We start from the raw sequence: 106266 nt of genomic DNA, 5'->3' as shown, positions 1-106266 counted from the left end.
GCACGAGCTCCACGGCGATGCCGCTGGACTCCTCGCCCTCGACGGAGGGCGCCGGCCCGGCCGGACGCAGGAAGCCCGTCTCGATGGCCCCGGGCCGCACGCGCTTGCCCGTCTCGTCGGTGATCCAGGTGCGGCTGAAGTAGTGCAGGAACGGGCGCGTGTCGTGAGCGAACGCGACCTCCTGCTCGAAGCCGAAGGACTCGATGGTGGGGTACTCACCCTTGCCGCTGCCCTGCCACGTCCCGACGAGCCACGTGAGGGGTCGCACGTCGGGGTGGAGGTCCGCTGCGATCTCGAAAGGCATGTCTCTCATGCTATCCGCCGCTGGGTGAGGCCCCGTACTACGCTCGCCCCGTGAGAGCCGTCGTGCAGCGGGTGAGCGAGGCCTCGGTCGTGGCCGACGGCACCGAGACCGGCCGCATCGGGCCCGGCCTGGTGGTCCTGCTCGGCGTGACGCACGACGACGACGCGGCTCTCGCACGGCGCACGGCCGACAAGGTGGCGGGCCTGCGCATCCTGCGCGACGAGCAGTCGGTGGTCGAGGCGAGCGGCTCGGTGCTGGTCGTCAGCCAGTTCACCCTCTACGGCGACGTCCGCAAGGGCCGACGCCCCACGTGGACCGCGGCGGCTCCGGGACCCGTGGCAGAGCCCTTGTACGACGCGTTCTGCGCCGCGCTGCGGGCCCACGGGCTCGACGTGGAGACGGGGGTCTTCGGCGCAGACATGCAGGTCAGCCTGGTCAACGACGGTCCCACGACCCTGCTCGTCGACCTCTGAGACCTGCGTCTCGACGCGCCCTCCCAGGCCTGGTTCTGACCATTCTTTCAGGATTCCCCCGTATTCTGGGGAGTCCTGCCTGCCGCCATCCGCGACGGGCTCGACGAATCGGAGCACGATGGCGCGACGCATGAGGCGCGGCTACCAGGGACCTGGTCAGCGCCGGGCCGGTGGCGTGCCCTTCCATCGTCGGCACCGCAAGATCGTCCTGGCGATCGTCGGGACCCTCGTCGTGGTGCTCGGCACCGCCACGGGCTACGCGTTCTACCTGAACCACCAGCTGGGCGGGATCGACAAGGTCGGCGGCATCACGACGCTCCCCGACCGCCCCGACCCCGACGAGGGCAAGGCGCTCAACATCCTGCTCCTGGGCTCGGACAAGGGCAAGAAGATCAAGGGCGAGAGCCAGGACACCACGATCGAGCAGGACGCCGCGGCAGCTGTCTGGCCCGACGGCAAGTACCGCAGCGACACCCTCATGATCGTGCACATCTCGGCCGACCGGAAGAACGTCTACCTGTCCTCCATCCCACGCGACACGTACACGATGCTGTACAACGCCGAGGGCAAGCCCGAGCACATGGAGAAGATCAACGCGGCCTTCTCGTACTACGGCCCCAAGGGGACCATCAGCACCGTCGAGCACATGACGGACGTGCGGATCAGCCACCTCGCCATCATCGACTGGGAGGGCTTCAAGGATCTCTCCACCGCCGTGGGGGGCGTGCCCGTCTTCATCCCGCGCGCGTTCTACGACCCCAAGCAGGAGATCCAGTGGAAGGCCGGCGAGCAGACGCTCAAGGGCAAGGAGGCGCTCGCCTACGTGCGCACCCGCTACGGCCTCCTGCGTGGCGACTTCGACCGCATCGCCCGTCAGCAGAACTTCATCCGCGCCATGATGAAGAAGATGCTCTCCAAGGGCGTCACGTCCAACCCGGTCCGCCTCACCAAGACGCTGGGGGCGGTCACCAAGCACCTGACGATCGATGCCGAGTGGGAGACCGCCGACCTCCGTGCGCTCGCCCTGTCGCTGCGCGGCACCACCACCGAGGACGTCACGTTCCTCACTGCGCCGGTGGCCGACACCCGCACCGTGCCGGTCTACGGCAGCGTCGTCGACCTCGACCCGCTCAAGTCCAAGCGCATGTGGCTCGGGCTCCGCGAGGACCGCATGGACGAGTACATGAAGCTCTACCCCGACGACGCCCTAGCCGGCGACAAGGAAGTCAGCTGACCGCTCGGACCTGAGGTCCGGCTCAGCCGCAGGCCGACCGGGTGCTGACGTCGTTGGCGGCGGGCTGGATGCCCGGGGTCGTGCTGAGCACGGCACGACCCGGTGCGCCGGGCGCGGTCGTCATCCGCACCGAGACGGCGACGTCCTCGCCCGGCTTCAGCCGCACCGGCACGACCGCGACCTGCCGCCCGTCGAGCGTGCCGCCCGAGACGGTCTGCCGCTTGCCGTCGATGCTGATCTCGTCGATGGACCCGCCGCGGGGCGCGAAGATCCGCACGTTGACACCCTGCACCCCGCGCGGGAAGAACGTCCCGCGGCCCGTGACGCTCACGGGCAGCCGGCTCGCGTTGGCCGGGGCGCTCGACGCGAGCGAGGTGCGCAGGTCGAGCACCTGGCGGTCGCCGTCGAGGCAGCGGATCGAGCGCAGCGCCGAGCCGGACTCGAGGTAGTACTGCATCTTGGCGCCCGTCGAGTCGTTGAGGTAGACCCCGACAGCGGGGTTCTTCCGTCCCCCGGGGAGCACGCCGGACAGACCCGTCCGCCGCACGGCCCCCTCGATGGAGTCGTCCTTGGACCAGACGAGCACCCGGTTCTCGCGGGCCGAGCGCACGAGCGCCTCGACGACGCGCTGGGCGTCGGCGTCGCCGCCCACCATCGCGTCGAAGATGCTGCGGGCCGCGTCGGCGAAGACCCGGTCCTGCTGCGCCAGGTCGTCGGCGTAGCGGAGGTACACGCCGTGCAGCAGCTCGTCGACGGCCGAGGAGGCGGTGAGCTGGGTGCCGTCGTCGAGCAGGACCGGACCGACGCCGTCGAGCAGGTAGCCGAGCGTCACCGGGTCCACCGAGATGACGCCGTCGAAGGTCGTGTCGAACGCCTTGTCGGCGAAGGCCCGCACGATCTGCGCCGCCCGCGGGAAGTCCGGCGTGAAGTTGGCGTCGCGGAAGTCGGTGGCCATCGCCGTGGAGAACACCGACTGCTCGTCGGCCGTGAGCTTCACGACCGGCTTGTCGGCGATCCCGATGGTGGCCGTGCCGCCCTGCTTGCCCATGGAGAGCTTGCCCTGCTTGGCCGTGATGACCGAGAGCGACCCGGGCAGTCCGCCCGTGGAGCGGACCTCGGCGTTGTTCTGGACCACGAGGAGGTAGCGCTTGGTGCCCTCACCGCCCAGCATCTCGGGCAGGAGGTCGGCCGCGTCGTGGGCGGCGGACGCCGCGAAGGCACCCGTGGCCACGTCGGAGCGCAGACGCGTGATGGGCTCGCGCAGCCGTCCCACGAGCGACCCCGTGTCGATGGAGCCGAGCTGCCGGTCGGCCTCGGCGAGCACCTCGTCGGCCCGGTCGAGAGCGGGCCTCAGCGTCCGCAGCGCCTCGAGGTCGATGCGCCCGTCGCGGGGCGTGAAGGTCTGGATGCCGATCTTCTGGGACACGTCGACCACCGGGGGGACAGCTTCCTCGGCGATGAGGTCGAGCTGGGCAGCCACCGTCCTCATGGCTCCGATGTCGTCGCCCACCACCGGGACGTGCGAGCCGAGCGCCCACAGCGGGCCCGAGGTGTGGCGGTGCGCGTCTGCGGTGGAGTCGCGCAGCTGCGCCGCGGTGCTTCGAGCGTCGTCGGTGCTTCCTTGGGCGAGCTGGAGCAGGAGCGTGGTGCTCTGCTCACGCGCCCGGTCGAGCGCGACGGCAGCGCGCGCGGCCTGCCACACGAAGAAGACGAGGAGGAGCAGGAGGAGCGTCACCAGGGTGGTGGTGACGGCCTGGCGCGGTGAGACGTCGTCGAGCCCGACGCGCCGGAGCACGCGACGGACCTGCCGCCCGGGGCGGCGGCTGGCCATGACGGCGAGCCCGGATCAGCCGCGGCGGCGACGGGTGGCGATCACGCCGCCACCGAGCACGAGGACGACGCCGGCGATGAGCAGCCAGAACGGCAGGCCACCCGTGTTGGGCAGGATGCCGTTGCCGTTGTCCTGGGAGCCGTTGTCGGCGCCGTCGTCGGCAGCGCGGGGCAGCAGGATGACCGTGGCGGAGGCCGAGCGGACGGCACCCGGGAGCGGGCCCACGAAGGCGGCCGGAGTGACGGTGGCGTCGCCCGTGACGGTGGCGGAGGCACCGCTGGCGTCGGTGTAGGTGCACGAGGCCGTGACCTTCTTGGGCGTCACGGTCTTGACGACCGGCGTGTCGAAGGTGTTGGTGAGGCTCGAGCCCTTCGTGGAGACGGTGTCCCCGAGGAACGTGAGGCTCAGCGGCGAGCAGCGGACGCTGGCCGAGGCACTGACGGAGACCGGGTCGCCGCCGTAGAGCTTGCCGCCCGGCACCTTCACCGAGAGGGTCGGGTCCGGGTACGTGTCGTCTGCGGCGAACGCAGTCGAGGGCACGAGGGCCGCGACGAACGCCGCGAGGACCAGCGCGACGAGAAGGTGCATCCGCTTCATTGACGACTCCCAGTTCATTCGAGTTCCTAGCCCGTTAAACGACCGCGGCTTCCGAACGCTACGCAGTCCCGGCAGGGAATCTTCGTGATTCGTCAGCATACTCACGCTCGACGGGGTATACGCCACAGCGAGGGGTGGCCCGAGTCACACGGGCCACCCCTCGCTGCGTGCTGTCCTGCGGCTGGCTCAGGAGCGCGCGAGCGCTCCGTCGAGCTCGATCGTGACGTCGGCGACGACGCCCTGAGCGGCCACGACGGACTGGTCCACGGCCTCGGCGCGCGGCGCGAGCGTGCGCAGCGTCCAGTCGCCGGGACCGGCGAAGAAGCGGAACTGGCCGGTGGCCGAGGTCGGGACCTCGGCCGTGAACTCACCGGTCCGGTCGAGCAGGCGGACGTACGCGCTGGAGACGGGCTCACCGCCGCGCAGCACCACCCCCTGGATGACCGACTGGTTGGCGACGTCGACGCCCTCGAGGCTGGGCCCACCCTTGGTTGCTCCACACATGTCAGGCCTGCCCGGGCTCGTCGCCGACCGCGACGGGAACGCCGCGCAGCGAGCCGTACTCGCTCCAGGAGCCGTCGTAGTTCTTGACGTTGGGGTAGCCGAGGATCTCGTTGAGCACGAACCACGTGTGCGAGCTGCGCTCACCGATGCGGCAGTAGGCGATGGTGTCCTTGCCCTCGTCCAGGCCGGCACCGGCGTAGAGCTCCTTGAGCTCCTCGTCCTTGCGGAAGGTGCCGTCGTCGTTGGCGGCCTTGCTCCACGGCACGTTGCCTGCCGTGGGGATGTGACCGGCGATCTGGGCGGCCTCCTGCGGGAGGTGGGCCGGGGCGAGCAGGCGACCGGCGAACTCGTCGGGGCTGCGCACGTCGATGAGGTTCTTCGTGCCGATGGCGGAGACGACCTCGTCGCGGTAGGCGCGGATGTCGTCGTTGGGCTCCTGCGCCGTGTAGGTGGTGGCCTCGCGGCTGGGGACCTCGGTGGTCAGCTCACGGCTGTCGAGCTCCCACTTCTTGCGGCCGCCGTCGAGCAGGCGCAGGTCCTGGTGCCCGTAGTACTTGAGGTACCAGTAGGCGTAGGCGGCGAACCAGTTGTTGTTGCCGCCGTAGAAGACCACGGTGTCGTCCGTGGAGATGCCCTTCTCCGACAGGAGCGCCTCGAGGCGGTCCTTGGAGATGAAGTCGTGGCGCACGCCGTCCTGGAGGTCCTTCTTCCAGTCGAGCTTGATGGCGCCGGGGATGTGGCCCTTGTCGTAGGCCTCGGCATCCTCGTCGACCTCGACGAGGACGACGGACTGGTCGCCGAGGTGCTCCTCGACCCAGTCAGCGGTGACGAGCGCGGATTCGCGGCTCATGGTGTACCTCCGTGTGCTGCCCGGTGAAGGGCGTTGATGGGACTAGCGGATGAAAGGTGGTGCGGGCGGTGGTGCAGATCAGGTGGTGGCGGAGCCGCCGAGGCCCAGCCGGCGGCCGGCCAGGTACAGCTCGCAGCCCAGGCACAGGCCGACGGCCGCGTTGAGCACGGCGGCCACCAGGGCGAACGCCGTGGCCACGAGGCCGAGCGTCGGGGCGCCGGCGGCGTAGGCGGCCAGCGCCACCAGCAGGAACGCGAGACCCACGACCTGCGCGAACGTGGGCGGACGCGAGTCCTCCAGGTCCCCCGGGGGCGACAGGCGCGGCCGGACGACCCGACGGAAGAACAGCGAGTACGGCGAGTACTGCAGCCCCCCGAAGGCGCTGACCGCGAAGATCGCCGCCTGCAGGGCCAGCAGCGTCACGGCGACGGGCTGCGGGGCGACCAGCGCCACCGCGAGCACGACGCTCGTGATGGCAGCTGCCACGCGCAGACCGCGCGGGTCGACCTGGGTGGGTCGGGGCATGGGGTGCTCCTGGAGATGCGTCGACACGTCGACGACGAGTGGGGGTTCGGGCGACGGTGAACGGACTGGACGGCTCAGGGCCGATTCAGTCGTTCAGCAGGGACGACACAGCGCGGAGCGCGTGCGGCAGTTGTCGACTGCGCGGCGCCGCGTGAGGTGGGTCGTCTCGAACACGTCTCCCAGAGTAGGGGGACCTGCGGATGACGTCGCATCCGAGTCTCGCATGCTGGAACGTCGTCTCATTTATTGAGATCGACGCCAGCGCGAACGGCAGCGAGCGTCGTCAGGACCTGGTCGCGACGCGGCAGGCCGGAGGCCCTCCGGACCACGACGCCCGCCGGGTCGAGCACCAGCACGGTGGGCGTGCGCATGATGTCGAGCTCGCGCACGAGGTCGAGGTGGGACTCCGCGTCGATCTCCACGTGGACGACGCCGGTCTCACGGGACACCACGTCGGACAGCAGCGCCTTGGTGGCTCGGCACGGGCTGCAGAACGCGGTGGAGAACTGGACCAGCGTGGCCTCGGTGCCCAGCGGCACGCCGATCTGCTGCGCCGAGAGGCGCACCGCGTCGTCAGGACGGCCGGCGGGGACCGGGACCGTGGGCGCGGTCTCACGGAAGCGCCCGTTGCGTCGCTGGTAGAGGAGCCCCAGGACGACGCTCAGCGTCAGGGCCACCACGAGGACCACGAGTCCGGTCATGGACCCAGGCTAGCCCGCTCCCCCAGGGCGCCTAGGCGAACGGAGCGGTCGCCAGCTGGCCCGCGAGGTGCGCCACGGGCCCGACGAGCGCAACGGCCGCAGCCGCCGGGAACCCCCATCCCTCGGCGGCGTGCAACCGCCCCCGGGACCAGCCACGGCCGAGGACCTGCCCCAGCACCGCGACCACGGCTGCCACCGGACCGACCACGAGGCCGAACCACGGCGTGAGCAGGTCGTCGAGCAGGAGCGGCACGAGCGCGCCCGCCACGGCCCCGGCCAGGACGGCGGCCCCCGCCACCACGACCCGGTCGCCGGGCAGGTTCCAGACGAGGAGGGCCAGGCCCGCCGCACAGGCGACGACGGTCACGACGTCGGGCCCCCCGGTGGCACGCACGGCGCTGACCCAGCCCGAGCCCAGGGCGGCCACCACGGCGAGGCTCACGGCGAGACCGGTCGAGAGGACGAGCCGGGGTCGGCCGTCGCTGCGGAGCATCTGCGCCACCAGCGCCACGAAGACCGCGGCCGCCACGGCGGGAAGCACACCGACCAGGACCCCCGACTGCACGAAGGTGATCTGGCTGGCCCGCTGACCGTCGGCACCGGCCAGGACGTCAGGCCGGGCGGCGACGAGGGTCGAGACCACGCCGGCGACCAGGGCGGGCGCCAGGCGCGGGCCCCGGACGATCCGCCCGCGCTCGTCGGCCGCGCCGGGAGCGGCGGCCACGAGCACCTGGACCAGGAGGACTGCGGCGCACACGAGGACGATCTCGTCGGTCCACGCCGTCAGGACCAGCAGCGCCAGGAGCACGCAGGACAGCAAGGATGCGTAGGCGCGGGACACGTCCAGAAGCATGACAGGTGGCAGTGTGACGTTGTTCGCACATCCGTCACAGCCTGGTGACTGGGCTGTCACATCCGTTAACCTGAGGGTTCAGTCAGGTGTCCGGACGGCGACGTCCCGGTCTCTCACTGCCGGATCCGGAGGTCCACCACGTGTCCCACCTGTTGCTGCTCACCCGAAGCACACAGTCCTCGGTCGAGGTGCTGCCCTCACTCGCGCTGCTCCCGCACCACGTCAAGATCCTCCCGGCCGAGGCCAGCGCCCTGCTCGACGCGCCGCCGGCCGACGCCGTCCTCGTCGACGGTCGCCACGACCTCGCCCAGGTCCGCAGCCTGACCCGCGTCATCCGCACCACCGGCATCGAGTGCCCGCTCGTCCTCATCCTCACCGAGGGCGGCCTCGCCGTCGCGGCCGCCGACTGGGGCATGGACGACGTCATCCTCACCACCGCGGGCCCCGCCGAGCTCGACGCGCGCCTGCGCCTCGCGGTCGGCCGCCTCGCCGCCGGCCAGCAGGGCGAGACCGAGTCGCACGTCATCTCCTCCAGCGGGCTCGTCGTCGACGAGGTCACCTACACGGCCAAGCTCGAGAACCGCACGCTCGACCTCACGTTCAAGGAGTTCGAGCTCCTCAAGTTCCTGGCCCAGCACCCGGGCCGCGTGTTCACGCGCCAGCAGCTGCTGCAGGAGGTGTGGGGCTACGACTACTTCGGCGGCACCCGCACGGTCGACGTCCACGTGCGTCGTCTCCGCGCCAAGCTCGGCACCGACCACGAGACGCTCATCGGCACGGTGCGCAACGTCGGCTACCGCTTCGTGGCCACCAAGAGCGACGAGCGCGAGCCCGTCGACGAGGCGAACCGCGCCCCGCACCGCGCCTGAGGCACCGTGCCCCGACTCTCCGCGCACGACCTCGTCGAGCTCGTGCTCGACCACGGGTCCTTCGCCTCGTGGGACGAGCCCATCGACCTCTCCCAGCACTCCGACGCGTACCGCACCACGCTCGAGAAGGCCGCTGAGCGTGCCGGCACCGACGAGTCGGTCATCACGGGGCGCGGCACCGTCAACGGCCGGGCCGTCGCCTTCGTCATCAACGAGTTCGGGTTCCTCGCCGGCTCCATCGGCCAGGCCGCGGCCGACCGGATCGTCTCGGCGGTGCGCCGCGCGACCGCCGAGGGACTGCCGCTGCTCGCCTCCACCGCGTCGGGCGGCACCCGCATGCAGGAGGGCACACCCGCCTTCGTGCGGATGATCGACATCTCCCGCGCCCTCATGGACCACAAGGCCGCCCATCTGCCGTACCTCGTGCACCTGCGTCATCCCACCACCGGCGGGGTCTTCGCGTCGTGGGGGTCGCTCGGGCACATCACCGTGGCCGAGCCCGGCGCCCTCGTGGGTTTCCTCGGCCCCAAGGTCTACGAGCTCCTGGAGGGTCGACCCTTCCCGGCCGGCGTGCAGGTGAGCGAGAACCTGGCCCACCGCGGGATCATCGACGCGGTGGTCCTTCCCGAGGAGCTCCCCTCCATGGTCGACCGGGCCATCGGCCTGCTGGTGGACCCACCCACCGACGGCACGCGCCCGCGCCGCACGCAGGTGGCGGAGCGGCGCGGCACCGCGTGGGACGCCATCGAGACCACCCGCCGCCAGGACCGGCCGGGGGTCCGCGAGCTGCTGCGTCACGGCAGCGACGCCACCGTCCGCCTCCAGGGCACCGACGAGGGCGAGCGCGACAGCACCATGCTCGTGGCCCTGGCGCGCCTCGACGGCGTCCCCTGCGTCGTCATCGGTCAGGACCGGTCGCGCCAGACGGCGCAGACGCCCATGGGGCCGGCCGCCCTGCGCGAGGCCAGACGCGGCATGCGCCTCGCCCACGAGCTGGGCCTGCCCCTGGTCTCCGTCGTCGACACCCCGGGGGCCGAGCTCTCCCCCGAGGCCGAGCAGGGCTCGGTCGCCGGCGAGATCGCTCGCTGCCTGGCCACCATGGCCACCATGACGGTGCCGACGGTCTCCGTGCTCCTCGGGCAGGGCTGCGGCGGCGGTGCGCTCGCCCTCCTGCCCGCCCACCAGGTCGTCGCAGCCCAGAACGCGTGGCTGTCGCCGCTGCCGCCCGAGGGCGCGAGCGCCATCGTCCACGGCGACGTCGAGCACGCGGCCGAGATGGCCGAGCAGCAGCGCGTCAGCGCGTTCGACCTGGCCGAGATCGGCTTCGTGCACCGTCTCGTGGCCGAGCCCGAGGACGACTCGTCCGAGGCGTTCTCGGCCGCCGTGGCCGCCGAGGTGGCCGACACCCTGCGTTCGCTGCTCTGACCGACGGCGCGGCAGGATGGGGCCATGAGCGTCATCGATGACCTGGCCCGCGCCGCGCACGACGCCGACGGGGTGGCGCCGTTCAACGAGGCCACGCTGCTAGCCCTCGCGGCCGGCGACGTGCCGCGTCTGCACCTCGTCGACGAGGTGTCCGCGGCTGTCGCCTTCGGGGACTCGCCCGCCGAGCTGGTCGTCCATCCCGAGCACCGTCGTCGGGGCGTGGGGCGTGAGCTGCTCGAGCGGGCGCTCGTCGAGGACGCCACGGCGTTCTGGGCCCACGGCGAGCTGCCGGGGGCGCGGGCGCTGGCGACGTCGGCCGGCCTGAGCCCCGCCCGGACGCTGCTCGTGCTGCGACTCGACCTGGGCGACGAGGCCCCCGTGGAGCGCGTGCCCGACGGCGTGACGCTGCGATCGTTCCGCCCCGAGGACACCGACGCCGTCGTGACGGTCAACGGCCGCGCGTTCGCCACGCACCCCGAGCAGGGCGCCATGGACCGGGCCGACTTCGAGCGTCGGGCCTCGAGCAGCTGGTTCGACCCGGCGGGGCTCTTCGTCGCCGAGCGCGACGGCGAGGTCGTCGGCTTCCACTGGACCAAGGTCGAGGAGGCCGCTGACGGTGAGCGCCTCGGAGAGGTCTACGTGGTGGGCGTCGACCCCTCGGCCCACGGCGGTGGCCTGGGTTCGGCACTCACCGCTCGCGGGCTGCGGTTCATGCACGAGCAGGGCATCCGGACCGTCGACCTCTACGTCGAGGCCGACAACGAGCCCGCCCTGCGGACCTACCACCGGCTCGGCTTCGTCGAGCACGCCCGCGACACCCTCTTCACCACCCCCGAGCGGTGAGCTGGCGTCCCTTTTCGCCGCCGACCCCGGCGAGCGGTGGCTTGGCGTCCGTTCCGAGCCTCAGCTGGACGAGAAACGGACGCTAAGTCACCGCCCGACGGGCATAGCCCGGCCTAGGGGTCAGCTGACGCCGCGCTGGAGCGCGGCGGCGAGGCGGCGGACGGCCCTGGGCGCCGAGGTGCCGAGGCCGACCATGTTGGCGTAGCCGTGGATGAGTCCGTCCTCGCGCACGTGCTCGACCTTCACGCCGGCAGCACGCATGGCCTCGACGTACGCCTCGCCCTCGTCGAGGAGCGGGTCGAACCCTGCCGTCACGACGAAGGCCGGAGCCACCCCGGTGGGGTCGTGCCGCAGGGGTGAGAGCCGACGGTCCGCGGTGTCCTCGTCGCCGACGAGGTAGTTCTCGCGGGCCAGGTCCATGAACTGCTTCGTGAGGAAGAAGCCCTTGGCGTAGGTGAGGCGGCTCGGGGCCTCCTCGACGAAGTCGGTGGCCGGGTAGATGAGCAGCTGGAACACCGGAGGCGCGGTGCCCGTGCGCACCGCCTCCTGGGCGATGACGGCCGAGAGGTTGCCGCCGGCGCTGTCTCCGCCGACGGCGATGCGCTCGGGGTCGATGCCGAGGCCGGTGGCGTGCTCGACGACCCAGGTCCACGCGGCCCAGACGTCGTCGAAGGCGGCGGGGAACGGCGCCTCGGGGGCGAGTCGGTAGTCGACCGAGACGACACGCACCTGCGCCTCCTCCGCGAGCACGCGGCAGAGCGCGTCGTGGGAGTCGAGGTCGCCGTAGATCCAGCCGCCGCCATGGATGAAGAAGAGGGCCGGCGAGCGCCCGTGCAGGCCGCGGGGCGTGTAGAAGCGCAGGCCGATGGAGCCGGCGGGTCCGTCGATCGTCCGGTCGGTGACCGCGCCGATGGGCTGCTTGCCGCCACCCAGGGCGCTCTGGGACGCGATGACGCGACGACCCTTGCTGATGGGCAGCGTCTCGGCCGCCGGGCCCTCGACCTTCTGCAGCGCGAGGATCAGCTGCATCTCCGGGTCGAGCGTGCGTCCGTCGATGACGACCGGCTTGCCGGCGAGCCTGCGCAGCACCGGCGCGGGGAGGGAGAAGACCACCTGGGCGGCGCCGGAACGCACTCCCCCGAGGACCGAAGACAGCGACACCATGGGCGCGACACTAGCCCACACGGACCGCCCCGCGGCACCGACACGGAGTGCTCGTTCACGGTCCGTTCACGCTGAGGTGGAAGCATGGACACGTGGACACGTCCGATCTCGACGAGCTCGCCCCGATCGAGGCCCCCGCCTCGCCCGACGAGTTCGATGTCGACCCGCCCTTCGACCCCGCTGCCGGCACGCTGCCCGAGGACCGCTTCCTCGACCGCGAGCTGTCCTGGATCGCCTTCAACTCGCGCGTGCTCGAGCTCGCGCAGGACCCCGAGGTCCCCCTCCTGGAGCGCGTCCGGTTCCTCTCGATCTTCGCGAGCAACCTCGACGAGTTCTTCATGGTCCGCGTCGCGGGCCTCAAGCGACGCATCGCTGCCGGCGTGGCCGTGCCGTCCACGAGCGGACTCGCACCGCGGGCCGTGCTGGCCCAGAGCCTGCGCGAGAGCCACGCACTGATGACACGCCACGCCCACGCGTTCTCCGACGACGTCGTGCCCGCCCTCGCCGAGGTCGGCATCCACCTCGTGCACTGGGCCGACCTCACCGGCGAGGAGCGCGCGCACCTGGCCACCGTGTACCGCGACCGGGTCTTCCCGGTGCTCACCCCGCTGGCCGTCGACCCGGCCCACCCGTTCCCGTACATCTCCGGCCTCTCCCTCAACCTCGCGCTCGTCATGCGCAACCCCGAGACCGGCAAGGACCACTTCGCCCGCGTCAAGGTGCCGCCCATCATCGACCGGTGGATGCCGGTCGGCGACGACCGCTTCATCCCGCTCGAGGAAGTCATCGCCGCGCACCTCGACCTGCTCTTCCCGGGCATGGAGCTCGTCACGCACCACGTCTTCCGAGTCACGCGCAACGAGGACCTCGAGGTGGAGGAGGACGACGCCGAGAACCTCCTCAAGGCGCTCGAGAAGGAGCTGCTGCGCCGACGCTTCGGCCCGCCCGTGCGCCTGGAGGTGCACGAGGACATCGACGACGAGGTCCTCGACCTGCTCGTCTCGGAGCTGGGCGTCAAGCAGGACGAGGTGTTCCGCCTGCGCGGCCCCCTCGACCTGCGCAGCCTCGGACAGATCGCCGACATCGACCGTCCCGAGCACAAGTACGAGGCCTTCATCCCCGGGACGCACTCGCACCTCGCCGAGGTGGAGACCGCCAGCCCCGCCGACCTCTTCGGCGCCCTGCGTCGTCGCGACGTCCTCGTCCACCACCCCTACGACTCGTTCGCCACGAGCGTCCAGCGGTTCATCGAGCAGGCGGCTGCCGACCCGCAGGTCCTCGCCATCAAGCAGACCCTCTACCGGACCTCCGGCGACTCCCCCATCATCGACTCGCTCATCGACGCGGCCCGGGCGGGCAAGCAGGTGCTCGTCCTGGTGGAGATCAAGGCCCGCTTCGACGAGCAGGCCAACATCCGGTGGGCCCGCAAGCTCGAGCGCGCCGGCTGCCACGTCGTGTACGGGCTCGTCGGCCTCAAGACGCACTGCAAGCTGGCCCTCGTGGTCCGCGACGAGCCCGAGGGGCTGCGCCGCTACGCCCACCTCGGCACCGGCAACTACAACCCCAAGACGGCACGTCTCTACGAGGACCTCGGGCTGCTCACCACCGATCCCGACATCACGAAGGACCTGCTCGACCTCTTCAACAACCTGTCCGGCTTCGCCCAGCAGACGCGGTACGAGCAGCTGCTCGTGGCGCCCGCCGCCCTGCGCAACGGCCTCGTCGACCGCATCGATGCCGAGGTGGCCCACCACCGGGCCGGTCGACCGTCCGGCATCCGGATCAAGGTCAACTCCCTCGTCGACGAGGTGCTCATCGACAAGCTGTACGAGGCGTCCCAGGCGGGCGTCCCGGTCGACCTCGTGATCCGCGGCATCTGCGCCCTCAAGCCCGGGGTCCCGGGACTGAGCGAGAACATCCGGGTGCGCAGCATCCTCGGGAGGTTCCTCGAGCACAGCCGCGTCTACTGGTTCTCCGGCGGCGGGGAGGCGGAGGCCTGGATCGGCTCGGCCGACCTCATGCACCGCAACCTCGACCGCCGCGTCGAGGTCCTCGTGAAGATCCCGTCGCCCGACCACGTGGCGTCGCTCGGCACGCTCCTCGAGACCTCCGCCGACGACGACACGACGTCGTGGCACCTCGAGGCGGACGGCGAGTGGGTCCGGCACAAGGGCGGTCTCGACCTGCAGGCAGAGCTCATCGCCCGCGCCCGCCAGCGCCGGGCCCTCCGCTCCTGAGCGCCGGCCTCAGCAGCTCGCGAAGAGGGCCGCACCCGACCCGGACATGAAGGTGTCGGTGTCGGGGTCGTGGTCGAAGTCCAGGCTCAGCGTGGAGCCCTGCGTCGTGGCCGACCGCAGCCGCAGGGTGTCCCGCACCTGGCCGGTCCGCCCGATGAACTGTCCCGACGTCAACGCCTCGCGGACCGGCAGCTGACGCCGGGCCAGGTCGGGGTCCGAGAAGGTCATCGCGAGCTGCAGGCGCTGACCGCCGAAGCCCTCCTGGCCGGTGTCGGAGAGGGCGCGGCCGCTGGCCGTGTACGGCTCGAGGTCGCCGACCCGCTGGAGCGCCGCCGAGGCTGCGTCGAGGTCGTCGGGGTCGGAGACCTCGGAGGAGGAGCAGCCCAGCACCCCGCGCTGCACGAAGATGGAGGTTGCTCCGGCGAGCGCCTGGGTGGTCTCGGCGACGGGCCGGAAGGACGCGAGCGAGCGCGAGCGGCCGTCGTGCACCCGGTCGGCGGCCCTGACGGCGGAGGCCAGGTCGCTGGCCACCAGCAGGCGCTGGCGGGGGTACAGGCGCACGGTGGCGAGGAGGTCGCTCACCTGGGCGGCACGGAGGTCGGTGGCGTCGGCCGTCCAGGTGTCGCCCTCGCGCGTGTAGCCCGAGGTCTGCAGCCCCTCCTGGACCGTGGTCATGGAGAGGTCGTCCTCGAACCGCGTGACCACGACGCTGCTCTCGGCCGACTGGGAGAAGGCCTCCCAGCGCAGGTCGTCCACGGACCAGCCGAAGGCCTTCTGCAGGCCCTCGGCCGTGGAGGCCAGGACGGAGCGCGTGGACACGTCGCGGGTGGAGGCGGCGAGCGCGAGCCGACCACCGTCGGACGCGTCGGACGGGAAGACGTCGCGCACCTGCGCCCAGTCGGTGAAGCTGAAGGTGAGGGCGTTGCTCGGGACGGAGTCCAGGGCGGTGGCGAGATCGGGCCGTCCGCCCGGTCGCCAGCCCTGGGAGGCCCACGCCACGCCGGCCGCCGCGACGAGCACCACGACGCACAGCACGACCCGGCCCACGGGGCCGGTCACGCCCCGGGCGAGGCGGCTGCTGGCTCGACGCATGGGACTCCTTCACCTGGTCGTCACCTGGACAGGTGACAATGTGCAGCATGGCAGGTGAACGGCTGACCACGGCCGCCGGCGGGATCGTCTGGCGCAAGCGACCCCCGGGACCCCACCGGCGGTCGCCCGACAAGTCACCCAAGGTCGAGGTCCTCGTGATCCACCGGCCCGGCTACGACGACTGGACGTTCCCCAAGGGCAAGCCCGACCCCGGCGAGGACCTCGCCACCACCGCCGTCCGCGAGATCGCGGAGGAGACCGGCCTCCGCGTCCGCCTGGGCCACCCCCTGCCCGCCACGCAGTACCGCGTGGCCAGCGGCGACAAGCGCGTCAGCTACTGGGTGGCCCGCACCGTGGGCACCGACCACGAGCCGTTCACGCCCAACCGTGAGGTCGACGAGCTCCGCTGGGTCCGCACCGGCGAGGCCCGGGCCCTGCTCACCTACTCCCACGACGTCGAGCTCCTCGATGCCTTCTCGGCGCTGCGCGAGAAGGACGGTCACCGGACCCGCACCCTCGTGGTGCTGCGGCACGGCAAGGCGGCCGACCGCGCAGACTGGAAGGGCGACGACATCGACCGTCCGCTCGTGCGAGCGGGCGTGGACCAGGCGCGCGCCGCCGCGGCCTCGCTGGCCGCCTTCGGCGGACGCCGCGTGGTCACGAGCCCGGCCCTGCGCTGCATCCAGACCGTCGAGCCCTTCGCCCACAGCATCCAGACCTTCCTGCAGCTCGACGACCGCCTGGGCGAGGACACCCGCGCCAGCTTCGTGCAGCGATCGCTCGAGGGTCTCCTCGTGCGCAAGCGCCCCGTCGTCATCTGCACGCACCGGCCCACGCTCCCCTGGGTCTTCGACGCGGTGGGGCTCGACGCCGTCGACCTCAAGGTCGGCGAGGGTGTGGTCATCCACCACCGCAAGGGCGTCGTCCTCGCGTCCGAGCCGCTGGCTCACCCGGCACACCACTGAGGCCTGGGTCACGTCAACCGGACAGCAGGTGAACAGATCTTCTGGCCGCTGACCTGCGGCGGAACCCGATCGTTATGCGACCGTTCACCTCTCGTTCACCGTCGTACCGGGTCGCGGTCACCTGGGCTCCCTAGCGTCACCGGCGTCAGAAGTCTGTGATTCCCAGAGAGGGACCCACCCGTGAAGAGCACCACCCTGCGTAAGACGGCCCCCGCGGCCGCCGCCCTCACCCTTCTCGTCGGCCTGAGCGCGTGTGGCGCCGGCAACGAGGACTCCCCCAGCGACGGCGGCTCGAGCGACGGAGTCTCCGGCACGCTCAACGGTGCCGGCGCCAGCTCCCAGGAAGCGGCCGTGGCCGCCTGGAAGGCCAAGTTCCAGTCCGCCAACCCCGACGCGACGGTCAACTACGACCCGTCGGGCTCCGGCGCCGGTCGCGAGCAGCTCATCGCCGGTGGCGTGCAGTTCGCCGGCTCGGACTCGTACCTCGACGAGGACGAGCTCAAGCAGCTCAAGGACAAGTGCGCCAGCGACGTCGTCGAGGTGCCCACCTACGTGAGCCCCATCGCCGTCATCTTCAACCTCGACGGCGTGAAGGACCTCAACCTGTCGCCCGCCACCGTCGGCGCCATCTTCGAGGGCAAGATCACCACGTGGGACGACGACGCCATCAAGGCCGACAACCCCGACGCCGACCTGCCCAGCACGAAGATCACGCCCGTGCACCGCAGCGACGACTCGGGCACCACGAAGAACTTCACCGACTACCTCGACCAGGCGTCCGACGGCGCCTGGACCGGTGGCGCCGTGGAGACGTGGCCCGTCAAGGGCGGCGAGGCTGCCGAGGGCACCTCCGGCGTCGTCCAGGCCGTGACCAACGGCCAGGGCACGATCGGCTACGCCGACGAGAGCCAGGCCGGCGAGCTGAGCAAGGCCGCCATCAAGGTCGGCGACGACTTCGTCGCTCCCACCACCGAGGCCGCCTCCAAGGTGCTCGACTCCGCCACCCCCGTCGAGGGCCGCGACGCCACCGACCTCGCTGTCGACGTGGACCGCAAGTCCACCGAGGCGGGCGTGTACCCGGTCGTCCTGGTCTCGTACCAGATCGCGTGCCAGACCTACTCCGACGAGAAGGTCGCCGAGCTCGTGAAGTCGTGGCTGTCCTACGTCACCAGCGACGAGGGCCAGACCGCCTCCAACGAGACCGCTGGGAACGCGCCGCTGCCGGCCGACTTCGCCAGCAAGGTCAAGACGGCCGTCGACACCATCAAGGCTGCCAGCTGATCCAGCCGGTCCCGGTCCTGCCCCTCGGGGCGGGACCGGGACCGCTGTGGTCGGACCGCCACCCCCTGAAAGACTGGAAGGAACCGCGTGAGCACCTCCACCGCCCCGGACGCCCGGACCAAGCCCGTGCAGCGTCCCGGTGATCGTGTGTTCTTCGGGCTGTCGTACGGCGCCGCCCTCCTCATCCTGCTGACGCTCGCCGGCGTCGCCATCTTCCTCACGGTCGAGGGCATTCCCGGCATCACCGCCAGCCCCGACGAGGTCAAGAGCGGCGAGAGGTTCCTTCCCTACGTCGGACCGCTCGTCTTCGGCACGCTCCTCGCGGCCGTGATCGCGATGATCATCGCGGTGCCGGTCGCCATCGGCGTCGCCCTCTTCATCTCGCACTACGCGCCGCGCCGCCTGGGCGCCACCTTCGGCTACATCATCGACCTGCTGGCCGCCGTGCCGAGCGTCGTCTACGGCGCCTGGGGCATCGCCTTCCTCGCCGGTCAGATGGTGCCGATCTACCAGTGGCTCGAGGACAACCTGGGATTCATCCCACTGTTCGCCGGTCCCGCGTCGGCCACGGGCCGCACGATCTTCACCGTGGCCATCGTGCTCGCGCTGATGATCCTGCCCATCGTCACGGCCATCTGCCGCGAGATCTTCCTGCAGACGCCGCGGCTGCACCAGGAGGCCGCCCTGGCCCTCGGTGCCACGCGCTGGGAGATGGCGCGACTCGCGATCTTCCCCTACGCCCGGTCCGGCATCGTCTCGGCCGCCATGCTCGGCCTCGGTCGTGCGCTGGGCGAGACCATGGCCGTCGCCATGGTGCTCTCGGCCAGTGGCGTGGTCACGTTCAACCTGATCAGCCCGACGAACCCCAGCACGATCGCCGCCAACATCGCCCTGAGCTTCCCCGAAGCCAGCGGCCTCTCGGTCAACGCGCTCATCGCGTCGGGCCTCGTGCTGTTCGTCATCACCTTCGTCGTCAACTTCGCAGCGCGGGCCATCGTGGACCGTCGCAAGGAATTCTCAGGGGCCAACTGATGACCTCGACCATCGAACCCACTCGTCCCCCGCGTCGTCGCGACGTCCTGGACGACCTCGAGAGCCGCAAGCTCCCGACGAGCGCCGCGCGCATCGTCGTCGGCATCGCCCTGGCGGTCGTCGTCCTCGGGGTCGTCGGCGGACTCGGACCGGCCAAGTCGGTCGTGCTGGGCTGGCTCGTCACCTTCGCGCTGCCGCTCTGGTCGCGCGTCGTGGAGGGCTCCCGCAAGGCGACCGACCGCCTCGTGACGCTGCTCGTGTGCTCGGCCTTCGGCCTCGCGCTCATCCCGCTCGCCAGCATCGTCTGGACGGTCGTGAGCAAGGGCGCCCCGATCCTCGGCTCGCAGTTCTTCACCTACTCCATGCGCAACGTCGTGGGCGAGGGCGGCGGCATCTACCACGCCCTGGTCGGGACGCTGCTCATCACGGGCGCCGCCACCGTCATCAGCGTGCCGATCGGCCTCTTCACCTCCATCTACCTCGTCGAGTACGGCGAGGGCAAGCGCATGGCCTCGGCCATCCGCTTCCTCGTCGACGTGATGACGGGCATCCCGTCCATCGTCGCCGGCCTGTTCGCCTACGCCCTCTTCGTGCTGTTCTTCGGCGAGGGCGTCCGGATGGGCATCGGCGGCTCCGTGGCGCTGTCGGTCCTCATGATCCCGGTCGTGGTGCGGGCGTGCGAGGAGATGCTCAAGCTGGTGCCCAACGAGCTCCGGGAGGCCGCGTTCGCGCTCGGCGTGCCCAAGTGGCGCACGATCTCCAAGGTCGTGGTCCCCACGGCCCTGGCCGGCATCGTCACCGGGATCACGCTGGCCATCGCGCGCGTGATCGGTGAGACGGCGCCGCTGCTCATCGTGGCGGGCTACACCGACTCGGTGAACTTCAACCTCTTCGACGGACGCATGGCCACGCTGCCGGTGTTCGCGTACTCCTCCATCCGCAACCCGGGCGTGCCGCCGGAGTTCGCGCTCGACCGCGCCTGGGGCGCGGCGCTCGTGCTGCTCCTGATCGTCATGCTGCTCAACCTCATCGCCCGCCTCGTCTCGTACCTGTTCTCGCCCAAGGGCGAGAAGTAAGGCCGAAAGGACCACTCATGGCCAAGAGCATCGACGTCTCCGACCTGGACATCTTCTACGGCGACTTCCTCGCCGTCGAGGGCGTCACCATCCCCATCGCGGCGCGCTCCGTGACCGCCTTCATCGGCCCGTCCGGCTGCGGCAAGTCGACCTTCCTGCGCTCGCTCAACCGCATGCACGAGGTCATCCCCGGCGCCCGCGTCGACGGCAAGGTCCTCATCGACGGCGAGGACCTGTACGGCTCCGACATGGACCCCGTCAACGTCCGACGCATGATCGGCATGGTCTTCCAGCGCCCCAACCCGTTCCCCACGATGTCGATCTACGACAACGTGCTGGCGGGGCAGAAGCTCAACAGCAAGCGCATGAAGAAGGCCGAGTCCGACGAGATCGTCGAGCGGTCGCTGCGCAGCGCCGGCCTGTGGGCCGAGGTCAAGGACCGGCTCAACCGTCCCGGCTCGGGCCTGTCGGGCGGTCAGCAGCAGCGCCTCTGCATCGCGCGGGCCATCTCGGTCCAGCCCGAGGTGCTGCTCATGGACGAGCCGTGCTCGGCCCTCGACCCGATCTCGACGTCGATCATCGAGGACCTCATCCACGAGCTCAAGACCGAGTACACGATCGTCATCGTGACCCACAACATGCAGCAGGCGGCGCGCGTCTCCGACGAGACCGCGTTCTTCAACCTCTCGGGCGTCGGCAAGCCCGGCAAGCTCGTCGAGGTGGGCCGCACGGAGAAGATCTTCTCCAACCCCGAGGACCCCGCCACCGAGGCCTACATCCAGGGCCGGTTCGGCTGAGCCCCGACCCGCTCACGCAGAAGGCCCCACCACGTTCGCGTGGTGGGGCCTTCGTGCGTACGGGTGGTCGGTCAGTTGCCGGGGATGACGACGCGGAGCACGAAGTACGTGATGGCACCGACGGACGCGGCGGCCGGGATCGTGATGATCCAGGCCATGATGATGCCGCGGGCCACGCCCCAGCGGACGGCGCTGAAGCGCTTGGTGGCGCCGGCGCCCATGACGGCCGACGTCATGGTGTGCGTGGTGGAGACGGGGGCGTGGGCGTAGATGGCCATGCCGTAGAGCACGACGGCGGCCGTGGACTCCGCGGCGAAGCCGCGTGGCGGGTCGACCGCGATGATGCGGCGACCCATGGTGCGCATGATGCGCATGCCGCCCGACATCGTGCCGAGCGAGATGGCGCTGGCGGCCGCGATGACGACCCACAGCGGGATGTCGTCGTTGGCCGCCGTGTGCTCGCCGCCGGCGATGAGGGCCAGCACGATGACGCCCATGGTCTTCTGCGCGTCCTGCAGGCCGTGGCCCAGCGACAGCGCGGCGGCCGAGAGCACCTGGGCGAAGCGGAAGCCCCGGTTGATCTGGTGCGGGTTCCGACGTCGGAAGATCCACATGATCGAGGTCATGGCCACGAAGGCGCCGCAGAAGCCGATGGTGGGGCTGAGGATCATCGGGATGGCGACCTTGTCGATCACCTTGTCCCAGTCGACGGTGACGCCGGCGGCCAGACCCACGCCGATGAGACCGCCGATGAGCGCGTGCGACGAGGACGACGGGATGCCGAAGTACCACGTGATGAGGTTCCAGGTGATGGCGCCGACGAGCGCGCTCAGCACGATCGTCAAGGCGTGCTCGGGCGCAGCGACGGCATCGAAGCCCTTGAGGATGTCCTTGATGGTCTTGGCGACCTCGACGCCCAGCAGGGCGCCCACGAAGTTCAGGATCGCCGCCATGGTCAGCGCGATGCGCGGCGTCAGGGCCCGCGTGGAGACCGACGTGGCGATCGCGTTGGCCGCGTCATGGAAGCCGTTCGTGTAGTCGAAGAACAGCGCGATGCCGACGGTGATGATCACCAGGGCCAGGACGAGATCCACTCAGGACTCCTTGACCGCGATCTGCTCCACGGTGTTGGCGACCGACTCGAGAGCGTCGATGGCGTGCTCGAGCGAGTCGACGATGTCCTTGAGCTTCAGCACCTCGAGCGACTTGTAGCTGCCGCTGAAGAGGTCGGCCACGATGCGTCGGTAGGAACGGTCGCCCTGGTTCTCGAGACGGTTGATCTCGATCCAGTACTCCTCGAGGTCCTTCATGGTGCGCAGCCGTGGCATGGCCTCGGCCGTGAGCTGCGTGGCGCGCTGCAGCACCTCCACCTGCGAGGCGAACTGCGCGGGCAGCTGGTAGATCTCGTAGAGGCCGACGAGGTCGACGGTCTCCTCCATGAAGTCCATGACGTCGTCGAGGCTGCTGGCGAGGCGGTAGATGTCCTCGCGGTCGAACGGCGTGATGAAGGTGCTGTTCACCGCGCGGACGATGCTGTGCGTGGTCTCGTCGGCCTGGTGCTCGGCCTCACGCATCTTCTCGCCGATGGCGGCCTTGTCGCTCTCGGGGTCCAACATCTGCGCGAGCAGGTTGGCGCCGTGCACGAGATGATTCGCCGACTCGGCGAAGAGGTCGTAGAAAGAAGTCTCTACAGGTCGGATGCGGAACCGCACTCCATGCTCCCGTCACGTCAGGTCAGGCCGAGACAATGCTAGGGCCTCGGACGCGAGAACTGTCAATCGCCCGGACACCTATGGGCCTCGTCACAGAAACCCTGCCGTCACAGACGGGTCCTGGCAAGAGCCGCGCCGACTCAGGAGCTGGAGAGGCCGAGGAGCTGGTCGACCTCGCACTGGCTCAGCTTCTCGTCGCTCTCCGAGGCAGCGATGATGAGGCGACTGGTCGTCTCGATCTCGTCGAGGGCGGCGTCGTCGCGCAGTCGCTGGTCCAGCGGCTCCGGGGTCATGTGGTGCTCCAGGGGGATGGCTGCGGACGACGCACTGGGGGGAATGAGCGTCGCCTCGTACCGAGGGTACCCCCGCCTCCGGGGCGGAGCACCGAGTTGTCGCAAACGACATCTGCCGTCCGGTGTGTCAGCGACCACACATCCGGCGCATGAGCTCGGGCACGGCCTGGTCGGCGGGCGCGTCGAGCGGCAGAGGCGACGTGACGGCACCGGCGCGGAGCCCGTCGAGCGCGAGCGCCAGGTAGCGGCGCCAGAGCTCGGGCTCCTCCTCGGTGGTGATGGCGCTGAGCGCCACGAGCTGGACCCCCAGGTCGATGGCCCGGACGTCGGGTCGCAACGTCCCCTGGGCCTGGGCCCGCTCGACGAGTCCCTCGAAGACGAGCTCGAGCCGTTTCCTGCCGTCGGCGACCTGCTGGTCGTCGACGAGGGTCTGGGCCATGACCTCCTTGAGGCCGCGGTCGGCGACCTGGCGCTCCACGAGGCGCTCGAGGAACCACGTGAGCCCGGCCCAGCCGTCGGGCTCCTGGACGGCCTGCTCGCCGAAAGCCGCGATCTCGTCGAGGCGGGAGCGGAAGAGCGCGCGCACGAGCTCGACCCGCTCGGGGAACCGTCGGTAGACCGTGCCCACGCCGATGCCGGCCCGGCGGGCGATCTCGTCGTAGCCGGCGTCGAGGCCGTGCTCGGCGAACACGACGGCGGCGGTCTCGAGGATGAGCTCGCGGTTGCGGGCGGCGTCGGCGCGCAGCGGCCGGTCGGCCTCGCTGATCACGTCGCTCGCGGGAGTCATGAGGCCATGGTACGCGACCGGAGCCAGCTCTCCGTTTCGTGCGGGACATCACACGGCAGAAGTGGAGCAATCTCTCCGGTTGGGCGTAGAGTCAACCGGAGCAGACTTTCCACTTCTTTCGGAGCACCCATGATTGACACCCTCACCACGGACCGATCGCCGGCGGAGATCCCGCCCGACACCGTGGACCACACGGACAACCCGCACCACGCGACCCGCTGGCTGATCCTGGGCGTCATCGCGCTCGCGCAGCTCATCGTGGTGCTGGACGCGACGATCGTGAACATCGCGCTGCCCACGGCCCAGGAGTCGCTCGGCTTCTCCAACGACAGCCGTCAGTGGATCGTCACCGGCTACGCGCTCGCCTTCGGCTCGCTCCTGCTGATCGGTGGACGCCTGAGCGACCTCGTGGGACGCCGCCCCATGTTCATCGCCGGCCTCATCGGCTTCGCCGCAGCCTCCGCGGTCGGCGGCGCGGCCCAGAACTTCGAGATGCTCGTCGGCGCCCGCGTGGCCCAGGGCGTCTTCGGCGCGCTCCTCGCACCGGCCGCACTGTCGCTGCTGACCGTCACGTTCACCGACGCGGCCGAGCGGGCCCGCGCGTTCGCCATCTTCGGCGCCATCTCCGGCGGCGGCGGCGCGATCGGCCTCATCCTCGGAGGCGCGCTCACCGAGTACCTGTCGTGGCGCTGGTGCCTCTACGTCAACGTCCCGCTGGCCGTCCTCGCCGTCGTCGGCGCGGTGCTGCTGCTCAAGAAGCAGCCGCGGCCCGAGGACGCCAAGGGCATCGACGTGCCCGGCAGCCTGGTCGTCGTGGCCGGCCTGGTCTCCTTCGTCTACGGCCTCGCGAGCGCCGAGTCAGACGGCTGGAGCAGCGCCACGACCCTCGTCTGCATCGGGCTCGGGCTGGCGCTCCTCGCGGTCTTCGCCGTCGTCGAGAGCCGCGTGGCCGACCCCCTGCTCCCGCTCCACATCGTGTGGGACCGCACGCGAGGCGGCTCGTTCCTCGTCGTGGCCATCGTCGGCATCGGCCTCTTCGCGGTCTTCCTCTTCCTCACGTACTACGTGTCGCTCACGCTGGGCTACAGCCCGCTCAAGACCGGCTTCTCGTTCGTGCCGATGATCCTCGGCATCATGGTCACGGCCACGGGCTCGGCCGGGCTCGTCGCGAAGATCGGCCCGCGCATCCCCGTGCTGGTCGGCATGCTCGTGGCCGCCGTCGGCATGGTGCTGTTCGCCCAGCTCGACCTCGAGAGCACCTACGCGGCGCACATCCTTCCGGGTCTCGTCATCACCGGCCTGGGCGTCGGCCTCTCCATGGCGCCGGCCTTCAGCGCGGCCACCTCCGGCGTCGACGCGGAGCACGCCGGCGTCGCCTCCGCGTCGGTCAACACGTTCCAGCAGATCGGTGGTTCCATCGGCACGGCTGTGCTGAGCGCGTTCGCGGCCACCGCGACGTCGGACTACCTCGTGGGCAAGGCGCCCTCGGAAGCCAACCAGGCGCTCGCAGCGATGCACGGCTACACGACCGTGTTCTGGTGGTCGGCCGGCATCTTCGCCGTCGGCGCGCTCCTCTGCGGCGCACTGCTCCGCAGCGGCCCCGTCTTCCTCGACCCCGACGCCGCTCCGGTGCTGGGCCACTAGGAAGCGGTCCGACGTGTCCACCCTCAGCGGGCACCAGCAGGACACGATCCGGGCGACGGCTCCCTCGTCGCCCGGATCGGGGCTGTCCGGACTGGTCCCGGCCCTCCCTCTCGTCGCCCAGGCGGCGCTGCACCGGCTGCGGGTCGCTCGCGGGCTGCGTGAGATCGCCCTGCTCGCCGGACTGTGGTTCTTCTACAGCGCCAGCCGGCTCGTGGCCGCCGACGACCTCGCCGCGGCCCGTGACCGGGCGGCATCGGTCCTGCACGTCGAGCAGCTGCTCCACCTCGACCCGGAGGCGTGGCTCAACCGCACGCTGACCCCCGTGCTCGAGATCTCGGTGCCGATGTCGTTCTGGTACGCCTCCCTCCACTACCTCGTGACGCCGACCGTCCTGGTCTTCCTCTACTTCTGGCACCGCAGCGAGTACGGCCGGGCGCGGAACGCCATCGTCATCGGCTCGGCCCTCGGGCTCGTCGCGTACGTGCTCATCCCGACCGCTCCCCCGCGCCTGATGTCCGGCCACGCCTACCTGGACACGCTGGCGCACACCGCTCCATACGGCTGGTGGTCGGGGCACGCGTCGGCTCCCGCCGGGCTCGGACACATGACGAACGAGCTGGCGGCCATGCCGTCGCTGCACGTCGGCTGGACGGTGTGGGTCGCGTGGGCGCTCTGGCGACACCTGGGTCTCGTCGGGCGCGGCCTCGCCTGCCTGTACGTCGCGGGCACCACCTTCGTGGTCCTGGCCACCGGGAATCACTGGCTCCTCGACGCTGTTGCAGGTGGCGTGGTCGTCGCCGTCGGGATCGTCGTGTCGGGCCGCATCGAGCGACGCCAGAAGACGTCACCATGACGTCGGTGCTGCTCGGCTTCGCGTTCGCCCTCGCCGAGTCCGGTCTCGGGCTGGGTGCCTTCTTCCCGGGCGAGGTCGCGATCTCGGGCCTGGCAGCCGGTGCTCACGACCATCTCGCGCTCATCGCCCTCGGCGTCGCCGTGGCCCTCGGCGCGACGGCGGGCGACCACCTCGGCTACGTCGTGGGGCGGCTCGGCGGCACGCGGCTGCGCGAGTCGCGGCTCATCGCCCGGCTCGGCGTCGCCCGCTGGGACAAGGCGGCCGAGCTGATGCAGCGGCGCGGCTTCTGGGCCGTGCTGGCGAGCCGTCTGCTGCCGCTCGTCCGGACGGTCATGCCCGTCGTGGCCGGCGCGGCCCACCTGCGGTACCCGGCGTTCGCGGCGGCATCCGTCCTGGGCGCGTTGGCCTGGTCGGGAGTCTGGGTGGGCGCCGGCGCGGGTCTCGCGGCCAGCGGCATCCTCGGGCACCCGTGGGTGATCGCCGGCGTCCTGACCGTCGGCCTGGTCGCCGTCGTCGTCCGGTGGCTGCTTCGTCACGGACGTTCTCACGCCGGGGACCCCACCCCGACGCCGGACGTCGAGCCCGTCGCGACGCCCGGGACGCTACCCTGTAGTTGAACGTACAACTTTCTTCAGGAGCCGCGCCATGGCCAGCACGACCTTCGACGCCCCGGTCGTCGCCACCGCAGGCTCCACCGAGCCCGACGCCCCACTCGTCGTGCTCCTGCACGGCCGTGGCTCGAACGAGCAGGAGATCATCAGCCTCGCTCCGCTGCTTCCCGTCGGGGCCGCCTACGCCGCAGTGCGCGCGCCCATCGCCGAGGGCGGCGGGTTCGCCTGGTTCGCCAACCGCGGCATCGGACGCCCGGTCGCGGAGTCGCTCGCGGAGACCATGGCCTGGTTCCGCACCTGGCTCGACGACGTCGCGCCGGCCGGCCGGCAGGTGGTGCTCGTGGGCTTCAGCGGCGGCGCGGCCTTCGCCGGCGGCCTCGCCCTCAGCGACCCTGCCCGGTTCGCCGGTGCGGCCATCCTGTTCGGGACCCTCCCCTTCGACGCCGGAGTCCCCACCACGCCCGGCCGGCTCAGCGAGCTTCCTGTCTTCGTGGCCCACGGCGAGCAGGACACCGTCATCCCGGCTGAGCTCCTCGCCCGCACCTGGAGCTACCTGGACGACGAGTCGGACGCCCCGCTCGTCGCGCTCCGCGTGCCGGGCGGCCACGGCCTGACGTCGGAGATCGTCACCGCCGTCGGTCGCTGGATCGTCGGCGCCCTCCCCACGGACTGACTCACCCGGGGGCCCTCTGCGATACTCGCTCCAAGGCCCGTCGCCACACCGGGCCGAGGGCCTCTAGCTCAACTGGCAGAGCAGCGGACTTTTAATCCGCGGGTTGTGGGTTCAAGTCCCACGGGGCCTACTACGTCTGACCTGCGCAAACACCTACTTCAGGCGGTAGGGCCGGCTCGGGCCGCATGGCAAATGCATGGCAACCCCGCCGTGACGGCGCGCCGATCTTCTCGACAAGCCCCGCCGCGTCGGTCAGCGCGCTGTCGCCGCGCGCCACCACAATGGAGGCGTGCTGAGAGCCTTCGTCGACGAGTCGTACTGCGACGAATGGTTCTACATGGTTGCTGCGGTGGCCGACGACGAGACCTGCAGGTCCATGACGGCCGCGCTCAACGATCTGGTCGCCGACCTGGCGTTCGGCTTCGACGACATCGAGCCCGGCGCCGAGCTGCACGGGTACGAGATCTTCCAGGGGGCTGGCCCGTGGGGCGGCGTCGACCTGTCGACGAGGCTGTCGGTCGCCGGTCGGGTGCTGCAGGTTGTGGCCGAGCACGACGTGGCGTTCATCATCCGCGGCATCGATCGTGTGGCCCAGGCCAAGAAGTACAACGACGCATACGAGCCGTACCCCCTCGTGCTCACGCACATCTTCCAAGAGATCGACAAGCACGCCGGCGTCATTGGCGAGCGCGCTCACGTCACCTGCGACGAGATCCACCAGCACGACCGCCACCGAGCGATGCTCGACAGGCAGCGAATGACAGGCACGCCGACGTACAACCCGAGCAAGCTGCAGCGCATCGTAGATCGGCTGGAGTTCATCTCCTCAGATCAGAGCCGCATGATCCAGGCCGCGGACATCGTCGCGTACCTCAAGCACCGAGCCGTCTCTCGACCTAACGCCCGCCGTCCCGAGCGGCGAGCTCGGCAGCGCCTCTGGAACATCATCGACTCGCAGGTCGCGCACGACTACTGCTGGGAGCCCTAGAAACGCCAGCGGCCCCGAAGAGGGGCCGCGGCTGGATAGGAGGCACAACAGGCGTCCTGCGGCTCACGATAGCGCAGATCGACGACGAAGGCGCCTCATACGGGTGTGACTTCTCCCCAGGTATTCACACGTTTTCCACAGTTTCATCCACAGTGCTCACCGCGCTTCTGGCGGTCGCAACGCGCGCAGGATGGCGGACCTATCCGTCTCGGCCAGGTGTGCGTATTGCTGCGTGGTGCTGGGTGAGACGTGGCCGAGGAGCTTGCCGACGTCAGCCAGCGACACGCCGTTCTGAATCAGCCAGGACGCGTAGGTGTGTCGCAGGTCGTGGATTGTGGCGTGCTCGAGCGCGACCGGCTCCTCGTCGGTACCGAGGTTCGCGTTCGCGACGGCAGCGCGGAAGACGGTCGCCCAGTTCGACCGGTGCACGACGGTGCCGGCCGTCGTCGTGAAGACGAGCCCGGACCGGCAGATCCCGGTGCGGTGCGACACCGGGCACGGTCCGGCTGTGCGCTTCTTCTTGGCGAGCTCAACGACGAGGTCGTCGGGCAGGGGCACGACGCGAGCCCTCTTGCCCTTCGGGTATGCCTTGATCTCGCCCTGCACCTCGTCGAAGACGTCGACGACTGTGACCTGCTGGCGCTTGAGGTCGAGGCGGTGCCAGTGGAGGCCGGCCAGCTCGCCGAAGCGCATGCCGGTGTGTGTGAGGAACTGGACGAGGAGCTCGTCGTCGTCGGTCGGCAGCTGTTCCAGGATGGCCTGGTACTCGTCGTGCGTGAGGTAGCGGTTCTTCGTCGGGGTGACGGGCGGCAGCTTGATGCGAGCCGCGGGGTTGGCGACGAGGATCTCGGCGTCGACTGCGGCGTTCAGGCTGGCCGAGAAGAGGTGCACGATCCGCTGCACGGTCGCCGCGCTGAGCTTGGTGCGTCCCAGGTCGGCCGCCCAGGACTTCACGTCTTGTCTCGTGATCTGTCCGAGGGGTATGCCGGTCCACTTCGGGATGAGGTGGACGTCTCGGCGGTTGGCGTCGCGTGCGAGGGTGCCCGGCTCGACGGTGCGACTCTCCCACCACTCCGTGCACCACGAGTCCCACGTCCGCTTGTGAGCGTCGGGGTTGCGCTGGAGGGAGCGTCGGGTGTCGACCTCCTTCTTGCCGGCTTCGCGGAGGGCCTCGGCTCGGTGCTTGAAGGTGCCGGCGCTGCGAACCACGCCCTGTGAGTCGCGGTACTTGCCGGCCCATCGGCCGCTGCGTTGCTTCTCGGGCCAGGCCATCAGACGTCGAAGCCGAGGCGGCGAGCTGACCGGCTGCGCTGGCGCTCGGCCCGCATGCGCCGGAGCCGCTTCACGAGCACGGGATCGAAGGCCAGGGCGTCCTCGCGGTCGAGGAGGGAGTTCAGCACCTGGTAGTAGCGCGTGGCCGACATGTCGAACTTGTCGCGGATCGCCTGCTCTTTCGCACCGGCGTACTGCCACCACAGCCGTTCGAGCTCGAGGATCTCCCGGTCGCGGTCGGCGAGGCTGGGCACGTGCCGCACGCCGCGGGGCGGCAGCGATTCGCGCTCGGCGGGGTCGAGAGAGACCTCCCGGTCAGGCCCACTCATCGTCGGCCCCCACGACCTGCGAGCCGGTCTCGATCGTGTCCTGAGCGACCAGCACGGGGTCGCGGTCGCTCGCAGCGTTGAGGCGGCATGCACGCAGGAGGACCTTGCCGTTCTTGTCGAGAGCGATCTTGGAGAGGCCGCCGGCCACGACGCGCCACTCGACGATCGAGCGGGAGATGTTCTCCATCTGCGCCTCGGCCCAGGTCTGCTCGTCGGGGACGGGGTGTCGGTAGGGCTTGGTCATGCGATGGCTCCTGTCTGCTCGAGCTGTCGGCCGCGGGCGGCGTACCAGATGCGCCAGGACTCGACGGCGCGCTTGGTGGTGTTGAGCTCGCGGGCGAGGGTGCCGGCGTCGCAGCCGTAGCTCCACTCGGCCTGCTTGTAGGCGTGGGTGTCGATCACGTAGCCAGACGCATAGATGTCGGCTCGGCGTTCGATGCGCGGCGAGCTGCTGGTGTCATCGTGGATGACGTGGGCGAGCTCGTGGGCGAAGGTAAATTCCATCTGCGCCACGGTCAGTCGGTGATCGAGGAGGATGAGGCCGTCGCCCTTGCGGTAGCAGCCGCGCTTGCCGTCCAGGTAGCAGTGGACAACGTCGACCTCGAGCTCCGCGGCATGCCGAAGGAGCTCGTGCATGAGGGCAGTGGTCACGGTTCCTCCGTCAGTTCTCGCTGCTCGCGCTCGATGTCTTCCTCGGTGGCGCGGAAGGCGTCGGCCGCCTCCAGGTCCTCAGTTCTATCCGCAGCGTCTGACGTTTCGGTCGCACTACCAGAACGCCGACGACGATCGCGGATGTCGGTTACCGGCGTGTCGCGCGCGCCCTCCGAGCGACGGACTTCCTCGAGGTCGCGAATCCATACGGTGGCATCTGCGCCGAGGGCAAAGGCGATCCGCACCAGCTGCTCGACGTGGACCGGCCGGTCGGTCGTGAGGAAGTTCGCGAGTGTCGAGCGCGGCATTCCTGCCCGGTCTGCCACCTGCTGCTGAGTCAGGTCGGTCGCCTTGAACGCGTCGCGTATCAACTCCAACGCACGCTGGTTCACTGCTCCGCGAGCCACGCTGTCTTGTCCCATATAGGGAAGATATCCCATTTAGAACACGCTGGCTAGATGTCCTTGCGTCGTGTCCCATTTGGGACTAACTTCGTCTCATGTTCGAAATGGGACGCGACGTGAAGGCATCCGTCGCAGCAGAGGTGCGAGCGGTCATGGGTCGCAAGCAGATCAGCGGAGCAGATCTGAGTGACTCCACCGGCATCGCACGGTCCACGCTGGCTCGGAAGATCAACGGCCGGGTCGGCTTCACGGTCGACGAGATCTTCACGATCGCTTCGGCGCTCGAGGTGAGCGTCGTCGATCTCGTTTCGCCGGCGGCATCGCAGTGGAGCGCGGCATGAGCTCTCTCGCCTCTCACCAGGGCCGCCGCTGGTTCGACACGGCGCAGGCCGCGGAGTACAGCGGCTACTCGTACCTGACTGTTCTCCGCGCGCTGGAGTCCGGTGAGCTCAAGGGCAGCCAGAAGGCGAAGGGTTGCCGGTGGCGCATTCGCCTCGACCGCCTCGATGAGTGGCTCGAGGGTGATGCCGCATGACCGCCGTGCAGGCCGATGTGGTCGGTGACCAGCTCGAACTCGACGTCCGCCCGCTGGTGATCCCGCCGCGGGTCAAGGGCTCCACGATCCAGGAGCGGTTCGAGTCGTTCCACTCCCTGAACCCGTGGGTGCTGACCGCGCTCGAGCGCCTCACGGAGAACGCCCTAGCTCACGGTCGTAGCCGTCTCGGGGTGAAGCACTTCGTCGAGGTCCTCCGCCGCCAGTACGGCCGGCAGACGACGGGTGACGAGTTCCGCCTGAACAACGACTACGCGTCCCGGTACGTCCGGCTGATGATCGCCGGTCATCCCGAGTGGTCCGAGCACTTCCAGCTCCGCGGCCTCCACACCGAGTAGTCGCCACCGACCTTCCTCCTCCCGGGGGCGGTCCGGACGTTGCGCGCCAGGGGCGCCCGGACTGGCCCCCTCCACTCCACCGACAGGAGAACCCCATGAACGACGCTCTGCAGAGATTCCTCGGCCTGATCCGCCCCGACAAGGTCTTCGTCCTCCAGCACGCGCACTGCGGGCACATCGCCCTAAAGTCAGGCCGCCGAGCCAGCATCGAGACCGCTCACCGCATCGCCTTCTCACGCGGCATGCACGCGTGGCGTGTCCGCCTCGAGCCGAAGAACCCACCGCTCGGCACCTGCGACAAGTGCCAGCGCGAGGCGAAGGCCCTGACCGTGAAGGCCGGTCGCCGAGGCAAGGCCCCGGTGACCGCATGATCCGCCTCGCTGCGCTGCTCGCGGCCATCGCGGTCGTGTTCGCCCTCTACCAGGCCGGCGTCGTCCCACTGCTCCCCGCTCAGCTCCTCATGGCCGCCCTGATGTTCCTGGCCACCGCGCTTCTCGCGAGGAGCGCGCCGTGGCGGACCTGACGATCACCCTGCTGTCCGGCCTCAAGGTCGGCGCCTGGCTGGTCCCGTGCGTCGCCGTGGCGTGCTGGATCGAGCGGCGGTACCTGCGATGAGCCAGGCCACTCGCGGCGTGATCCCGATGCCGGCTGGCGTCGGCGTGATCCCGTCCACCGGCCAGGTGCCGCTCGCGTGCCCGGTCTGCGCCGAGCACGTCGCGCTGGCCGAGGTCTCGACGGCCCCGGACGGGATCCGCGTCACCATCCCGGCCGACCAGCACACCCTCCTCGAAATCCACCGATCCAAGTTCCACCCCGACACCCCAGGAGTCATCTGATGGTCACCTCGAAGCCCGCCACCAAGGCCACCTCGAAGCCCGCCCGCAAGCCCGACGAGGAAGCGGTCGGCAACATCCGCCCCGCTCCCCCGAAGCCGCCGCGGAAGGTCGAGACCCTGTTCGCGGCCTACCTGCCTGACTCGTTCGGTGACCTCGTCGTCTTCGGTCGCAAGATCGACGCCGCCGAGTACGCCCTCGATCAGGAGCCGGCGTGGAAGGTCGTGGAGCTCCGCAAGGGCGTGAAGCTGGCCGTCGCGATCGACGCGAAGAACGGCCAGTGGACATGAGCTGGTACACGTCCGAGCGCGACGAGTTCGTGCAGATCGGCAGCCAGGTGTTCAACCGGCGCCACGTCATCGCCCTGTTCAACCGAGGCAAGCACGAGACGGTCGTCGTCACGCCCGGCGCCGAGTTCCCGGTCGATGTGCCGATGTCCGACGCCGCGAAGGCCCTCGGGGTCCCTGCCTATGAGGAGTCCCGATGACGGTCATGTACCGCCCGATGGGCGACAAGTCGTGGCAGCGGCCCGCTGGCGATCGCCGGTCGTCGCAGTTCTCGGCCGAGTGGAAGGACACCCTCAAGCTGCTGGCCCGTGAGGTCGAGCTGCTCGGCGGCGAGGACATCACGATCGAGCTCGACGTCCTGCCGGGTGCGATCCGCGTGGACTCGCTCGGGCTCAAGGCGAACCAGACGCCGCTGTCGCCGGCCGTGGTCGTCTCGTTCGAGACCGAGCACGGGACGTTGGTCTACCGCAACGACGCGCTCGACTCCCCCGCGTACAGCGCAGCGGGCGGCTGGCGGCACAACGTCCGCGGCGTGGCCCTCACCCTCGAGCGGCTCCGTGACATCGAGCGGTACGGGGCCTCGGACCGCGGCCAGCAGTACGCCGGCTACGCCGCGCTGCCTGCCGGCTCCGGTGGGGTCCCGCTCGGGGGCATGACTCGCGACCAGGCGGTCGCCGTCCTTGCCGAAGCTATCGCCGTAGACGTCCGCAACCTGCAGACGGACCCTGACAGTCTCCGTCGCGCGTTGCGCCGAGCTCGCAAGGTCGCACACCCGGATGTCAGCGGTGACCGCTTCCTCTGGGACGACCTTGAGCAGGCAGCGAGCGTCCTCGGGATCGACTCGTGATGGTCGGCGTCAAGCCCGGGACGTGGGACTGCCCCACGATCACGGTCACCGATGACGACGTGCGCGTCCTGGTGCGCGGGGTCCCGATCTCCAAGCTCGTCCAGCTCCCCCGCACGCGCCGCTGGATGATCTCGGTCCGCGGCTCCGACGTGCCCCAGCCGTCCGAGACGTACCGGCACCGCGAGCAGGCCATCGACGCCATCCGAGCGATGTACGCGGGCGGCGTCCCTGAGGACCACCGGCACCCCGAGATCGCTGAGTGGGTCCGAAGGGAGCGGGGCTGATGCCGTGCTCACCACGCATGACGAAGTGCAAGGCCGACTGTCTCCATCGGCGTCGTGTCCGCGACTACCAGGAGGAGCGGATCCGTCAGGAGGACCTCGCCCGCGAGACCGCGAACGGGTGGGAGACGGAGTACCGCGAGTACCTCGAAGAGCACCCGCTCATCACGTTCCACGAGTGGCTCAAGCAGACGAAGAACACCCCCGAACCGGTCGAGCAGGAGGAGGCGGCGTGAGCACCACGGAGCCTCGTGTGGGCCGCAGGATCGAGACGAAGTGCTCGAGCTGCGGCGGCAACCGGCTTGCGTCGAAGCACGACGACGAGCTGTGCGGGCCATGTCGCAACAACTCGTCGTCCGAGGTCTCGGTCGCCTTCCACGGCGCGTGGGTCCGTCGCGGTCTCGTCTACTACCCGAGGGCGTCATGACGGGCCGGTCGAAGACGAACGGCCAGGTCGGCACCTGCGTGGTCTGCGGGAAGCGCGGCTACGCGTCGAAGCAGACCGCCAAGAGGGCCATGAAGCGGCTGTACCCGGGCGATCACCAGTCGGTGTACCGGTGCGGCGACGTGTACCACTTCGGGCACCTCCCGATGCAGGTCCGGTCGGGTAAGAAGTCCCGCTCGGACGTCCGTGAGAGCCGTCGGGGGTGGTCGTGATGACGCTCCTGAGGGTCGGTGATGACGTCGTGCTCGAGGACGGGCGCGAGGGCCAGGTGTGGGTGCAGCCGCGGCCGGAGGACTGGCAGGTCGACGTGGCCCTGGGGACCGAGTTCGCACGTGTGCGTGTGGACAGCGTCCGTGTGGTGGCAAGGCAGCTCCCGGAGATCAGGGACACCCTGCACACCGCCCGCCTGGTGAGGGGCCGCATCGACCACCAGTGCGCGAAGTGCCGACGCCTCGTGAAGGCCGGCAAGGAGTACGTGCGGTCCGTCGTGTTCCCCGGCCACACCTCTGGCGCTGCCGGGGCCCGCGGGACGCCCGGCGCACGACCTCACCATCAGGACCTCTGCCTCGTCTGCGCGAGCAAGTTCCGAGCCACCCACCCGAGCAACCTCCTACCGAAGGACCCCTCATGAACCCGCTGTGCCCGCTCTGCAAGGCTCCCGTGCTCGTCGCTCGAGGCGCGGTTGGGGGCGAGGACGTTGTGCTGCAGCCCGCACGCCTCACGTTCATCGGCGAGCATGCGGTCGCTGTGGTCGGCGGCTTTGCGTGGCGTCCTGGGCGCGTGTGCGATGCCATCGCCAACGAGCTCGCCACGACGCGGTCTCGCGCGGTGGAGATCGCCATGCGACTCCTCGACTGGCACCTGCCCCACGTCTGCGCTGCGGGGTCGACTGCCTGATGTGGTTCAAGGTCGACGACAAGCTGCACGACCACCCGAAGGTGCAACGGCTCCTGGAGGGCCCGGACGAGACGGACGCTCTCGCAGCCATGGGTCTGTGGGCACTCGCGGGGTCCTGGTCAGGTGACCAGTTGTCCGACGGGCTGGTCTCTGCGTTCGTCCTGCGCAGGTGGCACTCGAGGTGGCGGGAGCTGGCGGCGTTGCTCGTCGGGGTGGGCTTGTGGTCCGTGGTCGACGTCGAGGGTCGGGAGCATCACGCGTTCCACGACTGGACGGACTACAACGACCTGCGCGAGAAGATCCTGGCCGACCGTGAGGCCGAGCGCATGCGCATCGCGCTGATGCGTGACACGAAGCTCGTCACGTTCATCAAGAAGCGCGACCAGGACCGGTGCCGCTACTGCGGTTCGCAGGTCCGCTGGGGCAACCAGCGTGGCCCTGCGGGGGCGACGTACGACCACATCAAGCCCGTGATCAAGGGCGGCAAGAACACGTCCGAGAACGTCGTCATCGCCTGCCGTGGCTGCAACTCCCGCAAGCGCCACCTGACCCTCAAAGAGGCCGGAATGCGCCTCCTGCCGCCCGGAACCATGGGCGCCCCGGCGGTCGAGGAGCGGACCCCCGAGACCGCCGCCGTACTCAGTTCCGAGGGGTCCACACACGGGTCGGGTCGGGTCGGGTCGGGGCCCCAGAACGTACTCAGTTCCGACTCAGAACAGCCAGGGACCCCGACCGACTCCTGAACGACCCCGCACCACCAACCCACGAAAGGCGCGACCATGACCAGACGAAGCGACCGCACTCCCGAGGAGCTCCCGGCCCTGCCGATCCCCTCGGCCGTGCAGCACCTCAACTACCCCGGCGACGTCCGTGGCCAGCTCGGGACCGTGATGGGTCCGATGCTCCCCGGCGAGGGCATCCCGAAGGGCCAACTCCTCACCGTCGTCGAAGAGACCTACGACCTGGCCACCGACACCACGCGTCTCGGCCTCACGTACGGCGAGGTCCAGCTCAGCGCGGACGGTGCGGCATGAAGTCGTCGGTGTCGGCCCGCCTGACCGAGAAGGACGACCGGCGTCGCGGCATGACGCTCGACGAGCTCAAGGTGTTCGTCGAGCAGTGCGACGAGAACGGTCTCCCGGGGCACGCGACGCTCCGCACGAACGTCGGTCTGCGCGGCCAGCTCGTCGAGATCATCGGATCCGTCGACGAGTCCGAGCTACGCGACTGGACGGCCCCTCTCGAGACCCGGATCCCGAGGACGTGGGTCCTCGCTGGCTCGATGTCCGAGGCCCGCCACGAGCTCAAGGCCCGCGACATCGAGCACCGCAGGAGCCTTCGGACGGGCGCAGTCCGCGCGTTCACACCCCTGTCTGGCCGGTCTGTCCTGAACGCCAAGATCCAGGCCGGCGATTGGTTCCTGCAGTTGCCTGGCGCCCCCGAGTCGACCATCGCCCTGTTCGAGAAGGCGCTCGTCGCCCAGGGCCTCACCTACGCAAGCTTGGAGATCCTGCTGTGACTGACACGACCGCACCCCAGACCCGTTCCTTCGACGAGCTCAGCACGTCCGGGCTCCTCTGGTACATCAACCACGAGCTGCTGCACCCCCGCGGCTACGCGCTCGCGATCGAGGCGTCCGACGACGAGTCCGGCACGGTCGGCGGCTTCGCGATCCTCGGCGACGGCAGCGAGGCATGGTCGTTCGCCCCGGAGATCGACGCCGTCGAGTACCGCGCCCGTGTCGACGCCCTGATGCCGTCCGACCTCGACCCCGCCCAGCCGCTCCGAGCTCGTGTCGACGAGCTCGAAGCCCACTTCGACACCCTGATGGGCTTCATGGTGAAGCTGGCCGAGGTCGCGGGCGAGCAGCCACCGTCGACTCTCGTCGACGGTGTCGAGGACCTCGTCGACGCGACGATCACGAAGATGGTCAGCGGTGACGGGGCGTGAGCGACGACCAGCGCGACGTCGATCCCGCGGCCATCGAGATGGACGCCGTGCACGACATGCTGCACCTCGCGAGCATCATCCGGCGTGCGGCTCTGATCCGACCGTTCGGGCCCTCGTCGGTGGCTCTCCACGCAGCGGGCGTCACAGTCATGCTCACCCCGGCCGAGGCTGAGGCGGCTGCCGCCGCGGTCCTCGAGTCGGACTGGCTCGAATCCAAACTGGCACGCCATGGGGCCGAGCAGCGTCTTGCCGAGCTGAACGAGGTGCGAGCCGAGATCCAGGCCGCCCGGCCGCCCGGATACCGCCCTGACCTCGACGAGCTCCGGGCCAACGCCGCCGTGGCCGCACGCGAGCTCCGCGACCATGTCGCAGCGACGTGCCCGGGTGACCACGAGCCGAAGCAGCATCGCGACCGCAGGCCCCCGTGGTGCAAGGCGTGTGGCCGTGACTGGTCGGGCATCCAGCATCGTGACGTGGCGCCGTCGTGAGCGCGTCTCGGTTCTCCGGTGTGGTCCGGGGTCTGATCCTCAACCGTGCGGGCATGGCCTGTGAGCGGTGCGGGACTCAGCGGGCCCCGTGGACGGGCTGGTCGGTCCACCACCGTCGGCCGGCGGGCATGGGCGGCGACCGGCGCCCGGAGACCGTGACAGCCGCGAACGGGCTACTGCTGTGCGGCTCCGGGATCACGGGGTGCCACGGCTGGGTCGAGAGCAACCGCACCGAGTCATACGACCTGGGGCTGCTCCTGCGCCGCCATCAGGTCCCCACGGCCGAGCCGGTCCTACTACGCCGTGGCCTGGTGCTCCTCGACGTCGACGGCAACTACATCCCCACGGAAGGGCAAGCCGCATGAGTTACATCCCAGAGCACCTCGCACCGTTGGTCCCGGCGATCACCTACAAGCCGGGGTGGACATTCGGGCGCCGCGACGAGGTCGAGCCGGACGGGTCCGGTGGCCTGAACCTCGACATCGTGTCCGACACCCCGGACTCGTTCAACTTCGACCGCCGCATCCGCGTGCGCCACTCCTTCCTCGTCCCGCCGGCGTCGTACAACCGCGACGTGTGGGCGGCGTGGATCTTCGACCGCATCCGCGACGTCGAGACCCACGAGGCCGGCGAGTTCTTCCGCCTCCACGGCGTCCGGGAGTTCGCACCTCACCACGGCAACGGCGAGGACCCGTACCGGGTGTGGCACGTCAGCGATTGGGCCACGGCCGCCAAGAGCTCTGGTGACGCATGACCTGCATCGTCGGAGTCGTCTCTGAAGGCGACGTGTTCATCGGCGGCGACAGCGCGGGCTCGTCGGGCTGGTCGATCGTCCATCGGGCTGACCAGAAGGTCTGGGCCAAGGACGGGTACGTCTTCGGCTTCACGACGTCGTTCAGGATGGGACAGCTGCTGCGCCATGCGCTCGATCTGCCTCGCCCCCCGTGGCACGTGAGCCGCGAAGAGCTCGAGCGGTTCATGGTCACGACGTTCATCGACGCGGTCCGCGGCTGCCTCAAGGAAGGCGGCTTCGCGCAGCGCAAGGACGAGGTCGAGCGCGGCGGGGAGTTCCTCGTCGGCGTCGAGGGCCGACTCTTCAAGGTGTCGAGCGACTATCAGGTCGGAGAGAGTCTGGACGGCTACGCCGCGGCCGGATGCGGTGAGGAGGTCGCCCTTGGGGCGCTCTACGCGCAGGACTCCATGGGTGTCCGGCCCGCCGAGCGCATCGAGAAGGCGCTGGCCGCCGCTGCTCATCACTCCAACGGCGTCGCGGCGCCGTTCGTGGTGGCCGTGGGTGAGTCGTCATGAGCACCCGTTCGCAGCGCGACGAGCTGGCCGAGATCATCCGGGGCAAGGCGGAGCGGTACTCGGGGGTCAGGGCTGAGGCCGCGGCTGACGCTGTCATCGCCGCTGGCTGGCTCCCGCCTGTCGAGGCGGCCGAGCGGGTCAGGCTCGCGAGCGAGGGCCAGGGCCGCGAGGTGGTGCACCTGGGGCCGCCGGTCGGTTCGGGCGTGATGCCGTGCTGCGGCCGGACCCCGCTCGAGGTGCCGCGCACGGACCGCATGACGTATGAGAGCGAGTTCGTGACGTGCAGTGTCCAGGTCGAGCGTCTGGCGGCGCTGCTGGGTGAGCTCTACACCGCGGCGGGCGCCCTGATGTACGTCAGCTCGCCGCACCGGTTTCTCAGCGGCCGAACGGTCGCGGAGGCGATTCACGTGAACGACTTCGCCGCCATCGCGAGCGTCTCCGATCAACTCGACGCCCTCGCGGACGGGGTGCCGCTGTGACCGCGCCAGAACAACCACCACGAGAGGTAACCATCATGAGCGAACTGGTAGACCCGGTCGAGATCGAGCGAATCGTCGGGGTGCCTCGTCACGCATCCCAGCACCAGGCCCGAGCCGTGTCGTCGGAGCGGAAGGTCTATGTGCTCCACAGTGTCGAGTGCGTCCAGGAGTACGCCGACCTGAGGGAGTGCCCGTACTCGGCTGCCCTTGGCGAGGGTATACGGGAGCAGCAGTGGCCGGCTGACGCCCCGACGCCTGTCTTGATCGACTCGGAGTCTGGGCAGCTGTGCCCCTCGGGGCAGTGGTCCTATGAGGACCTGCACGCCGGCGGTTGGGCGTACCCGTTTCAGGAGGACGAGGACAGCAACATCACGGGCCTGGGGCACCAGGACGCGACTGCCTTCGCCTCAGAGGTGAACCGGTACGACGTCGAGATCTGTGGCATCGACCTGGGCGAGGACGACAAGGATGCCGTCACGCCGGACCAGGTGGCTCACCAGTGGGTGCTGCTCGGGGATGACGACGAACGTCTGCAAGTTTGCGAGCCGGGCGAGCCGGGCGCGCTGCCTGTTACGACGATGTGGGGTGGCAGGTGATCCGCACCGAGACGTGCGTCCTGCTGACGTGCGATGACTGCTCCGAGGCTGCCCCGTTCCTTGAGGACATGGGCACCGCCCACTGGCCATCGCTCGAGGCGGCGGTGGAGGACCTCGTGACCGGCGTCGACGAGGAGTTGCGCTGGACGATCACTGAGGGCCTGCAGGTCTGTGACCGGTGCACGCTCAAGCGCCGCTGCAAGATCGACGGCCACGATTGGGAGGGCTGGTGGGCCTACCCGCGTGACCCTGCTCAGTGGATGCGGGTGTGCCGGACCTGTGGTGAGAGCGAGCAGTCGGCTTCGGAGCCGCCGGTGGCTGAGCAGGAGGTGCCGCGATGACGCCGGAGCGACACGAGGAGTTCATGGCCCTGCTCGCCGAAGCTCACCGGTCGGCTCGGGCGGCTCTCGCCCGGCTGGAAGCGGCCAAGGCCCGACAGGAGTACGAGCAGCGGCACCCGGTCAAGGCGTTCCTGAGGTTCCTGTTCGGCGGGCCTCTGCAGTACGGAGGAGCCGCGGGCCAAGACGCCCTCGTCCGCCTCGACCCCGCTCCCGCTCGAACCGGGCACGCCTGGCCGTGTTCACTGTTCTACGTCGGGAACTGGCAGGACGGGAAGCCGCTCGCCCGGTGTGCCCACCATGACGGCTGCCCCACCCCGACAATCCCGGTGCTGCCGAGTGAGCCGGGTGCGGTGATCCGGGCGACGGTCAACGGCTACGGGGAGTCGCTGGTTCTCACGCTGGAAGATCCCGGCACGCAGTACCCGTGGCTGTTCACCTTCGCTGCCGGGGTCGATTGGTGCACTGACGCCGACATCACCGCCTGGGAGCCGCTCCTCACCCGCTCCGAGTGGGCCGAGGCGGTCGGTGTCGATGAGCTGATGGACAGGTCCTCGGAAACCGGCGACCCGGATGATCTCTACCGGCTGATCGCTGCCTTCCTCGGCCGTGTGGACGGTGCCTCATGAGCATGCCGAACCAGAGCCTCGCGGCACACGTGCTGATCGACCACGAGTCGGGCGTGGTGTCGATCGACGGTCAGGAGTTCCCGTGGCATCTCGAGGCCGAGGGTCCTGTGGTGGACCGGCGGGACGACGTTCCCGACTTTGCGGTGGTCCATCTGCCTTTACTGGTGCTGGGTGCCGTCGAGGAGATCACGACGTTCCAGCAGGACCTGGCTTGGATGGTGGCTGAGGGTGAGCGGCAGCGGGAGGCTGCGCTTCTCGAGTTTCGGTGGTGGTGCCGTGAGCAGCGAGCTCGTCGGCTCCGTGGGCTCGCTTCGGGTGGCCTGATCCCTGCCGGGTCTCAGGGTCTGGTGGTCATGTGAGCGCCGCGTCTGAGGGGCTGGGTCCGGACTGTCGGTACGTCGGTCGTGACGAGCCGCGTGCGCTGCCTGGCCGACACGTCGTGTCCGACGTCGACGAGCCTGGCCATGATCCCGAGTGCAGGGGGTGCCTGCCGTGCCCGAAGGACCATTGCGCGGTGTGCGGGGTGGAGCACGTCGAGCATGAGCGTACGTGCCCGTCGTGCATTCACAGCGCGAAGGAACGGCTCCGGTCGGTGTACGGGCTGAACAAGCATCTCGACGATCAGGCGTTGCATGGGGTGACGAAGACGGGCCGGCTGATCGCTGCGTTGCCGATCCCTGGTGGTGACGCGGTCGTGCTGACTGGTCCGGGGTCGCAGGGTGACGCGGAGATCAAGCCGCTGCGTCATGGGCTCCGTGCGTCGTCGCGTCCTGCTGATCGGTCGCACGAGCTCCGTGGGGAGCCGCTGCCGACGCGTCGGCTTCTGCAGCAGTGGGAGGACGTGTGGCGTGCCGAGCTGGGCGCTCCGTACGAGGGGCCTGTGTCGTCGCGGTCGTCGGAGCCTGGCCGGTCGTTGCTGTCGACGGCGAAGTTCCTGATCGAGCATGTGTCGTGGGCTGCTCAGCGCACGGAGTCGTTCCCGGACTTCGTGCGTGAGGTCGCCCGTCACGCCGCGCTGCTCGAGGTCCTGCTGAACGACGGCGTGCGGCCTGAGGCTGGGGCGGCGCCGTGCTTCCGTTGCGCGGGGGATCTCGAGCGCCATGCGGCCGACCCTCTCCCGTGCGCTCACGCCCTCGCCGCTCGGAAGGTGGCGAAGAGGTACGACGAGCCGGGCTTCACCACGGTGCATCTGCTGCGCTACGCCGAGCAGCACCTCCCCGAGTGGTACGCCGAGCACCGCACCTGTCAGCAGGGCGGGACCTCGGACACCTACGTGTGCGCCCGTTGCCACTGGCGTTACGACCAGCAGGCGTACTGGCTGACGGTCCGTGAGGAGTTCGAGCGGGCCGAGGCTGCCCGTCGTGCCGAGCAGGTGGTCGAGCTGGCCAAGGAGCTGATCCCCGAGGGCCTCGCCCCGCACCAGGAGGCGTGGCTGCGCAGCATGTACGGGCCGGCCGGGAAGCCTGCCGAGCCGACGTCGCTCGCTGATCCGGGACGCCGCCGATGAGGCGCGGCACCGGCGTGACGGTGAAGGAGATCGCGGCGTTCCTCAACCTCAGCGAGGGGCGGGTGCGCGTGATCATTAACGAGCACGGGATCGAGTCAACGGGCAGTGAGTGGAAGGCGAAGCTCTACGACCTGAGGTCCGTGCTGCGCGTGACGGGCGCCCGCGACCGTGCCGCTCGGCTCAACTGACGTACCAACAAAGTAGGTGCAAACGTATTGACGAACGTATGTACACGTGAGATGGTTACGACATGACCACGAAGCAGACCACTGCAGCAGCTCTGAACCTGGGCGACCAGCTCGTCACCGTCGACGGCAAAGTCCGAACGATCACCGGACTCGACGTGACTCCCGCCGCCGTGCGCATCCGCACCGGTCGCTCGCAGCACTGGATGCGCGCGAAGGCTAACGCCGTGTTCACGGTGGCGTCGTGATCGTAGAGCTTGAGGCTGCGGCCCGCGCCTGGTTCGACCGTCAGCAGGCCAACCGCACCGACGCCGGTCGGAAGCGCGAGGACGGCCAGCTCTGGCAGTGGGAGGACCTTGTCGAGAGCGACAAAGCCGCCTACCGAGCTTTAGTTCGTCCGATCGTGGACGCCGTCTTGGAGGTGGCCCGATGACGACCGCCGAGCACGAACGGTGCAAAGCAGGCTTGAAGGCCCGCTCGGTCGCGGCAGGCTATCCGCCGCACGTGGGCTTCGGTGAGCTGCTCGTGCAGCTTGACGAGGTGACGACGGCCGACCGTGACCGCCTGCGGGAGATCGAGCGCAACGCCGCCTACTGGTACACGGCAAGCGCATTGTGGGCGAAGCTGCCGGCGGACCAGCCCGGAGACCGCAGCCCGCGAGCGACCGCTCACCGCCGGCATCATGCCGAGATCGCCGAGCAGCTCTGGCTCGCGGCAAACGTCGCTCTATCGAAGCTGATCCACAGTGCGTCATGACGGATGTAGATACGCTGTTCGGCATGGCTCCTCGCGCTCCCAAGAAGGCCCGCTCGTTCCGCTGCGACGACGCTACCTACGACGCTGCGATGGCTGAGGCCGAGCGCCGTGGTGAGTACCTGTCTGAGGCGATGGTGCAGTTCCTCAAGGACTACGCCGCTCACGAGGACGCGCGCGCCCCGTCGGCCTGACACGCCGTGCCGTGAGGTTCGCTCACGCGTTCGAGTGGCATGGCATACACTCAGAACCACGGACGACGTGTACCCAGAACCGGGTCGCGTCCGACACCTCGGCCTCACGCTCAGCGTGGGGCCTTCGTCGTGTACGGGGGTGGCCCGTGGCCAAGCACGCAGGCAGGGCGACGCGGCGGTACCGCAAGCTCAAGGCCCTGTTCCGGGATCTGTGCGAGCGGCAGCAGCGACCGTGCTGGCTCTGCGGCCAGCCGATCGACTACACGCTCCGCTACCCACACGACGACTCCTGGTCGCTCGACCACCGGTGGCCACTCGCGACGCATCGCCACCTCGCCGAGGACCCGGGCAACTTCGAGGCGTCCCACCTCGACTGCAACCGCCGCCGCAACAAGCGCGGCGCCCCCGCATCGCTCGGTGAACGCTCACGCGAGTGGTGAAGGGGTAGGGGCGTTCGGATCGCTGGCCCGAAGGGGTGCGGCCCCGAGCTCGCCGGTAGGGGGCCTCTCCCCCCGGATCTCTCAGGGGGGTCGCGCGCACGCGCACGCGATAGGGGGTGTGTGCGGTGGCTGCCAAGGGCTCGAAGCCAGGCGTCGTCGTTCCGACCGGAGGCCCCTCGTCGGAGTGGACCGTGGGGCAGCTTCGGGCGTGGGCGAAGTTCTTTCACCTCGACCTCGGTAGCGCCCGCCGGAAGCCGGAGATCCTCGAGCGCGTGCTGGCCAGCATCGACCCCAACGTCGAGCCGGCAGAGCCGACGCCTCTCCTCGACGCGACCGAGCGGTCCATCGCGAAGGCCATCGCAGACCAGGTCCTCGACGCCGAGCTGCACGCCGGCCCCATTGAGACGCTCCGAATCCTGGCCCGCAAGATCGACGAGGAAGACCAGCGCTGGCGGTACGCGATCGAGTACGCCCGCGAGAACGACATCAAGGCCAAGCCCCCGCCGGTCGACAACGTCTCGATCCCCACGTACCGCAACTACTGCGAGTCCCTCGGGCTGACGGTCGCCGGCGCGAAGGCGGCCCCTGCGAAGGGGGGCGCGGCCGGTGGCGAACCCAAGAAGTCGAAGCTCGGGCAGCTCCGGTCGGTCCACGCGGGCGAAGGGGCGTAAGCCGCTCGTCGGCTGCACCGTCCCTCGCATCTTCACTCCGCCGCTGGCGCCGCTCGAGCCGCGGTCAGCGGCCACCGAGAAGCGGACCCTCGGGTACGCCGTCATCGACTTCGCGACCGACGTCCTCGGGATCGAGCTGTTCCCTTGGCAGAAGTGGCTCCTCGTGCACATGCTCGAGCTGCTGCCCGACGGGTCCCCGCGGTTCAAGTCCGTGGTCGTGCTCGTCGCTCGCCAGAACGGCAAGAGCATGCTGTCGGTCGTCCTGGCCCTGTTCTTCATGTACGTGCTGGGGCGCGAGCTCGTCGTCGGCACCGCTCAGGATCTCGACGTCGCCGAGGAGATCTGGCAAGAGGCCGTCGACATCGTCGAGGAGAACCCCGAGCTCAACGCCCTCAAGCTCAAGGTCTCGAAGGTCAACGGAAAGAAGTTCCTCGAGCTGACCTCCGGCGAGCGGTACAAGGTCAAGGCCGCCAACCGTCGAGCCGGCCGTGGCCTCTCCGGCGACCTGATCCTGCTCGACGAGCTGCGCGAGCATCAGACCTGGGAAGCCTGGGGCGCGATCACCAAGACGACCACCGCCCGCGCGCTGGCCCTCGTGCTCGCCATGTCCAACGCCGGCGACGCCACGAGCGTCGTGCTTCGCTACCTGCGCAAGCTCGCCCACGCGGCCCTCGGTGACCCCGACGGGCTGGGCGATCCGGCCGAGGTTCTCGCCGACGAGGAAGAGGGCGCCGAGCTTCTCGAGGAGTACGACTTCGAGGACGACACGCTCGGGATCTTCGAGTGGTCGGCGCCGCCCGGGATGGCCAAGACGGACCGTACCGGGTGGGCGATGGCGAACCCGTCGCTCGGCTACACCATCACCGAGCGCACCCTCGCCGCGTTCTGCCGCACCGACCCCGAGTGGACCTTCCGTACCGAGAACCTGTGCCAGTGGTCAGACACCACGCTCGAGGGCCCGTTCCCTCCAGGCACCTGGGAGTCAGGATTCCCGGCTCGCGCGGAGGACGACGACGCGCTGCTCGAGGACGAGCCGCTCTCCAAGATCCGCAAGAAGTCCCCGATCCGGTGGGGAGTCGAGCTCTCCCACGACCGCACCCGCGCGTGCATCGGCGTGGCCGGCTGGCGCAAGGACGGCTCCGCGCACGTCGAGGTCGTGGCCTCGCGCTACGGCACCGACTGGCTGGTCGCCTGGTTCACCGAGCGGGCCGAGAAGTACGACGGCATCGAGATCGCCCTGCAGACACGTGGTGCCCCGATCTCGTCCATGCACGATGAGCTAGCCGCGATCCCCGGCGTGACTATCCACAAGTGGGAGGGCGCCGAGATGGGCCGCGGCACGGGCGCGTTCTACGACGCCGTGACGATGCCCGGCGGGTCGCGGATCCGCCACAATCGGCAGCCGCTCCTCGACGTCGCCGCCGCGGTGGCCGTGACCAAGCCCAGCGCCGACACGTGGCTGTGGGATCGCTCGAAGTCGCCCGCTGACATCGGCCCCCTGCTCGCGGTGAACGCGGCGTATTGGGCTCTGACCATGATCGAAGAGCCGCCTCCGAAGTCGGCCTACGAGGACTACGACCTGATGGTCGCGTGAGGAGGCTCCGGTGAAGGATCTGCGCACGCACGTCTCGCGTCGAGTGATCGTCGAGACCGACAGCATGACCGTCGAGGGCGTCATCGCCCGGCTGACCGGCACCACGATCGAGCTCGAGAACGTGATCCTGCTGACCGAAGGCGCCGCTCCGCGGTCCTTCGACGGCGTGCTCGTCATCCCGTCCGACCGCGTCGCCTGGGTGCAGGTTCCCTGATGGTCGTCTTTCAGACGCTCGGCGAGCTCTCGACACATCTTGAGGACAACGGCGGCGGCGTGCTCGACGTCGTCGACCCTGGCTACTCGCTGCTCGAGGGGTCGTTCGATCCACGTGACGTGTGGTCCGAGCAGCCGTCGGTGCGAAAGGTCGTCGACTTCATCGCCCGAGGCCACGCCCCGATCCCCCGCAACCTGTACCGCCGCGTCAGCGACACCGAGCGCGAGCGCGTCACCGACCACCCCATCGCCCGCATGCTCAAACAGCCGAACACCACGCCCGGCATGACGGCGTACCGGTTCTGGCACACCATCATCGTCGACTACCTGATCTACGACCGCTGGTGCATCCTCCCCGAGTGGAAGCCCGACGGCGAGCTCGAGCTGCACCGCGTGCCCGCGCGCAAGGTCCGCTTCAAGACGAACGGCCTCGACGAGGTCACCCACGTCGTCATGTTCACCGACGGCCAGCGTCGCGAGTACGACGCCTCCAAGTTCATCCTCGACCACGGCTACGCCCATTCCGGCGCCAACGGCACGTCGCCGATGACCACGCTCAGCGACATCCTGCGCGAGCAGACCGAGGCGGTCCAGTACCGCCGTGACGTGTGGAAGCGGGGAGCGCGCTTCGGCGGCGTGGTGACCCGCAAGACGCCGTGGCCGAACGACAAGGCGCGCAACCGGTTCCGCAAGGGCTTCACGCAGTTCGCGCGTGGCGGCGCTCAGTCCGGCGGCTGGCTCATGCTCGAGGACGACATGGACGCCAAGGCCCTCGACGGGGTCAAGCCGTCCGACACTGAGGATCTCGCTGGACGGACCCTGTCGGACATCCAGACATCGTCGGCCTACCACATCGCACCCGAGCTGATCGGTGCCCGAGAGGGCAACTTCTCGAACGTCAAGGCGTTCATGGAGGCGCTCTACGGCCCGGCCCTCGGACCCATCATCACCTCGGTCGACCAGTCCCTGAACGCGTGGCTCACGCGCGCCACCGACCTCTACATCGAGGCCAACGTCGACGCGATGCTGCGCGGCAACTTCGAGGACCAGCTCAAGACGTTGCAGTCCGCGATCGGTGCACCCTGGCTCTCTCGCAACGAAGGCCGCGCGCTCCGCAACCTTCCCCCGGTCGACGGCGGCGACGAGCTCGTCACGCCGCTTAACGTGCTCATCGGCGGCCAGGCCAACCCGCGCGACAGCGCACCCAAGGGCGTCGACTACCTCGCCGACCTGGTGCCGCCTGAGGGCCTGCAGTCGAAGGCGGTCCGCACCGTCCGTGTGAAGGCTCGCGCGAACGAGACGTATACGGCCAAGACTGTCCAGGTCCTCTCCGCGTTCTTCGCCCGCCAGAGCGGCGTCGTCCTGTCCGCGCTCGGCGCTGACGACGATGACTGGTGGGACGGCGAGCGGTGGGACACCGAGCTCGCCCAGGACCTGTTCAAGCTCGCGTCCATGACGTCTGAGGACGTCGCCAAGGCGACGCTCGAGGACGCCGGCCTCGACCCCGACGAGTACGACGTCGACCGCACGTTGAAGTTCCTCAACGAGGTCGCGAAGTCCCGGGCGGCGATGGTCAACGCGACGACCAAAGAGAAGCTCGACGCGAAGGTCCGATCGGATGACGAGGACGACGCTCCCGCGGACGTGTTCGCCGAGGCCAAGGACTCCCGCGGCGCCGAGATCGCCACGACGCTGATCACGACGTTCTCGTCCTTCGGCGCACACGAGGCAGCGCAGCAGTTCGCGCCGGACACTGCGACGAAGACGTGGATCGTCACGTCGTCAAACCCCCGCTCGTCCCACGCCTCGATGGCCGGAGAGACGGTGCCGATCGGGGAGAAGTTCTCGAACGGCATGGACTGGCCGGGAGACCCCGGCGGCGGCGCCGACGAGGTCGCCGGCTGCCTGTGCGACCTCGAGATGACGTTCAGCTAAACCACCCCGACCGGAGTGAGGCGCCGCGGCGCCGGCTTCGCCATGCCCTGAGGAGGGCCGCACATGTTGATCAAGTCAGCGCCCGTCCAGATCAAGGCTTACGACGAGGACGCCGGTGTCTTCGAGGCCATCGTCAGCGTCTTCGGCAACAAGGACTCCTACGGCGACATCGTCGTGCCAGGAGCCTTCGCCGAGTCACTCGCCGAGTGGGCCGCGAAGGGCGACCCCATCCCGATCTACTGGTCGCACCGGATGGACGATCCGGACTTCAACATCGGGCACGTGCTCGAGGCGAAGGAGACCGACAAGGGTCTGTGGATCAAGGGCCAGCTCGACCTCGTCGACCCCCTCCCCGGATCCAAGGCCCCGCAGGTGCACCGGCTCATGAAGGGCCGCCGCGTCACGCAGTTCTCGTTCGCCTACGACATCGTCGAGGCCGGCTTCGTCGAGAACGACGACGACTACTGGTACGAGCTCCGCCGCCTCAAGATCCACGAGGTCGGTCCCACGCCCATCGGCGCGAACCAGGAGACCGAGCTCCTCACCGTGAAGGCCGCCGCCGGCGTGGCGCGACAGATCGCCCGCGACGTGAAGGCCGGCCGAGCGATCTCGGCCAAGAACGAGACGACCCTGCGCAAGGCGTTGGAGTCCATTCGTGACTCCGCCACGCAGATCGAAGACGTCCTCTCCGTCATCGACGCAGAGGCAAGCAACGACGACGAGAAGGCCAGCGGTCACGGCCGGACCAAGGACGAGGAGACCCCCGGGTCCAAGTCCGAGGAGTCCGGTTTCAACCCGTCCGCGTTCACCGAGTCGGCGCTCCAGGCAATCCAGCTCGCGACCGCGGGCTGACCAACCAGAAGGGAAAGTCATGGAGAAGTGGGTGCGCCTCCTCAAGGAGGCACAGGCCGCGGCCAAGGCTGCTCAGGAGATCGCCGCCAAGGCCAAGGCCGACGGCGACCGTGAGCTGACCGAGGACGAGGCGCGCGACTACGCCAAGCACTACGCGCTGGCGCAGTCCAAGAAGACCGATTCCGACACGGCCAAGAAGGCGGCCGACTCGGCCGCGTTCCTCAAGTCCATCGAGGACAGCGACGACGACGTCGACGACGACGTCGACCTCGGCGGCGGTGACCCCAACGACCTCGGCGGCCTCGGCGGCAAGGGCGGCGGCACCAAGGTCAAGCACCGCAGCTTCGGCCAGCGGTTCGTCAAGTCCGCCGAGTACACGGCGTTCCAGAAGGCCAACCCCTCCGGCGTCGGCGAGGGCTCCCCCGTCGACATCGGCAAGGTCAAGGTCGGCAGCCTCGATGACTGGTTCTCCGGTCGCAAGGCGCTCACGTCGCCGCAGGCCCGCATCCAGAACATCCGGGTGCCGATGGTCGACATGGTCGACCGGGACCGCCTGACGTTCCTGGACCTCATCAGCCGTGGTCAGACCGCGGGCAACTTCGAGTACGTCCAGGTCATCGCGGTCACGCGCAACGCCGCCGTCGTCCCCGAGGCCACCTCGGGTACCGACGCCGCCGCGCTCAAGCCGGTCAGCGAGCTGTCCACGCAGCTCGCCGACGCGAAGGTCTACACCTACGCCGACGGCTACGACGTCACGAACCAGCTCCTCGCTGACGCCCCGGCGTTCGCGACCTACATGGACGCCGAGCTGCGGTACTCGCTCGACGCCGTGGTCGAGGACAAGATCCTCAACGGCACCGGCATCAACGGCCAGCCCAAGGGGATCTACAACACGACCGGCGTGCAGTCCGTCGAGTACACGGCCTCGCCCGTGGGCGCCGACGGTCTGCCGGTCGACGCCACGGTCAAGGCGTTCATCCGCGCCGCCCGCATCGGCATCCTCAAGGTCATCCGCGTCGCGGGTGGCAACGTCGACGCGATCGTCCTCTCGCCCGAGATGGACGCCGCGCTCGACCTCCTGCAGGACAACGACGGCCGCTACTACAGCGGCGGTCCGTTCGGCGGCGGGGCCAACACCCTGTTCGGTCGCCCGCGCGTCACGAGCGAGAAGCTCATCGACACCCACGCGGTGCTCGGTGACTTCAAGCAGGTGGCGCTCCTGGACCGTGAGGGCCTGTCCGTGGTGGCGTTCAACCAGCACAAGGACTACGCACAGCGGAACATGACCTACGTCCGCGGCGAGCTCCGCGCGGCGCAGGTCATCTGGAAGCCGGCCCGTCTCGTGATCGTGAAGCCCGCCGCATGAGCGCGCGCGACACGGTCGGGATGATCACCGTGGACGGCATCCGGTACCGCCCGGAGGAGGCGAAGGCTCTCGAGCTGGAGCCGTCCGAGCCGACGCCGGTCGTCGATCCGTACGCCGAGGCTTCGGCCCAGGCGAAGGCGCAGGCCGAGGCCGACGCCGCCGAGCTCGAGCAGCTCCGTGCGGCGTCGACCCCGGAGGGGCGCGAGCAGGCCGAGAAGGACGCGGCCGAGCTCGAGGCCCTGCGGTCTCTCGTGGGTGACCCCGAGAAGCTGCAGGCCAAGCTCGACGAGCACGCCGCGTCGGCGAAGGCGGGGGCGGTCACGACCGCTGCCGCGCAGCCGGCGAACAAGGCGCGCACGCCGCGCGGCAAGGGCGCCTGATGCCGGGCCCGCTGGACGATCTCGCGGCTGTCGGTGACCTGACGAAGCTTCTGTCGGGCGACCAGGCCGCGGCCGTCCAGCGGGCTCAGCGCGCCGTCCGCAGTTACTGCGGGTGGCACATTGCGCCGGCGTTTACCGAGACGCTCAAGCTCGACGGTGACGGCAGCAACTTGCTGTTCCTGCCGTCGCTCAAGATCGGTGAGATCGTCAGCGTCGTCACTGACGGTCGTGTCGTGGACCTCGATCAGGTCGACGACTCCGAGGCCGGTTACCTGCAGCTCAACGCGGGTTGCTGGTCGCCTCGCCCTGGCAAGACGTTTGTCGTGCTCACGCACGGCTACGAGAATGCTCCCGAGGACGTGGTCGCTGTCGTGACCGCGGTCGCCGCCCGTGCGATCGACTCCCCGTCGGGCCGCACCCGCGAGCACGCCGGCGAGATCGACGTCGGCTTCGCCCTAGTCGGTACCGGGGTGTCCGGCGGCATCGCGCTTCTCGAGCACGAGAAGGCGATCCTCGACCGCTACCGGGTCAGCTCGTGAGCATCCTCTCGTCGACCCAGCAGACCATCACGCTGCTCACCGCGGCCACGACCAGCGACCACGGCCGCGAGGTCGCGGACTGGAAGAAGCCGCCGGCGGCCGAGGACGACGTGACGGGGTGCTCGTTCCAGCCTGGCCCCGGCCAGGCCGACGACGAGAACCGCACCGGCTCATCCGCCACCGCGCGCGTCTTCCTCCCTGCCGGCACGCAGGTCACCGCCCGTCAGCACGTCCGTGGGCCCGACGGCCTGGACTACAAGATCCTCGGCGAGCCCGAGCGCCACGAGTACGGGCTGCGCTCGGACCACGTCCTGCTACGACTCGAGAGGTGGCACGGCTGATGGCCACGCGCATCCGCATCAAGATGAACGACCAGGGCGTCCGTGACGTGCTGCGGTCCGAGGGTGTGCGGGCAGACCTGCTGCGGCGCGCTCAGGCGATGGCCGACGCTGGCGGCGAGGGCATGGAAGCCTCGTCCGAGGTGGGCCAGATCCGCGCACGCGCGACGGTCCGCACCGCCACCCCGGACGCCATGCGCGCCGAAGCCGAGGACCGCGCCCTCACGCGAGCGATCGACGCCGGCCGTGGCTAAGGTCGCGAGCTTTGCGGACGTCGAGGACCTCCTGACCACGATCCTCGCGTCAGTCGGCACGCCGGTTGCGTCGCGATTGCCGGACGAGCTGCCCGACGAGTTCGTGCGCGTCATCCGCACCGGTGGCGCTGGCCGTGTCAGCCGGATCTCCGAGCTCGCGACGGTCGTCGTTGAGGCGTTCGCCCAGACCGAGGCCGACGCCCTGGCGCTGCTCCGCGCCTGCGCTGAGGCTCTGGCCGAAGCGGAAGGGACCAAGGTCGCCGGCGTCCTGCTCAAGACGGTCACCGAGCTCTCCGGCCCCGGCAACCTGCCGACGCCCTCCGTACCCCGTTCGCGCTACACGCAGACGTTCGACCTCCACCTGAAAGGCACCACACCATGACCAAGGCCCAGGACTCACAGCCTCCCGTCGACGACGTCGTGCCCGCCGAGGCGCCGGCCGTCGAAGCGCCCGACACCGCCACGGCGGCGAAGGTCGCGATCACGCTCTCTGTCACGCACACCACGCGCGACGGAGAGACCCACGAACCCGACACGGAGGTGGACCTCTCCGCCGCCGAAGCCCGCCACGTGCTCCACATCGGACACGGGCGCCTCACCGCACCGAAGGGAAGCCAGTCATGACGAAGGCACTCGAGAACATCCGCATCTACGGCGACCACGACGGGGCGGTGTACGTGGGCGACCTCGGAACCACGTTCCCGACCGGCCTCGCCACCCCCGACGACGGCGACTTCCCGGAGGTGGGGTGGATCTCCGAGGACGGCGTCGACGTCAGCACCGACAAGGACGTCGCGTCGTTCAACGGCTGGCAGGGCGGCAAGCTGGTGCGCCGTCGTGTCACCTCGACGACGGACATGTTCAAGTTCCAGGCGCTCGAGGAGAACCTCGTGACGATGGGGCTCCTGCTGCCCGGCGCGCTCATCACCACGGCGGGCGGGATCACGCGCATCAAGCCGGCCGCCGGCACGATCACCGACGAGCGGGCGTTCATCGCCGACTTCGTCGACGGCGACGTGCACAAGCGGTACGAGGTCATCCGGGGTGAGGCGATCTTCAGCGGCACCATCCCCCACAAGAACACGGACATGACGATCATGGAGTTCGAGGTGACGATGTACGAGTACGAGATCGTCACCAACAACCCCGCGCTCGTCACTGCCTGACACAGACCCCGGCAGGGCGAGTGTGTCGGCGCTCGCCCTGCCGGTTCAACCTCAGCCGACGCACCCCGACAGGAGCCGACGAATGACCGCACCACGGAACGCGAAGCAGCCCACCGACCGCAAGCCCGCCGCGAAGCGGGCCCCGGCCAAGAAGGCCGCGGCCAAGCGCCCGCCCGCCAAGAAGGCGACGCCGGCTCGCAAGCCGCGGGCCACCGGCGTGCAGGCAGCGAAGAACGAAGCGACGCCGTCGTCGAGGAAGGACCTCGTCGTACCTCTCGACGGTGTCGACTACGTGCTCGACGAGGACGTCTTCGACGACGTCGAGATCCTCGAGATGCTCGGCGAGATCCAGAACAACGACGCCCTGCACATGCTGCCCGGGCTGATGAAGCGCATGCTCGGCGAGGACCAGTGGCGCGGCTGGAAGGAGGCGCACCGGCTCGAGTCCGGTCGCGTCCCGACCGAACCGATGAGCGAGTTCCTCTCCGAGATCTTCGCCGCGCTGAGCTCGGGAAACTACTCCGCCTCGCCTACCTCCTAGTCGAGCACAGCGGGGCTCTCGAAGCCGACTTCCAACGCTTCTACGGGGTCGACCTGATCGACCTCTACCGCGGCACGCTGAGCGTCCGCAAGGCCGCCGCGCTCGCCACCTACCTCCCGGCGGGTGCGGCGGTCTACATGTCCGAGGGGTCGGACGAGTCCATGAGCGAGGAGTGGCACCTCCTGCGGCTGATGGAGTTCCGTCTCCGCGCCCTCGAGTACCACCAGGTCAAGGACAAGGGCACGAAGCCCGAGATCCTCCCGACCCCGTCCGCGCTGACTGAGCAGCTCGAAGCTGCTGCTCAGCAGCAGGCTCGGCACGACTTGGCCCGCGAGCGTCACATCGCCCGCGTGCAGGCCAAGGGCCACACCTCCTAGCCGGCGCGTCCTTCTCGGGGACGCGTCGTGCAGGTCCTCCGCGACGGTCGCTCGTCGCACGTCATCCGCCGTGAGCAGGTCTGCTCCCGGCTGGTCCGCCGCGCCCGAACGGAGGACCGATGGCTGCAACCGAGCTCGCAACCGCATACGTCTCGCTGGTCCCATCTTTCCAGGGCGTGCAGGGAGAGGTCGCTAGGGGCCTCGCCCCGGTCGACGCTGAGGCCGACAAGGCCGGGCGTCGTGCCGGGAAGCGGTTCGGCGGCGGCATGCGGATGGGCGTCGGCAAGATCGCCGGCGCCCTGGGTGCGGCGTTCGCTGCGGTCAAGGTCAAGGACTTCCTCGGCGACGCGATCGGTGAAGCGCGGGAGTCCCAGAAGGTCGGCGCGCTCACCACGCAGACGATCAAGGCGACCGGCGGCGCGGCCAATGTGACCGCGTCTCAGGTCGGCAACCTCGCGGCGGCGATCTCGAACAAGTCCGGCATGGACGACGAGGCCATCCAGACCGGCGCGAACCTGCTGCTCACGTTCAAGAACGTGCGCAACGAGGCCGGCAAGGGCAACAAGATCTTCAACCAGGCGACCCAGGCCGCGACCGACCTGTCGGCCGCGGGCTTCGGCAGCGTGTCCTCGGCGTCGGTGCTGATGGGCAAGGCCCTCAACGACCCGATCAAGGGCATCTCTGCACTCGGTCGATCGGGCGTCACGTTCACCGAGGACCAGAAGAAGCTCATCAAGGGCCTCGTCGAGCAGGGCAACACCCTCGCGGCGCAGAAGATCATCCTCAAGGAGGTCCGCGGCCAGGTCGGTGGCGCGGCTGAGGCGTCGGCTACTGCCGGCGAGAAGCTCGCGGTCACGTGGGGCAACTTCAAGGAGACCATCGGCACGGCGCTCCTGCCGCTGATCGACAAGCTCGCGACGTTCGTGGGTGGTCGGCTGCTGCCCGCGCTGCTCGATCTCGGCCCGTCGATCGCTCGAGGCGTCGCGGTGATCCGCGGCTTCCTTTCCGGCCTCGGCGGCGACACTGACCGCGCCGGCTCAAGGGTCGCTCAGTTCCGCACGACGGTCGCTCAGGTGTGGTCGGACGTCAAGTCGATCTTCACCGACGGCGTGTCGATCGTGCGGTCCCTGTGGAGGGCGTTCGGCGACAACATCCTGCAGTACGCGAAGGCGTCCCTCACCAATCTCCTGACGATCCTGCGCGGCACGTTCTCCATCATCCGCGGCATCTTCAAGGTCTTCTCCTCGCTGCTCCGCGGCGACTGGCGTGGGGTGTGGGACGGGATCAAGCTGATCCTGCGCGGCGCGTGGGCGGTCATCCGTGGCGTAGTGGCCCAGGGATGGAACGCCATCCGGTTCGCGTTCAAGAGTGCCGCGGTGGTCGTAAAGGCGATCTTCCGTGAGATGTGGTCGGGCATCGGCAACCTCGCTCGCTCTGGCGTCAACGGCGTTGTGTCCGCGGTGCGCGGGCTGCCGGGCAAGATCCGCGCACTCGGCGGGCTGCTCAGGTCCGCCGGCCGCGCCGTCCTGTCGGCGCTGCTCGATGGCCTCAAGGGCGGGTCGGGCTTCGTCTCGGAGGTCGCCGGAAACATCTGGCAGGTGGTCAAGGGCTCGATCAACGCTGCGATCAGCAAGATCAACGGCGCGCTGCCGAACAGCATCGGCAAGGGGAAGATCTCGGTCGATCTGCCGGACAACCCGATCCCGCAGCTTGCGAAGGGCGGAATCGTCAAGGCCCGTCCGGGCGGCACGCTGGCGCTCCTGGCCGAGGCGGGGCAGGACGAGATGGTCGTCCCGATGGGGTCCGCCTCGACCGACGGATCGAACATCTCCCCGCTGCCCGCAGGTGGATCTCAGGGCGACGTCGTCGAGCTGCTGCTCCGCCTCATCGAAGCGGTCGAGGCCGGGCACCGGCTGGTCCTCGGCGGGCGCGAGTTCACGCTGGCCGTTGCCGAGGCGAACCACCAGATCAAGCGGAAGGGCGGGGCATCGTGACGGCATCGCGTGGGGCGCCGTACTTCCTGCAGGTCGGCGGGTCCTGGAAGCACCTAGACAACGTCGCACCGGGGGTCTCGATCAGCGCCTCTCGTCCGGCGTCTCTGTTCACCACGATCGGAAACGTGGTGTTCGCGCAGGTCGCGCCGGTCGTGAAGCGGGTCTGGGGCTTCTCGTTCGAGCTCGAGGATCCTGAGGCAACCCGCTGGCTGGACTACGCAGCGTCGCGTCCGGACGCCGAGGTGTGGCTGCTGGACACCGTGCTCGCGCAGATCAACATGCTGGATCCGCGAAGCACTGAGGGGCGCAGCTCCGCGACGATCGCCGTGGACGAGGTGCTGATGCCAGCGTTCACTGTGGGCGAGCAGAGCGAAGTGCGTGTCCGGGCCGGTCAGAACTATCACCTGTCCTACACGACGATCCGGACTGCTGGCGCCACCATTGGGACGATCGAGGTTGACGGGGCGGTTGTCCCGATCGTCGCTCCGGCGGGCACCGGCGCGCGTCGAGGTTCGGTCTCCTTCCGGCCAGCCGCCGACCAGGGCGCAGTCATCGCCTGGACGTTCGCGAACGTCACGACCGCGGCTCGCCTGACCGAGGGGTCTGTCGACAGGCTGGGATTCCTGCCCTCGCGTGGAGCGACGCCGTGCCAGGTGCTCGTCAGTGACGGCGCGCCAACGTTCAAGATGTCGTGGCATGACCGGCTGGCGCTGGCCGACTCGTCCTACGTCCTCACCGAGGTCGGCTGATGCGGGCCCTGCCTGCCGGTTGGCCGGACCCTTCCGAGGTCGTGCAGGAGCCGCCGGCGGTGTACCTGCGGGTCGAGGACTCGTCCTGGCCGCCGGCGTCGGTGATCGACGGTGAGGCTCTGCCGGCGGGGACGACGCGTGTGGGCGAGTGGTCGGTCACCGCGAACCTCGACGCCCCGCTGATGCCGGGGCAGATCAACGCGGCCACACAGTTCCCGATCGCTGAGGCTTCGTGCACCATCCCGCAATCCAAGAGCGGGCTTCTGGCTCCGTGGCGGGCCGGTGACGAGGCCCCGCCGAAGTCCGGGCAGTGCGAGCTCGTCGCGTCCTATGACGGGCCGTCGGGGTCGACAGCGTTTCTGCTGGGAAAGTTCATCCTCGACCCCGTCCGCGGGAAGCTGTCCGACAAGTTCCTGACTCTCACCATGGTCCAGGATCTCGTCAAGCTCCGGCGCGCGAATCGTGTGAAGAACGACTGGCCGAGCGCCTTCGGGTCGAGCTTCGGAAGCACGTCTCTCCTGCAGGCCGCCGCGCTGCGCAACGGGTACGACATCAGTTTCTCGGCCGAGTTCGGCACCGAGCTCGACGGGGCCTACTTCCCGCGGAAGACGGACGAGCTCTCGGCCATGCAGGAGATCGCTGCCGCCAACCTAGGAGCGATCTTCCTCAGCCTGGACGGGACAACGATCCGTGTCCTCGACGCCCACTACCTAGCCGGCGAGGGCTCTGTCGTGGAGACGCTGCAGGTGCAGGACCGCTTCGAGGACCTGGCTTGGGCGCAGGACCCTGGTGCCGTCGCCGACCGGGTCGAGGTCAGCTTCGTCCCACCTGACTTCGACGACACCCCGTGGGGTGCGGCTCCGTTCGACGCCGCACCGATCTTCCGGTTCCCTCCCGGGGCGAAGGTCGCGGCGGGTGCGACGAAGACGTTCACGTTCGACCCAGGCACCATCGTCTTCCCCAAGTTCGCGGGCCCGACCTCGGTGTACAGCACGTCCGCGCGCGACGGCAATGGCACGAGCTCTGTGGACCTGCTCGTCGCCGTGGTCACCCAGGTCAACTCGTCGACCTGGAAGGTCGCGGTCACCAACGACACGGGTGGCACCCGGTACCTGCTGGCGCCCTGGTACCCGTCGGGCACGGTCGGGTTCACCGACTTCCCCAGGGGGACTCGTTCGGCGGTCGTCGGCACCCGGGACGCGGCCAGCGTCAATGAGCCCGAGGTCCTCGCGTGGGGTGCATCCGAGTCAGCGGCGACGAACACGCTGACGTTCAATCTGGGTCGAAACATCCAGGATCCCGACGACGCCGAGTGGATCTTGGACCGGATCGTCGCGCGTGTGCAGTCGGCGTCGTGGACGGTCGACGACGTCAACGTCGTCCCTCACCTGGGTCGCGAGATCTCCGACCTCGACCGGCTGCTTTACCCCGACGTCGACTTCGATGCCACGGCGATGGTCACCGGGATCACGACGTCGGGCGACAGCTCGGGCATCAAGCAGTCCCTGTCCCTCGCGATCCTCGGCTGACCGCCGAACGACCGCACCTTCGACCCACTTTGAGGAGAACGTCTGATGGCAACTCGTACCGTCGTGCTCGACCGCGGCTCTGGACCTGACTGGCGTGACAGCGGCGACTCGATGCTCGTCTGCCGAGTCTTCCGCGGCGAGGCAGGCGACACCCTCGTCTACCCGACGCCGCAGCCGGTGCCGATCACAAACCCGCCCTCCAGTGTGGAGCTCGAGGTAGGCGAGCCGTACCGGTTCGCGTCGACCGTCGCTGGCGAGGACGTCATCGTGGCGTTTGTGACTGCCGGCGCCGGCGACCTGCTGATGAAGGATCTCGTGCCGGTCGATCCATCGACCCTCGAGCCCAGTTCCGCGCCCGAGCCGGCTTGGTTTGTCGCGCTGCAGGAAGTGCAGGAGGGCGTTGAGACGATTCCGGAGCAGGTGAGCGCGGCGCTCGCTGCTGACGAGAACGTGGTGGCCGCGGCCGAGGAGGCTGTCGCGGGGGCCGTCGCGGGAATCGGCGTCGTAACCACGACCCAGGCGCCGGAATACCTGCGGAACCGGTTCAAGAATCCCCAGCTCAAGGGCGGCCTGTCCGGCGGGTCGACCGGGTCCTCGGGCGTCTCGCAGAACATCGTGGAGATCACGACGGGCCTTCCCTCGGGCTTCTCCTACGGCATCGAGAACACACGCGTGGCCGGCTCTGGCACCACGTCGGTGTGGGTCGGTTACCTCGGTGGCTTGACGTCCGCGTCGCCCTACGTCGTACCTGTGACGCCCGGTGAGGTCATCAGCATCGGCGCCATGGTCAACTCGCAGTTTCCGACTGGTGCGACGTCGATGAACGCCCGCATTCGTGCCCGGTTCTACAAGGCCGACGACACCTCCCTCTCGCAGGTCGACGGCACCGCCACGGCCCTCGCAACCGACACATGGGAGTTCCGGGCCACCTCGAACATCACCGTCCCCGCAGACGCTCACCACGTCGTCGTCGAGGTCATCGTGTCGGCAGTCGGTGCGACGTCGGTGACAGGCGTCAAGACTCGCGCGACCGGGGCCATCGTCATCAGCGGCACCCTGCTGACCGCCGACATGTACGGCGACGGAACCCGTAACCGGTGGGGCTGGAAGGGCGCTCCTCACACCTCTGAGTCGGTGCGCCTGTTCCGCTCTACCGCCGAGGACGCGAAGCTGAACCAGCTCTTGTCCAACGGCCTCGGCGTCGCGGTCACGATCACCGGGACCACGTTCACCGTCACCGAAACTGTTGACAGCAAGCCACTGGTTACGACGATGAAGCGCGTCAGTTCAAAGAACGGCGGCTTCACGTTCGACACCAAGACGTTCAACGGCGCCGCCTGTCAGGTCGTCGACGACCAGATCACTCCGATCCGCACCCAGCTCGACACGGTCGGCGCCGGCCACGGTTACATCTGCATGGCCGTATTCGACAACCCCGACGGCAAGACTGGTGCGGACATCGGCTCGGTCTGGACCGACGGCTCGCGCGAATACGTCCTCGCCGCACTGACGACCGACAACAAGCTCAAGGTCATCGGTTCCTACGCCGGCACCCCGGTGACGTCGGCCAACGTCAACCCGACCTCAAACCTGACCCACGTCTCCGGAGCAACGCATACCGGCGCGATCGTCTACACGACGAAGGTCACCGGGTCGGCTGGGTCGGGCAACACGATGCTCTCGCCGGGGTCGACCACCCGCAACCGGCTGAGCCTGTGGCTCGACGGCATTGAACTCACCGCTGACGGCACCTACTACGGCCGAGAGTTCATCGTCCGCGAGACATACGAGGTTGTCGACTATGCCTCGCTCTATGACGCGCTCAAGGCCAACATCGGACAGGCCATCGTCACGACCGCAGCAACAGCGGCCGGCGCGGTGCTGGTGCAGAACGTCTACAGCTTCCGAGGCGCCGGCACCATGCTCATCACAGCCACCCTCGACGAGCTCAAGCCGACGACGCTCGGGTGGTGGGGCGCGATCCAGACCATGCCACTGGCCATCGCTGGCATGACCACCCGCCGATACGTCCCCGGCATGGGCACCGTCGGCGGTATCGACTGGTCCGCCGGCACCGACTACACCTCCTACGCCGCAACGAACATCCTCACCGCCGCGGCCGAGAAGGTCGCGGGTCAGATCTCACCGTTCCACCTCGACACCGTCGAGACCGGTGGCATCGTCCAGCTCGGATTCGTCGGCGGGTACCTGCCCTTCCGCGCCTCCTCCGCCGCACGCAGCGCCCGACGCCTCACAAACTCGGCGTCGCAGCTCTGGGACATGCGCAACAACAAGAAGGCGTACCCGACGCTCACGACGGGCGAGGCTGCCGGCTGGGGGCACATAGAGGCCGTGGCCTTCCACGCCCATCTCAGCCCTGCTCAGGTCGCCTCGGTTCTTCAGCGCAAGAACGAAGCGCTGACGTCCTACGCCGCGCTCGCCTCAGTCGCTGGGCTGGCAGTCGCGTGAGCAGGTTGAACTCTGGAAGCGTAAAAACCACCTCAGGAGGGGCCGCATGATCAGGTTCAACCGTTACGCTCCAGCACGGCTGCTCGGCGCCGACGTCCGCATAGTTAGCCTCGCGCTGGCTGCCACCGCCACCGTCAGAGCGTACGACTACCTGACTGGCCACGACACCCAGGCGAGGCCGCCGCAGCCGGGGCAGACGCCGGTGCTGGTCGGCATCGAAGCCGCCGCCCCGTTGTGGCTCTGGGGGCTGGGCATCCTGGCCGGCACGACGGCGCTGTGTGTCGGCATCTACGTGCTGCGGGCGCACTTCCTCGTGTGGGCTGGTCATGTGTGGCTCTTCGCGGTCTACCTCGCGTTGACGATCGGGCTGACCGCCGGCTATCTCGATCGGCCCTGGCTCGACGGCGTCCGCTCCGGGGCGGGCCTCGCCCTCCCGACGGTGCTGCACTGCCTGCTCTGGTGGCGGATGGGGCCGCACCCGGTGATGGTGAAGGAGGCCGCCAGTGCCCGCGCCTGATGTCTCGTCCAACCCTTGGGTGATCTACGCCGCGATCGTGGCTGCGGTCCTCGTGGCTGCCGCCACCGCGTCCGAGAATCTCGCCAAGATCTTCGGTCGTTTCGGCCGCGGCTACTACGACTACGCCGAGCGCCGCCGCGAAGCCGCGGTCGAGCGTCGCGGCGTGGAGTACGCGAACCTCGCAGCTACCGTGCGCCGTCTCGACGGCCAGGTCGGCAAGCTCGAGCGTGACCGTGTCCTGCGCGACGCCGAGAACAGCGCCACCGTGGCCCGGCTGGAGGGCGAAGTTGTCGCCTGGCGGGCATGGGCCTTCGAGGTTCGGAAGGCCGCCGCTGCCGAGGGCATCACCCTGCCCGAACCGCCCGCCGGGCACTGACCGCCGCACCGTCCCAGCCCCGCCGACCTGAGGTCGCCGGGGCTTCGCCATTCCCAGGAGGCACCATGTCTGCACCGCTGACCCCGTCCACCCTGCTCGCCGTTCTCAAGGCCGAGGGCCTCACGGTCAAGGAGGTCCCCGGCTGGCGTGACCGCTGCCGCTGCCACGACGGCTCGCACGAGAAGGGCCTCGGTCGTAACTCCCGCGGCTGGGGTGACGTCAACGGCATCGTCGTGCACATCACGGCCGGCAACCTCGGCAGCAGGACCGTGCTGCAGTACATCCGAGACATCATCAACGGCGACCCTAACGTGCCGACCAAGAGCCAGTTCGTCGTCGAGCCCGACGGCACGGTGTGGCTCAACAGCGCCGGCAGGTGCAACCACGCCGGGCAGGTCGGCACCTCGGTGCAGGCACACCTGCGCGCGGCCGACTTCTCGACCGACAAGTCCTACGACGCACGCTTCCGCGGCACGGGGGCCGACGGAAACGCGTTCACGATGGGCATCGAGAACATCGCCGCCAAGACGATGACGTCGGCGCAGCGCACGTCGTCGGTGAAGATCTGCGCCGCAGTCGCCCGGTACAAGAAGTGGGACGGGCTCGAGTCCGTCGGCCACGGCGAGATCTCTGCGCAGCGCACGAAGGCGGACCCCAACCTGGACATGGGCCAGTTCCGCCGCGACGTCGCCGCCCGCGTGGCCGGCGTGACCGGACCGAAGCCGGCCACGCCCCCCGCGGAGCCGGCGAAGGTGGCGATCGAGCGTGTCGTGTCGTGGAACCTCAAGGCCCCCGAGCTCGTCGGGAAGTGGCCGGCCTGGGTCATCCGTCGCGCCCGCCAGGTGAAGCTGCTGCTCGCCATGGCCGCCTCGGTGCTCCTCGTGCAGGAGGCCGGCGGCCCGTCAAAGGTCAAGTGGTACGACAAGGCCCTCGACAAGCTCGGCCTAGCCAACGCCGGCGCTACCAATGGGGCCGGATCGGGGAAGTGGCGAGTCATCTTCTACCGCAAGAACCGGTGGACGAAGGTCGCGGCCGGCCTCTACGACCTGCCGCTCGACACGCTGTACCGGGGCGACCAGAAGCCCATGGTGTGGGCCGTGCTGAGGAACAGGGTCACCGGCGAGCGGTGGCTGTGCGTGTCGTACCACCTCGAGAACGAGTCCGGCGCGGACCTCGCGCGGGTGCATCAGATCGCAGCGATCTTCGCCAAGGTCGCCCGCCTCCGCGGCCAGTACGGCGTCGCCCCCGACCATGTGGTGGTCGGAGGTGACGCTAACAGCCGGGCGTGGGTGCGCGATTGGGTCGCCGAGAACACCGACTACCGGGACGCGTTCGACGTCGCCGCGACGGTCCGTGACAAGGGCATCGCGTCCATCAACCGGTGGAAGGTGCCCGCCGCGGGCGAGCGGGAGGACGCCGTCTTCGTGCACAAGACGGCCGACGTCGAGCTGGCCGACCAGCGCGACGGCCACAAGTCCTCCGACCACAACCCCCAGGTCGTCGACGTCAACGTCGCGGCCTGGCCACCCGAATAGGAGCAGTCGCATGAGCAGCACGACCGTCAGCCGGCCCCGCCGGCGCACCATCCGATCCGCCTTCCAGGCAGCCGTCGCGTTCGCCGGCATCGTTCCGCTGATCTACGAGGCAGCCACGAACCACTCGCCCGAGGCGGCAACGGGCGCAGCGGCCGTCGGTGTCGGCGTCTGCGCGGCCATCACGAGGATCATGGCGCTCCCGGCCGTCGAGGGATTCCTGCAGCGGTACGTGCCCATCCTCGCGGCCAACCCGTCGCCCGCGGCCGGCGACGACGGGTAGCGCACGCAGCTCCAGCCAGGCCCAGCAGAGACGCCCCCACCGCTTCGGCGGTGGGGGCGTCTCTGTGCGTTGTGGGTTTGGCGTCAGTTGGCGGATTCGCCGGTGCACTCGGCCAGCGCGGCTGACCAAGCGGCATCGTCGACCGAGCCCTTGCCGATCTCACCGCCGAGCCCTGCGAAGTACGCCTGCCCGCCGTCGGGGGCGTAGCCGATGAACTTCCGGCCGTCTGTGCAGTCGCCGTACTCCATGTACGCCTGCTCGTCACCGTTGGCCACGCACCCCTCATAGGTCTTCGGGAGCGTCTTGCCAACCATCCACACGTCGCTGCACGCCGGCGAGCTGCTGCTGCCGGCGGTCGAGGCATCGTCCGAACCTCCGCCGCCGCACGCAACGGCGGCGGGGAGCAGGAGCATCAGTGCGAGGACGCGAGCTGGTCGGAGCATGGCCGACACCATAGCGGCGCGGGGATCAGGCGGGGGTCAGAACCAGTCGTCGCGAGGCGGGTTGGGGTCGACCTCGACAGGGCGGAGGCGGGCCTGCGGGAACCAGTCCGTGTGCACACCGCTGCCGTCGGCCTGCTCGTCGACGTAGGTGACGAGGGCTTCCCAACCGCGGCCGGCTCTGCGCCACCCGACGACGAAGCCTTGCCAGGGGCGCTCGTAGCGGTGGCCACGCTTCACGAGGACGAAGTGGACGCGCTCGTAGCGCGGCCACCTGTCGAGCTTGCTCGGGTTCATCCCCACGCGGGCAGGATAGAACACGTGTTCGACAGAGGGCCTGCCCGCGCATGGCAGATTGCATGGCAACTGCGCGATATGGCGCAGCATGCGGTGATATGCGTGATCCTCCGTAAACGGCGTCTGACCTGCGACTATGCCGCTCGCGACATCTCGGCGCAGCCCCGTACATGACCGGCGGTTCTCACTTTTAATCCGCGGGTTGTGGGTTCGAGTCCCACGGGGCCTACTGATCGGGGCGCGTACTGCGGCGGTGGTCAGTGCGGCGAGGACATGTCTGGGGCGGTGGCGTCCCAGCTGGCGAGCAGCCTGAGGCGTTCTTCGGACGCACTGCCGGGCTCGGCCGTGTAGACCGTCATCACCTGCGGTCTCGCGCCGGTGGCGGAGAGGTTCATGGAGTGGAAAGCCACGTCGATCGTCCCGGCCTCGGGGTGGTTGAACTGCTTGCGGCCCGCGAAGTGCAGACGGACGTCGTGCGACGCCCACCGGGTGCGGAACTCCTCGCTCACCGTCGACAGCTCACCGACGAGCTCGCGCAGCGGCTTGCTGCCGGGGTCGCGGCCAGCCTCGGTCCGGAGCAGGGCCACGGTCACGTTCGCCGCGCCGTCCCAGTCGGGGAAGAAGTCGGCGGCCGTCGTGTCCAGGAACTGGTAACGGGCGATGTTGGTGCGGCCCGGGTCGTGCGCGAAGACCGGCGAGTACAACGCCCGGGCGAGCGCGTTCGAGGCGATGATGTCGAGGCTCCCGTCGGCCACGAAGGCGGCCGAGCCGACCACGGAGTCCAGCATCCACTGCACCTGCTCCGTCACCTCGTGCCGGGCACTGCGCCTCGCCGTGCCGGGCTTGGTCCGGGCGACCCGGGCCAGGTCGAACAGGTACGTCCGCTCCGCCTCGTCGAGCCGGAGGGCCCGTGCCACGGCATCGAGGACGTCCTCCGAGACCCCCTTGATGTGACCCTTCTCCAGGCGGGTGTACCACTCGGTGCTCACGCCGGCGAGGACCGCGACCTCCTCGCGGCGCAGTCCGGGAACGCGGCGACGGGCGCCGCCCTCGGGCAGCCCGACCTCGCGGGGCGACAGGCGAGCACGTCGCGTCGCGAGGAACTCCTTGATGTCGGCGCGGTTGTCCACCGTTCCACCGTACGCCGGACCAGAGACCGGATGGGGCGCGTCGTTCACGGAGGATCGACCGCCTCGACCGTCACGGTCATGCTCCCGGGCAGGTCCGCCAGTCGCTCGAATCCCTTGGCCATTCGTCCGACGACCACGATGCCGTCGTGCCGGGACTGGTCTCCGTAGTAGAGGACCAGGTCGCCGTACGGCGCGTAGTAGCCGATCGCCCCGACGTCTGGATCGGCTCCTGAGGGAGCGCCCTCGGTGGAGAGCGCTTGCCGAAGTGCACCGGTCTTCTCCACCCCGCCGTGGTCGTTCATCGTCAGCTCGAGCGGCAGCTGCTCCAGCAGGTCCCGTCCTGTCGGGGTGTCGAGGACCGTGCCGTCGACCTGGGCCTCGCCGAAGCGGATCCTCACCGGGGTGCCCTCCTGGGGCGCCGGGGCAGAGGCCTCGTCCCGCTCAGGCGCACCGGCCGCCGACGTGGTCGACCCGGTGCGGGCGGGACCGTCGCCCCGGCCGTCATCCGAGCACGCGGCGACCGAGGCCACCGCCAGAAGCGCCGCGAGGCGGAGCGCCACGCTCGCGGGTCTCACGATCCCACCGGGGCGGCGTACTCGTCGTCGGTCACGGGCTCCAGCCAGTGCACGACGTCGTGGTCGTGATCGCTCTCGTTGATCGCCAGGTGGACCATGAGCCGGTCCGGGGCGGCTCCGTGCCAGTGCTCCTCGTCCGCCTCGAAGAGCACGCGGTCGCCGGGACGGATCACCTCGACCGGTCCTCCGCGCCGCTGGCACAGCCCGACGCCCTCGGTGACGAAGACGGTCTGGCTCAACGGGTGACGGTGCCAGCGGGTCCGTGCGCCCGGCATGAAGTGCACGAGGTTGGCCGTCACGCGTGAGGGCTCCGGCGCTGCTGCGACCGGGTCGATGTACACGTCGCCCGTGAACCAGTCGCCTGGACCCTTGACGGTCTCGAGGGAGCTCCGGGTAATCTGCATGGGTCGTCCTTTCGGGTCGTTCCGGGGTCAGGGCTTGATGAGGACCTTGAGGCTCGTGCGGTCGGCCATGTCCTGGTAGCCCGCGGGGACACCGGCGAGGTCGGTGGTGACGTCGAAGACGCGGCCCGGCTCGATGGTGCCGTCGAGGACGTCGGGCATGAGCTCCTCGATGTAGGCGCGCGTGGGCGCCGGGCCGCCGACGAGTCGGACGTTGGGACCGAAGAGGCTCGCGAACCCCACCGGAGCGTCCTCGTACTGCGGCACCCCGACCCGGCTGATCGTCCCACCGGGGCGCACCACACCGACGGCCTGCTCGTAGGCCGGCATGTGGCCCACGGCCTCGAGCACGACGTGGGTGCCGTGACCACCGGTCAGGTCTCGGACGCGAGCGATGCCCTCCTCGCCGCGCTCGGCCACCACGTCGGTGGCGCCGAAGTCCCGGCCGAGGGCTGTGCGGGACTCGTGACGGCCCATCAGGATGATCTGCTCCGCGCCGAGCCGCCTGGCCGACAGGACGGCGAGCAGGCCCACGGCGCCGTCGCCGATGACCGTGACGGAAGATCCTGGCGCGACGCCGCCCGCGACGGCCGCGTGGTGGCCGGTGCCGAGCACGTCGGAAAGGGTCAGGAGCGAGGCGACGAGCGCCGAGTCGTGCTCGACCGGGAGCTTGACCAGGGTGCCGTCCGCGAACGGCACCCGCACGGCCTCGGCCTGGCCGCCCTCGCCGGGCAGGGTGTCCCAGAAGGCGCCGTGCACGCACGACGTCTGGAGCCCCTCCCGACAGAAGACGCAGGTCCCGTCCGAGATCGCGAACGGTGCCACCACCAGGTCGCCCTTCCGCACGGTGACGACCTGCGACCCGACGTCCTCCACGACGCCGATGAGCTCGTGGCCCATCCGCGCGGGGCCCGCCGTCGAGGCCATCGAGGCGTAGGGGTGCAGGTCGCTCCCGCAGATGCAGGAGGCGGTGATGCGGACCAGGGCGTCCGTGGGCTGCTCGATCACGGAGTCGGGGACGTCCTCGATCCGGACGTCGCCTGCGCCGTGCATGAGTATGGCCTTCATGGGTCTCCTTCGCGTGGGGGTGCTCTGGGATCCATCACACCGGACGAGCAACGAGCGAGGAAGGTCGTCTTGATGGGGGTACCAGCTCGACCCCCCAGGCCCACCGATCCTCGGGCAGGCTCGACGTGACGACAGGAGACCCATGGACCTGAAGCAGTTCCTGGACCACGTGGATCGAGGTCAGCTCATCGAGGGCGGCTCCGAGCACCACGCGTTCATGCATGCGGCCTCGCAGGAGGCCTTCCGCATCACCGCCGAGCTCAACGGCACCTACCGCACACCCGACGAGGTCCGGGAGCTCCTGACTCGCCTCACCGGTCGCGACGTCCACGAGTCCGTCGCTGTGTTCCCGCCGTTCCACAGCGAGTTCGGCAAGAACCTGCGGCTGGGGATTAACGTCTTCATCAATCTGGGCTGCCGCTTCCAGGACACCGGCGGGATCGTCATCGGGGACGACACCCTCATCGGCCACGGCTGCACCCTCACCACCCTCGATCACAGCATGGACCCGGCCCGACGCGCCGACATGCTGCCCGCCCCCCTCGTCATCGGACGCAAGGTCTGGCTCGGCGCCAACGTGACGGTGGTCCCCGGCGTCACGATCGGCGACGGGGCCGTGGTGGGAGCCGGTGCTGTCGTGACGCGCGACGTCGAGCCCGACACGGTCGTCGCCGGCGTGCCGGCCCGCGTCATTCGGGAGACCGGGTTCCACGCCTGAGCGCAACCATCAGGCCCTGCCGAGCCCAGCGCCTCGCCGCTGACGGGGGGGCCCTAGTACCGTCTGGGGCGGGTCCGGTCTCGTCCCATCTAGACGCAGACCGGGTCAAGGCCCCGCCACGGTGCACCAACACCCGGCGGGGCCGTCCTACGTCCGGGCCGGGATCGTGGTCCTCAGCCGAGGTTGATGGAGAACGGTTCGCCCGCGCTGACGGCCCGCACGTAGTCGACGATCCACTCGTCGGTGAGCGACTCGATGCCGATCGCCTCGAACGCCCGGGTGGCCGGCGCCACGATCTCCTCGGGCGGACGACCCGCGAACTTCTCGCGCAGGTCTGCGTCGACGCCCTCGACCTGTGCAGCGATCGTGGTGAACAGCCGATCGAGGTCGCTCTGGTTGGGCTTGAAGTCCATGGCCCCAGGATATGACGCGCGCCGCGCGGGGGTGGACCACGTCCCCGTCCTCCCCGGAAGGGCGGCCGGGGACGTTCCGCACGCCTCGATCGAGGCCGAGTCGCGCGGAGCCGGGCCGATCCCCCAGAGGGAATCGACGTCGACGGTGTTCTACCCCGGACCGACCGTAACGGCAGGCACGCCACGCCACAACGTGGATCTACTCACGCGTAACCTTTGGCGACCTGTCACGTTCCCGCGGCAGCAGGCACGTCAGCACCCGGGCGCCCCGCGACGGGAGACGTACCGTGAGGAGCATGACGACTCGCACCCTCGGATCCTCCGGCCTCACCGTCTCTGCACCCGGCCTCGGCTGCATGGGCATGAGCCAGGCCTTCGGCCCGCGCCCGCCGCGCGAGGACATGATCACCTTCCTGCGCGAGGCCGTCGGTCGGGGCGTCACGTTCTTCGACACGGCCGAGGTCTACGGCCCGTTCCACAACGAGGAGCTCGTCGGCGAGGCACTCCGTCCGGTGCGCGACGACGTCGTGATCGCCACCAAGTTCGGCTTCGCGTTCGACGCCGACGGCAAGCAGACCGGCGGGACGGACAGCCGGCCCGAGCACGTCCGCGAGGCCGTCGACGGCTCCCTCTCCAGGCTCGGCATCGAGACGATCGACCTGCTGTACCAGCACCGCGTGGACCCGGACGTGCCCATCGAGGACGTCGCGGGCGCCGTGAAGGAGCTCATCGAGGCGGGCAAGGTGCGTCACTTCGGGCTCTCCGAGGCCGGCGTCACCACCATCCGCAAGGCCCACGCCGTGCTGCCCGTCACCGCACTGCAGAGTGAGTACTCCCTGTTCTGGCGCGAGCCGGAGGAGGAGATCCTTCCCGTGCTCGAGGAGCTGGGCATCGGCTTCGTGCCGTTCAGCCCGCTCGGCCGCGGCCTCCTCACCGGCACGGTGAAGTCCGGCACGGCGTTCGGGAAGGGCGACATCCGCGCCACCCTCCCGCGCTTCGAGAAGGAGGCGCTCGACGCCAACCTCGCGCTGGTCGAACTCGTCCGCGCCGTGGCCGAGCGCAAGCAGGCCACCGTGGGCCAGGTCGCGCTGGCCTGGCTGCTCGCGCAGCAGGACTGGATCGTCCCCATCCCCGGCACGCGTCGGCTCGAGCGACTCGACGAGAACCTCGCCGCAGCCGACCTCGAGCTCACGTCCGACGACCTCGCCGAGCTGGACGCGGCCTCCCGCAGCGTCCAGGTGGTGGGCAACCGGTACCCCGACGCGATGCAGCGGATGATCGACCGCTGAGTCGGACGACGGCGGCTCGCTAGGCCTCGAGCAACGTCTTGAGCACCTGGAGGTCCGCGGTGACCGCGGCGGCGTCGCGCTCGTACGCCTCGTCGCTCACGCCCTCGAGCCGGCGCAGCGTGAAGACCACCTCGCTCGACTCCCCGTCGGCGAGGACGCGCATCGGGTTGGTGTTGACCTCGCCCGACGGCAGGGTGACGTCGTGGTCGAGCACGCCGAACGGATTGGTGGGCGCGAACTCGAAGGAGATGGGCCCCATGGGCGACTCGGCCGTCCAGCGACCGTCGACGAGCTCGACGGAGCTGCCGAGTCCTTGGGCCCACGCGGGGATGTTGCGCGGGTCGGCGACGTAGGCGTAGACCTCGCCGGCGGGGCGGTCGATCGAGACGCTGAGGTGTCGTGAGCTCGTGGCCATGACGCCACGGTAGTCCCCGTCGCCGACACGACGGCGCCGGAAAAGCACGAGAGCCCCGAGTGGGTCGGGGCTCTCGACTGACCGTCCATGATCGGGGTAGAACCTCGACGGTCGTCTCCAACCTATGCGCGGCCCCTGCGGGTGGCAAACACGGCGCGCCGGGTCAGGGACGGTCGCTGAACCGGGGCTTCCGCTTCTCCGCGAAGGCCCTCTGGCCTTCTGCGAAGTCTGCGGCCTCGAGGAGTCCGATCTGCCCTGCGAGCTCAGTCCTGAACGTCTGATTCAGCGGTCCGAGCGTCGCCTCGTTGATGGATGCCTTGGTACGCGCGTAGGCCACGGCCGGTCCGTTCGTCAGCTGGTCGAGGACCTTCTGGACCTCGGCCTCGTAGTCGGCGACCGGGTGGACGCCCCCGATCAGACCCGCCGCAGCAGCCTCGCGGGCGGGCAGCTTCTCGGCCAGCAGCGCCAGGCGCAGCGCCCGCGCGCGCCCCACGGAAGCTGCGACGAGGGCGGACGCCCCGCCGTCGGGCATGAGACCGATCCTCGTGAAGGCGAGCAGGAAGTACGAGTCCTCGTCGCTCAGCGTGAGGTCGGCGGCCAGGGCGATGGGGACTCCGATGCCCGCGACCACCCCGCGGGCCAGGGCGACGACCGGCAGCGGCGAGGTGGTGATCGCGCGGACGAGGCGCTCGCCGGCGTCGATCGTGCTCGTCGAGGCCCGGTCGGCCGGCCTGTCGTCGGAGATGTCGGCGCCGGAGCAGAACGCCCGACCCTCGCCGGCCAGCACCACGACCCGCACGTCGGGGTCCGACGGCGCCTGCTCGACCGCCTCGGCCAGCTCGTCGAGGATCACGTCGGTGACCGCGTTGAGCCGCTCGGGACGGTCGAACGTGAGACGCAGGACGCCTGCTTCCTTCTGCACCTTCATGGGTCCTCCTGAGGACGGCGGTTCGGACGGTCAGCCGACGAGCGACGCGAGCCGCTCGGTGATGACCTGCTCGGCGTCGGCGATGATCTGGTCGACGACGTCCTTCACGGAGGCCACCTCGTGGATGAGGCCCTGGGTCTGGCCCGCCCACCACATGCCCCCCTCGAGGTCGCCCTCGGCCAGCACGTTCTGCCGCCCGCGGGCCCCGGAGGCCAGCTCGGCGACGTCGGCGAACGTGGCGCCCGGCTGGGCACCGATCTCGGCGATCTGCTGGCTGACGGAGTTCTTCACGACGCGCGCGGAGTTGTGGAACTGTCGGAAGACCACGACGGTGTCGAGCTCGGTGTTGGCCACGATCTGCTGCTTCACGTTCTCGTGGATCGGCGCCTCGTCGGTGGCCATGAAGCGCGTGCCCATGTTGGCGGCGCAGGCGCCGAGGGCCAGTGCGGCGGCGAGGCCACGGCCGTCTGCGAGACCGCCGGAGGCGATGACCGGGATGGACAGGGCGCGCGTGGCGGCCGGGATGAGCACGAGCCCGGGCACGTCGTCCTCGCCGGGGTGACCCGCGCACTCGAAGCCGTCGATGCTGATGAAGTCGACGCCCGCACGCTCGGCCGACAGCGCGTGGCGCACCGACGTGGCCTTGTGGATCACCTTGACGCCGGCGGCCTTGAAGTCGGGGAGGTGCGGCTTGGGGCTGGACCCGGCCGTCTCGACGACGGTGATGCCGGCCTCGACGATGACCCGGCGGTACTCGTCGTACGGGACAGGGTCGATGGTCGGCAGGATCGTGAGGTTGACGCCGAACGGCTTGTCGGTGAGCTCACGCGTGCGGGCGATCTCGGCGGCCAGCGCCTCGGGCGTGGGCTGGGTGAGGGCCGTCAGGAATCCCAGGGCTCCGGCCTCGGCGACCGCCGAGATGAGCTCGGCCGTGCCGAGACCCGTCATGCCGCCGCAGAGGATGGGGTGGTCGACGCCGAAGGTCTCGGTGAGCTCGGTACGGATCATGCGGATTCTCCTGAGGTGGGTTCGATGGTGGCGATGATGAGGCGGGCGAGCGCACGGTAGGCGTCGAAGTGGTCGAGGCCGGCGGCCGCGGTGACCTCTCCACGATGGATCCCCTCCATCGTGATGCCGGCGACGTAGCCCAGGAACGCGGCCCCCTCGATGCCGGCGGCGAGCTCCTGGATGCGGGCCGCCGCGATGGCGGTGTTCCGGCCGTAGATCTCGCGGGCGAGGGGGTGGGACTCCAGATCGGCGAAGAACGCGGGCGACCCCGGCTCCAGCTCGTCGGCGATGGAGCCCAGGTACACCCGGATCCTCTCGGCCTGGCCGCCCGCCGCCGCTGCGACCCTGGCCTCGACGCGCTCCGTGGAACGCCGGAAGAACGCTCGGACGACGACCGCGACGAGCTGCTCCTTGCTCGGCGCGATGGCATAGAGCGTCGACTTGGAGCAGCGCAGGCGAGCGGCGACGTCGGCCACCTGGAGCTCGCGGAACCCCTCGGCCAGGAACAGCTCGACGAGAGCGTCCAGCAGCTGCTCGCGGCGCGTGGAGCGCTCGGTCGTCGTGGCGGGCACGGTCCGACCGTATCACCCTGGGTGTACTCATAGGAGTTCCCTGGTACAGTTTTGCGTACACTGCCCATCTCGTCCCCGGGAGCACCGTGCCTGCCAACCGCCTCATGCCCACGGAGGAGTCGGCCGACCTCATCGAGCTCACCCGCTCGATCGTCGACAAGGAGCTGCGACCGGCCGTCGACGCCTTCGAGCGCGACGCCCGCTTCCCCCGCGACGTCTTCCGCACCCTCGGCCGCGCGGGGCTGCTGGGCCTGCCGTACCCGGAGGAGCTGGGCGGCGGCGGACAGCCGTACGAGGTCTACCTGCAGGTCGTCGAGGAGATCGCCACGGCCTGGGCCGCGGTCGGCGTGGGCACGAGCGTCCACGCCCTCAGCTGCTTCGGCCTCTTCGAGGCCGGGACGGACGCGCAGAAGGAGCAGTGGCTCCCGGACATGCTCGGTGGCGACCTGCTCGGCGCCTACTGCCTGTCCGAGGCCCACGCCGGGTCGGACCCCGCCGCCATGAGGACGCGTGCGGTCCGCGAGGGCGACGAGTACGTCCTCAACGGCGCCAAGGCGTGGACCACGCACGGCGGCCAGGCCGACTTCTACAAGGTCATGGCCCGCACGTCCGACGACGGCGGACGTGGCATCTCGTGCTTCCTCGTCCCGGCGGACACGCCGGGCCTCACGGCGGACCACCCCGAGCAGAAGATGGGCCTGATGTCGTCCACGACGGCCACGATGCTGCTCGAGGACGTGCGCGTGCCCGTCGAGCGTCGGCTCGGCGAGGAGGGCCAGGGCCTGCCCATCGCGCTCGCCGGACTCGACGCGGGACGGCTCGGCATCGCGGCCGTCGCCGTCGGCGTGGCGCAGGGTGCCCTCGACGTCGCCGTCGCCTACGCCAAGGAGCGGGAGGCGTTCGGCAAGGCGATCATCGACCACCAGGGGCTGGGCTTCGTCCTGGCCGACATGGCCGCCGCCGTCGACTCGGCCCGCGCCACGTACCTGCACGCCGCCCGCCTCAAGGACGCCGGCCGGCCCTACGGCCGCGAGGCCTCGGTGGCCAAGCTCGTCGCCACCGACAACGCCATGAAGGTCGCGACCGACGCCGTCCAGGTGCTCGGCGGCGCCGGCTACACCAAGGACTTCCCCGTCGAGCGCTACATGCGCGAGGTGAAGGTCATGCAGATCTTCGAGGGGACCAACCAGATCCAGCGTCTCGTCATCAGCCGCCACCTGGCACGCTGACCCGCCCCACCACCCGAACCGTCAGGAAGAGAACGTCATGCAGCTCAAGGACACCGCCGCCGTCGTCACCGGAGGAGCCAGCGGGCTCGGAGCGGCCACCGCCGCCGCCCTCGCGGCCCAGGGAGCCACCGTCTTCGCGCTCGACCTCCCGTCGTCCATCGAGTCGGCGCCGGCCGTCGACGGCGTGGTCTACGTCGAGGCCGACGTGACCGACGAGGCGCAGGTGCGAGCCGCCGTGGGCACCGCGGCCGACTCGGGCGTGCCGCTGCGCACCGTCGTGAGCTGCGCCGGCATCGGACCGTCGATGCGCATCCTCAGCAAGAAGGGCACGCACGACCTCGGCCTCTACGCCAAGGTCGTGCAGATCAACCTCGTGGGCACGTTCACCGTGCTGGCCGTCTCCGCCGAGGCCATCGCGAAGACCGAGCCGCTCGAGGACGGCCAGCGCGGCGTCATCATCAACACGGCCTCCGTCGCGGCGTTCGAGGGCCAGGTCGGCCAGGTCGCCTACGCGTCGAGCAAGGGAGGCGTCGTGGGCATGACGCTCCCCGCCGCCCGCGACCTCGCCCAGCACGGCATCCGCGTCAACACGATCGCGCCGGGCATCGTCGAGACCCCGATGCTCGCCACCGTGAGCGAGGAGTTCCGTGCCGGGCTCGCCTCCGGCGTCCCCTTCCCGCAGCGCCTGGGACGCCCCGAGGAGTACGCACGGCTCGTCACGATGCTCGTCGAGCACGACTACCTCAACGGCGAGACCATCCGCATGGACGGCGCGCTCCGCATGGCTCCCCGCTGACCCACCGCTCCCGGGTTTACCACGGGGTCTGGGCAAACTCGACGCCCCACGGCCGGTAGCCCGTGGGGCGTCGGCACTTCCCCAGACCCCGTGGTAAACCGGGTCAGGCGGGCTTGGGCGGGAGGGAGCGGGCCTGCTCGAGACCCCGGTCGACCCAGTCGTGGAGGTCCTCGTCCGACTCGCAGCCCGCGGCGGTGACGCGGATCCAGCCTCGCGTCTCCCGGCCGCTCATCACCATGGGACTCGTGTGGGGCAGCGCGAGCACGTCGTCCGCGTCCTCCAGCGGCACCCTGACCATGATCCCGCCGTGCGACGAGGCCGCCACGGCCATGTGGCCATGGAGCAGGAAGGCGACCCCGCCGAACATCCGGCGCTCGGAGATCCCGTACTCGAGACCGACGAGCGAGCGGATCCGTTCGGCAAGAGCCTCGTCGAATGTCATGGATCCATCGTGATCCCAACCGTGCGACCAGCACAATGGAGCCTGTGAGAGTCACCGTGCTGGCCGATGGGCGCGTCGGGCCCCGGTTCATCGCAGGGGTCCAGGCGTGCCTGGGCGCGCGCGACCGCCTCACGGTCATCGCCAACACCGCCGACGACCACTGGTTCCTCGGGCTGCGCATCTGCCCCGACCTCGACGAGATCATGACCACGCTCTCACCCCACGGCCTGGAGGGCCCGGTCGAGACGTGGAACGCCCAGGACGTCCTGACCGCGCACGGGACCGGCGGACGGAGCCTGCGGCTCAGCGACCGCGCCCTCGCCACGTGCCTCGTGCGCACCGATGCACTGCGCAGCGGAAAGACCCTCACCCAGGCCACGCGTCGGCTCATGGACCGCTGGGAGCTCTCCACGGAGCTCCTCCCCATGAGCGACGACGAGCTGCAGACCCGCCTGCGGGTCGAGGTCGGCGGCCACAGCCGCGTGATGTCCCATGCGGAGTACTGGGAACGTCACCAGGGGCTCGCCCCCGTCACCGACGTCCGGCTGCACGGGCTCGAGATCGCCAACCCGGCCCCCGGGGTCATGCGGGCGGTCATGGAGGCCGACGTCGTGCTGCTGCCCCCCGCCGACCCCGCTGCCGCGATGGGCCCGCTCGTGCGGCTGGCCGGGCTCGGCGCCGCGCTCCGCACCACCACCGCGCCGATCATCGGGGTCTCCCCCGTCGTCGGGAAGGCCGCCGTCCCGGGGGCCAGCGACGAGCTCATGGTGGGCCTGGGGCTCGACGTCGGAGCGCCGGCCGTGGCTGCGCACTACGGCAGCCGGCGGTCCACCGGCGTGCTCGACGGCTGGCTCGTCGACTCCTCCGACCTCGACCGGGTCCGCGCGGTCGAGGAGCTGGGCGTCGAGTGCCGCACCACCACGATCGACGTCCACCATCCCGAGACCATGGCTCGCGACGCCCTGCAGCTGGCGGCGGCCATCGGGCACCGACCGGAGCGCTAGGCCGGGCCGCCGGGCGCAGACCGGCTCGACCTGCGGTCAGAGGCGCTCGGCGAGGAACCGTCTGATCTTCTCCACCAGGACCGCGTGCTGCTGCTCAGGCACCCAGTGGCCGGCGCCGTCGACGACCTCCATGGTCACGTTCGGCAGGACCGCCGCACCCTCGACGAGGTCGGGCGTGAGCACGCCGTCCCCGATGCCCGGCACCATGACGATGGGCACGTCCTTGGCCGCACCCACGTACTTCTTGCGCAGGCTCGCCGGCACCTCGGCGGTGAGGAACCGCCGGTACATGGCCACGCCGGCCCGTGCCCGGTCGCGGTCCCGGTAGCGCTCGAGGTAGACCTCGGTGTCCGCGAGGCGAGGGCCACGTCCGGCGCCGAGCTTGTAGACCGTGCGCAGGAAGCGCTGGTCCAGGCCCTGGTGGGCGAAGCGCCCCCACGGTCCGGCCGCGACCAGCTGGTAGCCGAAGCGGTGCAGTGCCTTCACGGGGATGGCCGCCCACGGCGCGATGATCGCCACAGCCACCACACCGCGGACCAGCTGGGGTCGGCGAGAGGCGACGAGCAGGCTCACGAAGGCGCCCCAGTCGTGGCCCACGAGGACCGGCCGATCGAGGCCCAGGTGCTCCACGAGGGCCTCGACGTCGGCCGCGAGGGTCCGCTTGTCGTAGGCGTCGCCACCCGGCGCGGGCACGCTGCTCCACCCGTGGCCCCGAAGATCGAGGGCGATGACGTGGTGGTCGACGACGAGGTCGGCCAGGACGTCGCGCCAGATGAGGAAGTGCTGCGGCCAGCCGTGCACGAGGACGAGGCTCGGGGCGTCGGGCCTCGGCGTTCCGCCCTCCACGTAGTGCAGCGTCACGCCGTTCACGTCGGCGTAGCGGTGCTCGAGCCCGGGCAGGTCAGGAGGCAGGTCGGTGGGCTTGGTGCTCATGCCTGTCACCCTCCCACGCCGACTAGGGTTCAGGACATGCCAGCACCTGCCGAGGGCCTCGGGCGCAGCCGTCAGAGCGCCGTCTACCGCGAGGGGATCCACGGCCGACGTCCCGTGGTCCCCACCGACTTCGCCGAGCTGGAGCGGCGGGCCCGCCGGGCCTGCTCCGCGGAGGCCTGGGCCTACGTCGCCGGTGGCGCGGGCGAGGGTCGCACGATGACCAAGAACCTCCAGGCGTTCGAGCGTCGCTCCATCGTGCCTCGCATGGCGGGCGGCAACACCGAGCGTGACCTCGGCGTCGAGCTGCTCGGTCGGCACCTGCCGGCTCCGGTGCTCCTCGCCCCCGTGGGAGCCCTGGCCCTGGTCGACGACGAGAGCGACGTGAAGATCGCCCGCGCCGCGGCCCGCCACGGCCTCCCGTACCTCTTCAGCAACCAGGGCTGCCAGAGCATGGAGGAGTGTGCCGCGGCCATGGACGGCGTGACCGAGGGCTCGCCGCGCTGGTTCCAGCTCTACTGGAGCACCGACGAAGACCTCGTCGACAGCTTCATCGCCCGCGCCGAGGCCGTCGACGCCGGTGCCCTCGTGGTCACGCTCGACACCACGCTGCTCGGCTGGCGTCCCCAGGACCTCAACCTCGGCTCGCTCCCGTTCGCCCGGGGCATCGGCATCGCGCAGTACACCTCCGACCCCCGCTTCAACCAGATCGTCGAGGACCGCATCGCCGCAGTGACGTCGGGAGCCGTCGAGGCCGAGAAGCCCGAGGTGACGCTCGGGGCCATCCGCACCCTGCTGGCGATGTCGCGGCGCCACCCGGGCGCCACCGTGGCCAACCTCCGCTCGCTCGTGCCCCGCGCGAGCGTCGAGACCTTCCTCGACATCTACTCCAACCCCGGCCTCAGCTGGGACCACATCGCCACGCTGCGCGACCGGACCCGGCTCCCCGTCGTGCTGAAGGGCATCCAGCACCCCGACGACGCCCGCCGCGCCTTCGACCTCGGCGTCGATGCCGTGGTGGTCTCCAACCACGGCGGTCGCCAGGTCGACAACGGCATCGCCAGCCTGGACTCCCTCGTCGACGTGCGCGCCGCCGTCGGACCCGAGCCCACCGTCCTGCTCGACAGCGGCATCCGCACCGGCGCCGACGTCTTCGTGGCCCGGGCGCTCGGCGCCGACGCCGTGCTGCTCGGACGTCCGTACGTGTACGGCCTCGCCCTCGACGGGGAGGACGGCGTGCACGACGTCGTCTCCAACGTGCTGGCCGAGCTGGACCTCACGATGGCCCTCACGGGCGTCGGCTCGCTCGACTCCATCACGCCCGAGCACGTGCGGGGCTAGGCTCTCGGGCAGTCCGACCAGAGGAGTCCCATGCGCGCCGTCGTCTGTCACCAGCAGGAGCTCACCGTGAGCGAGGTCCCCGACCCCGTGCCCGGTCCCGGTCAGGTGCTGCTCGAGGTGACGCGGGCCGGGATCTGCGGCTCCGACCTGCACGCCCGGGTGCACTCCGACGCCACCGCCGACGCCACCGCCGACCTCGGCTACACCGACTTCATGCGCTCGAGCCACCACGTGGTGCTCGGCCACGAGTTCACCGGCGAGGTCCTGGAGTACGGGCCCAAGACGCGACGCAAGTGGAAGCCCGGGACACCCGTCGTGGCCCTGCCCCTCCTGCGTCAGGCCGACGGCCTGCACATGACCGGGCTCAGCGAGAAGGCTCCCGGCGCCTACGCCGAGCGGATCCTGGTGTCCGAGCCCGTGACCATGGAGGTGCCCGACGGACTCTCAGCCGACCTCGCCGCCACCACCGAGCCGCTCGCCGTCGCGTGGCACGCCGTGCGCAAGGGCCAGGTCGGGAGCAAGGACGTCGCAGTCGTCATCGGCTGCGGCCCCATCGGCCTCGCCGTGATCCTCATGCTCAAGGCCTCCGGCGTGAAGAAGGTCATCGCGAGCGACTTCTCCGCCGGGCGCCGCGCCCTGGCCGAGCAGTGCGGCGCCGACGTCGTCGTCGACCCGGCGCAGGACTCGCCGTGGACGTCGTTCCAGGACACCAAGCGCTACCTCACGGGGGCCGACGACTTCATGGAGCTCGGCATGAGCACCATGGAGAAGCTCCGCGCCGTGCCGCTCCTGCCCTGGTGGCGCGTCTTCGACGTCGCCGACAAGCTGGGCGCCACTCCTCGCGGACCCGTGGTCTTCGAGTGCGTCGGACTGCCCGGGATCGTCAACGGGCTCATCACGGCCGTGCCGCTCATGACGCGGATCGTGGTGGTGGGCGTCTGCATGGAGGACGACACCTATCGTCCGAGCCTGGCCATCAGCAAGGAGGTCGAGCTGCGGTTCGCCTTCTGCTACGACCCCGGCGAGTTCCGCCAGACCCTGCACATGATCGCGTCGGGCAAGGTCGATCCGGGCCCCCTGGTGACGGGGACGGTCGGGCTCGAGGGCGTCGCCACGGCCTTCACACAGCTGGCCGATCCCGAGGTCCACGCCAAGATCCTGGTCGACCCCCGGAGCTCTGCCACCAGCGCGTGAGGTGAGCCACCGGCCAGTTCCGCAGAACGCCGGACCCGGGAGGTCCGAACGCCTAGCCTGACGAGCACTCCTCCCGAACGGAATCACTCATGCACGCTCGCCCGGCCGCCCCGCTCCTGGCCGCCCTCGTCACCCTCCTCACCCTCACCGCGGCTCCCGCCCTCGCGGCCGATCCCGCCGATCCCCCCGCGTCCGACGACGCCGTCGTCGCGGCCGTCGAGTCAGCGCTCGTCGAGGCCCGTACCGCGACGACCGCCTCCCGGCGCAGCAGCTGCCTCGCGGCCCAGGCCGCCGAGGTCGCCGAGAAGCGCGCCGCGGGCAACGCCACCTCCATCGACGTCGAGGCCGTGCGCTCCACGTGCAAGGTGCTCAAGGTCTTCGCCGTGAGCACCACGAGCAACGGGTCCGCGGAGTCCATCGCCGCACGGCTCGTCGAGCGCGAGGCCGTCGTCGTCACGAGCCGCAACGTCTTCGCCACGCGCCACGCAGCCGCCTCGTCCCGCGCCGGCGCCGACGCCCCCGCCTTCACCGTCCTGCTCGTCGCGGAGCCGCGCCACGCGGCGTCGTTCGTCGGGGTCGACACCACGGCCGTCAACAGGTCGTTCAGCGCGGCTCGCCGGATCAAGCCGGCCGTCAAGCACTCGGCGTGCCTGCACACCGCGGCCCGCGCCATCTCCAAGGAGAGCGTGGCCTCGGCCGGCACCACGCGCCTCACGCAGAAGAAGCTCGACTCCATCAAGGCGACGTGCAAGCTGCGCGTCCTCGGCTACTCGACGTTCGAGGCCCGGCCCGGCGCCAAGGACGTCGTGGCTCGCACCAAGAAGCTCAAGATCTTCACCGTCTACGCGGCTCGTCGCACGCCCGTCAGGTACGGCGCGGCCGTGTACCTCGACACCGTCGGCGGCACCAAGCGCATCGTCTTCCTCGCGGGCCAGCCGAGGTAGCGCACCGCGTCCGGCTCCGCCCGGACCGACGATGAGGGTCCGTGGTCGTCCAGACGACCACGGACCCTCATCGTTCGTCCGGACCCGTCATGGCCGACGCGGGCTGAACAGGTTGGACGACGCCCTCTTGTTTTTAGTTGAATCTTGAACTACATTGGGAGCAACTTCTCAAGGAGGCACCTCATGCCCGCCATCACCGCTCCCGACTGGACCGTCCTGCCGCGCACCGTCGCCGCACGTCCCGACGCCGAGGACCGCACGGTCAGCACCATCACGACTGCTCCCCAGGGCTACGAGGGCGAGGGCTTCCCCGTCCGCCGCGCGTTCGCCGGCGTCGACGCCCGCCAGCTCGACCCCTTCATCCACATGGACCAGATGGGCGAGGTCGAGTACTCGCCGGGCGAGCCCAAGGGCACGCCGTGGCACCCGCACCGCGGCTTCGAGACCGTGACCTACATGATCGACGGCGTCATGGACCACCAGGACACCCACGGTGGCGGCGGCAGCATCTCCGACGGCGACACGCAGTGGATGACCGCCGGCAGCGGCCTGCTCCACATCGAGACCCCGCCGGAGTGGCTCGTCTCGAAGGGCGGCCTGTTCCACGGCTTCCAGCTGTGGGTCAACCTCCCGCGCGAGCAGAAGTGGCTGGCCCCGCACTACCAGGACCTGCGCGCTTCCGAGGTCGGCCTCGGCACCTCGCACGACGCCGGCGCCCTCATCCGCGTCATCGCGGGCGAGGTCGACGGCATCAAGGGTCCCGGCAGCACCTACACGCCCATGACGATGGTCCACGCCACCGTCTCCCCCGGCGCCGAGCTCACGCTGCCGTGGCGCACCGACTTCAACGCCCTCGTCTACGTCATGAACGGCGACGGCTACGTGAGCACCTCGCGCCGCTCCATCGGAACGGGCCAGCTGGCGGTGCTCGGTCACGGCGAGACCATCACGATCGGTGCCGACCAGGTGCAGGAGTCGCGGCACCAGGCGCTCGACGTCATCGTGCTCGGAGGCCTGCCCATCCGGGAGCCCATCGCGTGGGCCGGCCCGTTCGTCATGAACACCAAGGCCGAGGTAATGCAGGCGTTCGAGGACTTCCAGAAGGGTCGGCTGGGCACCATCCCGACGGTCCCCCACGCCGACGTCCAGGGCGAGATCGTCGACTGACCGGCGCACTACGCTGGCCCACGTGACTTCACCCCTGGACCTCCTCGGGACGTGGACGCTCGAGCGGACCATCGACGACCGGGCCTCCGGCGAGGCCCGGTCCGTCGCCGGCTCCACCCACCTGTCGCTGCTCGACGACGGCCGCGTCCGCTGGGACGAGTCCGGCGTCATGCGCTGGGCCGCCCACGAGGTCCCCGTCAGCCGAACGCTCTTCGTCGAGCAGCGCGGCGACGACTGGTTCGTCACGTTCGAGGACGGCCGCGACTTCCACCCCTGGAGCACCGAGACCGCGGTCGACCACGACTGCCCGCCCGACGTCTACACGGGTGCCATCACGGTGCACGGTGCCGGCGCGGAGGTCAGCAGCTGGAGCGTCACGTGGACCGCCCGCGGACCCGCCAAGGACTACACGATGGTGAGTCTGCTCTCCCGGGCTGAGTAGCCTGACGCCATGCTCACGTTCCGCAGCCCGTGGTCGGCCGCCTTCGGCGTGGTCTCGGTGCTGCACCTCGTGCTCCTCGGCGCCGACGTCACGCCGTGGGACAGCATCACCAAGTGCCTCATCGCCCCGGTGCTCATCGGCTGGGTCGTGAGCGTCCGCGGCCCGCGCCTCCTCGTCGTCGCGCTGGCCTTCTGCTTCCTCGGCGACCTCTTCCTCGAGATCGAGCCGCTGTTCGTCGTGGGCATGGCCGCGTTCGCCGCCGGCCACGTGTGCTTCATCCGGCACTTCGTGTCTCGCGGCGCGGTGGCCGGGCTCAGGGCGCGACCCTGGCTGCTGCCCCTGCTCGTGCTCGTGGCGGTCGGCCTGGTCGTGGCCTGCTGGGACGGCCTCGAGCCGGCGCTGCGCGCTCCCGTGCCGTTGTACGCGCTCCTCCTCGTGGGCACCGCGGCCAGCTCGCTCGTGGTCGACCGCGTCGCCGGGCTCGGCGGGCTCTCGTTCCTCGTCTCCGACGGGCTGATCGCGCTCGGCGAGGCCGGTCGCATCGATCCCGACGACCTCGCCCCGAGCCTCGCCGTCATGACGCTCTACGTGCTCGGCATCCTCGGGCTCGCCGTGGGCATCGTGCGCGAGCAGCAGCGCAGCCGGGCCACCGACTGCTGGCCCACCCTCCCGCAGCAGGTCTGACGTGGCGCGTCGACCAGACCGGGCCTACCGCCGCGTCGTGCGGACGTTCGCCGTCATCTTCCACGTCCTCGGCTTCCGCTTCACGGTCGAGGGCGAGGAGAACCTCCCCGTCCACGGGCCCGCCGTGCTGGCGAGCAACCACATCGGGTTCCTCGACTTCACCTTCATCGGGTACGCCGCCCGCGAGCGCGGCCGGCTCGTGCGCTTCATGTCCAAGAAGTCGGTCTTCGACGCACCCGTGGCGGGCCGGCTCATGCGCGCCATGAAGCACGTCAGTGTCGACCGGTGGACCGGCGCCAGCGCCTACCGCGACGCCCGGCGCCGGCTCGACGACGGCGACGTCGTGGGCGTCTTCCCCGAGGCGACCATCAGTCGATCGTTCCGCCTCAAGCCGTTCAAGCCCGGCGCGGCCGGCCTGGCCATCTCCCGGGGCGTGCCGCTCGTGCCGTGCATCATCTGGGGCTCACAGCGCGTCATGACCGTGGACGGTCGTCGTTCGCTGCGTCGCGGCAAGGCCATCACGATCACGCTCGGAGCACCGCTCCACGCCTCGCCCGACGAGACCGTGCTGTCGCTCACCGAGCGGCTGCACCACGCCATGGAGGCGCTGCTCGACGAGGCCATCGCGAGCTACCCCGACCAGCCCCGGAACGACGAGGACCGCTGGTGGATCCCGGCGGACGCGGGCGGCACGGCTCCCGACGTCGAGTCGGCGGCGAGGCTCGACCGCGAGGCCCTGGCGCGCATCGGCGCGCCCTCGGACTGAACCCGGTCAGGCGGCGAGGGGCCAGCCGGTGGGGTCGTCGAGGTCGCGGCCGACACGGCGTGCGTAGGCGTTCCAGTCCTCGGCCCGCTCGGCGTACCACCGGCGCTGGTGGGCCATGAGGTCGCTGAGCGTGGCGGTGCCGACGTGCTCGTGGCGGGCGGCCTGCTCGACGGCGACGTCGCGAGCGGCCCGGGCGTCGCACGAGGCGTCGTGCGCGTTGTCGATGCCCACCTCGTAGTAGGCGGCGACGTCGACGAGCCTGCGCTGGCCCAGCTCACCGCGCGTGAGACCCCAGTCGACGACGAAGGGATCGACCACGAGGAGACGGTCCCACTCCGGCTCGGCGACGTCGTGGCGGCGGCACTCGGCCTGCAGCATGGTGAGGTCGTAGGCCGCGTTGAAGACGACGAGCCCCACCTGGCGCTCCACGAGGCTCTGCACCCACTCGGCCACCACCGCGATCTCGACGTCCGCCGGCGGGGCGTCGGCCAGCATGGCGTCGGAGATGCCGTGCACCGCAGCGGAGGCGGGCGGCACGGGGATGCCGGGATGGATGAGCCCCGTGATCTCGAACCCGGGCTCGTCGAGCAGGGCGTAGCTGATGACGCGGTCGTGGCGAGGGTCGACGCCCGTGGTCTCGAAGTCGAGCGAGGCGAGCGTGACGTCGTGCCAGCCGCGGTGCGCGCCGCGGGCCGGTGCCGACGGCGAGCAGGCGATGCACCAGGTGCGCCAGGCGCCCGGTCGACCCGTGAGCCGGCCGCTGCCGGCCAGCACGTGCTGGGCGCACGCGGCGCAGAGTCCGTCGAACGAGTTGGCCCGCACCGCTACCTCCTGATGGCTGCTGCTCTGCACGGTAGACGCGGGGTCGGACAACCGGTGGGACCGACACGGGCCACACCCGGCGGCTAACTGGTACATTCGTACCACTCGCCGTAGGAGGACCCCATGACCCATCACCCGTTCGACGGATCCGTCACCGTCATCACCGGCGCCGGCAGCGGTATCGGCCGCGCAACGGCGCTCCTCGCGGCACAGCGTGGTGCCACGCTCGTGCTCACCGACGTCGTGCCCGACACCCTCGCCGAGACCGTCCGGCTCGTCGAGGCCGCCGGCGGCACGGTGGCCCACTTCGAGACCTTCGACATCACCGACGCCGAGGCGGTCAAGGCCTTCGCCGCCCACGCCCACGAGCGCACGGGCCCCGCCCGCGTGGTCATGAACATCGCCGGGATCTCCACCTGGGGACGCATCCAGGACCTCACGACGGAGCACTGGCAGCGCACCGTCGACATCGACCTCATGGGGCCCATCCACGTCATGTCGGCGTTCGTGCCCGGCATGATCGAGGCCGGCCGTGGCGGCCACGTCGTGAACGTCTCCTCGGCCGCCGGCCTGCTGGGCCTGCCCCTCCACGCCCCGTACAGCGCCGCCAAGTTCGGGCTCCGGGGCGTCAGCGAGGTGCTCCGGTTCGACCTCGAGCAGCACGACATCGCGGTCACGCTGGTCTGTCCGGGCGCCGTCGACACCCCACTCGTGGGGACCGTCGACATCGTCGGCGTGGACCGCGACGACCCCAAGGTGGCGCGCAGCGTCGCGAAGTTCCAGAAGCACGCCGTGACGCCCGAGCAGGCCGCCCACAGCATCGTGAGGGGCGTGGAGCGCGGCAAGTACCTCGTCTTCACGTCGCGCGACGTGTGGATCGGGCACCTGGCCCAGCGCTACGTGCCGTTCGGCTACGCGTTCGCGATGCGGCGGCTCAACCGGGTCGCCTCGCGCCTGCTCACCAGGGCGACGACTCAGCCCTCGTCGGTCGACGCCTGACGCTCGGGGCGATCGCCGTCCTTGCGGTCGCGGAGCTGTCCGCGCAGGTCCTTGACCTGAGCCTTCCGGCGTCCGGCCGCGAGCCCGGCGAAGAGAAGCACCACCGTGAGCAGCACCGCCACACCCACCCCGATGGCCGACGCGGCCCGGAACCCGGGTCCGTCGACGTCGAGGATGCGCTCGCCCGCGTGAGCGGCGTTGCTGTTGCCCGCCACGATCGACAGCGTCAGCCAGTTGGGCAGCGCCAGCAGCACTGCCACGACGAGGATGATGCCCCGCCACGTCCAGCTGAAGAACCGTCGGCGCAGCTGGACCACGAGCAGCAGCGGCACGAAGGTGAAGAGGAAGCCGTAGAACAGCCCCCACAGCGTGCCGCTCGTGAAGTCGCCGCCCACCTGGTCGGCCACCCGCTGCGCCCACCAGCGCGGGAAGAACGCAAGTGCCACGAGGTACGTGACGTAGCCCAGGGCCACGAGCACGATGGCCATCACGGCCCTGCGCACCCACAGCGACGGGGTGACGTCGGACTTCACGTACACGCGCTCGTCGGCGCTTCCCTGGCGGATGGGCGTGCCGGATCCGTCGGGACGATCGCCGGGGTTCCGCTCCTCGTGGCTCATGGCCTCATCATGACACCGGCCGGGCCACGACGCCGGACGACGATCAGCGGTTGACCGCGGCCCAGTCGTCCCGGGTCCAGGTGCCGGTCTGCGGGCGACCGATCTTCGCCTGGGCCGACCTCACCGCCGACTCGAGCGAGGTCCCGAAGTACCCCGTGCGGTACCGGAGCCCGCGGCCGATGGCCTTCTGGAGCACGAGCACGGACCTCCCGGCCGAGCCCCGGCGCAGGGTGGTCCCGGAGTAGTGGGCGAGCCCGTAGGCCCGGGCCTCGTCCTTCGTCATCCCGGAGGTGGCGTCGCTCGCGACCTGGTCGGGCGCGAGCGAGACCCACGTCGCCTGGTCGAGCGTCCCCGTGAGCGGGAGGTCGTGCGTCTTCTGCCAGGCGTAGACCTGGGTGCGCGTCTCGGCGTCGAAGACCCCCGTGGTCGAGGCGCCGACCAGACCCTGGCCCGTCCTGACCGAGGCGACCTTCGAGCCGAGCGCCGACGTCGGGTGGGCCGACCGCTTGGGCAGCGACACCGCGGCACGGCACGGGTTCGGGTTGGCCGTGGAGCGCGTCTGGGCCGGCTGTCCGGAGAAGACCGCGCACGGACCGAAGTCGGTGGGCTGGACCTTCCCGGTCCAGAACGAGGTCGTCCCGCGGGCGCCGTTCCAGGAGAACGAGACATGGACGTGGTCCACGTGGTCGTAGCTGGGCCGCCAGCCGTCCGACGCGCGGTACGCACCCCAGATCTTCTGGTTGTAGATGACGTACATGACGCCGAGTCGGCGAGCGTTGCGCCCTCCGTCCCGCGTCAGCCAGGCCAGGAAGTCGGCCGCGGCCGCCTTCTCCTTGGTCGTCCTCACCGCCACCATCCAGTCCCAGGCACGTCCGTCCGAGTGCTCCGACGTCCCCTCGGTGCACGAGCGCGCGGTGCTGCCGCTGCGCCCGACGCCGTAGGTCGTGATGACGAGGTCCCGCAGCTTCTTCAGCCCTGCGGTCTCGCCGGGCTGGCAGGCCGACTGCGGCTGGTACATCGGCACCGGGTCCAGGTCCTTCGGCAGGCTGACGGGAGCCTTGAGCCCCTTCGGGCTCGCGGGGAACGTCACCGGCGGCCCGTCGTCGGCGGCGGTGCCGGACGTGACGGTGGCCACGACCAGGACCGACGACAGGACGGCCGTGCAGACGGCGCGACGAAGCATGGTTCCCCTCCCCAGACGGCTCTCTCCCGTGAGCCGTCCTCCATGATGCGCCCGGCCATCTCCTTTCGCAGGGAAACGGGTAGGTTCGTGATCGTGCGTATCGCGACGTGGAACATCAACTCCGTCCGCAGCCGCATCGAGCGGGTCACGGCCTTCCTCGAGCGTCACGACGTCGACGTCCTGGCCCTGCAGGAGACCAAGTGCCGTGACGACCAGTTCCCCGGCCTCGAGCTGGCGGGCATGGGCTACGAGTACGCGCACTTCGGGCTCAACCAGTGGAACGGCGTCGCCGTCATCTCCCGCGTGGGGCTCGACGACGTGGCCACCTCGTTCGCCGACGACCAGCCGCAGTTCGGCGAGCCCGAGGTGCTGGAGGCCCGCTCCATCGGGGCCACGTGCGGCGGCATCCGGATGTGGAGCCTCTACGTGCCCAACGGCCGCGAGCTCGGCCACGCGCACTACACCTACAAGCTGGCCTGGCTCGAGCGCCTGAAGGTCGCCACCGAGCAGTGGCTCGCCGACCAGCCCGACCTTCCCCTGGCCCTCACGGGCGACTGGAACATCGCCCCCACCGACGACGACGTGTGGGACATGTCGGTCTTCGAGAAGAGCACGCACGTCTCGCCGCCGGAGCGCGCCGCGTTCCAGGCCATGCTCGACGCCGGCCTCACCGACGTCGTGCGCCCCCACACGCCGGGCCCCGGGGTGTACACGTACTGGGACTACCAGCAGCTCGCGTTCCCCAAGAAGCGCGGCATGCGGATCGACTTCGTGCTCGGATCGCCCGCTCTCGCGGACCGCGTGAGCGACGCGTTCATCGACCGCGAGGAGCGCAAGGGCAAGGGCGCGAGCGACCACGCGCCCGTCGTCGTCGACCTCGACTGAGATATCAGCGTCCGTTCAGCCGCCCCGAACGCCCTACGGCTAGGCTCACGACGTGCCATCTGCCACCAAGCGCCAGCTCCCTGTCTGGCAAGAGTCGATCCTGCTCATCGTCACGGCACTCGTGATGGCCATCATCGTCAAGGCGTTCTTCCTCCAGGCGTTCTACATCCCGTCGGAGTCCATGGAGCCGACGATGCTCGTGAACGACAAGATCCTCGTGCAGAAGGTCTCGTACTGGAACGGCTCCCCCAGCCGCGGCGACATCGTCGTGTTCGACGACCCGGGGGGCTGGCTCACGCAGGACGAGACCACCAAGGCTTCCAACCCCGTGCAGCGCGGGCTCGAGGCGATCGGTCTCTTCCCCACGGGCGGTCACCTCATCAAGCGCGTCGTCGGCGTGGCCGGTGACCGGGTCGCGTGCTGCGACGACCAGGGCCGCCTCATGGTCAACGGCAAGGGCATCGACGAGCCGTACCTCATGGACCCCGCGGCCAACACCGACCGACGCTTCGACGTGAAGGTGCCGGCCGGACACATCTGGGTCCAGGGCGACAACCGTGGCAACTCCGCGGACTCCCGCGAGCACCAGGGCGACCCGGGCGGAGGCTTCATCTCCACCAAGGACGTCGTGGGCAAGGCCTGGTTCCGCGTCTGGCCCTGGAAGCGCATCGGCTTCACCGGCGGCACCGACAGCTTCGCCGACGTCCCGGCCCCCAAGAAGTAGCCCCACCGTCGAGGCAGGCGGGGAACGCTCAGCTGGCCCAGGTGGGGCGCAGCGGGAAGTGCGCGTCGCCGTCGGGGCCGACCTTGACGCCCAGCACGTGGTGCAGACCGATCTCGTTGCGCTCGAAGGCGAGGCGTGACCCGGCCATGTAGAGGCCCCAGACCTTGGCCGTGCCGAGGGAGACCTCGCGCAGGCACGCGTCCCAGTTCTCCTCGAGGTTCTCGCTCCAGGCCTTGAGGGTGAGCGCGTAGTGCTCGCGGATGTCCTCCACGTGCCGCACCTCGAGGCCGTTGTCGTGCATCGCGGTGACGATGTGTCCGACCGGGGCCAGCTCGCCGTCGGGGAACACGTAGCGGTCGATGAAGGCGCCGGCCTTGGCGCTGAGCGAGCCGTCGCGGCGCGTGATGCAGTGGTTCAGCATCCGCCCGCCGACCTTGAGCTTGCTCTGCAGGAACGTGAAGTACGACTCGTAGTTGCGCACGCCGATGTGCTCGAGGAGGCCGATCGAGCTCACCGCGTCGAAGCCGGTCTCGATGACGTCGCGGTAGTCGCCGAAGCGGACCTCGGCCAGGTGGTCGAGCTCCTGGCGCTTGATGGCCTGCTGGGCCCACTCGGCCTGCTCCTGCGAGAGGGTGACGCCGATGACCTTCACGCCGTAGTGCTGCGCCGCGTGGCGGACCATGCCACCCCAGCCACAGCCGACGTCGAGCAGACGGTCGCCGGGCTTGAGGTCGAGCTTGCGGCAGATGAGGTCGTACTTCTCGAACTGCGCCTGCTCGAGCGACGTGTCCTCCGTGGGGAACACGGCGCACGTGTACGTCATCGACGGGCCGAGCACGTGCTCGTAGAACGTGTTGGAGACGTCGTAGTGGTGGTGGATGGCCTCGGCGTCGCGCGTCTTGCTGTGCCGCAGGCCCTCCATGACCCGGCGCCACTTGGGCAGGTGCTCCTCGGGCGGAGGCGGCGGCGGCTTGAGGTTGGCCACGCCGAGGCTCCGCACGATCTGCACCAGCTCGGACGGGCTCGGCATCTTGAGGCTCAGCTTGCTCTGGATGAGCGCCATGGCGTCGTAAGGGTTGGCGATGGAGACACCCTCCATCTCCAGGTCGCCCGCCACGAAGGCCCGGCCGAAGCCGAGGTCGCCGGGTGCCGTCATGAGGTAGGCCAAGCCGCGCTCGTTGAGCAGGCGCACGGTGAACGGCGCATCCTCGGAGCCTGCGGAGCTGCCGTCGTAGGCCTCGAACCGGAAGGGCATCCCTTCCTTCATCAGGCGCTCCACGGCCTGGGCGATGGTCAGCTTGACGCCGGTGTCGACGCTCATGAGTTCCTCACCACTTTCTCGAACAGGGTGCTGAGTCGTCCGTCGGCGTCGTAGCGCGCGCGGACCGCATCCAGGATGTCTCCGCCGTAGAGGCGGCGGAAGGTCGCTTCGTCGTAGAAGGACTCCGAGTACAGCGACTTGTGGCCGCCGAGCGAGTGGACCTTCTCCTCGATGAGCCGGTTGACCCCACCGGCCGGGTGGTCGGCCGGCACCTCGACGGTGCCCCAGAAGCCGACGTTGACGTAGATGTCGCCCGGTCGCAGCGGGTACGTGGGCCACGCGCGGGTGGTGCGCAGCGGGCAGAGCCAGACGGGGCGCATCCCCACGGCCTCGTCGAACCACTCGACGAAGTCGGGGACCGCCTCCACCGGGACCTCGATGTCCTGGATGACCTTCTCGCGGCCCGGGACCTTCTTGATGCGGTCGAGCAGCGCGCTCAGGCCGACCTTGGAGTCCAGGCTGATGAGGCGGTGGTAGACGTCGCTGCGGCGCCAGCGCCGGGGCCACAGCCGGCGAACCGTCGGATTCTGCACGCCGAACGCGCCGGAGCACCAGAACCAGTCGGTGTCCCAGCGCCAGAGGTAGTCGAGCATCGTGAGGCGGTCGGTCTCGCGCTGCTGGATGGAGCGGTAGTAGATGTCCTGTCCGGCGTAGTCGCTCGTGGGGCCCGGTGAGTCGGTGAACGTGGCCAGGGTCAGGTAGGTCTCGGTGGGCGTGAAGGCCGTGCCGTCGATCCCGTCGACCCGCTCGCCGTGCCACTCCCCCGACGTGACGATGTCGGCCATGGCCTTGGACGCCGACGTGAGGTCGTCGAAGCGGACGTGCCGCAGCGCCACGAAGCCGGGCACCTTCTCGAGCCTGATGCGCAGGCGGGTGGCGTAGCCGAGGCTCCCGTAGGAGTTGGGGAACGCCTCGAAGAGGTCGGCGTGCTCGTTGTCGGGGGTGGCGGTGACGATCGTGCCGTCGCCGGTGAGGACGTCCATCTCCAGGACGGACTCGTGCGGGAGGCCGTTGCGGAACGACGTCGACTCGATGCCCAGCCCCGTGACCGCGCCCCCGAGCGTGATGGTGCGCAGCTGCGGGATGACGTACGGGATGAAGCCGTGTGGCAGGACCGCGTCGACGAGGTCCTCGTAGGTGCACACGCCCTGGACGTCGGCGGTCTGTGCCTCGACGTCGATGGCGATGACGCCGTCGAGGCCGGAGACGTCGAGACCCGGCACGTCGTTCTCGGCCCGGGGGCGGAACAGGTTGGACGTGCGCTTGGCCAGCCTCACCCGCGACCCGGCGGCGATGGCGGCGTACGACGCGAGCAGCTTCTCCACTGCTGCCGCATGGGCTTCCTGGCCTCGCAGGTCGTGCACTGACTTCACGCCATCCAGCCTAGACCCACACTTTTCGGGCAGGTCACCGACTCGTTGCGGGAGACAACAAATGTCAGCGCAGGAGCCAGACGAGGGCCTCGCCGCCCCCGCCGAGGCGCGCGGAGGGCTCGTGCGTGAGGCGCAGCTCGTCGCCCACGGTGAGGGACTCGCCGTCCACGACGACGATGCCGTGGGTGACGTGGATGAGCACCCGCTCGGCCTCCGGGATGGTGAGCAGGGTGTCGATGGGGCGGGCGACCAGCAGGTCGGCCGGCGCGTGGACCGGGACGCTGAGGTGCAGGCCGGGCGTGTCCGGCACGACGTCGACGGCGTACTCGGGCTCACCGTCGTTGGTGGAGCGCAGCATCATCTGCACGAAGCGCAGGGGCTCCTCGGGGTGCGCGTTGTTCTCGCTGTGCTCCACGCCGGAGCCGGCGCTGAGCCGCTGCGCCGCGCCGGGCCGCACGTGGCCGCCCTGGCCGGTGGTGTCCTCGTGGCTCAGCGTCCCCTCGAGCACCCACGTGACGATCTCGACGTCCTCGTGGTGGTGCGGCGCGTAGCCGTGGGAGACGGGGATGCGCTCCTCGTTGATGGCGATGACGGCGCCGAAGCTCGTGTTGTCGGCGTCGTAGTGGTCGCCGTGGCTGAAGGAGTGCCAGGTCTCGATGCCGTCGCGCCGCGTCACGAACCGCTCGCCCGCAGGCCTCAGGTCACGCATAGCCGAGCTCGTGGAGTCGGGCGTCGTCGATGCCGAAGTGGTGCGCGATCTCGTGCACCACGGTGATCCGTACCTCGTCCACCACGTCGTCCTCCGTGTCGCACATGTCGAGGATCGGCGCGCGGCACACGACGATCCGGTCAGGCAGTACCCCTGCGTACGTGGAGTCACGCTCGGTGAGCGCGATCCCGTCGTAGTAGCCGAGCAGGTCGGGGTCGTCCGCAGGTGCGTCGTCCTCGATGAACAGCACCACGTTGTCGAGCAGCGCGGCCAGCTCAGCGGGCACGGACGCCAGCGCCTGCTCCGCCAGCTCGGCGAAGCGGTCCTCACTGACGTCGACCATGCACCCATCCTGCCCGAACCCGCCCCGACGGCCTATGCTGGGCCGCGCCGCGCCCCGTTCGTCTAGCGGCCTAGGACGCCGCCCTTTCAAGGCGGTAGCGCGGGTTCGAATCCCGTACGGGGTACTTCATCGCGGCCGGGCTCGCAGCCGAAGAACCCGCTGCGACTGCCTCAGGCCACGGCGAACACGTCACCCGGGGTGATGACGGAGCCGGTGGTGGCGGCGTAGGAGCGGTCGATGGCGGCGAGCACGCGGTCGAGCGCGAGCTCGCGCTCCTCGGCGGGGAGGTCGCGCAGCGGATTGCCGTTGAGCAGGGCGAAGCCGTGGACGGCCGACCAGCAGGTCATCTCGGCCTCGACGCGCGCCGACGGCGAGAGGAACCCCACCTCGACCAGCCCGTCCAGGGCCTCGCCGAGCAGCGTGTACGGCCGGACGGCGAGCGCACTCAGGCTGGTCTGGTCCATCTCGGGATGGGAGGAGAAGGCCACGCGGAACAGGCCCGGCTCCCCCAGCGCGAAGGACACGTAGGCCCGGCCGATCTCGGCCAGCCGGCGCCGGGCCCTGAGCACGCCGTCCGTCTCGTCCACCCGCGCGAGCCGTTCCTCCATGGCGTCCACGAGAGCCTGCATGGCGAGGCCGGAGACCTCTACGAGCAGCTCGTCGCGGTGGGCGAAGTGCCGGTACGCAGCGTTGTGCGAGACACCGACGCGCCGCGCCAGCTCTCGGATGCTGACGCCCTCCGGACCCTCGCTCCGGGCCGCCACGAAGGCGGCGTCGACCAAGGCTCTGCGGAGGTCGCCGTGGTGGTACGCGGACCCGCTCATGCCGTTCAGCCTAGCCGACGTGCCGCTCCATGTTGACAGTGCCAACCCAGGCCTGCACACTCATGTTGACGCCATCAACTTCAGGAGCACCCGTGTCCCGGAAACATCTCGTCCTGCTCACCGTGTGCGCAGCGACCCTGACGATCAACCTGTCCGCGATGATCGTCAACATCGCCCTCCCCTCCATGGCCCGCGAGCTCGACGCCGGCACGCGGGACCTGCTGTGGATCGTCGACGGCTACAACCTCGCCTTCGCCTCGCTGGTCCTGGCCATGGGCAGCCTGTCGGACCGGTTCGGCCGCCGACCCGCGCTGATCCTCGGCCTGGTCGGCTTCGCCCTGACGAGCACGGCCGCCGCCCTCGTGGACACCAGCGGGGCCCTGATCGCCACCCGCTTCGCGATGGGGGTCTTCGCCGCCGTCATCTTCCCGACGACGCTCTCGATCATCGCCAACACCTTCACCGAGCGTCGCGAGCGCGCCTCCGCCCTCGGGCTGTGGGGTGCGTCGGTCGGCGTCGGCGTCGCCCTCGGCCCGGTCGTGGGCGGTGTCCTGCTCACGCACTACTCCTGGCAGAGCATCTTCTGGGCCCTCGTCCCCATCACCCTGGTCACGATCGCCATGGCCGTGGCGTTCGTCCCGGAGTCGCGCGACCCCTCGGTGCCCCGCATCGACAAGTACGGCTTCGGCGTCTCCGTCGCAGCGCTCGGCACGCTCACCTACACGATCATCGAGGGTCCCGAGCACGGCTGGCGCAGCGTCGAGACCATCAGCGGGTTCGCCGCAGCGGCCGTCCTCATCGTGATCTTCATCCTCGTGGAGCGGGCTGTCGAGCACCCGATGATCGACGTCACGCTCTTCCTCGACCGTCGCTTCAGCGCCGCGTGCGCGGCCGTCACCATCGCCTTCTTCGCGCTGTTCGGCTTCGTCTTCCTCATCACGCAGTTCTTCCAGTTCGTCCGCGACTACACCCCGGCCGAGACCGGCGTGCGGTTCCTGCCGGTCGCCCTGTCCCTCGCGGCGGCCTCGATCATCGGCGGCCAGCTGGCGCCGCGGATCGGCACGAAGCTCGTGGTGGCGCCCGGCCTGGCCCTCCTGGGTGGCGCATTCCTGTGGATCTCGCAGGTCACGCCCGACGTCTCCTACCCGAGCGTTGTGGTCCCCCAGATGCTGATGCTCGGCATCGGCATCGGGCTGGTCAGCACCCCGGCGACCGAGTCGATCCTGCAAGTGCTCCCGCCGGCCCGCGCCGGCGTCGGCTCGGCCGTCAACGACGCCACCCGTGAGCTCGGTGGGACGCTCGGCGTGGCCGTGGTCGGCTCGATCTTCGCCTCGCAGTACTCCGACAGCCTCATCTCGGCGCTCGACGGACGGGTGCCGGAGAAGATGCTCGCCGAGGCCGCCGACTCGGTGGGCTTCGCCGACGCCCTGGCCAGCCGCATGCCGGGCATCTCCGCGGTCGTGGACAGCTCCTTCATCGACGGCCTCAACCTGGCCTGCATCATCGTGGGCGTCCTCTGCCTCCTCGGTGCCGCAGCCGGGCTCGTGGCGCTGCCCGGCGACCGGTACGACCCGCTCGCCGAGGGCGACCTGAACCAGGACGACCCCAGCGAGACGGTCGGCGCAGGACGCACGGCCTGATCCGGAGCCGGGCCGAGGACGACGCGAGGAAGGGCACAGCCGGTCGCCGCGGTCGAGCAGTCCGCCGTCCTCCATCGTGAAGACCGGCCACCCCCGCGCGTCCTCGCGGGGGTGACCGGACGCAGTGGGGCTACCGCAGCGGCAGCAGCGGGTTGAGGACGAAGAGCACCCGCCCGAGCACCGAGGAGACGAGCGGGATCAGCCCGCCGCTCCCGGAGAAGCTGGGTCCGGGGTTCGTCCCCACCGTCGTCCACGACGCGACCACGGACTCCGGCACGAAGCCGTGCCGCACGCGCTGCGGGTGGTCGCCGACCGGCAGGTAGGCCAGCTCACGGCCCGTGGCGAAGTCGATCACCGCGACGGCGTCGGAGTCCGAGAGCGAGATCCAGCAGGTGTCGTCGAGGCCCTCGACCGACCAGTACGGCTTCTTGTACCCGTGGCCGGTGGTCTTCTCGTCGTAGAAGCGGGCCTCCCCGCTCTCACGGTCCACGAGAGCCGCGTAGTCGTCCATCGTGCCGGCGACGCAGAGCGTCTTCCCCGCCGCGTCCATCGCCAGCCCGTGGTGCGCGGAGTCGTTGACGTACTCCTCCAGGGGGACGTCAGGGATCCGGTTGGGCAGGTCGATGAGCCGGGTCACCCGGCCGACCCTCGGCTCAGGGATGCCTCCGGCGGTGTAGGTGACCTTGCCGTCGAGGTCGGCCGCCTGGGTGTCGAACTCCACGATGCCGTGGAAGTACGAGACCTGGAAGTAGATGAAGCGCTGGTCGGGGGCCACCGCCATGGGCCGGACCGCCGAGCTCATGCCCTCGTGACCCGCCTCGGCGAGCTCCTTGCCCATGTCCCACCGGTGCGTGATGCCGAAGGTCTTGTTGTCGACGATCTCGTACCAGCGGTCGCCCTTGATGGCGTCGTGCAGCGGACCGATCTTGATGGGACCGATGGAGTTCTGGTCGCCCGGCAGGTACACCTTGCCGATCGAGGCGTGGTAGATCCGGGACCCGTCGGGCGAGTAGTTGTTCTCGTGCGGGGTCTCCCCCGAGGCGAAGGAGCGCAGACGGTCGCCCATCTTCACCTGCTTGCCGTCGACGGTCTCGTCGACCATCGAGTACTCCACGACCTGCGCCTTGGTGGAGTCGCTCACGAGCAGCCGACGACCGTCGGGCGAGAGTCCCATGTGGTCCGTGCGGTAGCCGTCCATCTGCTGCTCTCGGACGATGCTGTCGGTGCTCCCGGCCGCGGCCTTGGCCAGGTCGACCCAGACGACGTCGGCCAGGCTCGGGCGCGAGACGGCCACGAACCGGCCGTCCTTCGTCGTGAACATGTCGTCGACGAGCTGGTCGTGGCCCTCGCCCGGGCCCTGCTGGATGAGGTAGTAGAACGCCAGCTGGTCCGGCTTCTTCTGGATGTCGGCGATCTCCTGCGCGCGGTCCGGCGCCAGGTCGATGCCGGTCTTGAGGATCTTCTTCGTCCGGGCGTCCACGATCGTGGCCGTGCCGGCCCAGTTGTTGCCCACCAGCATGACGTCTCGCAGCGACGGGGTGGCCGCCTCCGCACTCTCCGCGACCGGGTCGCCCGGGCCGACGACAGCCAGGACGGAGGCGGCAGCAGCAGCGGTCGCCGCTGCGACAAGTCGGGCAGTGCGCATGAGGGCTCTTCTCGGGCGGGGGAACGGGAAGGTCTGGTGGGAGTAACGACGGTCACACCATTTGGTTCCGCCGACCTCTCAGCTTCCGTCGCTGGGCACGGTCGGGCAGACCCGTCCTGGATTGGCCGGACGTCCCCGGGGTACGGGTCCCGCATGGAAGATCTCTGGATCGGTGCCGTGCGGCACGGTGAGAGCGTGGCCAACGTGGCGGCCTCCTCGGCGGCACGGGACGGACTCGACCTGATCGACGTGGCCGAGCGCGAGGCCGACGTGGAGCTCTCCGAGCTGGGCCGCAGGCAGGCGCAGGCCCTGGGCCGTCGCCTCCGAGGGCTTCCGACGTCGGACCGGCCGGGTCTGGCGCTGGTCTCGCCGTTCCTGCGCGCGCGGCAGACGGCCGAGCTGGCGCTGGAGGGGATGGACGTGCCCGTCCGCGTGGACGAACGGCTCCGCGACCGCGATCTCGGCGTGCTGGACCTCCACACCGCCCAGGGGATCCGATCGACGTTCCCCGACGAGGCCGAGCGCCGACGTCGGCACGGGAAGTTCTACTACCGCCCGCCGGGCGGCGAGTCCTGGACCGACGTGGCCCTGCGCCTGCGCGCCGTGCTGCGCGAGGTGGAGCAGGACCGCCCTGCGGATCGGGTGCTGGTCGTCGCGCACGACGTGGTGGTCACGCTCCTGCGTTACGTGCTGGAGGAGGTCGACGAGCCCACGCTCATGGCCGAGGCCGCCCGCACCCCCATCGGCAACGCCTCGCTCAGCAGCTGGGTCCGCACGCCCGAAGGATGGGCCCGAGAGCTCTTCAACGACGTCGAGCACGTGGAGGCCGAGGCTGACGCCGAGCCCACCTCCGAGGAGCCCCGGCGATGAGCACCTCCAACGTCCGCACGCTCACCCCAGCGGCCCTGCGGGCGTGGCCGCTCCCGGACCCCGCCGGCGACAAGAGCTCCCGCGGCACCGTCCTGGTGGTGGGTGGCGCCCGGGCCACGCCGGGAGCCGTCCTGCTCGCCGGCACGGCCGCGATGCGCGCCGGCGCGGGGAAGCTCCAGCTGGCCACGGTCGAGAGCGTCACGACCGCCCTCGGCATCGCCGTGCCCGAAGCCATGGTGATCGGTGTCCCCGAGACCCCCCGGGGAGCCGTGTCGCGCGAGCTGCCCCACGCGCTGCTCGACGTCCTCCCGCGCGCCGACGTCCTGGTGGTCGGTCCGGGGCTCGTCGACGTCGACGAGTCCGAGGCGGTGCTCGAGCGCGTGCTCGCCGAGGCCGCCGACGACGTCGCCGTGGTGATCGACGCCTACGCGCTGGCCGCCCTCGCCCACTCGCCCGAGCTGGTCCGGGGCCGCAGCCCGCGACCGGTCCTCACGCCCAACGTCGGCGAGGGCGCTCAGCTCCTCGGCCGCGACCTGGGCGACGACCTCGCGGCCGAGGCCAGGGAGATCGCGGAGCAGTACGGCTGCGTCACCTCGCTCTTCGGGCACGTCGCCGACCCGGACGGCGGGCTATGGCACGACGAGACGGCCGACAGCGGCCTCGGCACGTCGGGCAGCGGCGACGTCGCGGCGGGGCTCACCGCCGGGCTGCTGGCCCGCGGCGCAGAGCCGGCGCAGGCCGCGTGCTGGGCGGTGCACGTGCACGCGGCCGCCGGCCAGCGTCTGGCCGTGGAGCACGGCCGGACGAGCTACCTCGCCCGCGAGATCGTCGACGGCATCGCACCGGCCCTGGCTGCCCTTGTGGTCTGAGGCGCTGTCGACGCCGCCCGGCCACAGGCCCCGCGGACGTCTCCGAAAGACGTCCTCCGAGCCGGATACCGACGGTCCCTCGAGCCCTCGGCGACGCATTCCGCACCATTCCAGGGGTGATCGTTTTGGATACACCGTCGTGTCGCAAAAAGGGCCTCTGACCTGCGAAAACACAGTTTGGGTATTCGCTCACGACCACCTAGGATCACGGGGTGATGCTCTTCGTGGTCCTCTTCCTCAGTCTGGCCCTCGTCGCGCTCATCGGGGTCGCCGTCGTCTTCGCTGTCACCCGCGCCACGGCGTGGGTCGTGCAGCGGGTCGAGGCCCGCGATGACGCGCGATCCACCGCGCCCTCCGCGCCCGACACCTCCGCTCGCGAGCGCGTCTCGTCCGAGTCGTCCAACGCGCGATCGGCCGCCTGACCTCTGCGTATCCTGGCCGGATGTCAGCCGGCCGGTTCGCCCCCTCGCCCTCGGGCGACCTGCACGTGGGCAACCTGCGCACGGCGCTCCTGGCCTGGTTGTTCGCCCGGTCCACCGGCCGCGTCCTCCTGCTGCGCGTCGAGGACCTCGACCGCGTCCAGCCCGGCTCGGAGCAGCGCCAGCTCGACGACCTGCGCGCCCTCGGCCTGGATTGGGACGGACCCGTCGTGCGTCAGAGCGAGCGTCGCGACCTGTACGACGAGGCCGTCCGCTCGCTGACCGCCGCTGGACGCACCTTCGAGTGCTTCTGCACGCGGCGCGAGATCCTCGAGGCGCCCAGCGCACCGCACCTCCCGCCGGGCGCCTACCCCGGCACGTGCCGCGACCTCTCGGACGCCGAGCGGGCCCGCCGCGCCGCCGAGCGACCCCCGGCCGTCCGGCTGCGCGCCGACGTGCAGGAGTGGACGGTCCACGACGTGCTCGTCGGCAGCTTCACGGGCGTGGTCGACGACGTCGTGCTGCGACGCAACGACGGCGTGCCGGCGTACAACCTGGCGGTCGTGGTCGACGACGCCGCGCAGGGCGTCGACCAGGTGGTACGCGGTGACGACCTGCTCACGTCGGCCCCGCGCCAGGCCCACCTCGCGTCGCTCCTGGGCGCCGCCCAGCCTGAGTACGCGCACGTGCCACTGGCGCTCAACGCCGAAGGTCGGCGCCTCGCCAAGCGCGACGGCGCCGTGACCTACCGCGAGCTCACGGAGCAGGGCGTCGACGTCCTCGAGATCATCGGCACGTCGCTCGGCCTCACCGGCTCGCCCCAGGACATGCTGGCCGCCTTCGACCCGGCCGCCCTCCCCCGCGACGCCTGGACCTTCGTCCCGCCCGCGACCTGATCCACCGGCGCGTCCGCCTCCTACGACACGGTCGTGAGGAAGTCCGACATGAGGCGCGTGACCGCCTCCGGCTGCTCGATCGTGCTGGAGTGGCCCGCGTCGGGAACGACCTTGAGCAGGGCTCCCGGGATGGTGGAGGCGATGACCTGGGCCTTCGCGAGGGGAGTGGCCGTGTCGTCGGCACCCACGATGACGAGTGTGGGTGCCGTGATGGAGCCGATCTCGTCGACCACCGGCAGGCGGTCCGTGACGCCCCGGATCGCCTTGGTCATGCCTGAGCGCGGGACCTTGCGGAGCATCCCCATCCACTCCTCGGCGATGGCCTTGGACGCGCCTGACGCCACGACGGCGGGCGAGAACATGAGCGGCTCGACCTTCTTCCGCACCGGGGCGATGCCGAAGAGGCGGTAGACCGTGGCGAGCAGCTTGTACTGGGAGACCTTCTCCGGGTCCTCAGGGCCGGCGCTGGTGTCGAGCAGGATGAGCGACAGCACCCGCTCGGGGTGGCGCGCAGCGAGCCGCATGCCCACGAAGCCACCCATCGACAGCCCGCCGTAGTGCACGGCGTCGAGGCCCAGGTGGTCGAGGAGCGCGAGCAGGTCGTCGGTGAGCGAGTCCATGTCGGCCTTGCCGTCGGGCGCCTCCGGGGTCTGGCCCTGCCCACGCCAGTCGACCGTGATGCAGCGGAAGCGGTCCTTGAGGGCGGCGACCTGCGGATGGAACATCCAGCCGCTGAAGAGCAGCCCGTGACCCAGCACGAGCGCTGGCGCGTCCTTCGGCCCCTCGTCGGTGTAGTGGAAGGAGATCCCGTTGACGGCTGCGTGCGGCATGGCGCGAGCATGCCAGACCGCGCGGCGGTCGTCGCGCCGGACAGGACCGTCGACGACGGCCCGACCTGTCGAAGCGGTGGGAGCCGCTCGGTCAGGAAGCTCCGGCCTGGAGCGGAGGGGTGCCCACCACGGTCTCGACCGGCGTGACCGTGGCGACGACCGGGAGGCCTGCCCTCTCCCAGCCCTTGATGCCGCCGACCACGTCGGCGGCGAGGATCCCGAGCGACGTGAGCGCCGCCGCCGCGAGCGACGACGTGTAGCCCTCGGTGCAGAAGACGATCCACTCCTGACCCACCCGCGCCTGCGGGAGCCGGGCACCCGAGCGTGGGTGGAGACGCCACTCCAGGTGGTTGCGCTCGACGATGAGCGACCCCGGGACCTCACCGTCCATCTCGCGCTGCCAGGCCGGACGGATGTCGACGAGGATCGCCCCGTCGGCCACGTGCGCTGCGGCCTCGGCGGGCTCGAGCCGACGGATGCGGGAGCGTGCGTCGTCGAGGAGGGCGTCGACGTCGGCGAAGAGGAGCCCGGTCATGAGGCCCGCCGCTCGACGACCTCGACGGGCAGCTGCTCCTCGGGGTCGTCGGTCCAGATCTGGGCGAGGGGGACGAGACGGTGGTCCTCGACGTCGTAGAAGCTCATCGTCTCCAGAGGCGGCGAGTAGGCGTGGACGCTGACGGCCGTCCGGCTCTGCGTGTTGCGGACGTCGTGGACGTAGTGAGGGCCGAAGACCACGGTGTCGCCCTCGGTGCGGGCGTGGTCGCGCAGGATGCCGGGCCCGTCCACCCAGGAGGACTCCGTGAGCTCGCCCTCCACGACGCTGAACGCTCCGCTCGAGCCGCCGTGGTCGTGGAGCTGCGTGCCCTGGTCGGTGGTCCAGCTGATGAGCCAGAGATCGACCTGGTCGTCGCGGTACAGCCGCACGTGCCAGCGCTCGTCGGCGTCCGCACGGACGTCGTACAGACCCGCCCGGACGTCGGCGGCGACCGAGCTCGTCCAGTCGACGAGCTCAGCCATGGGGATCGGCTCACTCATGCCTCATTGATAGATGTTCGGGCGTCGTCCATGGGCGGTTCTCATTCCTCGGGACGAGGCTCGACGAGGTCCGGCCGTGCGGTAGTCGGGCGGCGAAGCACGGCGGACCACCCCGTTTTGTCCCGCGCCCAGGGCGTGCGTTAGAGTTGCGGTCGCGGTTCACGCCGCACTGCATCAAGGCCCCGTGGCGCAGTTGGTTAGCGCGCCGCCCTGTCACGGCGGAGGTCGCGGGTTCGAGTCCCGTCGGGGTCGCAGACGATCGTGGGCCCACACTGCACGTCAGTGTGGGTCCACGTTTTTTTTGGTCGTGGAGCGCCGCCACGCCGGGTGGCGGTGCCTCAGCGTCCGTCTCGCGCGCGATCGACGTTCAGGACGGACGCCAGGTCACCGCCCCACGGCCACGGGCCGCGTCGGGATCGGGCCGCGTCGGGATGAGGTGGGTCACAGCGGGAACATTCCCGCGGGACTAAGTAGTTGAACGTTCTATGACCTCAACCATCACCGCTCCCTACGTCCTCTCCGACGAGACGCTCGACCTTCTCTTCCGCGAGGCCCGCACCGCCAACTCGTTCACCGACGAGCCCGTGAGCGTCGAGCAGGTCCGTGACATCTTCGAGCTCACCAAGTTCGGGCCCACCGCCATGAACAACCAGCCGCTGCGCCTCGTCGTGCTCGAGTCGCCCGAGGCCCGCGAGCGCCTGCTCCCCCACATGGGCGGGAGCAACCGGGCCAAGACGGCCGCCGCCCCGCTCGTCGCGATCCTCGCCGCCGACACCAACTTCCACGAGCGCCTGCCCGAGCACTTCCCGCACTTCCCCGGCGCGAAGGCGATGTTCGAGGACGACGCAGCCGCGCGCGAGGAGAACGCGGTCTTCAACGCCGCTCTCCAGGTGGGTTACTTCATCGTGGGCGTGCGCGCCGCCGGCCTCGCCGCGGGCCCCATGGGCGGGTTCGACAAGGCCGGCGTGGACGCCGACCTCCTGGCGGGCACCGGCTGGAAGTCCCTCGTCGTGGTGAACCTCGGCCACCCCGGCCCCGACGCCTGGTTCGACCGCCTCCCCCGCATCGCCTTCGAGGACGCCGTCGCCGTCCTCTGAGTCCCGGCGGCGCCGTGAGGACCGACCCGCCCCGCAGCGCGGCGACCCCCTGGTCGCGCTGCGGGGCGCCTGCCCGCGGGAGCCGGGACGCCAGAACCTGGTTTCGGAGCGCCCGGCGAGGTGGGATAAGGTTGCCGACGTCCTTCGGGGCACGGCCAGGTAGCTCAGTTGGTACGAGCGTCCGCCTGAAAAGCGGAAGGTCGCCGGTTCGACCCCGGCCCTGGCCACCAGCACGGCAGCAGCTCCTCGGAGCCGCTGCCGTCTTTCTTTTGTCCCGCCGACACCCCGTGCGCGGGTCACGCGGGATCGCGTCAGCGGCTCCTATTGAGAAACCTTGCTCCAGAACTGTTTCGTCCCGGCGGCAAAACGGTTATGGTCGTCTCAACCGATGTTTTGAGAAAGGTAATCTCACTATGGCGAAGCGCTCCACGCCCAGCACCGAGGCGGACTACGTGGTGGTGGGCTCCGGCAGCTCCGGCGCCGCTGTCGCCGCCCGTCTCGCCCAGTCCGGCGCGAGCGTCATCATGCTCGAGGCCGGTCGTTCCGACGACAAGGGACTCCACGGCTACTTCACGAAGAAGCCCGGCATGGTGGCCCCGATGCACTTCGAGGAGAAGCTCGAGAAGGGCTTCGACTGGGGCTACAAGTCCGTGCCGCAGGAGAACGCCGGCGGTCGCGAGATGCTCGTGACCCGCGGCAAGGTCATGGGCGGCTCCAGCTCCGTCAACGGCATGGTCTACGTGCGCGGCAACCGCGCCAACTACGACTCCTGGGCCGCCGAGGGCAACACCGGCTGGTCCGCCGACGAGGTCAACGCCGCCTACAAGCGCTCCGAGGACTTCGAGGACGGCGAGAACGCGTACCGCGGCTCCGGTGGACCCATCAAGGTCAGCCGCAGCACGATCACGCAGGAGGGCACGCGCCAGTTCATCGAGGCCACCTCGGAGACCCTGGGCGTCAAGATCAACGACGACTACAACGGTGCCGAGCAGGAGGGCATCTCCGTCATGCAGGAGAACGTCCGGGACGGCATCCGCTACTCCTCGACGCGTGGCTACGTCCACGACCTCAAGCCCCGGACCCTCGAGGTCCAGACGCAGGTCCTGGCCACCAAGATCGTGATCGAGAACGGCCGCGCCACGGGGGTCGAGATCCTCGACCAGGGCAAGAGGACGCCGGGGCGCCGCACGATCCGCGCCAACCGGGAGGTCATCGTCTCCGGCGGGTTCGTCAACAGCCCGCAGCTGCTCATGCTCTCCGGCATCGGGCCGGCCGACCACCTGCGCAGCCTCGGCATCGACTGCATCGCGGACCTGCCGGTGGGCGACAACCTGCACGACCACCTGTTCCACCCGCTGTCGTTCCGCATGTCGACCATCACGCACAAGTCGACCCCGCTCTTCTTCCTGCAGGGCCTCGCGAAGAACGCGTTCGGCAAGGACACGTTCCTCAACCACTCGATCTTCGAGTCGGTCGGCTTCGTCCGCAGCTCGATGGCGACGGACGTCCCCGACATCCAGCTGCACGCCATCCCGTGGGCCTACCCCGACCCGGGCGCCGGCTACCACGGCAAGGCCAAGCCTGCGGCGCACCCGACGCTGGGCGTCTTCTCGACGCTCATCTACCCGAAGAGCCGCGGCACGCTGCGTCTCGCGTCCGCCGACCCGACGGCCGCTCCCCTCATCGACTACGGCTACCTCGACGAGCCCGACGACCTCAAGGTCTTGGCCGAGGGCACCGAGATGATCCGCGCGATCATGTCGCACTCCTCGTTCGGCGGCTCCGTGAAGGAGGAGTCCTACCCCGGCAAGGCGGTCACGAAGGACAACCCGGAGGAGATCCGACGTCGTGCGGTCTCGGTGATGCACGCGGTCGGCACGTGCCGCATGGGCGTCGACGAGCGCGCCGTGGTCAACCCCGACCTCACGGTGCGCGGCATCGACGGCCTGCGGGTGGTCGACGCCTCGATCATGCCGACCATCACGGGCGGCAACACCAACGCGCCCTGCTACATGATCGGCGAGCGGGCGGCGGACTTCATCCTCGGCAACGCCTGACGCACCGAGGCCCGGGAGCCGCCCTCGTGGCGGTTCCCGGGCCTCGTGCTGTCAGGACCTCAGGACGCCAGCCACGCGCCGATGCGCTCGTTCACGGCGTCGGGTCGCTCGAGCTGCAGGAAGTGGCCGCAGTCCTCGAGCACCTCGGTCCGGCTCCCGGCCGGGAAGAGGTCGGGAGCGTGCGCCACGAGCTCGGCCTGCACGCAGCCGTCGTGGCGGCCGTGGAGGTGGAGCACCGGCGCCACGGGCCTGCCGAGGAACATCGCCTTGGCGCCCCTCACGAAGTTGGCGCGGTAGTAGAGCAGGGCGGCCTGCCGACGGGCGCGGGTGTCGAGCGAGACCCAGAGGTGCGCGAGGTCGTCGGCGGCGTCGTAGCCGGGGGACCACTCGCGCCACAGGTGCGGGACCAAGCGGTCGAGGGTCCGATCGGCACCCGGGAGGGTGTTGAACAGCGCGTACCAGCTGAGGCCGGCCTGGCGAAGGGCGAGCCGACGCTGCGACCAGTGCCCGAACGGACGCAGCACGGCGCCGGCCGGAGGGACGGCCAGGGAGACGAGCCGGGCGAACCGGTCGGGTGCCACCTCGGCGACCCGCCAGACGGTGACGGCGCCCCAGTCGTGGCCGATGAGCACGGCGTCGGCGCCAGCGCCCAGGGCGTCGGCGATCGCGACCGCGTCGGCCGCGAGGGCCCGGGCGGAGTAGTCGTCGTCGGGGGCGAGCTCGGTGGGTCCGTAGCCGCGCGTGAACGGGGCGACGGCCCGCCAGCCGCGGTCGGCGAGGTACGGACCGAGGTGTCGCCAGGTCCAGGCCGTGTCGGGATAGCCGTGGAGGAGCAGGGCGAGCGGCGCCTCCGGGTCGCCCCAGGCCAGGGCCCCGAACGTGAGCCGGGACGTCCTGACGGTGATCTGATCGGGCTCGCTCATGGGACGACCCTAGGCTCGACGGACCTGCCGGGACCGTGGGCTGGGCCACAGAGTCCGCTCCACATTCTGTGCAGAACCTCTTAATCTTATTCGAAT

The 106266-nt window shown here is 70.1% G+C and carries 139 protein-coding genes and 4 tRNA genes (1 of these 143 cut by a window edge); 98 read left to right on the top strand and 45 right to left on the bottom strand.

Annotated elements, in window-relative coordinates:
• A protein-coding gene (locus tag ASD11_RS01615) for an FABP family protein (protein WP_056282392.1) crosses the window boundary here: on the bottom strand, positions 1 to 304 show its 5' portion. 224 nt of this gene lie to the left of the window's left edge; only the first 304 of its 528 coding nucleotides appear in the window; the start codon lies at positions 302 to 304; its stop codon lies off the left edge, out of view.
• A gap of 50 nt (positions 305 to 354) precedes the next feature.
• On the opposite strand from ASD11_RS01615, the gene dtd reads away from it, so the two are divergent.
• Together dtd and ASD11_RS01605 are read left to right on the top strand one after the other, a co-directional pair.
• Positions 355 to 777: a D-aminoacyl-tRNA deacylase gene (gene dtd / locus ASD11_RS01610; RefSeq protein WP_056282390.1), complete on the top strand. Its 423-nt coding sequence runs from the start codon at positions 355 to 357 to the stop codon at positions 775 to 777.
• 130 nt (positions 778 to 907) lie between these two features.
• The gene (locus ASD11_RS01605; RefSeq protein ID WP_056282388.1) at positions 908 to 2011 is read left to right on the top strand and encodes an LCP family protein; all 1104 of its coding nucleotides are present in this window, start codon (positions 908 to 910) and stop codon (positions 2009 to 2011) included.
• 22 nt (positions 2012 to 2033) lie between these two features.
• Here the strand turns inward: ASD11_RS01605 and ASD11_RS01600 are convergent, their stop codons facing one another.
• From ASD11_RS01600 to ASD11_RS01570, 7 genes are all read right to left on the bottom strand, one after another.
• Positions 2034 to 3842: a DUF4012 domain-containing protein gene (locus ASD11_RS01600; protein ID WP_082554091.1), complete on the bottom strand. Its 1809-nt coding sequence runs from the start codon at positions 3840 to 3842 to the stop codon at positions 2034 to 2036.
• A gap of 15 nt (positions 3843 to 3857) precedes the next feature.
• Positions 3858 to 4439 carry an LPXTG cell wall anchor domain-containing protein gene (locus ASD11_RS01595; protein ID WP_056282383.1) on the bottom strand — a complete coding sequence of 194 codons (582 nt, stop codon included), beginning with the start codon at positions 4437 to 4439 and terminating at the stop codon, positions 3858 to 3860.
• A 186-nt stretch (positions 4440 to 4625) separates the two neighbouring features.
• Complete coding sequence (locus ASD11_RS01590; protein WP_056282382.1) at positions 4626 to 4943, bottom strand: DUF1416 domain-containing protein; 318 nt, start codon at positions 4941 to 4943, stop codon at positions 4626 to 4628.
• 1 nt (position 4944) lies between these two features.
• Positions 4945 to 5793 carry a sulfurtransferase gene (locus tag ASD11_RS01585; RefSeq protein WP_056282379.1) on the bottom strand — a complete coding sequence of 283 codons (849 nt, stop codon included), beginning with the start codon at positions 5791 to 5793 and terminating at the stop codon, positions 4945 to 4947.
• A 78-nt stretch (positions 5794 to 5871) separates the two neighbouring features.
• Entirely contained in the window at positions 5872 to 6318 is a 447-nt protein-coding gene (locus ASD11_RS01580) for a DUF4395 domain-containing protein (protein ID WP_056282376.1), read from the bottom strand.
• Between the two features lie 239 nt (positions 6319 to 6557).
• On the bottom strand, positions 6558 to 7019 hold the full coding sequence (locus ASD11_RS01575) for a thioredoxin family protein (protein ID WP_056282373.1): 462 nt from the start codon (positions 7017 to 7019) through the stop codon (positions 6558 to 6560).
• 31 nt (positions 7020 to 7050) lie between these two features.
• A complete protein-coding gene (locus ASD11_RS01570) occupies positions 7051 to 7860 on the bottom strand; it encodes a hypothetical protein (protein WP_156464541.1) in 810 nt (269 codons plus the stop codon).
• Positions 7861 to 8012: 152 nt separating this feature from the next.
• On the opposite strand from ASD11_RS01570, the gene ASD11_RS01565 reads away from it, so the two are divergent.
• The 3 genes from ASD11_RS01565 to mshD are packed head-to-tail and all read left to right on the top strand — an operon-like array spanning position 8013 to position 11009.
• Positions 8013 to 8741: a winged helix-turn-helix transcriptional regulator gene (locus ASD11_RS01565; RefSeq protein ID WP_056282365.1), complete on the top strand. Its 729-nt coding sequence runs from the start codon at positions 8013 to 8015 to the stop codon at positions 8739 to 8741.
• Between the two features lie 6 nt (positions 8742 to 8747).
• Positions 8748 to 10166 (top strand): carboxyl transferase domain-containing protein, encoded by a 1419-nt coding sequence (locus ASD11_RS01560; RefSeq protein WP_056282362.1) that lies wholly within the window; start codon positions 8748 to 8750, stop codon positions 10164 to 10166.
• Positions 10167 to 10190: 24 nt separating this feature from the next.
• Entirely contained in the window at positions 10191 to 11009 is an 819-nt protein-coding gene (mshD, locus tag ASD11_RS01555; protein WP_056282359.1) for a mycothiol synthase, read from the top strand.
• Between the two features lie 120 nt (positions 11010 to 11129).
• Here mshD and ASD11_RS01550 read toward each other — a convergent pair whose 3' ends face one another.
• Positions 11130 to 12173, bottom strand: a complete 1044-nt coding sequence (locus ASD11_RS01550) for an alpha/beta hydrolase (RefSeq protein WP_056282357.1) — start codon at positions 12171 to 12173, stop codon at positions 11130 to 11132.
• Between the two features lie 191 nt (positions 12174 to 12364).
• Between ASD11_RS01550 and ASD11_RS01545 the strand changes: the two genes are divergently transcribed.
• On the top strand, positions 12365 to 14410 hold the full coding sequence (locus ASD11_RS01545) for an RNA degradosome polyphosphate kinase (RefSeq protein WP_235503327.1): 2046 nt from the start codon (positions 12365 to 12367) through the stop codon (positions 14408 to 14410).
• A gap of 9 nt (positions 14411 to 14419) precedes the next feature.
• Here ASD11_RS01545 and ASD11_RS01540 read toward each other — a convergent pair whose 3' ends face one another.
• Positions 14420 to 15502, bottom strand: coding sequence for a hypothetical protein (locus ASD11_RS01540; RefSeq protein ID WP_056282354.1), 1083 nt, complete (start codon positions 15500 to 15502; stop codon positions 14420 to 14422).
• Positions 15503 to 15549: 47 nt separating this feature from the next.
• Between ASD11_RS01540 and ASD11_RS01535 the strand changes: the two genes are divergently transcribed.
• The 5 genes from ASD11_RS01535 (at position 15550) to pstB (ending at position 20653) form a co-directional block, all read left to right on the top strand.
• Positions 15550 to 16467: an NUDIX hydrolase gene (locus tag ASD11_RS01535; RefSeq protein ID WP_056282352.1), complete on the top strand. Its 918-nt coding sequence runs from the start codon at positions 15550 to 15552 to the stop codon at positions 16465 to 16467.
• A 180-nt stretch (positions 16468 to 16647) separates the two neighbouring features.
• A complete protein-coding gene (gene pstS / locus ASD11_RS01530; protein WP_056282349.1) occupies positions 16648 to 17748 on the top strand; it encodes a phosphate ABC transporter substrate-binding protein PstS in 1101 nt (366 codons plus the stop codon).
• A gap of 87 nt (positions 17749 to 17835) precedes the next feature.
• Positions 17836 to 18780, top strand: coding sequence for a phosphate ABC transporter permease subunit PstC (pstC, locus tag ASD11_RS01525; protein ID WP_056282346.1), 945 nt, complete (start codon positions 17836 to 17838; stop codon positions 18778 to 18780).
• On the top strand, positions 18780 to 19856 hold the full coding sequence (gene pstA / locus ASD11_RS01520; protein ID WP_082554087.1) for a phosphate ABC transporter permease PstA: 1077 nt from the start codon (positions 18780 to 18782) through the stop codon (positions 19854 to 19856). Before pstC ends, pstA begins: the two co-directional genes overlap by 1 nt.
• A 17-nt stretch (positions 19857 to 19873) precedes the next feature.
• Complete coding sequence (gene pstB / locus ASD11_RS01515; protein ID WP_056282344.1) at positions 19874 to 20653, top strand: phosphate ABC transporter ATP-binding protein PstB; 780 nt, start codon at positions 19874 to 19876, stop codon at positions 20651 to 20653.
• A 71-nt stretch (positions 20654 to 20724) separates the two neighbouring features.
• Here pstB and ASD11_RS01510 read toward each other — a convergent pair whose 3' ends face one another.
• The 4 genes from ASD11_RS01510 to ASD11_RS01500 all read right to left on the bottom strand — a co-directional run bounded on the left by ASD11_RS01510 (position 20725) and on the right by ASD11_RS01500 (position 23445).
• Positions 20725 to 21747, bottom strand: coding sequence for an inorganic phosphate transporter (locus ASD11_RS01510; RefSeq protein WP_056282342.1), 1023 nt, complete (start codon positions 21745 to 21747; stop codon positions 20725 to 20727).
• Positions 21748 to 22365, bottom strand: a complete 618-nt coding sequence (locus ASD11_RS01505; protein ID WP_056282340.1) for a DUF47 domain-containing protein — start codon at positions 22363 to 22365, stop codon at positions 21748 to 21750.
• Positions 22366 to 22505: 140 nt separating this feature from the next.
• Positions 22506 to 22658, bottom strand: coding sequence for a hypothetical protein (locus ASD11_RS17970; RefSeq protein WP_156464539.1), 153 nt, complete (start codon positions 22656 to 22658; stop codon positions 22506 to 22508).
• A gap of 127 nt (positions 22659 to 22785) precedes the next feature.
• Positions 22786 to 23445 carry a TetR/AcrR family transcriptional regulator gene (locus ASD11_RS01500; protein ID WP_056282338.1) on the bottom strand — a complete coding sequence of 220 codons (660 nt, stop codon included), beginning with the start codon at positions 23443 to 23445 and terminating at the stop codon, positions 22786 to 22788.
• A gap of 129 nt (positions 23446 to 23574) precedes the next feature.
• Between ASD11_RS01500 and ASD11_RS01495 the strand changes: the two genes are divergently transcribed.
• The 6 genes from ASD11_RS01495 (at position 23575) to ASD11_RS01470 (ending at position 28214) form a co-directional block, all read left to right on the top strand.
• Positions 23575 to 25089 (top strand): MFS transporter, encoded by a 1515-nt coding sequence (locus tag ASD11_RS01495; protein WP_056282336.1) that lies wholly within the window; start codon positions 23575 to 23577, stop codon positions 25087 to 25089.
• A gap of 13 nt (positions 25090 to 25102) precedes the next feature.
• Positions 25103 to 25942, top strand: a complete 840-nt coding sequence (locus ASD11_RS01490; RefSeq protein WP_056282334.1) for a phosphatase PAP2 family protein — start codon at positions 25103 to 25105, stop codon at positions 25940 to 25942.
• Complete coding sequence (locus tag ASD11_RS01485) at positions 25939 to 26559, top strand: DedA family protein (RefSeq protein ID WP_056282331.1); 621 nt, start codon at positions 25939 to 25941, stop codon at positions 26557 to 26559. Before ASD11_RS01490 ends, ASD11_RS01485 begins: the two co-directional genes overlap by 4 nt.
• 28 nt (positions 26560 to 26587) lie before the next feature.
• On the top strand, positions 26588 to 27226 hold the full coding sequence (locus tag ASD11_RS01480) for an alpha/beta hydrolase (protein WP_056282328.1): 639 nt from the start codon (positions 26588 to 26590) through the stop codon (positions 27224 to 27226).
• A 57-nt stretch (positions 27227 to 27283) separates the two neighbouring features.
• Positions 27284 to 27356 (top strand) — tRNA-Lys (locus ASD11_RS01475).
• A gap of 159 nt (positions 27357 to 27515) precedes the next feature.
• The gene (locus ASD11_RS01470; protein ID WP_056282325.1) at positions 27516 to 28214 is read left to right on the top strand and encodes a DUF3800 domain-containing protein; all 699 of its coding nucleotides are present in this window, start codon (positions 27516 to 27518) and stop codon (positions 28212 to 28214) included.
• 156 nt (positions 28215 to 28370) lie between these two features.
• Here the strand turns inward: ASD11_RS01470 and ASD11_RS01465 are convergent, their stop codons facing one another.
• From ASD11_RS01465 to ASD11_RS01445, 5 genes are read right to left on the bottom strand one after another with little or no spacing between them, the layout of a single operon-like run.
• A complete protein-coding gene (locus tag ASD11_RS01465) occupies positions 28371 to 29486 on the bottom strand; it encodes a tyrosine-type recombinase/integrase (RefSeq protein ID WP_056282322.1) in 1116 nt (371 codons plus the stop codon).
• On the bottom strand, positions 29486 to 29815 hold the full coding sequence (locus ASD11_RS01460; protein WP_082554086.1) for a DUF3263 domain-containing protein: 330 nt from the start codon (positions 29813 to 29815) through the stop codon (positions 29486 to 29488). Before ASD11_RS01460 ends, ASD11_RS01465 begins: the two co-directional genes overlap by 1 nt.
• On the bottom strand, positions 29802 to 30059 hold the full coding sequence (locus ASD11_RS01455) for a hypothetical protein (protein WP_056282319.1): 258 nt from the start codon (positions 30057 to 30059) through the stop codon (positions 29802 to 29804). The genes ASD11_RS01460 and ASD11_RS01455 overlap by 14 nt, the downstream gene beginning before the upstream one ends.
• Entirely contained in the window at positions 30056 to 30466 is a 411-nt protein-coding gene (locus ASD11_RS01450; protein WP_056282317.1) for an ImmA/IrrE family metallo-endopeptidase, read from the bottom strand. The genes ASD11_RS01455 and ASD11_RS01450 overlap by 4 nt, the downstream gene beginning before the upstream one ends.
• Positions 30463 to 30906, bottom strand: coding sequence for a helix-turn-helix domain-containing protein (locus ASD11_RS01445; protein ID WP_156464538.1), 444 nt, complete (start codon positions 30904 to 30906; stop codon positions 30463 to 30465). Before ASD11_RS01445 ends, ASD11_RS01450 begins: the two co-directional genes overlap by 4 nt.
• A 116-nt stretch (positions 30907 to 31022) precedes the next feature.
• Here ASD11_RS01445 and ASD11_RS01440 point away from each other — a divergent pair, with 116 nt between their 5' ends.
• From ASD11_RS01440 to ASD11_RS01160, 56 genes are all read left to right on the top strand, one after another.
• Positions 31023 to 31211 carry a helix-turn-helix domain-containing protein gene (locus tag ASD11_RS01440; protein ID WP_162246452.1) on the top strand — a complete coding sequence of 63 codons (189 nt, stop codon included), beginning with the start codon at positions 31023 to 31025 and terminating at the stop codon, positions 31209 to 31211.
• On the top strand, positions 31208 to 31405 hold the full coding sequence (locus ASD11_RS01435; RefSeq protein ID WP_056282310.1) for a helix-turn-helix domain-containing protein: 198 nt from the start codon (positions 31208 to 31210) through the stop codon (positions 31403 to 31405). The genes ASD11_RS01440 and ASD11_RS01435 overlap by 4 nt, the downstream gene beginning before the upstream one ends.
• Positions 31402 to 31761 carry a hypothetical protein gene (locus tag ASD11_RS01430; protein WP_056282307.1) on the top strand — a complete coding sequence of 120 codons (360 nt, stop codon included), beginning with the start codon at positions 31402 to 31404 and terminating at the stop codon, positions 31759 to 31761. Before ASD11_RS01435 ends, ASD11_RS01430 begins: the two co-directional genes overlap by 4 nt.
• A gap of 95 nt (positions 31762 to 31856) precedes the next feature.
• A complete protein-coding gene (locus ASD11_RS01425; RefSeq protein WP_056282304.1) occupies positions 31857 to 32132 on the top strand; it encodes a hypothetical protein in 276 nt (91 codons plus the stop codon).
• Positions 32129 to 32284 (top strand): hypothetical protein, encoded by a 156-nt coding sequence (locus tag ASD11_RS17965; protein WP_156464537.1) that lies wholly within the window; start codon positions 32129 to 32131, stop codon positions 32282 to 32284. Before ASD11_RS01425 ends, ASD11_RS17965 begins: the two co-directional genes overlap by 4 nt.
• Before the next feature lie 88 nt (positions 32285 to 32372).
• The gene (locus ASD11_RS01420) at positions 32373 to 32597 is read left to right on the top strand and encodes a hypothetical protein (protein ID WP_056282301.1); all 225 of its coding nucleotides are present in this window, start codon (positions 32373 to 32375) and stop codon (positions 32595 to 32597) included.
• Positions 32597 to 32884, top strand: a complete 288-nt coding sequence (locus tag ASD11_RS01415; RefSeq protein ID WP_056282298.1) for a hypothetical protein — start codon at positions 32597 to 32599, stop codon at positions 32882 to 32884. The genes ASD11_RS01420 and ASD11_RS01415 overlap by 1 nt, the downstream gene beginning before the upstream one ends.
• On the top strand, positions 32881 to 33081 hold the full coding sequence (locus ASD11_RS01410) for a hypothetical protein (RefSeq protein ID WP_156464536.1): 201 nt from the start codon (positions 32881 to 32883) through the stop codon (positions 33079 to 33081). The genes ASD11_RS01415 and ASD11_RS01410 overlap by 4 nt, the downstream gene beginning before the upstream one ends.
• Positions 33078 to 33728 carry a hypothetical protein gene (locus ASD11_RS01405; protein ID WP_056282293.1) on the top strand — a complete coding sequence of 217 codons (651 nt, stop codon included), beginning with the start codon at positions 33078 to 33080 and terminating at the stop codon, positions 33726 to 33728. Before ASD11_RS01410 ends, ASD11_RS01405 begins: the two co-directional genes overlap by 4 nt.
• Positions 33725 to 34012, top strand: a complete 288-nt coding sequence (locus ASD11_RS01400) for a hypothetical protein (RefSeq protein WP_156464535.1) — start codon at positions 33725 to 33727, stop codon at positions 34010 to 34012. The genes ASD11_RS01405 and ASD11_RS01400 overlap by 4 nt, the downstream gene beginning before the upstream one ends.
• A gap of 17 nt (positions 34013 to 34029) precedes the next feature.
• Entirely contained in the window at positions 34030 to 34245 is a 216-nt protein-coding gene (locus tag ASD11_RS01395) for a hypothetical protein (RefSeq protein ID WP_056282289.1), read from the top strand.
• Positions 34242 to 34436 (top strand): hypothetical protein, encoded by a 195-nt coding sequence (locus ASD11_RS01390; protein ID WP_056282285.1) that lies wholly within the window; start codon positions 34242 to 34244, stop codon positions 34434 to 34436. The genes ASD11_RS01395 and ASD11_RS01390 overlap by 4 nt, the downstream gene beginning before the upstream one ends.
• Before the next feature lie 229 nt (positions 34437 to 34665).
• Positions 34666 to 35085 (top strand): hypothetical protein, encoded by a 420-nt coding sequence (locus ASD11_RS01380; protein ID WP_156464534.1) that lies wholly within the window; start codon positions 34666 to 34668, stop codon positions 35083 to 35085.
• A 265-nt stretch (positions 35086 to 35350) separates the two neighbouring features.
• On the top strand, positions 35351 to 36094 hold the full coding sequence (locus ASD11_RS01370) for an HNH endonuclease (protein WP_056282276.1): 744 nt from the start codon (positions 35351 to 35353) through the stop codon (positions 36092 to 36094).
• A gap of 36 nt (positions 36095 to 36130) precedes the next feature.
• The gene (locus ASD11_RS01365) at positions 36131 to 36385 is read left to right on the top strand and encodes a hypothetical protein (RefSeq protein ID WP_056282273.1); all 255 of its coding nucleotides are present in this window, start codon (positions 36131 to 36133) and stop codon (positions 36383 to 36385) included.
• On the top strand, positions 36382 to 36870 hold the full coding sequence (locus tag ASD11_RS01360; RefSeq protein ID WP_056282270.1) for a hypothetical protein: 489 nt from the start codon (positions 36382 to 36384) through the stop codon (positions 36868 to 36870). The genes ASD11_RS01365 and ASD11_RS01360 overlap by 4 nt, the downstream gene beginning before the upstream one ends.
• Positions 36867 to 37301, top strand: a complete 435-nt coding sequence (locus ASD11_RS01355) for a hypothetical protein (protein ID WP_056282269.1) — start codon at positions 36867 to 36869, stop codon at positions 37299 to 37301. The genes ASD11_RS01360 and ASD11_RS01355 overlap by 4 nt, the downstream gene beginning before the upstream one ends.
• Positions 37298 to 37789, top strand: a complete 492-nt coding sequence (locus ASD11_RS01350) for a hypothetical protein (protein WP_056282266.1) — start codon at positions 37298 to 37300, stop codon at positions 37787 to 37789. The genes ASD11_RS01355 and ASD11_RS01350 overlap by 4 nt, the downstream gene beginning before the upstream one ends.
• 53 nt (positions 37790 to 37842) lie before the next feature.
• Complete coding sequence (locus ASD11_RS17660) at positions 37843 to 38154, top strand: HNH endonuclease (RefSeq protein ID WP_156464533.1); 312 nt, start codon at positions 37843 to 37845, stop codon at positions 38152 to 38154.
• Positions 38151 to 38543, top strand: a complete 393-nt coding sequence (locus ASD11_RS01340) for a hypothetical protein (RefSeq protein WP_156464532.1) — start codon at positions 38151 to 38153, stop codon at positions 38541 to 38543. The genes ASD11_RS17660 and ASD11_RS01340 overlap by 4 nt, the downstream gene beginning before the upstream one ends.
• Entirely contained in the window at positions 38540 to 39097 is a 558-nt protein-coding gene (locus ASD11_RS01335) for a hypothetical protein (RefSeq protein WP_056282259.1), read from the top strand. Before ASD11_RS01340 ends, ASD11_RS01335 begins: the two co-directional genes overlap by 4 nt.
• The gene (locus tag ASD11_RS01330) at positions 39094 to 39576 is read left to right on the top strand and encodes a hypothetical protein (protein ID WP_056282256.1); all 483 of its coding nucleotides are present in this window, start codon (positions 39094 to 39096) and stop codon (positions 39574 to 39576) included. Before ASD11_RS01335 ends, ASD11_RS01330 begins: the two co-directional genes overlap by 4 nt.
• A 35-nt stretch (positions 39577 to 39611) precedes the next feature.
• Positions 39612 to 40172, top strand: a complete 561-nt coding sequence (locus tag ASD11_RS01325; RefSeq protein WP_056282253.1) for a hypothetical protein — start codon at positions 39612 to 39614, stop codon at positions 40170 to 40172.
• A complete protein-coding gene (locus tag ASD11_RS01320) occupies positions 40169 to 40513 on the top strand; it encodes a hypothetical protein (protein WP_156464531.1) in 345 nt (114 codons plus the stop codon). The genes ASD11_RS01325 and ASD11_RS01320 overlap by 4 nt, the downstream gene beginning before the upstream one ends.
• A 23-nt stretch (positions 40514 to 40536) precedes the next feature.
• Positions 40537 to 41139: a hypothetical protein gene (locus ASD11_RS01315; protein ID WP_156464530.1), complete on the top strand. Its 603-nt coding sequence runs from the start codon at positions 40537 to 40539 to the stop codon at positions 41137 to 41139.
• Positions 41140 to 41168: 29 nt separating this feature from the next.
• On the top strand, positions 41169 to 41498 hold the full coding sequence (locus ASD11_RS01310) for a hypothetical protein (protein ID WP_162246451.1): 330 nt from the start codon (positions 41169 to 41171) through the stop codon (positions 41496 to 41498).
• Between the two features lie 80 nt (positions 41499 to 41578).
• Positions 41579 to 42646: a hypothetical protein gene (locus tag ASD11_RS01305; RefSeq protein WP_156464529.1), complete on the top strand. Its 1068-nt coding sequence runs from the start codon at positions 41579 to 41581 to the stop codon at positions 42644 to 42646.
• Positions 42643 to 42834, top strand: coding sequence for a sigma factor-like helix-turn-helix DNA-binding protein (locus tag ASD11_RS01300; RefSeq protein ID WP_056282237.1), 192 nt, complete (start codon positions 42643 to 42645; stop codon positions 42832 to 42834). The genes ASD11_RS01305 and ASD11_RS01300 overlap by 4 nt, the downstream gene beginning before the upstream one ends.
• 62 nt (positions 42835 to 42896) lie before the next feature.
• A complete protein-coding gene (locus ASD11_RS01295) occupies positions 42897 to 43079 on the top strand; it encodes a hypothetical protein (RefSeq protein WP_056282233.1) in 183 nt (60 codons plus the stop codon).
• Positions 43076 to 43264 carry a hypothetical protein gene (locus tag ASD11_RS01290; RefSeq protein ID WP_056282230.1) on the top strand — a complete coding sequence of 63 codons (189 nt, stop codon included), beginning with the start codon at positions 43076 to 43078 and terminating at the stop codon, positions 43262 to 43264. Before ASD11_RS01295 ends, ASD11_RS01290 begins: the two co-directional genes overlap by 4 nt.
• The gene (locus ASD11_RS01285) at positions 43261 to 43587 is read left to right on the top strand and encodes a hypothetical protein (RefSeq protein WP_056282227.1); all 327 of its coding nucleotides are present in this window, start codon (positions 43261 to 43263) and stop codon (positions 43585 to 43587) included. The genes ASD11_RS01290 and ASD11_RS01285 overlap by 4 nt, the downstream gene beginning before the upstream one ends.
• Before the next feature lie 23 nt (positions 43588 to 43610).
• On the top strand, positions 43611 to 43778 hold the full coding sequence (locus ASD11_RS01280) for a hypothetical protein (RefSeq protein WP_156464528.1): 168 nt from the start codon (positions 43611 to 43613) through the stop codon (positions 43776 to 43778).
• 146 nt (positions 43779 to 43924) lie between these two features.
• Complete coding sequence (locus ASD11_RS01275) at positions 43925 to 44218, top strand: HNH endonuclease (RefSeq protein WP_056282222.1); 294 nt, start codon at positions 43925 to 43927, stop codon at positions 44216 to 44218.
• Between the two features lie 125 nt (positions 44219 to 44343).
• Complete coding sequence (locus ASD11_RS01270; protein WP_056282218.1) at positions 44344 to 44889, top strand: hypothetical protein; 546 nt, start codon at positions 44344 to 44346, stop codon at positions 44887 to 44889.
• Complete coding sequence (locus ASD11_RS01265; RefSeq protein ID WP_056282213.1) at positions 44825 to 46483, top strand: terminase large subunit domain-containing protein; 1659 nt, start codon at positions 44825 to 44827, stop codon at positions 46481 to 46483. The genes ASD11_RS01270 and ASD11_RS01265 overlap by 65 nt, the downstream gene beginning before the upstream one ends.
• A gap of 10 nt (positions 46484 to 46493) precedes the next feature.
• Complete coding sequence (locus tag ASD11_RS01260; RefSeq protein ID WP_056282210.1) at positions 46494 to 46697, top strand: hypothetical protein; 204 nt, start codon at positions 46494 to 46496, stop codon at positions 46695 to 46697.
• On the top strand, positions 46697 to 48631 hold the full coding sequence (locus ASD11_RS01255) for a phage portal protein (protein ID WP_056282207.1): 1935 nt from the start codon (positions 46697 to 46699) through the stop codon (positions 48629 to 48631). The genes ASD11_RS01260 and ASD11_RS01255 overlap by 1 nt, the downstream gene beginning before the upstream one ends.
• 63 nt (positions 48632 to 48694) lie before the next feature.
• Positions 48695 to 49483, top strand: coding sequence for an HK97 family phage prohead protease (locus ASD11_RS01250; RefSeq protein ID WP_056282204.1), 789 nt, complete (start codon positions 48695 to 48697; stop codon positions 49481 to 49483).
• Positions 49484 to 49502: 19 nt separating this feature from the next.
• Positions 49503 to 50849: a phage major capsid protein gene (locus ASD11_RS01245; RefSeq protein ID WP_156464527.1), complete on the top strand. Its 1347-nt coding sequence runs from the start codon at positions 49503 to 49505 to the stop codon at positions 50847 to 50849.
• On the top strand, positions 50846 to 51229 hold the full coding sequence (locus tag ASD11_RS01240; RefSeq protein WP_056282201.1) for a hypothetical protein: 384 nt from the start codon (positions 50846 to 50848) through the stop codon (positions 51227 to 51229). Before ASD11_RS01245 ends, ASD11_RS01240 begins: the two co-directional genes overlap by 4 nt.
• Positions 51229 to 51768, top strand: coding sequence for a hypothetical protein (locus ASD11_RS01235; protein WP_056282198.1), 540 nt, complete (start codon positions 51229 to 51231; stop codon positions 51766 to 51768). The genes ASD11_RS01240 and ASD11_RS01235 overlap by 1 nt, the downstream gene beginning before the upstream one ends.
• Complete coding sequence (locus tag ASD11_RS01230) at positions 51765 to 52109, top strand: hypothetical protein (protein ID WP_056282194.1); 345 nt, start codon at positions 51765 to 51767, stop codon at positions 52107 to 52109. Before ASD11_RS01235 ends, ASD11_RS01230 begins: the two co-directional genes overlap by 4 nt.
• Entirely contained in the window at positions 52109 to 52360 is a 252-nt protein-coding gene (locus ASD11_RS01225; protein WP_056282190.1) for a hypothetical protein, read from the top strand. The genes ASD11_RS01230 and ASD11_RS01225 overlap by 1 nt, the downstream gene beginning before the upstream one ends.
• Positions 52353 to 52742: a hypothetical protein gene (locus ASD11_RS01220; RefSeq protein ID WP_056282187.1), complete on the top strand. Its 390-nt coding sequence runs from the start codon at positions 52353 to 52355 to the stop codon at positions 52740 to 52742. The genes ASD11_RS01225 and ASD11_RS01220 overlap by 8 nt, the downstream gene beginning before the upstream one ends.
• On the top strand, positions 52739 to 52984 hold the full coding sequence (locus ASD11_RS01215) for a hypothetical protein (protein WP_056282184.1): 246 nt from the start codon (positions 52739 to 52741) through the stop codon (positions 52982 to 52984). Before ASD11_RS01220 ends, ASD11_RS01215 begins: the two co-directional genes overlap by 4 nt.
• Positions 52981 to 53526, top strand: a complete 546-nt coding sequence (locus ASD11_RS01210; RefSeq protein WP_056282182.1) for a phage tail tube protein — start codon at positions 52981 to 52983, stop codon at positions 53524 to 53526. Before ASD11_RS01215 ends, ASD11_RS01210 begins: the two co-directional genes overlap by 4 nt.
• An 82-nt stretch (positions 53527 to 53608) precedes the next feature.
• Positions 53609 to 54067: a hypothetical protein gene (locus tag ASD11_RS18440; RefSeq protein ID WP_056282178.1), complete on the top strand. Its 459-nt coding sequence runs from the start codon at positions 53609 to 53611 to the stop codon at positions 54065 to 54067.
• Between the two features lie 137 nt (positions 54068 to 54204).
• A complete protein-coding gene (locus tag ASD11_RS01200; RefSeq protein WP_056282175.1) occupies positions 54205 to 54444 on the top strand; it encodes a hypothetical protein in 240 nt (79 codons plus the stop codon).
• Between the two features lie 119 nt (positions 54445 to 54563).
• Positions 54564 to 56438, top strand: a complete 1875-nt coding sequence (locus tag ASD11_RS01195; RefSeq protein WP_156464526.1) for a phage tail protein — start codon at positions 54564 to 54566, stop codon at positions 56436 to 56438.
• Complete coding sequence (locus ASD11_RS01190; protein ID WP_156464525.1) at positions 56435 to 57187, top strand: hypothetical protein; 753 nt, start codon at positions 56435 to 56437, stop codon at positions 57185 to 57187. Before ASD11_RS01195 ends, ASD11_RS01190 begins: the two co-directional genes overlap by 4 nt.
• Complete coding sequence (locus ASD11_RS01185; RefSeq protein WP_056282166.1) at positions 57187 to 58716, top strand: hypothetical protein; 1530 nt, start codon at positions 57187 to 57189, stop codon at positions 58714 to 58716. Before ASD11_RS01190 ends, ASD11_RS01185 begins: the two co-directional genes overlap by 1 nt.
• Before the next feature lie 45 nt (positions 58717 to 58761).
• On the top strand, positions 58762 to 61185 hold the full coding sequence (locus ASD11_RS01180) for a hypothetical protein (RefSeq protein ID WP_156464524.1): 2424 nt from the start codon (positions 58762 to 58764) through the stop codon (positions 61183 to 61185).
• A 46-nt stretch (positions 61186 to 61231) separates the two neighbouring features.
• The gene (locus ASD11_RS01175; protein WP_056282157.1) at positions 61232 to 61702 is read left to right on the top strand and encodes a hypothetical protein; all 471 of its coding nucleotides are present in this window, start codon (positions 61232 to 61234) and stop codon (positions 61700 to 61702) included.
• Positions 61689 to 62078 (top strand): hypothetical protein, encoded by a 390-nt coding sequence (locus ASD11_RS01170; RefSeq protein WP_056282154.1) that lies wholly within the window; start codon positions 61689 to 61691, stop codon positions 62076 to 62078. Before ASD11_RS01175 ends, ASD11_RS01170 begins: the two co-directional genes overlap by 14 nt.
• A 65-nt stretch (positions 62079 to 62143) precedes the next feature.
• Positions 62144 to 63613: an N-acetylmuramoyl-L-alanine amidase gene (locus ASD11_RS01165; RefSeq protein WP_056282151.1), complete on the top strand. Its 1470-nt coding sequence runs from the start codon at positions 62144 to 62146 to the stop codon at positions 63611 to 63613.
• A gap of 10 nt (positions 63614 to 63623) precedes the next feature.
• Positions 63624 to 63893, top strand: coding sequence for a hypothetical protein (locus ASD11_RS01160; RefSeq protein WP_056282148.1), 270 nt, complete (start codon positions 63624 to 63626; stop codon positions 63891 to 63893).
• An 83-nt stretch (positions 63894 to 63976) separates the two neighbouring features.
• Here the strand turns inward: ASD11_RS01160 and ASD11_RS01155 are convergent, their stop codons facing one another.
• The 6 genes from ASD11_RS01155 to ASD11_RS01130 form a co-directional block, all read right to left on the bottom strand.
• Positions 63977 to 64336 carry a hypothetical protein gene (locus tag ASD11_RS01155; RefSeq protein ID WP_156464523.1) on the bottom strand — a complete coding sequence of 120 codons (360 nt, stop codon included), beginning with the start codon at positions 64334 to 64336 and terminating at the stop codon, positions 63977 to 63979.
• Between the two features lie 36 nt (positions 64337 to 64372).
• A complete protein-coding gene (locus tag ASD11_RS01150; protein WP_156464522.1) occupies positions 64373 to 64636 on the bottom strand; it encodes a hypothetical protein in 264 nt (87 codons plus the stop codon).
• Positions 64637 to 64887: 251 nt separating this feature from the next.
• Positions 64888 to 65760: a helix-turn-helix transcriptional regulator gene (locus ASD11_RS01145; RefSeq protein WP_056282139.1), complete on the bottom strand. Its 873-nt coding sequence runs from the start codon at positions 65758 to 65760 to the stop codon at positions 64888 to 64890.
• Between the two features lie 44 nt (positions 65761 to 65804).
• A complete protein-coding gene (locus tag ASD11_RS01140; protein ID WP_156464521.1) occupies positions 65805 to 66335 on the bottom strand; it encodes a cyclophilin-like fold protein in 531 nt (176 codons plus the stop codon).
• A complete protein-coding gene (locus ASD11_RS01135) occupies positions 66332 to 66739 on the bottom strand; it encodes a (R)-mandelonitrile lyase (protein WP_056282132.1) in 408 nt (135 codons plus the stop codon). Before ASD11_RS01135 ends, ASD11_RS01140 begins: the two co-directional genes overlap by 4 nt.
• Positions 66740 to 66766: 27 nt before the next feature.
• Positions 66767 to 67804: a zinc-binding dehydrogenase gene (locus ASD11_RS01130; protein ID WP_056282131.1), complete on the bottom strand. Its 1038-nt coding sequence runs from the start codon at positions 67802 to 67804 to the stop codon at positions 66767 to 66769.
• A 142-nt stretch (positions 67805 to 67946) separates the two neighbouring features.
• Here ASD11_RS01130 and ASD11_RS18870 point away from each other — a divergent pair, with 142 nt between their 5' ends.
• Positions 67947 to 68522, top strand: coding sequence for a DapH/DapD/GlmU-related protein (locus tag ASD11_RS18870; RefSeq protein ID WP_056282128.1), 576 nt, complete (start codon positions 67947 to 67949; stop codon positions 68520 to 68522).
• A gap of 173 nt (positions 68523 to 68695) precedes the next feature.
• Here ASD11_RS18870 and ASD11_RS01120 read toward each other — a convergent pair whose 3' ends face one another.
• Positions 68696 to 68935, bottom strand: coding sequence for a hypothetical protein (locus ASD11_RS01120; RefSeq protein WP_056282126.1), 240 nt, complete (start codon positions 68933 to 68935; stop codon positions 68696 to 68698).
• Between the two features lie 296 nt (positions 68936 to 69231).
• On the opposite strand from ASD11_RS01120, the gene ASD11_RS01115 reads away from it, so the two are divergent.
• Entirely contained in the window at positions 69232 to 70224 is a 993-nt protein-coding gene (locus ASD11_RS01115) for an aldo/keto reductase (protein WP_056282122.1), read from the top strand.
• Between the two features lie 19 nt (positions 70225 to 70243).
• On the opposite strand, the gene ASD11_RS01110 is transcribed toward ASD11_RS01115, so the two are convergent.
• From ASD11_RS01110 to ASD11_RS01095, 4 genes are all read right to left on the bottom strand, one after another.
• A complete protein-coding gene (locus tag ASD11_RS01110; protein WP_056288219.1) occupies positions 70244 to 70639 on the bottom strand; it encodes an SRPBCC family protein in 396 nt (131 codons plus the stop codon).
• A gap of 163 nt (positions 70640 to 70802) precedes the next feature.
• Positions 70803 to 71567 carry an enoyl-CoA hydratase-related protein gene (locus tag ASD11_RS01105; protein ID WP_056282119.1) on the bottom strand — a complete coding sequence of 255 codons (765 nt, stop codon included), beginning with the start codon at positions 71565 to 71567 and terminating at the stop codon, positions 70803 to 70805.
• Between the two features lie 30 nt (positions 71568 to 71597).
• The gene (locus ASD11_RS01100) at positions 71598 to 72575 is read right to left on the bottom strand and encodes an NAD(P)H-dependent flavin oxidoreductase (RefSeq protein WP_056282117.1); all 978 of its coding nucleotides are present in this window, start codon (positions 72573 to 72575) and stop codon (positions 71598 to 71600) included.
• The gene (locus ASD11_RS01095; RefSeq protein WP_056282114.1) at positions 72572 to 73147 is read right to left on the bottom strand and encodes a TetR/AcrR family transcriptional regulator; all 576 of its coding nucleotides are present in this window, start codon (positions 73145 to 73147) and stop codon (positions 72572 to 72574) included. The genes ASD11_RS01100 and ASD11_RS01095 overlap by 4 nt, the downstream gene beginning before the upstream one ends.
• Positions 73148 to 73233: 86 nt before the next feature.
• Here ASD11_RS01095 and ASD11_RS01090 point away from each other — a divergent pair, with 86 nt between their 5' ends.
• Positions 73234 to 74376 carry an acyl-CoA dehydrogenase family protein gene (locus tag ASD11_RS01090; protein WP_056282112.1) on the top strand — a complete coding sequence of 381 codons (1143 nt, stop codon included), beginning with the start codon at positions 73234 to 73236 and terminating at the stop codon, positions 74374 to 74376.
• A 37-nt stretch (positions 74377 to 74413) separates the two neighbouring features.
• On the top strand, positions 74414 to 75172 hold the full coding sequence (locus ASD11_RS01085; RefSeq protein WP_056282109.1) for an SDR family NAD(P)-dependent oxidoreductase: 759 nt from the start codon (positions 74414 to 74416) through the stop codon (positions 75170 to 75172).
• Positions 75173 to 75275: 103 nt separating this feature from the next.
• Here the strand turns inward: ASD11_RS01085 and ASD11_RS01080 are convergent, their stop codons facing one another.
• Positions 75276 to 75614, bottom strand: a complete 339-nt coding sequence (locus ASD11_RS01080; protein WP_056282106.1) for a TfoX/Sxy family protein — start codon at positions 75612 to 75614, stop codon at positions 75276 to 75278.
• 44 nt (positions 75615 to 75658) lie between these two features.
• On the opposite strand from ASD11_RS01080, the gene ASD11_RS01075 reads away from it, so the two are divergent.
• Positions 75659 to 76618, top strand: a complete 960-nt coding sequence (locus tag ASD11_RS01075; protein WP_162246450.1) for a 2-phospho-L-lactate transferase CofD family protein — start codon at positions 75659 to 75661, stop codon at positions 76616 to 76618.
• A 36-nt stretch (positions 76619 to 76654) separates the two neighbouring features.
• Here the strand turns inward: ASD11_RS01075 and ASD11_RS01070 are convergent, their stop codons facing one another.
• On the bottom strand, positions 76655 to 77551 hold the full coding sequence (locus ASD11_RS01070) for an alpha/beta fold hydrolase (protein WP_056282100.1): 897 nt from the start codon (positions 77549 to 77551) through the stop codon (positions 76655 to 76657).
• A gap of 36 nt (positions 77552 to 77587) precedes the next feature.
• On the opposite strand from ASD11_RS01070, the gene ASD11_RS01065 reads away from it, so the two are divergent.
• From ASD11_RS01065 to ASD11_RS01035, 7 genes are all read left to right on the top strand, one after another.
• Positions 77588 to 78889 carry an alpha-hydroxy-acid oxidizing protein gene (locus ASD11_RS01065; protein WP_056282097.1) on the top strand — a complete coding sequence of 434 codons (1302 nt, stop codon included), beginning with the start codon at positions 77588 to 77590 and terminating at the stop codon, positions 78887 to 78889.
• 30 nt (positions 78890 to 78919) lie between these two features.
• Positions 78920 to 80083: a zinc-binding dehydrogenase gene (locus ASD11_RS01060; protein ID WP_056282094.1), complete on the top strand. Its 1164-nt coding sequence runs from the start codon at positions 78920 to 78922 to the stop codon at positions 80081 to 80083.
• 89 nt (positions 80084 to 80172) lie between these two features.
• Positions 80173 to 81027, top strand: a complete 855-nt coding sequence (locus ASD11_RS01055) for a hypothetical protein (RefSeq protein ID WP_056282091.1) — start codon at positions 80173 to 80175, stop codon at positions 81025 to 81027.
• Positions 81028 to 81210: 183 nt separating this feature from the next.
• Complete coding sequence (locus ASD11_RS01050; protein ID WP_056282087.1) at positions 81211 to 82194, top strand: pirin family protein; 984 nt, start codon at positions 81211 to 81213, stop codon at positions 82192 to 82194.
• 22 nt (positions 82195 to 82216) lie between these two features.
• Positions 82217 to 82636 carry a DUF6314 family protein gene (locus tag ASD11_RS01045; protein WP_056282083.1) on the top strand — a complete coding sequence of 140 codons (420 nt, stop codon included), beginning with the start codon at positions 82217 to 82219 and terminating at the stop codon, positions 82634 to 82636.
• A gap of 9 nt (positions 82637 to 82645) precedes the next feature.
• A complete protein-coding gene (locus ASD11_RS01040; protein ID WP_056282079.1) occupies positions 82646 to 83320 on the top strand; it encodes a lysoplasmalogenase in 675 nt (224 codons plus the stop codon).
• A gap of 1 nt (position 83321) precedes the next feature.
• Positions 83322 to 84086, top strand: a complete 765-nt coding sequence (locus tag ASD11_RS01035; protein WP_200940028.1) for a lysophospholipid acyltransferase family protein — start codon at positions 83322 to 83324, stop codon at positions 84084 to 84086.
• A 6-nt stretch (positions 84087 to 84092) separates the two neighbouring features.
• Here the strand turns inward: ASD11_RS01035 and ASD11_RS01030 are convergent, their stop codons facing one another.
• Positions 84093 to 84908, bottom strand: coding sequence for an exonuclease domain-containing protein (locus ASD11_RS01030; protein WP_056282077.1), 816 nt, complete (start codon positions 84906 to 84908; stop codon positions 84093 to 84095).
• Positions 84909 to 85031: 123 nt separating this feature from the next.
• Between ASD11_RS01030 and ASD11_RS01025 the strand changes: the two genes are divergently transcribed.
• Positions 85032 to 85907: an SDR family oxidoreductase gene (locus ASD11_RS01025; RefSeq protein WP_056282073.1), complete on the top strand. Its 876-nt coding sequence runs from the start codon at positions 85032 to 85034 to the stop codon at positions 85905 to 85907.
• On the opposite strand, the gene ASD11_RS01020 is transcribed toward ASD11_RS01025, so the two are convergent.
• Complete coding sequence (locus ASD11_RS01020) at positions 85883 to 86527, bottom strand: hypothetical protein (protein WP_056282072.1); 645 nt, start codon at positions 86525 to 86527, stop codon at positions 85883 to 85885. The two genes, ASD11_RS01025 and ASD11_RS01020, sit on opposite strands and share 25 nt — an antisense overlap.
• A 43-nt stretch (positions 86528 to 86570) precedes the next feature.
• Complete coding sequence (locus ASD11_RS01015; RefSeq protein ID WP_056282069.1) at positions 86571 to 87710, bottom strand: peptidoglycan-binding domain-containing protein; 1140 nt, start codon at positions 87708 to 87710, stop codon at positions 86571 to 86573.
• A 93-nt stretch (positions 87711 to 87803) separates the two neighbouring features.
• Between ASD11_RS01015 and ASD11_RS01010 the strand changes: the two genes are divergently transcribed.
• Positions 87804 to 88595, top strand: a complete 792-nt coding sequence (locus tag ASD11_RS01010; protein WP_056288213.1) for an exodeoxyribonuclease III — start codon at positions 87804 to 87806, stop codon at positions 88593 to 88595.
• 52 nt (positions 88596 to 88647) lie between these two features.
• Positions 88648 to 89319 carry a signal peptidase I gene (lepB, locus tag ASD11_RS01005; RefSeq protein ID WP_056282066.1) on the top strand — a complete coding sequence of 224 codons (672 nt, stop codon included), beginning with the start codon at positions 88648 to 88650 and terminating at the stop codon, positions 89317 to 89319.
• A 28-nt stretch (positions 89320 to 89347) separates the two neighbouring features.
• Here lepB and ASD11_RS01000 read toward each other — a convergent pair whose 3' ends face one another.
• The 4 genes from ASD11_RS01000 to ASD11_RS00985 all read right to left on the bottom strand — a co-directional run bounded on the left by ASD11_RS01000 (position 89348) and on the right by ASD11_RS00985 (position 93065).
• A complete protein-coding gene (locus ASD11_RS01000) occupies positions 89348 to 90640 on the bottom strand; it encodes a class I SAM-dependent methyltransferase (RefSeq protein ID WP_056282064.1) in 1293 nt (430 codons plus the stop codon).
• Positions 90637 to 92013: an FAD-binding oxidoreductase gene (locus ASD11_RS00995; RefSeq protein WP_156464519.1), complete on the bottom strand. Its 1377-nt coding sequence runs from the start codon at positions 92011 to 92013 to the stop codon at positions 90637 to 90639. The genes ASD11_RS01000 and ASD11_RS00995 overlap by 4 nt, the downstream gene beginning before the upstream one ends.
• 64 nt (positions 92014 to 92077) lie before the next feature.
• A complete protein-coding gene (locus tag ASD11_RS00990) occupies positions 92078 to 92722 on the bottom strand; it encodes a pirin family protein (RefSeq protein WP_056282061.1) in 645 nt (214 codons plus the stop codon).
• Positions 92715 to 93065 (bottom strand): metallopeptidase family protein, encoded by a 351-nt coding sequence (locus ASD11_RS00985; protein WP_056282058.1) that lies wholly within the window; start codon positions 93063 to 93065, stop codon positions 92715 to 92717. The genes ASD11_RS00990 and ASD11_RS00985 overlap by 8 nt, the downstream gene beginning before the upstream one ends.
• A 51-nt stretch (positions 93066 to 93116) precedes the next feature.
• Between ASD11_RS00985 and ASD11_RS00980 the strand changes: the two genes are divergently transcribed.
• A tRNA-Glu gene (locus tag ASD11_RS00980) sits at positions 93117 to 93189 on the top strand.
• Positions 93190 to 93235: 46 nt separating this feature from the next.
• Here ASD11_RS00980 and ASD11_RS00975 read toward each other — a convergent pair.
• On the bottom strand, positions 93236 to 93889 hold the full coding sequence (locus ASD11_RS00975) for a TetR/AcrR family transcriptional regulator (protein WP_056282055.1): 654 nt from the start codon (positions 93887 to 93889) through the stop codon (positions 93236 to 93238).
• 92 nt (positions 93890 to 93981) lie between these two features.
• Between ASD11_RS00975 and ASD11_RS00970 the strand changes: the two genes are divergently transcribed.
• Positions 93982 to 95529: an MFS transporter gene (locus ASD11_RS00970; protein ID WP_200940027.1), complete on the top strand. Its 1548-nt coding sequence runs from the start codon at positions 93982 to 93984 to the stop codon at positions 95527 to 95529.
• Between the two features lie 130 nt (positions 95530 to 95659).
• Here the strand turns inward: ASD11_RS00970 and ASD11_RS00965 are convergent, their stop codons facing one another.
• Entirely contained in the window at positions 95660 to 97174 is a 1515-nt protein-coding gene (locus ASD11_RS00965; protein ID WP_056282049.1) for a hypothetical protein, read from the bottom strand.
• Between the two features lie 153 nt (positions 97175 to 97327).
• Between ASD11_RS00965 and ASD11_RS00960 the strand changes: the two genes are divergently transcribed.
• The 4 genes from ASD11_RS00960 (at position 97328) to gluQRS (ending at position 100228) form a co-directional block, all read left to right on the top strand.
• Positions 97328 to 98044 carry a histidine phosphatase family protein gene (locus tag ASD11_RS00960; RefSeq protein ID WP_056282046.1) on the top strand — a complete coding sequence of 239 codons (717 nt, stop codon included), beginning with the start codon at positions 97328 to 97330 and terminating at the stop codon, positions 98042 to 98044.
• A complete protein-coding gene (locus ASD11_RS00955; RefSeq protein ID WP_056282044.1) occupies positions 98041 to 98913 on the top strand; it encodes an NAD(P)H-hydrate dehydratase in 873 nt (290 codons plus the stop codon). The genes ASD11_RS00960 and ASD11_RS00955 overlap by 4 nt, the downstream gene beginning before the upstream one ends.
• A gap of 212 nt (positions 98914 to 99125) precedes the next feature.
• Positions 99126 to 99335, top strand: coding sequence for a hypothetical protein (locus ASD11_RS00950; RefSeq protein ID WP_056282041.1), 210 nt, complete (start codon positions 99126 to 99128; stop codon positions 99333 to 99335).
• Positions 99336 to 99355: 20 nt separating this feature from the next.
• Entirely contained in the window at positions 99356 to 100228 is an 873-nt protein-coding gene (gluQRS, locus tag ASD11_RS00945; protein ID WP_056282038.1) for a tRNA glutamyl-Q(34) synthetase GluQRS, read from the top strand.
• Positions 100229 to 100248: 20 nt separating this feature from the next.
• Here the strand turns inward: gluQRS and ASD11_RS00940 are convergent, their stop codons facing one another.
• From ASD11_RS00940 to ASD11_RS00930, 3 genes are all read right to left on the bottom strand, one after another.
• On the bottom strand, positions 100249 to 101058 hold the full coding sequence (locus ASD11_RS00940; RefSeq protein ID WP_056282035.1) for an alpha/beta fold hydrolase: 810 nt from the start codon (positions 101056 to 101058) through the stop codon (positions 100249 to 100251).
• Between the two features lie 91 nt (positions 101059 to 101149).
• Positions 101150 to 101593: a rhodanese-like domain-containing protein gene (locus ASD11_RS00935; protein ID WP_056282030.1), complete on the bottom strand. Its 444-nt coding sequence runs from the start codon at positions 101591 to 101593 to the stop codon at positions 101150 to 101152.
• Positions 101590 to 102093, bottom strand: a complete 504-nt coding sequence (locus tag ASD11_RS00930; RefSeq protein WP_056282027.1) for a cysteine dioxygenase — start codon at positions 102091 to 102093, stop codon at positions 101590 to 101592. Before ASD11_RS00930 ends, ASD11_RS00935 begins: the two co-directional genes overlap by 4 nt.
• Positions 102094 to 102271: 178 nt before the next feature.
• Here ASD11_RS00930 and ASD11_RS00925 point away from each other — a divergent pair.
• The 4 genes from ASD11_RS00925 to ASD11_RS00910 all read left to right on the top strand — a co-directional run bounded on the left by ASD11_RS00925 (position 102272) and on the right by ASD11_RS00910 (position 105247).
• A tRNA-Asp gene (locus ASD11_RS00925) sits at positions 102272 to 102345 on the top strand.
• Between the two features lie 233 nt (positions 102346 to 102578).
• Positions 102579 to 103190 (top strand): malonic semialdehyde reductase, encoded by a 612-nt coding sequence (locus ASD11_RS00920; RefSeq protein ID WP_056282023.1) that lies wholly within the window; start codon positions 102579 to 102581, stop codon positions 103188 to 103190.
• Positions 103191 to 103343: 153 nt separating this feature from the next.
• Positions 103344 to 103420 (top strand) — tRNA-Phe (locus ASD11_RS00915).
• Between the two features lie 183 nt (positions 103421 to 103603).
• Positions 103604 to 105247 carry a GMC family oxidoreductase gene (locus ASD11_RS00910; RefSeq protein WP_056282021.1) on the top strand — a complete coding sequence of 548 codons (1644 nt, stop codon included), beginning with the start codon at positions 103604 to 103606 and terminating at the stop codon, positions 105245 to 105247.
• Positions 105248 to 105306: 59 nt separating this feature from the next.
• On the opposite strand, the gene ASD11_RS00905 is transcribed toward ASD11_RS00910, so the two are convergent.
• Positions 105307 to 106170, bottom strand: a complete 864-nt coding sequence (locus ASD11_RS00905) for an alpha/beta fold hydrolase (RefSeq protein WP_056282018.1) — start codon at positions 106168 to 106170, stop codon at positions 105307 to 105309.
• Positions 106171 to 106266 lie beyond the last annotated feature (96 nt).

It is taken from the genome of Aeromicrobium sp. Root495, from assembly GCF_001426755.1.
In the GTDB taxonomy this organism is placed as follows: Bacteria; Actinomycetota; Actinomycetes; order Propionibacteriales; family Nocardioidaceae; genus Aeromicrobium.
Note: the sequence above shows the minus strand (reverse complement) of the source record. Positions and strands in the feature narration are given on the sequence as shown.

Coding starts and splice junctions, on each gene's coding strand:
- ASD11_RS01155 (WP_156464523.1), bottom strand. CDS start 64,336: ATGCTCCGACCAGCTCGCGTCCTCGCACTGATGCTCCTGCTCCCCGCC.
- ASD11_RS00920 (WP_056282023.1), top strand. CDS start 102,579: ATGACCTCAACCATCACCGCTCCCTACGTCCTCTCCGACGAGACGCTC.
- ASD11_RS01440 (WP_162246452.1), top strand. CDS start 31,023: ATGGGTCGCAAGCAGATCAGCGGAGCAGATCTGAGTGACTCCACCGGC.
- ASD11_RS01575 (WP_056282373.1), bottom strand. CDS start 7,019: ATGACCGGACTCGTGGTCCTCGTGGTGGCCCTGACGCTGAGCGTCGTC.
- ASD11_RS01335 (WP_056282259.1), top strand. CDS start 38,540: ATGACCTGCATCGTCGGAGTCGTCTCTGAAGGCGACGTGTTCATCGGC.
- ASD11_RS01210 (WP_056282182.1), top strand. CDS start 52,981: ATGACGAAGGCACTCGAGAACATCCGCATCTACGGCGACCACGACGGG.
- ASD11_RS00975 (WP_056282055.1), bottom strand. CDS start 93,889: ATGAGCGGGTCCGCGTACCACCACGGCGACCTCCGCAGAGCCTTGGTC.
- ASD11_RS01285 (WP_056282227.1), top strand. CDS start 43,261: ATGACGACCGCCGAGCACGAACGGTGCAAAGCAGGCTTGAAGGCCCGC.
- ASD11_RS00930 (WP_056282027.1), bottom strand. CDS start 102,093: ATGAGTGAGCCGATCCCCATGGCTGAGCTCGTCGACTGGACGAGCTCG.
- ASD11_RS01115 (WP_056282122.1), top strand. CDS start 69,232: ATGACGACTCGCACCCTCGGATCCTCCGGCCTCACCGTCTCTGCACCC.
- ASD11_RS01500 (WP_056282338.1), bottom strand. CDS start 23,445: ATGACTCCCGCGAGCGACGTGATCAGCGAGGCCGACCGGCCGCTGCGC.
- ASD11_RS01215 (WP_056282184.1), top strand. CDS start 52,739: ATGACCAAGGCCCAGGACTCACAGCCTCCCGTCGACGACGTCGTGCCC.
- ASD11_RS01185 (WP_056282166.1), top strand. CDS start 57,187: ATGCGGGCCCTGCCTGCCGGTTGGCCGGACCCTTCCGAGGTCGTGCAG.
- ASD11_RS01405 (WP_056282293.1), top strand. CDS start 33,078: ATGACGGTCATGTACCGCCCGATGGGCGACAAGTCGTGGCAGCGGCCC.
- ASD11_RS01015 (WP_056282069.1), bottom strand. CDS start 87,710: ATGCTTCGTCGCGCCGTCTGCACGGCCGTCCTGTCGTCGGTCCTGGTC.
- ASD11_RS01365 (WP_056282273.1), top strand. CDS start 36,131: ATGACCAGACGAAGCGACCGCACTCCCGAGGAGCTCCCGGCCCTGCCG.
- ASD11_RS01280 (WP_156464528.1), top strand. CDS start 43,611: ATGGCTCCTCGCGCTCCCAAGAAGGCCCGCTCGTTCCGCTGCGACGAC.
- ASD11_RS01330 (WP_056282256.1), top strand. CDS start 39,094: ATGAGCACCCGTTCGCAGCGCGACGAGCTGGCCGAGATCATCCGGGGC.
- ASD11_RS01605 (WP_056282388.1), top strand. CDS start 908: ATGAGGCGCGGCTACCAGGGACCTGGTCAGCGCCGGGCCGGTGGCGTG.
- ASD11_RS01160 (WP_056282148.1), top strand. CDS start 63,624: ATGAGCAGCACGACCGTCAGCCGGCCCCGCCGGCGCACCATCCGATCC.
- ASD11_RS01380 (WP_156464534.1), top strand. CDS start 34,666: ATGACGCTCCTGAGGGTCGGTGATGACGTCGTGCTCGAGGACGGGCGC.
- ASD11_RS01445 (WP_156464538.1), bottom strand. CDS start 30,906: ATGGGATATCTTCCCTATATGGGACAAGACAGCGTGGCTCGCGGAGCA.
- ASD11_RS01225 (WP_056282190.1), top strand. CDS start 52,109: ATGGCCACGCGCATCCGCATCAAGATGAACGACCAGGGCGTCCGTGAC.
- ASD11_RS01020 (WP_056282072.1), bottom strand. CDS start 86,527: ATGAGCCACGAGGAGCGGAACCCCGGCGATCGTCCCGACGGATCCGGC.
- ASD11_RS01425 (WP_056282304.1), top strand. CDS start 31,857: ATGAACGACGCTCTGCAGAGATTCCTCGGCCTGATCCGCCCCGACAAG.
- ASD11_RS18870 (WP_056282128.1), top strand. CDS start 67,947: ATGGACCTGAAGCAGTTCCTGGACCACGTGGATCGAGGTCAGCTCATC.
- ASD11_RS01180 (WP_156464524.1), top strand. CDS start 58,762: ATGGCAACTCGTACCGTCGTGCTCGACCGCGGCTCTGGACCTGACTGG.
- ASD11_RS00990 (WP_056282061.1), bottom strand. CDS start 92,722: ATGCGTGACCTGAGGCCTGCGGGCGAGCGGTTCGTGACGCGGCGCGAC.
- ASD11_RS01410 (WP_156464536.1), top strand. CDS start 32,881: ATGAGCTGGTACACGTCCGAGCGCGACGAGTTCGTGCAGATCGGCAGC.
- ASD11_RS01340 (WP_156464532.1), top strand. CDS start 38,151: ATGAGTTACATCCCAGAGCACCTCGCACCGTTGGTCCCGGCGATCACC.
- ASD11_RS01055 (WP_056282091.1), top strand. CDS start 80,173: ATGCACGCTCGCCCGGCCGCCCCGCTCCTGGCCGCCCTCGTCACCCTC.
- gluQRS (WP_056282038.1), top strand. CDS start 99,356: ATGTCAGCCGGCCGGTTCGCCCCCTCGCCCTCGGGCGACCTGCACGTG.
- ASD11_RS01025 (WP_056282073.1), top strand. CDS start 85,032: ATGACCCATCACCCGTTCGACGGATCCGTCACCGTCATCACCGGCGCC.
- ASD11_RS01300 (WP_056282237.1), top strand. CDS start 42,643: ATGAGGCGCGGCACCGGCGTGACGGTGAAGGAGATCGCGGCGTTCCTC.
- ASD11_RS01455 (WP_056282319.1), bottom strand. CDS start 30,059: ATGACCAAGCCCTACCGACACCCCGTCCCCGACGAGCAGACCTGGGCC.
- ASD11_RS00935 (WP_056282030.1), bottom strand. CDS start 101,593: ATGACCGGGCTCCTCTTCGCCGACGTCGACGCCCTCCTCGACGACGCA.
- ASD11_RS01105 (WP_056282119.1), bottom strand. CDS start 71,567: ATGAAGGTGCAGAAGGAAGCAGGCGTCCTGCGTCTCACGTTCGACCGT.
- pstA (WP_082554087.1), top strand. CDS start 18,780: ATGACCTCGACCATCGAACCCACTCGTCCCCCGCGTCGTCGCGACGTC.
- ASD11_RS01110 (WP_056288219.1), bottom strand. CDS start 70,639: ATGGCCACGAGCTCACGACACCTCAGCGTCTCGATCGACCGCCCCGCC.
- ASD11_RS01590 (WP_056282382.1), bottom strand. CDS start 4,943: ATGTGTGGAGCAACCAAGGGTGGGCCCAGCCTCGAGGGCGTCGACGTC.
- ASD11_RS01540 (WP_056282354.1), bottom strand. CDS start 15,502: ATGCGTCGAGCCAGCAGCCGCCTCGCCCGGGGCGTGACCGGCCCCGTG.
- ASD11_RS01595 (WP_056282383.1), bottom strand. CDS start 4,439: ATGAAGCGGATGCACCTTCTCGTCGCGCTGGTCCTCGCGGCGTTCGTC.
- ASD11_RS01135 (WP_056282132.1), bottom strand. CDS start 66,739: ATGCAGATTACCCGGAGCTCCCTCGAGACCGTCAAGGGTCCAGGCGAC.
- ASD11_RS01585 (WP_056282379.1), bottom strand. CDS start 5,793: ATGAGCCGCGAATCCGCGCTCGTCACCGCTGACTGGGTCGAGGAGCAC.
- ASD11_RS01315 (WP_156464530.1), top strand. CDS start 40,537: ATGGCCCTGCTCGCCGAAGCTCACCGGTCGGCTCGGGCGGCTCTCGCC.
- ASD11_RS01130 (WP_056282131.1), bottom strand. CDS start 67,804: ATGAAGGCCATACTCATGCACGGCGCAGGCGACGTCCGGATCGAGGAC.
- ASD11_RS01060 (WP_056282094.1), top strand. CDS start 78,920: ATGCGCGCCGTCGTCTGTCACCAGCAGGAGCTCACCGTGAGCGAGGTC.
- ASD11_RS01175 (WP_056282157.1), top strand. CDS start 61,232: ATGATCAGGTTCAACCGTTACGCTCCAGCACGGCTGCTCGGCGCCGAC.
- ASD11_RS01430 (WP_056282307.1), top strand. CDS start 31,402: ATGACCGCCGTGCAGGCCGATGTGGTCGGTGACCAGCTCGAACTCGAC.
- ASD11_RS01165 (WP_056282151.1), top strand. CDS start 62,144: ATGTCTGCACCGCTGACCCCGTCCACCCTGCTCGCCGTTCTCAAGGCC.
- ASD11_RS01480 (WP_056282328.1), top strand. CDS start 26,588: ATGGCCAGCACGACCTTCGACGCCCCGGTCGTCGCCACCGCAGGCTCC.
- ASD11_RS01080 (WP_056282106.1), bottom strand. CDS start 75,614: ATGACATTCGACGAGGCTCTTGCCGAACGGATCCGCTCGCTCGTCGGT.
- ASD11_RS00965 (WP_056282049.1), bottom strand. CDS start 97,174: ATGCGCACTGCCCGACTTGTCGCAGCGGCGACCGCTGCTGCTGCCGCC.
- ASD11_RS00985 (WP_056282058.1), bottom strand. CDS start 93,065: ATGGTCGACGTCAGTGAGGACCGCTTCGCCGAGCTGGCGGAGCAGGCG.
- ASD11_RS01200 (WP_056282175.1), top strand. CDS start 54,205: ATGTCCGAGGGGTCGGACGAGTCCATGAGCGAGGAGTGGCACCTCCTG.
- ASD11_RS01535 (WP_056282352.1), top strand. CDS start 15,550: ATGGCAGGTGAACGGCTGACCACGGCCGCCGGCGGGATCGTCTGGCGC.
- ASD11_RS01240 (WP_056282201.1), top strand. CDS start 50,846: ATGAGCGCGCGCGACACGGTCGGGATGATCACCGTGGACGGCATCCGG.
- ASD11_RS01255 (WP_056282207.1), top strand. CDS start 46,697: ATGGTCGTCTTTCAGACGCTCGGCGAGCTCTCGACACATCTTGAGGAC.
- ASD11_RS18440 (WP_056282178.1), top strand. CDS start 53,609: ATGACCGCACCACGGAACGCGAAGCAGCCCACCGACCGCAAGCCCGCC.
- ASD11_RS00905 (WP_056282018.1), bottom strand. CDS start 106,170: ATGAGCGAGCCCGATCAGATCACCGTCAGGACGTCCCGGCTCACGTTC.
- ASD11_RS01600 (WP_082554091.1), bottom strand. CDS start 3,842: ATGGCCAGCCGCCGCCCCGGGCGGCAGGTCCGTCGCGTGCTCCGGCGC.
- ASD11_RS01085 (WP_056282109.1), top strand. CDS start 74,414: ATGCAGCTCAAGGACACCGCCGCCGTCGTCACCGGAGGAGCCAGCGGG.
- ASD11_RS00910 (WP_056282021.1), top strand. CDS start 103,604: ATGGCGAAGCGCTCCACGCCCAGCACCGAGGCGGACTACGTGGTGGTG.
- ASD11_RS01235 (WP_056282198.1), top strand. CDS start 51,229: ATGCCGGGCCCGCTGGACGATCTCGCGGCTGTCGGTGACCTGACGAAG.
- ASD11_RS01245 (WP_156464527.1), top strand. CDS start 49,503: ATGGAGAAGTGGGTGCGCCTCCTCAAGGAGGCACAGGCCGCGGCCAAG.
- ASD11_RS01360 (WP_056282270.1), top strand. CDS start 36,382: ATGAAGTCGTCGGTGTCGGCCCGCCTGACCGAGAAGGACGACCGGCGT.
- ASD11_RS01070 (WP_056282100.1), bottom strand. CDS start 77,551: ATGAGCACCAAGCCCACCGACCTGCCTCCTGACCTGCCCGGGCTCGAG.
- ASD11_RS01395 (WP_056282289.1), top strand. CDS start 34,030: ATGACGAAGTGCAAGGCCGACTGTCTCCATCGGCGTCGTGTCCGCGAC.
- mshD (WP_056282359.1), top strand. CDS start 10,191: ATGAGCGTCATCGATGACCTGGCCCGCGCCGCGCACGACGCCGACGGG.
- ASD11_RS01065 (WP_056282097.1), top strand. CDS start 77,588: ATGCCAGCACCTGCCGAGGGCCTCGGGCGCAGCCGTCAGAGCGCCGTC.
- ASD11_RS01495 (WP_056282336.1), top strand. CDS start 23,575: ATGATTGACACCCTCACCACGGACCGATCGCCGGCGGAGATCCCGCCC.
- ASD11_RS00940 (WP_056282035.1), bottom strand. CDS start 101,058: ATGCCGCACGCAGCCGTCAACGGGATCTCCTTCCACTACACCGACGAG.
- ASD11_RS01195 (WP_156464526.1), top strand. CDS start 54,564: ATGGCTGCAACCGAGCTCGCAACCGCATACGTCTCGCTGGTCCCATCT.
- ASD11_RS01325 (WP_056282253.1), top strand. CDS start 39,612: ATGAGCGAACTGGTAGACCCGGTCGAGATCGAGCGAATCGTCGGGGTG.
- ASD11_RS01100 (WP_056282117.1), bottom strand. CDS start 72,575: ATGATCCGTACCGAGCTCACCGAGACCTTCGGCGTCGACCACCCCATC.
- ASD11_RS01420 (WP_056282301.1), top strand. CDS start 32,373: ATGAGCCAGGCCACTCGCGGCGTGATCCCGATGCCGGCTGGCGTCGGC.
- ASD11_RS01550 (WP_056282357.1), bottom strand. CDS start 12,173: ATGGTGTCGCTGTCTTCGGTCCTCGGGGGAGTGCGTTCCGGCGCCGCC.
- ASD11_RS01050 (WP_056282087.1), top strand. CDS start 81,211: ATGCCCGCCATCACCGCTCCCGACTGGACCGTCCTGCCGCGCACCGTC.
- ASD11_RS01040 (WP_056282079.1), top strand. CDS start 82,646: ATGCTCACGTTCCGCAGCCCGTGGTCGGCCGCCTTCGGCGTGGTCTCG.
- ASD11_RS17970 (WP_156464539.1), bottom strand. CDS start 22,658: ATGACCCCGGAGCCGCTGGACCAGCGACTGCGCGACGACGCCGCCCTC.
- ASD11_RS01465 (WP_056282322.1), bottom strand. CDS start 29,486: ATGGCCTGGCCCGAGAAGCAACGCAGCGGCCGATGGGCCGGCAAGTAC.
- ASD11_RS01250 (WP_056282204.1), top strand. CDS start 48,695: ATGTTGATCAAGTCAGCGCCCGTCCAGATCAAGGCTTACGACGAGGAC.
- ASD11_RS01485 (WP_056282331.1), top strand. CDS start 25,939: ATGACGTCGGTGCTGCTCGGCTTCGCGTTCGCCCTCGCCGAGTCCGGT.
- ASD11_RS17965 (WP_156464537.1), top strand. CDS start 32,129: ATGATCCGCCTCGCTGCGCTGCTCGCGGCCATCGCGGTCGTGTTCGCC.
- ASD11_RS00960 (WP_056282046.1), top strand. CDS start 97,328: ATGGAAGATCTCTGGATCGGTGCCGTGCGGCACGGTGAGAGCGTGGCC.
- ASD11_RS17660 (WP_156464533.1), top strand. CDS start 37,843: ATGGCCTGTGAGCGGTGCGGGACTCAGCGGGCCCCGTGGACGGGCTGG.
- ASD11_RS01120 (WP_056282126.1), bottom strand. CDS start 68,935: ATGGACTTCAAGCCCAACCAGAGCGACCTCGATCGGCTGTTCACCACG.
- ASD11_RS01460 (WP_082554086.1), bottom strand. CDS start 29,815: ATGAGTGGGCCTGACCGGGAGGTCTCTCTCGACCCCGCCGAGCGCGAA.
- ASD11_RS01370 (WP_056282276.1), top strand. CDS start 35,351: ATGTGGTTCAAGGTCGACGACAAGCTGCACGACCACCCGAAGGTGCAA.
- ASD11_RS01295 (WP_056282233.1), top strand. CDS start 42,897: ATGACCACGAAGCAGACCACTGCAGCAGCTCTGAACCTGGGCGACCAG.
- ASD11_RS01435 (WP_056282310.1), top strand. CDS start 31,208: ATGAGCTCTCTCGCCTCTCACCAGGGCCGCCGCTGGTTCGACACGGCG.
- ASD11_RS01000 (WP_056282064.1), bottom strand. CDS start 90,640: ATGAGCGTCGACACCGGCGTCAAGCTGACCATCGCCCAGGCCGTGGAG.
- ASD11_RS01415 (WP_056282298.1), top strand. CDS start 32,597: ATGGTCACCTCGAAGCCCGCCACCAAGGCCACCTCGAAGCCCGCCCGC.
- pstB (WP_056282344.1), top strand. CDS start 19,874: ATGGCCAAGAGCATCGACGTCTCCGACCTGGACATCTTCTACGGCGAC.
- ASD11_RS00955 (WP_056282044.1), top strand. CDS start 98,041: ATGAGCACCTCCAACGTCCGCACGCTCACCCCAGCGGCCCTGCGGGCG.
- ASD11_RS01580 (WP_056282376.1), bottom strand. CDS start 6,318: ATGCCCCGACCCACCCAGGTCGACCCGCGCGGTCTGCGCGTGGCAGCT.